At 59.9% G+C, this 98,407-nt stretch carries 82 protein-coding genes, 8 tRNA genes and 2 pseudogenes; 58 read left to right on the top strand and 34 right to left on the bottom strand.

Translation table 11 applies throughout. The features are described from left to right. Nucleotides 1-179: 179 nt before the first annotated feature. Nucleotides 180-1,733, bottom strand: coding sequence for a glycoside hydrolase family 17 protein (locus GIV26_RS18810; protein WP_236281824.1), 1,554 nt, complete (start codon nt 1,731-1,733; stop codon nt 180-182). 332 nt (nt 1,734-2,065) lie between these two features. Here GIV26_RS18810 and GIV26_RS18805 point away from each other — a divergent pair, with 332 nt between their 5' ends. The 3 genes from GIV26_RS18805 to GIV26_RS18795 all read left to right on the top strand — a co-directional run bounded on the left by GIV26_RS18805 (nt 2,066) and on the right by GIV26_RS18795 (nt 5,116). Beyond that, complete coding sequence (locus GIV26_RS18805; RefSeq protein WP_003233255.1) at nt 2,066-2,917, top strand: glycine betaine ABC transporter substrate-binding protein; 852 nt, start codon at nt 2,066-2,068, stop codon at nt 2,915-2,917. Nucleotides 2,918-3,149: 232 nt separating this feature from the next. Further along, complete coding sequence (locus tag GIV26_RS18800) at nt 3,150-3,461, top strand: DUF485 domain-containing protein (protein WP_003190001.1); 312 nt, start codon at nt 3,150-3,152, stop codon at nt 3,459-3,461. Then, nucleotides 3,458-5,116 carry a cation acetate symporter gene (locus GIV26_RS18795; RefSeq protein ID WP_032892639.1) on the top strand — a complete coding sequence of 553 codons (1,659 nt, stop codon included), beginning with the start codon at nt 3,458-3,460 and terminating at the stop codon, nt 5,114-5,116. Before GIV26_RS18800 ends, GIV26_RS18795 begins: the two co-directional genes overlap by 4 nt. 246 nt (nt 5,117-5,362) lie before the next feature. Here the strand turns inward: GIV26_RS18795 and gltA are convergent, their stop codons facing one another. After that, nucleotides 5,363-6,652 (bottom strand): citrate synthase, encoded by a 1,290-nt coding sequence (gltA, locus tag GIV26_RS18790; protein ID WP_014717728.1) that lies wholly within the window; start codon nt 6,650-6,652, stop codon nt 5,363-5,365. Between the two features lie 365 nt (nt 6,653-7,017). On the opposite strand from gltA, the gene sdhC reads away from it, so the two are divergent. The 10 genes from sdhC (at nt 7,018) to brnQ (ending at nt 20,137) form a co-directional block, all read left to right on the top strand. Next, entirely contained in the window at nt 7,018-7,392 is a 375-nt protein-coding gene (gene sdhC, locus GIV26_RS18785) for a succinate dehydrogenase, cytochrome b556 subunit (protein WP_014717729.1), read from the top strand. Next, nucleotides 7,386-7,754: a succinate dehydrogenase, hydrophobic membrane anchor protein gene (sdhD, locus tag GIV26_RS18780; RefSeq protein ID WP_003172805.1), complete on the top strand. Its 369-nt coding sequence runs from the start codon at nt 7,386-7,388 to the stop codon at nt 7,752-7,754. Before sdhC ends, sdhD begins: the two co-directional genes overlap by 7 nt. Nucleotides 7,755-7,757: 3 nt before the next feature. Further along, a complete protein-coding gene (sdhA, locus tag GIV26_RS18775) occupies nt 7,758-9,530 on the top strand; it encodes a succinate dehydrogenase flavoprotein subunit (protein ID WP_010211741.1) in 1,773 nt (590 codons plus the stop codon). A gap of 11 nt (nt 9,531-9,541) precedes the next feature. Continuing rightward, on the top strand, nt 9,542-10,246 hold the full coding sequence (locus GIV26_RS18770; protein ID WP_003172807.1) for a succinate dehydrogenase iron-sulfur subunit: 705 nt from the start codon (nt 9,542-9,544) through the stop codon (nt 10,244-10,246). 262 nt (nt 10,247-10,508) lie between these two features. Then, nucleotides 10,509-13,340, top strand: coding sequence for a 2-oxoglutarate dehydrogenase E1 component (locus tag GIV26_RS18765; RefSeq protein ID WP_034127191.1), 2,832 nt, complete (start codon nt 10,509-10,511; stop codon nt 13,338-13,340). 44 nt (nt 13,341-13,384) lie between these two features. Continuing rightward, on the top strand, nt 13,385-14,608 hold the full coding sequence (gene odhB / locus GIV26_RS18760; RefSeq protein ID WP_236281821.1) for a 2-oxoglutarate dehydrogenase complex dihydrolipoyllysine-residue succinyltransferase: 1,224 nt from the start codon (nt 13,385-13,387) through the stop codon (nt 14,606-14,608). A gap of 98 nt (nt 14,609-14,706) precedes the next feature. Further along, a complete protein-coding gene (lpdA, locus tag GIV26_RS18755; protein ID WP_005786578.1) occupies nt 14,707-16,143 on the top strand; it encodes a dihydrolipoyl dehydrogenase in 1,437 nt (478 codons plus the stop codon). Nucleotides 16,144-16,347: 204 nt separating this feature from the next. Then, nucleotides 16,348-17,514 carry an ADP-forming succinate--CoA ligase subunit beta gene (gene sucC / locus GIV26_RS18750; protein WP_003190011.1) on the top strand — a complete coding sequence of 389 codons (1,167 nt, stop codon included), beginning with the start codon at nt 16,348-16,350 and terminating at the stop codon, nt 17,512-17,514. Then, complete coding sequence (gene sucD, locus GIV26_RS18745; protein WP_003190013.1) at nt 17,514-18,395, top strand: succinate--CoA ligase subunit alpha; 882 nt, start codon at nt 17,514-17,516, stop codon at nt 18,393-18,395. The genes sucC and sucD overlap by 1 nt, the downstream gene beginning before the upstream one ends. 428 nt (nt 18,396-18,823) lie before the next feature. After that, entirely contained in the window at nt 18,824-20,137 is a 1,314-nt protein-coding gene (gene brnQ, locus GIV26_RS18740; RefSeq protein ID WP_197900603.1) for a branched-chain amino acid transport system II carrier protein, read from the top strand. Between the two features lie 90 nt (nt 20,138-20,227). On the opposite strand, the gene GIV26_RS18735 is transcribed toward brnQ, so the two are convergent. Next, nucleotides 20,228-23,989, bottom strand: coding sequence for a dermonecrotic toxin domain-containing protein (locus GIV26_RS18735; protein WP_236281820.1), 3,762 nt, complete (start codon nt 23,987-23,989; stop codon nt 20,228-20,230). 216 nt (nt 23,990-24,205) lie between these two features. Between GIV26_RS18735 and GIV26_RS18730 the strand changes: the two genes are divergently transcribed. Then, nucleotides 24,206-24,946, top strand: coding sequence for a DUF599 domain-containing protein (locus tag GIV26_RS18730; protein WP_034127195.1), 741 nt, complete (start codon nt 24,206-24,208; stop codon nt 24,944-24,946). A gap of 84 nt (nt 24,947-25,030) precedes the next feature. Here GIV26_RS18730 and GIV26_RS18725 read toward each other — a convergent pair whose 3' ends face one another. Next, nucleotides 25,031-25,288, bottom strand: coding sequence for a hypothetical protein (locus tag GIV26_RS18725; protein WP_034127196.1), 258 nt, complete (start codon nt 25,286-25,288; stop codon nt 25,031-25,033). Between the two features lie 157 nt (nt 25,289-25,445). Between GIV26_RS18725 and GIV26_RS18720 the strand changes: the two genes are divergently transcribed. From GIV26_RS18720 to GIV26_RS18705, 4 genes are all read left to right on the top strand, one after another. Further along, complete coding sequence (locus GIV26_RS18720) at nt 25,446-25,922, top strand: PaaI family thioesterase (protein ID WP_014717736.1); 477 nt, start codon at nt 25,446-25,448, stop codon at nt 25,920-25,922. Then, a complete protein-coding gene (locus tag GIV26_RS18715) occupies nt 25,919-26,371 on the top strand; it encodes a PaaI family thioesterase (protein WP_057976708.1) in 453 nt (150 codons plus the stop codon). Before GIV26_RS18720 ends, GIV26_RS18715 begins: the two co-directional genes overlap by 4 nt. Nucleotides 26,372-26,460: 89 nt before the next feature. Next, on the top strand, nt 26,461-28,365 hold the full coding sequence (gene htpG, locus GIV26_RS18710; protein WP_014717738.1) for a molecular chaperone HtpG: 1,905 nt from the start codon (nt 26,461-26,463) through the stop codon (nt 28,363-28,365). Nucleotides 28,366-28,565: 200 nt separating this feature from the next. Beyond that, on the top strand, nt 28,566-29,294 hold the full coding sequence (locus GIV26_RS18705; RefSeq protein ID WP_060764489.1) for a dienelactone hydrolase family protein: 729 nt from the start codon (nt 28,566-28,568) through the stop codon (nt 29,292-29,294). 99 nt (nt 29,295-29,393) lie between these two features. Here the strand turns inward: GIV26_RS18705 and GIV26_RS18700 are convergent, their stop codons facing one another. Both GIV26_RS18700 and GIV26_RS18695 read right to left on the bottom strand, forming a co-directional pair. After that, the gene (locus GIV26_RS18700) at nt 29,394-30,260 is read right to left on the bottom strand and encodes a pirin family protein (RefSeq protein ID WP_236281818.1); all 867 of its coding nucleotides are present in this window, start codon (nt 30,258-30,260) and stop codon (nt 29,394-29,396) included. Nucleotides 30,261-30,322: 62 nt separating this feature from the next. Next, on the bottom strand, nt 30,323-30,739 hold the full coding sequence (locus tag GIV26_RS18695; protein WP_034127200.1) for an OsmC family protein: 417 nt from the start codon (nt 30,737-30,739) through the stop codon (nt 30,323-30,325). Nucleotides 30,740-30,878: 139 nt separating this feature from the next. Here GIV26_RS18695 and GIV26_RS18690 point away from each other — a divergent pair, with 139 nt between their 5' ends. The 3 genes and pseudogenes from GIV26_RS18690 (at nt 30,879) to GIV26_RS27415 (ending at nt 33,623) form a co-directional block, all read left to right on the top strand. Further along, nucleotides 30,879-31,901, top strand: a complete 1,023-nt coding sequence (locus GIV26_RS18690) for an amidohydrolase family protein (RefSeq protein WP_236281816.1) — start codon at nt 30,879-30,881, stop codon at nt 31,899-31,901. A 96-nt stretch (nt 31,902-31,997) separates the two neighbouring features. After that, nucleotides 31,998-32,768: pseudogene (locus GIV26_RS27420) on the top strand (MCP four helix bundle domain-containing protein); the annotation flags it as partial. Next, nucleotides 32,760-33,623 carry a methyl-accepting chemotaxis protein gene (locus GIV26_RS27415; RefSeq protein WP_405647825.1) on the top strand — a complete coding sequence of 288 codons (864 nt, stop codon included), beginning with the start codon at nt 32,760-32,762 and terminating at the stop codon, nt 33,621-33,623. The pseudogene GIV26_RS27420 and the gene GIV26_RS27415, both read left to right, overlap by 9 nt. Before the next feature lie 185 nt (nt 33,624-33,808). Here the strand turns inward: GIV26_RS27415 and fabB are convergent, their stop codons facing one another. From fabB to GIV26_RS18660, 5 genes are all read right to left on the bottom strand, one after another. Beyond that, a complete protein-coding gene (fabB, locus tag GIV26_RS18680; protein WP_003190033.1) occupies nt 33,809-35,029 on the bottom strand; it encodes a beta-ketoacyl-ACP synthase I in 1,221 nt (406 codons plus the stop codon). A gap of 11 nt (nt 35,030-35,040) precedes the next feature. Continuing rightward, a complete protein-coding gene (gene fabA, locus GIV26_RS18675; RefSeq protein ID WP_003190035.1) occupies nt 35,041-35,556 on the bottom strand; it encodes a 3-hydroxyacyl-[acyl-carrier-protein] dehydratase FabA in 516 nt (171 codons plus the stop codon). 249 nt (nt 35,557-35,805) lie between these two features. Further along, nucleotides 35,806-37,707, bottom strand: a complete 1,902-nt coding sequence (locus GIV26_RS18670) for an ATP-binding protein (RefSeq protein WP_054899022.1) — start codon at nt 37,705-37,707, stop codon at nt 35,806-35,808. Beyond that, nucleotides 37,704-38,633 (bottom strand): ABC transporter substrate-binding protein, encoded by a 930-nt coding sequence (locus GIV26_RS18665; RefSeq protein ID WP_200584219.1) that lies wholly within the window; start codon nt 38,631-38,633, stop codon nt 37,704-37,706. The genes GIV26_RS18670 and GIV26_RS18665 overlap by 4 nt, the downstream gene beginning before the upstream one ends. A 1-nt stretch (nt 38,634) precedes the next feature. Then, complete coding sequence (locus GIV26_RS18660) at nt 38,635-40,755, bottom strand: TonB-dependent receptor plug domain-containing protein (RefSeq protein WP_236281814.1); 2,121 nt, start codon at nt 40,753-40,755, stop codon at nt 38,635-38,637. Nucleotides 40,756-40,948: 193 nt separating this feature from the next. Here GIV26_RS18660 and GIV26_RS18655 point away from each other — a divergent pair, with 193 nt between their 5' ends. The 9 genes from GIV26_RS18655 to GIV26_RS18615 all read left to right on the top strand — a co-directional run bounded on the left by GIV26_RS18655 (nt 40,949) and on the right by GIV26_RS18615 (nt 49,092). Continuing rightward, complete coding sequence (locus GIV26_RS18655) at nt 40,949-41,974, top strand: NAD(P)H-dependent glycerol-3-phosphate dehydrogenase (RefSeq protein ID WP_034127205.1); 1,026 nt, start codon at nt 40,949-40,951, stop codon at nt 41,972-41,974. A gap of 10 nt (nt 41,975-41,984) precedes the next feature. Further along, on the top strand, nt 41,985-42,332 hold the full coding sequence (locus GIV26_RS18650) for a DUF4389 domain-containing protein (protein ID WP_054899024.1): 348 nt from the start codon (nt 41,985-41,987) through the stop codon (nt 42,330-42,332). Next, a complete protein-coding gene (gene sixA / locus GIV26_RS18645; RefSeq protein WP_034127206.1) occupies nt 42,329-42,778 on the top strand; it encodes a phosphohistidine phosphatase SixA in 450 nt (149 codons plus the stop codon). The genes GIV26_RS18650 and sixA overlap by 4 nt, the downstream gene beginning before the upstream one ends. A gap of 377 nt (nt 42,779-43,155) precedes the next feature. Then, complete coding sequence (locus tag GIV26_RS18640; protein WP_236281812.1) at nt 43,156-44,808, top strand: AMP-binding protein; 1,653 nt, start codon at nt 43,156-43,158, stop codon at nt 44,806-44,808. A 30-nt stretch (nt 44,809-44,838) separates the two neighbouring features. Further along, the gene (locus tag GIV26_RS18635) at nt 44,839-45,282 is read left to right on the top strand and encodes a hotdog fold thioesterase (protein ID WP_014717751.1); all 444 of its coding nucleotides are present in this window, start codon (nt 44,839-44,841) and stop codon (nt 45,280-45,282) included. A 97-nt stretch (nt 45,283-45,379) separates the two neighbouring features. Then, nucleotides 45,380-46,183 carry an alpha/beta fold hydrolase gene (locus GIV26_RS18630; protein ID WP_044273029.1) on the top strand — a complete coding sequence of 268 codons (804 nt, stop codon included), beginning with the start codon at nt 45,380-45,382 and terminating at the stop codon, nt 46,181-46,183. Beyond that, entirely contained in the window at nt 46,180-47,034 is an 855-nt protein-coding gene (locus GIV26_RS18625; protein ID WP_236281810.1) for an alpha/beta hydrolase, read from the top strand. The genes GIV26_RS18630 and GIV26_RS18625 overlap by 4 nt, the downstream gene beginning before the upstream one ends. A 102-nt stretch (nt 47,035-47,136) precedes the next feature. Continuing rightward, nucleotides 47,137-47,955, top strand: a complete 819-nt coding sequence (locus GIV26_RS18620; protein WP_054920057.1) for a DUF4892 domain-containing protein — start codon at nt 47,137-47,139, stop codon at nt 47,953-47,955. A 72-nt stretch (nt 47,956-48,027) separates the two neighbouring features. Continuing rightward, a complete protein-coding gene (locus GIV26_RS18615; RefSeq protein WP_003190063.1) occupies nt 48,028-49,092 on the top strand; it encodes an AI-2E family transporter in 1,065 nt (354 codons plus the stop codon). 164 nt (nt 49,093-49,256) lie between these two features. Here GIV26_RS18615 and GIV26_RS18610 read toward each other — a convergent pair whose 3' ends face one another. Beyond that, nucleotides 49,257-50,288 (bottom strand): sensor histidine kinase, encoded by a 1,032-nt coding sequence (locus GIV26_RS18610; RefSeq protein WP_236281808.1) that lies wholly within the window; start codon nt 50,286-50,288, stop codon nt 49,257-49,259. After that, nucleotides 50,288-51,052, bottom strand: a complete 765-nt coding sequence (locus GIV26_RS18605; protein WP_034127268.1) for a response regulator — start codon at nt 51,050-51,052, stop codon at nt 50,288-50,290. Before GIV26_RS18605 ends, GIV26_RS18610 begins: the two co-directional genes overlap by 1 nt. Nucleotides 51,053-51,311: 259 nt before the next feature. Between GIV26_RS18605 and pyrF the strand changes: the two genes are divergently transcribed. Beyond that, nucleotides 51,312-52,010 carry an orotidine-5'-phosphate decarboxylase gene (gene pyrF / locus GIV26_RS18600; protein ID WP_003190068.1) on the top strand — a complete coding sequence of 233 codons (699 nt, stop codon included), beginning with the start codon at nt 51,312-51,314 and terminating at the stop codon, nt 52,008-52,010. A gap of 123 nt (nt 52,011-52,133) precedes the next feature. Here the strand turns inward: pyrF and GIV26_RS18595 are convergent, their stop codons facing one another. Next, complete coding sequence (locus GIV26_RS18595; protein WP_236281806.1) at nt 52,134-53,141, bottom strand: NADP-dependent oxidoreductase; 1,008 nt, start codon at nt 53,139-53,141, stop codon at nt 52,134-52,136. Nucleotides 53,142-53,370: 229 nt separating this feature from the next. Between GIV26_RS18595 and GIV26_RS18590 the strand changes: the two genes are divergently transcribed. The 4 genes and pseudogenes from GIV26_RS18590 (at nt 53,371) to GIV26_RS27405 (ending at nt 57,826) form a co-directional block, all read left to right on the top strand. Further along, the gene (locus GIV26_RS18590) at nt 53,371-54,132 is read left to right on the top strand and encodes an SDR family oxidoreductase (protein ID WP_003190072.1); all 762 of its coding nucleotides are present in this window, start codon (nt 53,371-53,373) and stop codon (nt 54,130-54,132) included. Nucleotides 54,133-54,332: 200 nt separating this feature from the next. After that, nucleotides 54,333-55,745, top strand: coding sequence for an aminotransferase-like domain-containing protein (locus GIV26_RS18585; RefSeq protein ID WP_198862267.1), 1,413 nt, complete (start codon nt 54,333-54,335; stop codon nt 55,743-55,745). Between the two features lie 80 nt (nt 55,746-55,825). Continuing rightward, nucleotides 55,826-56,968, top strand: a pseudogene (locus GIV26_RS27410) (HAMP domain-containing protein); the annotation flags it as partial. Continuing rightward, entirely contained in the window at nt 56,945-57,826 is an 882-nt protein-coding gene (locus GIV26_RS27405; protein ID WP_370721009.1) for a methyl-accepting chemotaxis protein, read from the top strand. The pseudogene GIV26_RS27410 and the gene GIV26_RS27405, both read left to right, overlap by 24 nt. Nucleotides 57,827-57,862: 36 nt before the next feature. Here GIV26_RS27405 and GIV26_RS18575 read toward each other — a convergent pair whose 3' ends face one another. Together GIV26_RS18575 and GIV26_RS18570 are read right to left on the bottom strand one after the other, a co-directional pair. Further along, nucleotides 57,863-58,675, bottom strand: coding sequence for an alpha/beta fold hydrolase (locus GIV26_RS18575; protein WP_034127215.1), 813 nt, complete (start codon nt 58,673-58,675; stop codon nt 57,863-57,865). A gap of 292 nt (nt 58,676-58,967) precedes the next feature. Next, a complete protein-coding gene (locus GIV26_RS18570; RefSeq protein WP_034127216.1) occupies nt 58,968-59,738 on the bottom strand; it encodes a hypothetical protein in 771 nt (256 codons plus the stop codon). Between the two features lie 359 nt (nt 59,739-60,097). Here GIV26_RS18570 and GIV26_RS18565 point away from each other — a divergent pair. The 4 genes from GIV26_RS18565 (at nt 60,098) to GIV26_RS18550 (ending at nt 60,512) form a co-directional block, all read left to right on the top strand. Then, nucleotides 60,098-60,173, top strand: a tRNA-Glu gene (locus tag GIV26_RS18565). Between the two features lie 3 nt (nt 60,174-60,176). Next, a tRNA-Gly gene (locus GIV26_RS18560) sits at nt 60,177-60,252 on the top strand. A 105-nt stretch (nt 60,253-60,357) separates the two neighbouring features. Continuing rightward, a tRNA-Glu gene (locus GIV26_RS18555) sits at nt 60,358-60,433 on the top strand. A 3-nt stretch (nt 60,434-60,436) separates the two neighbouring features. Beyond that, nucleotides 60,437-60,512: transfer RNA gene (locus tag GIV26_RS18550), tRNA-Gly, on the top strand. 78 nt (nt 60,513-60,590) lie between these two features. Here the strand turns inward: GIV26_RS18550 and GIV26_RS18545 are convergent. Next, on the bottom strand, nt 60,591-61,382 hold the full coding sequence (locus GIV26_RS18545; protein ID WP_236281803.1) for a helix-turn-helix transcriptional regulator: 792 nt from the start codon (nt 61,380-61,382) through the stop codon (nt 60,591-60,593). A 137-nt stretch (nt 61,383-61,519) separates the two neighbouring features. Between GIV26_RS18545 and GIV26_RS18540 the strand changes: the two genes are divergently transcribed. The 3 genes from GIV26_RS18540 to gltS all read left to right on the top strand — a co-directional run bounded on the left by GIV26_RS18540 (nt 61,520) and on the right by gltS (nt 64,309). Then, nucleotides 61,520-62,623 (top strand): polyamine ABC transporter substrate-binding protein, encoded by a 1,104-nt coding sequence (locus tag GIV26_RS18540; RefSeq protein ID WP_236281801.1) that lies wholly within the window; start codon nt 61,520-61,522, stop codon nt 62,621-62,623. A 22-nt stretch (nt 62,624-62,645) separates the two neighbouring features. Continuing rightward, nucleotides 62,646-62,933 carry a hypothetical protein gene (locus GIV26_RS18535; RefSeq protein WP_054898856.1) on the top strand — a complete coding sequence of 96 codons (288 nt, stop codon included), beginning with the start codon at nt 62,646-62,648 and terminating at the stop codon, nt 62,931-62,933. Between the two features lie 164 nt (nt 62,934-63,097). Then, nucleotides 63,098-64,309: a sodium/glutamate symporter gene (gltS, locus tag GIV26_RS18530; protein ID WP_034127220.1), complete on the top strand. Its 1,212-nt coding sequence runs from the start codon at nt 63,098-63,100 to the stop codon at nt 64,307-64,309. Between the two features lie 5 nt (nt 64,310-64,314). On the opposite strand, the gene pdxR is transcribed toward gltS, so the two are convergent. Beyond that, on the bottom strand, nt 64,315-65,805 hold the full coding sequence (pdxR, locus tag GIV26_RS18525; RefSeq protein WP_236281799.1) for a MocR-like pyridoxine biosynthesis transcription factor PdxR: 1,491 nt from the start codon (nt 65,803-65,805) through the stop codon (nt 64,315-64,317). A gap of 77 nt (nt 65,806-65,882) precedes the next feature. Between pdxR and GIV26_RS18520 the strand changes: the two genes are divergently transcribed. Further along, a complete protein-coding gene (locus GIV26_RS18520) occupies nt 65,883-67,544 on the top strand; it encodes a M24 family metallopeptidase (protein WP_236281797.1) in 1,662 nt (553 codons plus the stop codon). Nucleotides 67,545-67,726: 182 nt separating this feature from the next. Here the strand turns inward: GIV26_RS18520 and GIV26_RS18515 are convergent, their stop codons facing one another. From GIV26_RS18515 to GIV26_RS18490, 6 genes are all read right to left on the bottom strand, one after another. Next, on the bottom strand, nt 67,727-69,466 hold the full coding sequence (locus GIV26_RS18515; RefSeq protein ID WP_236281795.1) for a dipeptidase: 1,740 nt from the start codon (nt 69,464-69,466) through the stop codon (nt 67,727-67,729). Nucleotides 69,467-69,561: 95 nt separating this feature from the next. Beyond that, nucleotides 69,562-70,779 (bottom strand): phospholipase D-like domain-containing protein, encoded by a 1,218-nt coding sequence (locus tag GIV26_RS18510; RefSeq protein WP_236281793.1) that lies wholly within the window; start codon nt 70,777-70,779, stop codon nt 69,562-69,564. 56 nt (nt 70,780-70,835) lie between these two features. Then, on the bottom strand, nt 70,836-71,483 hold the full coding sequence (locus tag GIV26_RS18505) for a MotA/TolQ/ExbB proton channel family protein (protein ID WP_057978136.1): 648 nt from the start codon (nt 71,481-71,483) through the stop codon (nt 70,836-70,838). Nucleotides 71,484-71,508: 25 nt separating this feature from the next. Then, entirely contained in the window at nt 71,509-73,794 is a 2,286-nt protein-coding gene (locus GIV26_RS18500; RefSeq protein WP_236281792.1) for a TonB-dependent receptor, read from the bottom strand. Nucleotides 73,795-73,818: 24 nt separating this feature from the next. Next, nucleotides 73,819-74,547: an energy transducer TonB family protein gene (locus GIV26_RS18495; RefSeq protein WP_236281790.1), complete on the bottom strand. Its 729-nt coding sequence runs from the start codon at nt 74,545-74,547 to the stop codon at nt 73,819-73,821. Nucleotides 74,548-74,549: 2 nt separating this feature from the next. After that, nucleotides 74,550-74,957 carry an ExbD/TolR family protein gene (locus GIV26_RS18490; protein ID WP_014717774.1) on the bottom strand — a complete coding sequence of 136 codons (408 nt, stop codon included), beginning with the start codon at nt 74,955-74,957 and terminating at the stop codon, nt 74,550-74,552. Nucleotides 74,958-75,147: 190 nt separating this feature from the next. On the opposite strand from GIV26_RS18490, the gene GIV26_RS18485 reads away from it, so the two are divergent. Both GIV26_RS18485 and GIV26_RS18480 read left to right on the top strand, forming a co-directional pair. Continuing rightward, nucleotides 75,148-75,702: a GNAT family N-acetyltransferase gene (locus GIV26_RS18485; protein WP_236281781.1), complete on the top strand. Its 555-nt coding sequence runs from the start codon at nt 75,148-75,150 to the stop codon at nt 75,700-75,702. Beyond that, nucleotides 75,699-77,270, top strand: a complete 1,572-nt coding sequence (locus GIV26_RS18480; RefSeq protein WP_236281779.1) for an alkaline phosphatase D family protein — start codon at nt 75,699-75,701, stop codon at nt 77,268-77,270. The genes GIV26_RS18485 and GIV26_RS18480 overlap by 4 nt, the downstream gene beginning before the upstream one ends. Before the next feature lie 90 nt (nt 77,271-77,360). On the opposite strand, the gene GIV26_RS18475 is transcribed toward GIV26_RS18480, so the two are convergent. Then, nucleotides 77,361-78,002 carry a hypothetical protein gene (locus tag GIV26_RS18475; protein WP_057978146.1) on the bottom strand — a complete coding sequence of 214 codons (642 nt, stop codon included), beginning with the start codon at nt 78,000-78,002 and terminating at the stop codon, nt 77,361-77,363. 89 nt (nt 78,003-78,091) lie between these two features. Between GIV26_RS18475 and GIV26_RS18470 the strand changes: the two genes are divergently transcribed. Then, complete coding sequence (locus GIV26_RS18470; RefSeq protein ID WP_197865282.1) at nt 78,092-79,024, top strand: LysR family transcriptional regulator; 933 nt, start codon at nt 78,092-78,094, stop codon at nt 79,022-79,024. A 138-nt stretch (nt 79,025-79,162) separates the two neighbouring features. Here the strand turns inward: GIV26_RS18470 and GIV26_RS18465 are convergent, their stop codons facing one another. Then, nucleotides 79,163-79,570 (bottom strand): PA2817 family protein, encoded by a 408-nt coding sequence (locus GIV26_RS18465; protein WP_003190109.1) that lies wholly within the window; start codon nt 79,568-79,570, stop codon nt 79,163-79,165. A 75-nt stretch (nt 79,571-79,645) separates the two neighbouring features. After that, complete coding sequence (locus tag GIV26_RS18460) at nt 79,646-82,093, bottom strand: acyl-CoA dehydrogenase (RefSeq protein ID WP_057978128.1); 2,448 nt, start codon at nt 82,091-82,093, stop codon at nt 79,646-79,648. Nucleotides 82,094-82,283: 190 nt separating this feature from the next. On the opposite strand from GIV26_RS18460, the gene GIV26_RS18455 reads away from it, so the two are divergent. From GIV26_RS18455 to GIV26_RS18440, 4 genes are all read left to right on the top strand, one after another. Then, nucleotides 82,284-82,943, top strand: a complete 660-nt coding sequence (locus GIV26_RS18455; protein ID WP_236281777.1) for a transglutaminase-like domain-containing protein — start codon at nt 82,284-82,286, stop codon at nt 82,941-82,943. A gap of 56 nt (nt 82,944-82,999) precedes the next feature. Next, nucleotides 83,000-83,617: a glutathione S-transferase family protein gene (locus GIV26_RS18450; RefSeq protein ID WP_032892575.1), complete on the top strand. Its 618-nt coding sequence runs from the start codon at nt 83,000-83,002 to the stop codon at nt 83,615-83,617. A 135-nt stretch (nt 83,618-83,752) separates the two neighbouring features. Further along, the gene (locus GIV26_RS18445; protein ID WP_014717781.1) at nt 83,753-84,685 is read left to right on the top strand and encodes an ABC transporter ATP-binding protein; all 933 of its coding nucleotides are present in this window, start codon (nt 83,753-83,755) and stop codon (nt 84,683-84,685) included. Then, on the top strand, nt 84,682-85,461 hold the full coding sequence (locus tag GIV26_RS18440) for an ABC transporter permease (protein WP_005786689.1): 780 nt from the start codon (nt 84,682-84,684) through the stop codon (nt 85,459-85,461). The genes GIV26_RS18445 and GIV26_RS18440 overlap by 4 nt, the downstream gene beginning before the upstream one ends. A 175-nt stretch (nt 85,462-85,636) precedes the next feature. Here the strand turns inward: GIV26_RS18440 and GIV26_RS18435 are convergent, their stop codons facing one another. Then, nucleotides 85,637-86,176 (bottom strand): TetR/AcrR family transcriptional regulator, encoded by a 540-nt coding sequence (locus GIV26_RS18435; protein WP_236281776.1) that lies wholly within the window; start codon nt 86,174-86,176, stop codon nt 85,637-85,639. Nucleotides 86,177-86,267: 91 nt separating this feature from the next. On the opposite strand from GIV26_RS18435, the gene GIV26_RS18430 reads away from it, so the two are divergent. The 3 genes from GIV26_RS18430 (at nt 86,268) to GIV26_RS18420 (ending at nt 90,649) form a co-directional block, all read left to right on the top strand. Then, on the top strand, nt 86,268-87,455 hold the full coding sequence (locus tag GIV26_RS18430) for an MFS transporter (RefSeq protein WP_236281774.1): 1,188 nt from the start codon (nt 86,268-86,270) through the stop codon (nt 87,453-87,455). Between the two features lie 111 nt (nt 87,456-87,566). Continuing rightward, a complete protein-coding gene (locus tag GIV26_RS18425; protein WP_236281772.1) occupies nt 87,567-88,715 on the top strand; it encodes a TDT family transporter in 1,149 nt (382 codons plus the stop codon). A gap of 59 nt (nt 88,716-88,774) precedes the next feature. Continuing rightward, a complete protein-coding gene (locus tag GIV26_RS18420; protein ID WP_236281770.1) occupies nt 88,775-90,649 on the top strand; it encodes an MFS transporter in 1,875 nt (624 codons plus the stop codon). A 108-nt stretch (nt 90,650-90,757) separates the two neighbouring features. Here the strand turns inward: GIV26_RS18420 and sugE are convergent, their stop codons facing one another. The 3 genes from sugE to rdgC all read right to left on the bottom strand — a co-directional run bounded on the left by sugE (nt 90,758) and on the right by rdgC (nt 93,231). Then, complete coding sequence (sugE, locus tag GIV26_RS18415; protein WP_010211634.1) at nt 90,758-91,072, bottom strand: quaternary ammonium compound efflux SMR transporter SugE; 315 nt, start codon at nt 91,070-91,072, stop codon at nt 90,758-90,760. 112 nt (nt 91,073-91,184) lie between these two features. Beyond that, a complete protein-coding gene (locus tag GIV26_RS18410) occupies nt 91,185-92,144 on the bottom strand; it encodes a bile acid:sodium symporter family protein (RefSeq protein WP_096142930.1) in 960 nt (319 codons plus the stop codon). Between the two features lie 166 nt (nt 92,145-92,310). Beyond that, nucleotides 92,311-93,231: a recombination-associated protein RdgC gene (gene rdgC, locus GIV26_RS18405; protein ID WP_005786703.1), complete on the bottom strand. Its 921-nt coding sequence runs from the start codon at nt 93,229-93,231 to the stop codon at nt 92,311-92,313. A 159-nt stretch (nt 93,232-93,390) separates the two neighbouring features. Here rdgC and GIV26_RS18400 point away from each other — a divergent pair. The 4 genes from GIV26_RS18400 to GIV26_RS18385 all read left to right on the top strand — a co-directional run bounded on the left by GIV26_RS18400 (nt 93,391) and on the right by GIV26_RS18385 (nt 93,911). After that, nucleotides 93,391-93,466 (top strand) — tRNA-Val (locus GIV26_RS18400). 19 nt (nt 93,467-93,485) lie between these two features. After that, nucleotides 93,486-93,562, top strand: a tRNA-Asp gene (locus GIV26_RS18395). Nucleotides 93,563-93,739: 177 nt separating this feature from the next. Beyond that, nucleotides 93,740-93,815 (top strand) — tRNA-Val (locus GIV26_RS18390). A gap of 19 nt (nt 93,816-93,834) precedes the next feature. Beyond that, a tRNA-Asp gene (locus GIV26_RS18385) sits at nt 93,835-93,911 on the top strand. 89 nt (nt 93,912-94,000) lie between these two features. Here GIV26_RS18385 and GIV26_RS18380 read toward each other — a convergent pair. Continuing rightward, the gene (locus tag GIV26_RS18380) at nt 94,001-95,134 is read right to left on the bottom strand and encodes a catalase family protein (RefSeq protein WP_197901450.1); all 1,134 of its coding nucleotides are present in this window, start codon (nt 95,132-95,134) and stop codon (nt 94,001-94,003) included. Nucleotides 95,135-95,163: 29 nt separating this feature from the next. Beyond that, entirely contained in the window at nt 95,164-96,972 is a 1,809-nt protein-coding gene (locus GIV26_RS18375; RefSeq protein WP_236281768.1) for a di-heme-cytochrome C peroxidase, read from the bottom strand. A gap of 247 nt (nt 96,973-97,219) precedes the next feature. On the opposite strand from GIV26_RS18375, the gene GIV26_RS18370 reads away from it, so the two are divergent. After that, nucleotides 97,220-97,960 carry an FKBP-type peptidyl-prolyl cis-trans isomerase gene (locus tag GIV26_RS18370; protein WP_236281766.1) on the top strand — a complete coding sequence of 247 codons (741 nt, stop codon included), beginning with the start codon at nt 97,220-97,222 and terminating at the stop codon, nt 97,958-97,960. A 352-nt stretch (nt 97,961-98,312) separates the two neighbouring features. Here GIV26_RS18370 and GIV26_RS18365 read toward each other — a convergent pair. After that, nucleotides 98,313-98,407 (bottom strand): IS3 family transposase (locus GIV26_RS18365; protein ID WP_213152959.1); only part of this gene is annotated, 95 nt, incomplete at its 5' end.

Raw genomic sequence — 98,407 nt, 5'->3', positions numbered from 1 at the left:
CAACACGACGTTTGCGGTGTTCGCGGTGGTGATTGCGGGGTTGCGGTTGGTCAGGAAACCGCGCGGCGCCTGATGTGGCCTCATCGCAGGCAAGCCAGCTCCCACAGTTGATTGTGTTCACACATTTCTATCTGTGAGCACGGTCAAATGTGGGAGCTGGCTTGCCTGCGATAGCGGTGTTACGCCTTGCGCACTCGCAAGCAACGCCACAAAGCCGCAACCATCAGCACGCTGACCACTGCCCAACCCCAGGCCTGCTGATTCAACAGCCCTTCACGGTACAACTGCGGCGCAACGCCGGTACCGATGATAAAGGCCAGCAACGCAATCTCCCGACGTGGCCCGGTCACCGGGCGTATCAGGTACACCAAGGCCGGCAACATCAGCGCCGCGCTTGGAAAGCTGCGATAGCGCGGGTCAAACACCAGCGCCAGCATCATCACCGCACCGGCAAACCCGGCGATTGCCATCAACCAGCCGGCGCGCTGCTCCAGCCAGTTGAACCCGCGCTCACGCCAGCCTTGCCGGGCGCTGAGGGCCAGGGCGGCATGAGCCAGCACCAGCAGGTTCAAGACCACCAGCAAGCCTGCCCATAGCCATTCATCGTTGAAACGCGCAGTGACGCGGGTCAGTTCGGCCCAACTGCCGATGGAGCACGCTGCGACGGCCCCTAGCAACGGCAGTATTAACGCAGAGCGAGTGCTGCGAACGCGGCCGCCGAGCACCAGGGTGCCCAGCAGGATGAGCCCGCCGACGCCCAGCCACAGCCGCCAGTACGGCACATTGGTCACCGGGCCGGCGAGGATACCCTTGTCCTGGCGGTCTGCATCGAACAGCCCCCAATAACCGCCCACTGCGCCTTCACTCGCACGTTTCCACGGCTGGTCAAAGGCTTCGATCAGGTTGTAGCGCCAGCCATTGGCTTCGGCCATGGCCACGAAGCCGCGCATGAACCTGGCCTCATTGACCCGGCTGGGCACGGCGGTTTCGCGCTGCCGGCCTTCGCTGGGCCAGCCGGTTTCGCCGATCACGATGTCCTTGGGCGCGAATTTATGGCCGAAGGTCTGGCGCACATCGCCCACGTGCTTGAGCGCCTGGTCGATGCCGGACGGCTCATCTTCCCAATACGGCAACAGGTGAATGGTCAGGAAGTCCACCGCAGGCTCGATTTCCGGGTGTTGCAACCAGAACTCCCAGACATCGGCATAGGTGACGGGCTGCTTGATCTGGCTTTTAACCTGATGGATCAGCGCCACCAGTTGCTTGGCGGTGACTTCCTTGCGAAGCAGGGCTTCGTTGCCGACGATCACCGAGGTCACCACGTCCGGGCTGGCGTTGGCCGCCGCGATCAACTCGTTGATCTCTTTTTCGGTCGCCACGGGGTCGCTGCTGACCCAGGCCCCGGCCATCACTTTCAACCCATGCTTGCGCGCCATGTCCGGCAGGGCCTCCAGGCCGGTCATGGAGTAGGTGCGAATGCATTCAAAGCGCGTAGCCAGTAGCGCCAGGTCGGCGTCCATGCGCTCGGGGCGCAGCGCGAACGGTTGATCGAATGGGGATTGGTCTTTGTCGAACGGTGTGTAGGACGCACATTGCAGCTTATGGCTGGCGCTGGCGACGTCTGGCAACACCACCGGCCGGCCGAGGCCGTACCAGTAGCCGACAAGGGCAAGCACGCCGAGGATCAAGGCGAAGAAATAGGGCAGGGCAGGGAAGCGGGCAGTCGCGGGCATGGTCGGCTTATCTGGGGGAGCAAAGGCGCGCATCTTACCCGGATTTGCCGCAGCCCTGTGGGGCTGCATAATTTTGACATGCAAACTTCGGGCGGGATTCTGGCGATAACGCCTACAAAGCATCCTGCTGGCGATGTGATGTCGTTTCCTGCTCAACCAAGGTCGCTGACAGAGCAGGGCAAATGCCTACGCAGGTTGAAGATAAAACTGTCAGTACTCCACTGATGCCTCAGCAACCGGATCGATGCGCGTGAAGGGGGCGCGGTGCACCCTATAACAACAGTTTGACGTCGCTCGGCATCCGTCGGGCGCAGCACTTTCGGGGAAGTACTATGAAGATGCGACGACTCTTGGGCGCAGCTGCCACTCTGGTAGTTGCGATGGGCTCCACACTGGCCAGTGCCGACAGCAAGACCCTGAGCATCGGCTACGTGGACGGCTGGTCCGACAGCGTGGCCACTACTCATGTGGCGGCAGAGGTGATCAAGCAAAAGCTCGGCTACGACGTAAAACTGCAAGCGGTTGCCACCGGGATCATGTGGCAGGGCGTCGCCACCGGCAAGCTCGATGCCATGCTTTCCGCCTGGCTACCTGTAACCCACGGTGAATACTGGACCAAGAACAAGGACAAGGTGGTCGACTACGGCCCCAACTTCAAAGACGCCAAGATCGGCCTGATCGTGCCTGAATACGTCAAGGCCAAGTCCATTGAAGACCTCAAGACCGATACCACCTTCAAAAACAAGATCGTCGGCATCGACGCCGGTTCGGGCGTAATGCTCAAGACCGACGAAGCCATCAAGCAATATGGCCTGGACTACAAACTGCAAGCCAGCTCGGGTGCGGCGATGATTGCCGAACTGACCCGCGCCGAAGACAAGCAGGAGTCGATTGCGGTCACCGGTTGGGTGCCGCACTGGATGTTCGCCAAGTGGAAACTGCGTTTCCTGGACGACCCAAAAGGGATTTATGGTGCTGCTGAAACCGTCAACAGCATCGGCAGCAAGGGCCTGGAGAAGAAAGCGCCGGAAGTCGCAGCTTTCCTGAAGAAATTCCAGTGGGCCTCCAAGGATGAAATCGGTGAAGTCATGCTGGCGATTCAAGAAGGCGCCAAGCCGGACGCCGCGGCCAAGGACTGGGTAGCCAAGCACCCCGAGCGCGTCGCCGAATGGACTGCTAAATAACCCCGCCCCAATTGTAGGAGCGAGCTTGCTCGCGAAGAACGCACAGGCACCGCGATCATCCAGAATGAACGCGTTATCGTTGACGTTTTTCGCGAGCAAGCTCGCTCCTACACTTTTTACAAATCCTCGCTAAGCTCGATCTACTACTAAGGTCGTCTGGAACCCATTGCGCAGCCGCATACAGTGGATACGTTCCAAAATAATAAAAAGCTGTGCTGCGAGGATAAAAACAATGAACGACAGCATTTACCTCTCGATTCAAAACAGCCCGCGTTTCAAGGAGCTGGTCAGGAAAAGGGAAAGGTTCGCCTGGATTCTCTCGGCGATCATGCTAGGGCTTTACTCCGCTTTCATCCTGTTGATTGCCTACGGGCCACAAGTGCTGGGGGCCAAGATCAGCCCTGGTTCCTCGATTACCTGGGGCATTCCCCTGGGCGTCGGGCTGATTGTGTCGGCCTTCATTCTCACCGGCATCTACGTGCGTCGGGCCAACGGCGAATTTGACGACCTGAACAATGCGATTCTCAAGGAGGCTGCGCAATGATCCGGCGTCTATTGGCTCTATTCGGTGCTTCGCTGTTGGCTCCGGCCGTTTGGGCGGCGGACGCATTGACCGGTGAAGTGCACAAGCAACCGCTGAACGTCTCGGCCATTGTGATGTTCGTCGCGTTTGTCGGCGCCACCCTGTGCATCACTTATTGGGCGTCCAAGCGCAACAAGTCGGCGGCGGACTACTATGCGGCGGGCGGCAAGATCACCGGTTTCCAGAACGGTCTGGCGATTGCCGGTGACTACATGTCGGCGGCGTCCTTCCTGGGGATTTCCGCGCTGGTGTTCACCTCCGGTTACGACGGCTTGATCTACTCGATCGGCTTCCTTGTGGGCTGGCCGATCATTCTGTTCCTGATCGCCGAGCGCTTGCGTAACCTGGGCAAATACACCTTTGCCGACGTGGCGTCCTATCGCCTGGGGCAAACCCAGATCCGCAGCCTGTCGGCGTGTGGCTCGCTGGTGGTGGTGGCGTTCTACCTGATCGCGCAGATGGTTGGCGCGGGCAAGCTGATCCAGCTGCTGTTTGGCCTTGATTACCATGTGGCGGTGATCCTGGTGGGTATCCTGATGTGCCTGTACGTGCTGTTCGGCGGCATGTTGGCGACCACCTGGGTGCAGATCATCAAGGCGGTACTGTTGCTGTCCGGTGCCTCGTTCATGGCGCTGATGGTGATGAAGCACGTCAACTTCGACTTCAATATGCTGTTCTCCGAGGCGATCAAGGTTCACCCCAAAGGTGAAGCGATCATGAGCCCCGGCGGCCTGGTGAAGGACCCGATCTCGGCATTCTCCCTGGGCCTGGCACTGATGTTTGGTACTGCTGGCCTGCCGCACATCCTGATGCGCTTCTTCACGGTAAGCGACGCCAAGGAAGCGCGTAAGAGCGTGCTGTACGCAACCGGCTTCATCGGCTACTTCTATATCCTGACCTTCATCATCGGTTTCGGCGCGATCCTTTTGGTCAGCACCAACCCGGCGTTCAAGGATGCAGCAGGCGCCTTGCTCGGTGGTAACAACATGGCGGCGGTGCACCTGGCCAACGCGGTGGGTGGCAGTATCTTCCTGGGCTTCATCTCGGCCGTGGCGTTTGCCACCATCCTGGCGGTGGTTGCCGGCTTGACCCTGGCGGGTGCTTCGGCGGTGTCCCATGACCTGTATGCCAGCGTGATCAAGAAAGGCAAAGCCAACGAGAAAGATGAGATTCGCGTGTCGAAGATCACCACCGTAGCCTTGGGTGTATTGGCCATCGGCCTGGGTATCCTGTTCGAAAGCCAGAACATTGCGTTCATGGTCGGCCTGGCGTTCTCCATCGCTGCCAGCTGTAACTTCCCGGTGCTGCTGCTTTCCATGTACTGGAAAAACCTCACCACCCGCGGCGCCATGATTGGCGGCTGGCTGGGCTTGATCAGCGCCGTGGGCTTGATGATCCTCGGCCCGACCATCTGGGTGTCGATCCTGCACCATGAAAAGGCGATCTTCCCGTACGAGTACCCGGCGCTGTTCTCGATGATCATTGCGTTCGTCGGCATCTGGTTCTTCTCCATCACCGACAAGTCGGCGGCGGCAGAGAAAGAGCGTGCGCTGTACTTCCCACAGTTCGTGCGTTCGCAGACTGGCCTGGGGGCGAGTGGGGCGGTTAATCACTAAGTCGTCAGCTGCATAAGAGATACCCCGGTCGCAAGGCCGGGGTATTTTTTTGCTTGGCTTTTTTGTGTCGCCTGGGCTGGCCTCATCGCGGGCGAGCCCGGCTCCCACGCTGGGCCGTGTCCTTTTGTTGGAATGCGGTCCAATGTGGGAGCTGGCTTGCCTGCGATGACGGTAGATCAGGCCACACCAACAAAAACGGCCTCCACTAAGGGAGGCCGTTCTCAATGCAGCTAAGCAGTTGAATGCTTACTTGCGGTCTTCCAGCTTGGTGATGTCACGCGACTCGTAGCCGGTGTACAGCTGGCGCGGGCGGCCAATCTTGTACGGGCTGGAGAGCATTTCTTTCCAGTGGGAGATCCAGCCCACGGTCCGCGCCAGGGCGAAGATCACGGTGAACATGCTGGTTGGAATGCCGATCGCCTTGAGGATGATCCCCGAGTAGAAGTCGACGTTCGGGTACAGCGAGCGTTCGATGAAGTACGGGTCGGTCAGGGCGATCTCTTCCAGGCGCATGGCCAGTTCGAGTTGCGGATCGTTCTTGATGCCCAGTTCCTTCAACACTTCGTCGCAGGTCTGCTTCATGACGGTAGCGCGCGGGTCGCGGTTCTTGTAGACCCGGTGACCGAAGCCCATCAACTTGAACGGATCGTTCTTGTCCTTGGCCTTGGCGATGAAGGTGTCGATGTTGGACACATCGCCGATTTCATCGAGCATGGTCAATACGGCTTCGTTCGCACCGCCGTGGGCAGGGCCCCACAGTGCGGCGATACCGGCGGCAATACAGGCGAACGGGTTGGCACCCGAAGAGCCCGCCAGGCGCACGGTAGAGGTGGAGGCGTTCTGCTCGTGGTCGGCGTGGAGGATGAAGATCCGGTCCATGGCCTTGGCGAGCACCGGGCTGATCGGTTTGATCTCGCACGGGGTGTTGAACATCATGTGCAGGAAGTTTTCCGCGTACGTCAGGTCGTTGCGCGGGTACATCATGGGTTGGCCCATGGAGTACTTGTAAACCATTGCGGCCAGGGTAGGCATCTTGGCAACCAGGCGGATCGCGGAAATTTCGCGATGCTGCGGGTTATTGATGTCCAGGGAGTCGTGATAGAAGGCCGACAGGGCGCCCACTACACCGCACATGACGGCCATCGGGTGGGCGTCGCGACGGAAGCCGTTGAAGAAGGTCTTCAACTGCTCGTGAACCATGGTGTGGTTCTTCACGGTGCTGACGAACTGGGCTTTCTGCTCGGCTGTTGGCAATTCGCCATTTAGCAGCAGATAGCAGGTTTCCAGGTAGTCCGACTTTTCAGCCAGTTGCTCGATCGGGTAGCCGCGATGAAGCAGAATGCCATTGTCACCATCGATATAGGTGATCTTCGACTCGCAGGAAGCGGTCGACATGAAGCCTGGGTCGAAAGTAAAACGGCCCGTGGCCGTCAGGCCCCGTACGTCGATAACATCGGGACCAACGGTGCCGGTTAAAATGGGCAGCTCGACGGGGGCTGCGCCCTCGATGATCAACTGCGCTTTTTTGTCAGCCATGTGGCCTCCTATTTATGCTTCAAATCATCAGACAGACCCCCCACGCAGGGCCCGCACCACTATATTGATATAAATCCAGATGTCAATTTGCCTAAAGTCTTGCGCCAGAAGGCTTTAACCGTACTTTTTCGTCGAAATTGACTGCCATTTACGCCTTTTATCCCGCCAGCGCAATCAGCTATTAGGGTGAGGTGTGCGCGTTGTCATTAGTAACCTAACTGTCTATACTCGGCCACCGACCGCCAAGGGCTTTTGGGCTTGCTTTCATTGGGGGTCGCACTCCCTGGGTGGTGCTTACCTGACCAGTCGCACTCCCCAACAACTTTGCCCTGATTGTTAGGGGCTCTTCAGTGTGAAAAAAAGCCGTGAATAGCCAACGACCTGTAAACCTAGACCTAAGGACCATCAAACTCCCCATCACCGGCGTTACGTCGTTCCTGCACCGTGTTTCCGGCATCATCCTGTTCCTGGGCTTGGGCATCATGCTTTATGCATTGAGCAAATCCCTGGGTTCCGAGGAAGGATACGCCGAGGTGAAGGCATGCTTGACCAGCCCGCTGGCCAAGTTCGTAGCATGGGGCCTCCTGTCCTCTCTTCTGTATCACCTGGTAGCCGGTGTGCGCCACTTGATCATGGACATGGGCATCGGTGAGACGCTGGAAGGCGGCCGCCTGGGCTCGAAAATCATCGTCGCCATTTCCGTGGTGCTGATCGTTCTGGCAGGAGTTTGGATATGGTAACCAGCGTAACGAATCTGTCGCGTTCGGGCCTCTATGACTGGATGGCACAGCGTGTGTCTGCGGTCGTTCTCGCGGCTTATTTCATTTTCCTGATCGGATACCTCGTCGCAAACCCGGGCATAGGCTATGAGCAATGGCACGGCCTGTTTTCCCACAATGCGATGCGAATCTTCAGTCTGCTGGCCCTTGTAGCCCTGGGCGCTCACGCCTGGGTCGGCATGTGGACCATCGCGACTGACTACCTGACGCCGATGGCGCTGGGCAAGTCCGCGACTGCAGTACGTTTCCTCTTCCAGGCAGTATGCGGCGTTGCGATGTTCGCTTACTTCGTCTGGGGTGTGCAGATTCTTTGGGGTATCTGATTCATGGCTAACATTCCAACTATTTCATTCGACGCCATCATTATTGGTGGCGGCGGTGCTGGCATGCGCGCTGCGCTGCAGCTGGCCCAGGGCGGTCACAAGACTGCTGTGATCACCAAGGTGTTCCCGACGCGCTCGCACACCGTATCGGCCCAGGGTGGCATCACCTGCGCCATTGCCTCCGCCGACCCGAACGATGACTGGCGCTGGCACATGTACGATACCGTCAAGGGTTCCGACTACATCGGTGACCAGGACGCTATCGAATACATGTGTCAGGAAGGCCCGGCCGCGGTGTTCGAGCTGGACCACATGGGTCTGCCGTTCTCCCGTACCGAGCAAGGCCGTATCTACCAGCGTCCATTCGGCGGCCAGTCGAAGGACTACGGTAAAGGCGGGCAGGCTGCCCGTACCTGCGCTGCGTCCGACCGTACCGGTCACGCGCTGCTGCACACCCTTTATCAGGGCAACCTGAAAGCCGGTACCACGTTCCTGAACGAGTACTACGCGGTAGACCTGGTCAAGAACGCACAAGGCGAGTTCGTCGGTGTGATCGCCATCTGCATCGAAACCGGTGAAACCACCTACATCCGCGCCAAGGCTACTGTGCTGGCGACCGGTGGTGCAGGTCGTATCTACGCGTCGACCACCAATGCCCTGATCAACACCGGTGACGGCGTCGGCATGGCCCTGCGTGCTGGCGTACCGGTACAAGACATCGAAATGTGGCAGTTCCACCCGACCGGCATCGCCGGCGCCGGTGTGCTGGTGACCGAAGGTTGCCGTGGTGAAGGTGGTTACCTGATCAACAAGCACGGCGAGCGTTTCATGGAGCGTTATGCTCCGAACGCCAAAGACTTGGCGGGTCGTGACGTTGTGGCTCGTTCGATGGTTAAAGAGATCATCGCCGGTAACGGCTGTGGCCCGAATGGCGACCACGTACTGCTCAAGCTCGATCACCTGGGCGAAGAAGTGCTGCACAGCCGCCTGCCTGGTATCTGCGAGCTGTCCAAGACCTTTGCCCACGTTGACCCGGTAGTTGCTCCGGTTCCGGTGGTTCCAACTTGCCACTATATGATGGGCGGCGTGCCGACCAACATTCACGGCCAGGCAATCACCCAGAACGCCGAAGGCGAGGACGAGATCATCCATGGTCTGTTCGCGGTAGGCGAAGTGGCTTGCGTATCGGTTCACGGTGCCAACCGCCTGGGCGGCAACTCGCTGCTTGACCTGGTGGTATTCGGTCGCGCGGCCGGCCTGCACCTGGAAAAAGCGCTGACTGACGGCATCGAATACGATGACGCCACCGACGCCAACATCGAAGCTGCCCTGGCGCGTCTGAACGCTCTGAACGAGCGCACCGATGGCGAAGACGTAGCAACCCTGCGTCGCGAGCTGCAAAGCTGCATGCAGAACTACTTCGGTGTGTTCCGTACCGGCGAATACATGCAGAAGGGCATCGCCCAGTTGGCTGACCTGCGCAAGCGCATCGCCAACGTCAAGATCAACGATAAGAGCCAGGCGTTCAACACCGCTCGTATCGAAGCCCTTGAACTGCAAAACCTGCTGGAAGTGGCTGAAGCGACGGCGATCGCCGCCGAGGTTCGTAAAGAATCCCGTGGTGCTCACGCTCGTGAAGACTTCGAAGATCGCGACGACGAAAACTGGTTGTGCCACACCCTGTACTTCCCGGGTGACAAGCGCGTAACCAAGCGTGCCGTGAACTTCTCGCCGAAGACGGTACCGACGTTTGAACCGAAGATTCGGACTTACTAAGGGTGGCTGCCATGTTGAAAGTCAGTGTTTATCGCTACAACCCTGATCAGGACGCTGCGCCGTTCATGCAGGAATTCCAGGTCGATACCGGTGGTAAAGACCTGATGGTGCTGGATGTACTGGCACTGATCAAAGAGCAGGACGAGGGTTTCTCCTATCGTCGCTCTTGCCGTGAAGGTGTGTGCGGTTCCGACGGCATGAACATCAACGGCAAAAACGGCCTGGCGTGCATCACGCCGCTGTCCGCCGTGGTCAAAGGCAACAAGCTGATCGTTCGTCCGCTGCCAGGTTTGCCGGTTATCCGTGACCTGGTCGTCGATATGAGCATCTTCTACAAGCAATACGAGAAAGTTAAGCCGTTCCTGCAGAACGACACGCCGGCTCCGGCCATCGAGCGTCTGCAGTCCCCGGAAGAACGTGAAAAGCTCGATGGCCTGTACGAGTGCATCCTGTGCGCTTGCTGCTCGACATCCTGCCCGTCCTTCTGGTGGAACCCGGACAAGTTCCTGGGTCCAGCTGCGCTGCTGCAAGCCTACCGCTTCCTGGCAGACAGCCGCGACACCAAGACGTCCGAGCGTCTGGCTTCGCTGGATGACCCGTTCAGCGTATTCCGCTGCCGCGGGATCATGAACTGCGTCAACGTATGTCCTAAAGGCCTGAACCCGACTAAGGCCATTGGTCACATCCGTAACATGCTGCTGCAGAGCGGCGTGTAACTGACGTTGTAGTAAAAGCAGGACCGTTGTGCCCGTAAATGCTACGGCGCAGGCTTCAACCGGCGCCGTAGTTTTAACTTGAGCAGCGACTTACAAAGCCGCGGCTCTTATTTTGAAGAAATGAGACAAGCAGGGGCATTCGGGTTGGTACCCGAACTATCAGCGTGATCCTAAGTGGCTTGTTTTGGTCGCTGCACTTGGCCTTTTGCAAGCAGACTCGGTGTTTTCGCCGGTGGTGTCCCCAAATCGAGGGTGACCAAGCATGCAAGAAAGCGTGATGCAGCGCATGTGGAACAGCGGCTATCTTTCAGGTGGTAACGCTGCCTATGTGGAAGAGCTTTATGAGCTCTACCTGCACGACCCTAACGCTGTGCCAGAAGAATGGCGCACCAAATTTCAGACGTTGTCTTCAGACGGCAACGCTGCCACCGATGTATCGCACGCAACAATTCGCGATCAGTTCGTGCTGCTGGCAAAGAACCAGCGCCGCGCCCAACCGGTTTCCGCCGGCAGCGTGAGCAGTGAGCACGAGAAGAAGCAAGTTGAAGTACTGCGACTGATCCAGGCCTACCGTATGCGTGGCCACCAGGCAGCCCAGCTTGACCCGCTGGGGCTGTGGCAGCGTCCTGCACCTGCAGACCTGTCGATCAATCATTACGGCTTGACCAATGCCGATCTTGATACGACCTTCCGTGCCGGCGACCTGTTCATCGGCAAAGAGGAAGCGAGCCTACGCGAAATTCACGAAGCGTTGCAGCAGACATATTGCCGCACCATCGGCGCTGAATTCACGCACATCACTGATTCCGAGCAGCGCCAGTGGTTCCAGCACCGCCTGGAAGGCGTGCGTGGCCGTCCGGTATTGTCCGCCGATGTGCGCGGCCACCTGCTGGAGCGTGTGACCGCGGCCGAAGGCCTCGAAAAATACCTGGGCACCAAATACCCAGGCACCAAGCGTTTCGGCCTGGAAGGCGGCGAAAGCCTGATTCCGATGCTCGACGAGCTGATCCAGCGTTCCGGTTCCTATGGCACCAAGGAAATCGTGATCGGCATGGCTCACCGTGGTCGCCTGAACGTGTTGGTCAACACCTTCGGCAAGAACCCGCGTGAGCTGTTCGACGAGTTCGAAGGCAAGAAGAAGGTCGAGTTGGGTTCCGGTGACGTTAAATACCACCAGGGCTTCTCGTCCAACGTGATGACCACCGGCGGTGAAGTTCACCTGGCCATGGCATTCAACCCCTCCCACCTGGAAATCGTTTCGCCAGTGGTCGAGGGTTCGGTGCGTGCTCGCCAGGATCGTCGTAACGACGCCACCGGTGAGAAAGTGCTGCCGATTTCCATCCACGGTGACGCGGCATTTGCCGGTCAAGGCGTGGTCCTGGAAACGTTCCAGATGTCGCAGACTCGCGGCTTCAAGACCGGCGGTACCGTTCACATCGTCATCAACAACCAGGTGGGCTTCACCATCAGCAACCCGTTGGATGCGCGCTCCACCGAATACGCCACCGACGTTGCCAAGATGATCCAGGCGCCGATCCTCCATGTGAATGGCGATGATCCGGAAGCCGTGCTGTTCGTGACCCAACTGGCTGTCGACTACCGCATGCAGTTCAAGCGTGACGTGGTCATCGACCTGGTTTGCTACCGCCGTCGCGGTCACAACGAAGCGGACGAGCCAAGCGGCACCCAGCCGTTGATGTACCAGCAGATCACCAAGCAGCGCACTACCCGTGAGCTGTACGCCGAAAGCCTGACCAAGGCCGGCGTGGTTGACGATGCGCGTGTTCAGGCGAAAGTCGACGAATACCGCAACGCGCTGGACAACGGCCTGCATGTAGTGAAAAGCCTGGTCAAGGAGCCGAACAAAGAGCTGTTCGTTGACTGGCGCCCATACCTGGGTCACACCTGGACTGCACGTCACGATACCTCGTTCGATTTGAAGACGTTGCAGGAACTGTCCGCCAAGCTGCTGGAAATTCCCGAAGGCTTCGTCGTACAGCGCCAGGTTGCGAAGATCTACGAAGACCGTCAGAAGATGCAAGCCGGTGGCCTGCCGATCAACTGGGGTTACGCCGAAACCATGGCGTACGCGACCCTGGCGTTCGAAGGTCACCCGATCCGCATGACCGGCCAGGACATCGGCCGCGGTACGTTCTCGCACCGTCATGCTGTATTGCACAACCAGAAAGACGCGGGCACCTACATCCCGTTGCAGAACCTTTACGAAGGCCAGCCACGTTTCGACCTGTACGATTCGTTCCTGTCCGAAGAAGCCGTACTGGCGTTCGAATACGGTTACTCGACCACCACGCCGAACGCGCTGGTGATCTGGGAAGCCCAGTTCGGCGACTTCGCCAACGGTGCCCAGGTGGTTATCGACCAGTTCATCACCAGCGGCGAGCACAAGTGGGGCCGTCTGTGCGGTCTGACTATGCTGCTGCCACACGGTTATGAAGGTCAGGGCCCGGAGCACTCCTCGGCCCGTCTGGAGCGTTACCTGCAACTGTGCGCCGAGCACAACATTCAGGTGTGCGTGCCGACGACCCCGGCCCAGATCTACCACTTGCTGCGCCGCCAGGTGATCCGTCCGCTGCGGAAGCCGCTGGTGGTGCTGACGCCGAAGTCGCTGTTGCGTCACAAACTGGCCGTTTCGACCCTGGAAGATCTGGCCCAAGGTTCGTTCCAGACCGTGATTCCAGAGATCGATACGCTGGACGCCGCCAAGGTCACTCGCCTGATCCTGTGCAGCGGCAAGGTCTACTACGATCTGCTGGAAAAACGCCGTGCCGAAGGCCGCGAAGACATCGCCATCGTGCGTATCGAGCAGCTTTATCCGTTCCCGGAAGATGACCTCATGGAGATCATCGCGCCTTACACCAACCTCACGAACGTAGTGTGGTGTCAGGAAGAACCGATGAACCAGGGCGCCTGGTACAGCAGCCAGCATCATCTGCGTCGCAGCATCGGCAACCACAACAAGGCCTTGGTCCTTGAGTACGCCGGTCGTGATGCTTCTGCTGCACCTGCCTGTGGTTATGCGTCGATGCACGCCGAGCAGCAGGAAAAACTGCTGCAAGATGCTTTCACTGTTTAACGCCTTCGCGCTGACTGAAACCGAATTTTAAGGACCTACAGATAATGGCTATCGAAATCAAAGCCCCGTCATTCCCGGAATCGGTTGCCGATGGCACCGTTGCCACTTGGCACAAGAAACCAGGCGAGGCCGTCAAGCGTGACGACCTGATCGTCGACATCGAGACCGACAAAGTCGTTCTGGAAGTATTGGCCGAAGCTGACGGCGTGCTGGGCGCGATCGTTGCTGAAGAGGGCGCTACCGTTCTGTCGAACCAGGTACTGGGCTCGATCGAAGAGGGCAGCGCTGCTGCAGCGCCTGCTCCTGCCGCTGCTGCACCGGCTGCTTCGGCGCCTGCCGCTGCACCGGCAGCCGGTGGCGAAGATCCAATCGCTGCTCCGGCTGCGCGTCAACTGGCTGAAGAAAACGGCATCAACCTGGCTTCCATCAAGGGCACCGGCAAAGATGGCCGTGTGACCAAGGAAGACGTGGTTGCCGCAGTTGAAGCCAAGAAGAACGCTCCGGCTGCCGCACCTGCCAAGGCTGCAGTGCCTGCTGCCGCTGCGCCTGTGTTTGCCGCTGGCGACCGCACCGAGAAGCGCGTACCGATGACTCGCGTACGTGCCACCGTGGCCAAGCGCCTGGTTGAAGCTCAGTCGAACATGGCGATGCTGACCACCTTCAACGAAGTCGACATGACCGAAGTCATGGCCCTGCGTTCGAAGTACAAGGACCTGTTCGAGAAGTCCCACAACGGCGTGCGCCTGGGCTTCATGTCGTTCTTCGTGAAAGCGGCCACCGAAGCGCTGAAGCGCTTCCCGGCAGTCAACGCTTCCATCGACGGCGGCGACATCGTTTACCACGGCTACGCAGATATCGGCGTTGCCGTCTCCAGCGACCGTGGCCTGGTGGTTCCAGTCCTGCGTAACGCCGAGCTGATGAGCCTGGCCGAAATCGAAGGCGGCATCGCTGGCTTCGGCAAGAAAGCCCGTGACGGCAAGCTGACCATCGACGAGATGACCGGCGGTACCTTCACCATCACCAACGGTGGTACCTTCGGTTCGATGATGTCGACGCCGATCGTCAACCCACCGCAAGCCGCGATCCTGGGCATGCACAACATCATCCAGCGTCCGATGGCCATCAACGGCCAGGTCGTGATCCGCCCAATGATGTACCTGGCACTGTCTTACGATCACCGCCTGATCGACGGTAAAGAAGCCGTGACGTTCCTGGTGACCATCAAGAACCTGCTGGAAGACCCGGCTCGCCTGCTCCTGGATATTTGATTGGAGCAGCTTCAAGTTGCGAGCTGCAAGCTGCAAGTAAACGCAGTTTGGCTTGCAGCTTGTGGCTTGACGCTTGAAGCTAATAGAGGATCTATTTCATGACACAGAAATTTGACGTTGTAGTGATTGGTGCAGGCCCTGGCGGCTATGTTGCCGCCATCAAGGCTGCGCAACTGGGCCTCTCCACTGCTTGCATCGAAAAATACACCGACAAGGAAGGCAAACTGGCGCTGGGCGGTACCTGCCTGAACGTGGGTTGCATTCCGTCCAAGGCGCTGCTGGACAGCTCCTGGAAATTCCACGAAGCCCAAGACGGCTTCGCGATCCACGGCATCAACCATGCTGGCGTGACCATGGACGTACCAGCAATGGTCGGCCGTAAAGCCAACATCGTCAAAGGCCTGACCTCCGGCGTTGCGACCTTGTTCAAGGCCAACGGCGTTACTTCGATTCAAGGCCACGGCAAGCTGCTGGCCGGCAAGAAAGTTGAAGTCACCAAGCCAGACGGTTCGGTTGAAGTCATCGAAGCCGAAAACGTGATCCTGGCGCCAGGTTCGCGTCCAATCGACATTCCGCCTGCTCCTGTTGATAACAACGTGATCGTTGATTCGACCGGCGCCCTGGAATTCCAGGCTGTGCCTAAGCGCCTGGGCGTGATCGGCGCTGGCGTCATCGGTCTGGAGCTGGGCTCGGTATGGTCGCGTCTGGGCGCTGAAGTCACCGTGCTGGAAGCCCTGGACACGTTCCTGCTGGCGGCTGACACTGCAGTCTCCAAGGAAGCGCTGAAAACCCTGACCAAACAAGGTCTGGACATCAAGCTTGGCGCCCGTGTTACCGGTTCCAAGGTCAACGGCGAAGAAGTCGTGGTGACCTACACCGATAAAGACGGCGAGCAGACCATCACCTTCGACAAGCTGATCGTTGCCGTTGGTCGCCGCCCAGTGACCAATGACTTGTTGGCTTCCGACAGCGGCGTGAACATCGACGAGCGTGGTTTCATCCACGTTGACGATCATTGCGCTACCACTGTGCCTGGCGTCTATGCCATTGGCGACGTGGTTCGTGGCATGATGCTGGCCCACAAGGCTTCCGAAGAAGGCATCATGGTTGTCGAGCGCATCAAGGGTCACAAGACCCAGATGAACTACGACCTGATCCCATCGGTTATCTACACCCACCCGGAAATTGCATGGGTCGGCAAGAACGAACAGCAGTTGAAAGCTGAAGGCGTTGAAGTTAACGTCGGCACCTTCCCGTTTGCCGCTTCTGGCCGTGCCATGGCAGCCAACGACACCGGTGGTTTTGTCAAAGTCATCGCTGATGCCAAGACTGACCGCGTATTGGGCGTCCACGTGATTGGCCCAAGCGCTGCAGAACTGGTTCAGCAAGGCGCGATCGGCATGGAATTCGGCACCAGTGCCGAGGACTTGGGCATGATGGTCTTCTCCCATCCGACCCTGTCCGAAGCGCTGCACGAAGCTGCGTTGGCAGTGAATGGCGGCGCCATCCACATTGCCAACAAGAAGAAGCGCTAAGCGAGATAATAAGAAACCACGGCGGAGTTGCCCGTCGTGAGCCTTGCGCGCAAGACTCACCGCGGAATATCCGCTGGACGCAGCCTTGCGCAGCTTTACGGGCCATAAGCCCCGCAAGTTGCGCAAGCAGCAGTCACAGGTGGCGCGGCACTCATAATGAGCGCAGCGCCGAATGCGCAGTACCTAACGAAGACGGTAAAAAGCATGAATCTTCACGAGTATCAGGGTAAGCAGCTGTTCGCTGAATACGGCCTGCCAGTTTCCAAGGGCTACGCAGTAGACACCCCGGAAGCAGCAGCAGAAGCTTGCGACAAAATCGGCGGCAGCGAGTGGGTTGTCAAAGCCCAGGTCCACGCCGGTGGTCGCGGTAAAGCGGGCGGCGTCAAGCTGGTTCGCAGCAAAGAAGACGCCAAGGCCTTCGCACAGCAGTGGCTGGGCAAGCGTCTGGTGACTTACCAGACTGATGCCAATGGCCAACCAGTCACCAAGATCCTGGTTGAATCGTGCACTGATATCGCTAAAGAGCTGTACCTGGGCGCTGTCGTTGACCGTTCGAGCCGTCGCATCGTGTTCATGGCTTCCACCGAAGGTGGCGTGGACATCGAGAAAATTGCTCACGAAACCCCAGAAAAAATTCTGAAGGCCACTATCGATCCACTGGTTGGCGCTCAGCCATTCCAGGGTCGTGAACTGGCTTTCCAGCTGGGCCTGGAAGGCAAGCAAGTTGCCCAGTTCGCCAAGATCTTCGTAGGTCTGGCCAAACTGTTCCAGGATCACGATCTGGCCCTGCTGGAAGTGAACCCGCTGGTGATCAAGGCTGACGGCGATCTGCACTGCCTCGATGCCAAGATCAACATCGACGCCAACGCCATGTACCGTCAGCCTAAGCTGAAGACTTTCCACGATCCGTCGCAAGACGATCCGCGCGAAGCGCACGCTGCCAAGTTCGAACTGAACTACGTAGCCCTGGAAGGTAACATCGGCTGCATGGTCAACGGTGCCGGCCTGGCCATGGGTACCATGGACATCGTCAACCTGCATGGCGGCAAGCCAGCCAACTTCCTCGACGTAGGTGGTGGCGCTACCAAGGAACGCGTTACCGAAGCGTTCAAGATCATCCTGTCCGACTCCAACGTCGCCGCAGTACTGGTCAACATCTTCGGCGGCATCGTTCGTTGCGACATGATTGCCGAAGGCATCATCGGTGCAGTGAAAGAAGTCGGCGTTAAAATCCCGGTTGTTGTTCGCCTTGAAGGTAACAACGCTGAACTGGGCGCTAAAGTACTGGCAGAAAGCGGTTTGAACATCATCGCGGCTACCAGCCTGACCGACGCTGCTCAACAAGTTGTCAAAGCTGCGGAGGGCAAGTAATGAGCGTCCTGATCAATAAAGACACCAAAGTTATCTGCCAGGGTATTACCGGTTCGCAAGGTAGTTTCCACACCCAGCAAGCCATCGAATACGGCACCCAGATGGTTGGCGGCGTAACTCCAGGCAAAGGCGGCACCGAGCACCTGGGCCTGCCCGTGTTCAACACCGTGAAAGAAGCAGTAGAAGCCACTGGCGCCACCGCCAGCGTGATCTACGTTCCAGCTCCTTTCTGCAAGGACTCGATCCTGGAAGCGGCATTCGGCGGCATCAAGCTGATCGTCTGCATCACCGAAGGCATTCCTACCCTGGACATGCTGGACGCTAAAGTTAAGTGCGACGAACTGGGCGTAGTCCTGATCGGCCCTAACTGCCCAGGCGTGATCACCCCAGGCGAATGCAAGATCGGCATCATGCCAGGTCACATTCACTTGCCAGGTAAAGTCGGTATCGTTTCCCGTTCCGGCACCCTGACCTACGAAGCTGTCAAGCAGACCACTGACGCCGGTTTCGGTCAGTCGACTTGCGTCGGCATCGGCGGTGACCCGATCCCAGGCTCCAACTTCATCGACATCCTGAAGCTGTTCCAGGAAGACCCGAAGACCGAAGCGATCGTGATGATCGGTGAGATCGGCGGTTCGGCTGAAGAAGAAGCGGCTGCCTACATCAAGGCACACGTGACCAAGCCGGTTGTTTCCTACATCGCTGGTGTGACTGCCCCTGCGGGCAAGCGCATGGGCCATGCTGGCGCAATCATCTCTGGCGGCAAAGGCACTGCAGACGAGAAATTCGCTGCACTGCAAGACGCAGGCGTTAAAACCGTGCGTTCGCTGGCAGACATCGGCAAGGCCCTGGCCGAGCTGACCGGTTGGGCTGTCAAGTAAGCCTCGCGCTTAGCTGACGCTTCACCACACAAAGGCCACCTTCGGGTGGCCTTTGTGCATTCTGGATATAGCCAGATTGACGAATGTGCTCGGTTCAATGTGGGAGCTGGCTTGCCTGCGATACAGACAACTGGGTGCATCAGCCAAACCGAGTCGATGCCATCGCAGGCAAGCCAGCTCCCACAGGGTTCTGTGTTGCCCAATTAAGTATGAAAACGCGACATTCAAATGTCGCTTATCGGACAGTTCGCCCCGCAACAGTGCGTTTGTCAGCCTGATTCTGTACTCTAGCCGCCTCTTTATGCGTCCGCGTCCCAAAAGGAAGCTGCGCGCTAGACCGGTCGGTCCCCACAAGGGCCGGCAGCATTTCCCTCATCCATAGGGAAGCCCTCTCTAAATTCCGATTCAGTAGTGTGGTATTTCCTCAAATGAAAGTGTTGAAAAGCCAGGATATCCTGGCGCTGGGCTTTATGACCTTTGCCCTGTTCGTGGGCGCCGGCAACATCATCTTCCCGCCTATCGTGGGTTTGCAGTCCGGGCCGCATGTGTGGATGGCGGCGCTGGGCTTCCTGATCACCGCAGTCGGTTTGCCGGTGGTCACCGTGATCGCCCTGGCCAAGGTCGGTGGTGGCATGGACGCGCTGAGCAGCCCGATTGGCAAGATTGCCGGTGGCCTGCTGGCGGCAGCGGCCTACCTGGCAGTGGGCCCGCTGTTTGCGACCCCACGCACCGCAACAGTATCGTTTGAAGTGGGCCTGGCGCCCTTGACCGGTGAAAGCCCGTTGGCGTTGTTCCTCTACAGCTCGGTGTATTTCCTGGTGGTGTTCTTTGTCTCCCTGTATCCAGGGCGACTGCTGGACACCGTGGGCCGTTTCCTGGCGCCGCTGAAGATCATCGCCCTGGCTATCCTCGGCATCGCTGCGTTTGCCTTGCCCGCCGGTGAGGTGGGGGTTGCCACCCCGGAATACGTTGTCGCGCCGTTCTCCCAAGGCTTTATCAATGGTTACCTGACCATGGATACCCTGGGCGCCTTGGTGTTCGGCATTGTGATCGTCAACGCTATCCGCTCCCGTGGCGTCGAGTCGCCCAAGCTGATCACCCGTTACGCGATCATTGCCGGGCTGATTGCCGGCGTGGGCCTGGCACTGGTGTACGTCAGCCTGTTCCGTCTGGGTTCGGGCAGCCATGCCGTGGCCGCGGGTGCCAGCAATGGCGCGGCGGTACTGCACGCCTATGTGCAATACACGTTCGGCTCCCTGGGTAGTGGTTTCCTCGCCGTGCTGATTTCCCTGGCATGCCTGGTGACCGCCGTGGGCCTGACCTGTGCCTGCGCCGAGTACTTCAGCAAGATCCTGCCGCTGTCCTACAAGACCCTGGTGGTGATCCTGGCACTGTTCTCGCTGTTTGTGTCCAACCTGGGCTTGACCAAACTCATTGCCTTCTCGATCCCGGTGCTGACCGCGATCTACCCGCCGTGCATCGTGTTGGTGGCCTTGAGCTTCTGCAAAGGGTTCTGGCAGGAACAGGGCCGTATTGTCGGCCCGGTGATGCTGGTGTCGTTCATCTTTGGCTGCATCGACGCACTCAAGGGTGCGGGCCTGGCGGGTTGGATGCCTACGCAACTGGTAAACCTGCCGTTGAGCGAACAAGGCTTGGCGTGGCTGGTGCCGTCGGTGATGACGCTGGTCGTGGCCGTGGTGATTGACCGTATGCTGGGCAAGCGCAGCGAAGCGATCGCTTAAAACCGCTGACTTATACGCTGCAATTAAAAAGCCCCGGATCAAATGATCCGGGGCTTTTTTTGTACGCAGTGCCAAGCCAGGCTGCCTGTTTCAGGGTATCGGGAACTTGCTCTTTGTCGAATCCACTCCCATGTTCCTCAAATATTCCTGGGCGGGCCTTAAATCGCTTTTTTTGGGTAGATAGTGTCCAGAGACATCGGAAAGGTGGAATTTCCCGAAGGCGTCTTTCCTTATATAGCCTGCGCTGACTACCTTTTCTGATTGGCCACTGCCAGCACCGATTTCCGCGATGGCAGGATGTGATAGCCATTTTGGCGGTGCACTTTTGTCGATAGTACCGATGATCAGTTGGTTGTCTTGAGTGAAGACGAACTTGCTGACTGTATCGGGTTTCAATACAACCTTCAGGTCATCCGGCTTTGTGATGCGAACCAGTTCCGCTCGGGCCGCTCGGGGGTTCAATGCCGCTCCGGCCAGATGCAGCTCGGCGTTCAGGTCACGAGCCCTGGTATTGACCAGCACTGCAAGTGGTTTTCGAATGGGCGGCTCTATTCGCGAACTGCCGGAGGTGGAGGAGCTGCTTGCAGGCACTAGGTTTTCCGCCGAGGAGGCAGAATGAGGCTGCGGTAGGGGGGCTAGCGTTTGAGGTAGTTTGGCGCCTCCCGGCAAACCGGTTAGCACCCATTCGCCGTTCCCTTTGTTCAAAAGCGTAGCCACCCGACGCTTTGTCTCGGGGTTTATAACGTTTACAAATCCTGATTCGAATTTGAACGCTGGGCTTATTTGATAGACCCTGCTCACGTCTGAGTTATCGGTGTAACGGATCAACCATTTTTCACCGACTTGTTGTGGCCCGGTGGCGCTGAGCGGTTTTCCTGCCAGTAGCTGATTATCCAGTGCGTGCGCGGCGAGGTCCCCACGGTTCTGTACAGGGTGGGCCGGGTTCGGCAATTGAGTCGGGATGCTTGAGGGGCGGCCGGCCGATATCGACGTACCCGGAACCGGTACGACGTGACCGCTTGGCGTACCGTTTGTACCTGCCGTGATTGTCAGTCGCTGTTGGAGCGTGCGCCCAGGGGTTCTGAACACTGGGCGCAACGGGGTCCTTTTGAGTAAAGGGATACCCGACGCAGCCATGGCGAAGTCGTTGTACACCGCCCCCCAGCGTCCCGGTTGGGTGAGGAGCTTGGGCAGGCTTTGTCCGGGTGTACGCAACGTTCTTAGCGCAGCCTTGGAGAGCCTGTTGGTGGCTGACATACCAGCGTTGACCGGGATGAGGCTTAGAACGAATTGGGCTATGTCTGCGGCGAACATTAATTTGTTGGCTGTGGATCGGGCCGATATCTCTGCGCTGGTTGTCATCCCAACCGACGCTCTCCCTCTGAGTAACCCCACCTCCTGCATGTACAGGTTTTCAGTGATGCTACCTTTGAACGGCTTCAGCCGGATGCCCGCTTCATGGTCGGCCGCGAATTTCTTGAGCCACGTGCCGAGCTGAGGCAAAAACAGGGTGTCGTGAATATTGTATCGATCAACAGGTGATACCCGCTGATCCATGTAGGACATCCACTCGGACGTGTTCAGCAGCGTGTTAAGTTGATCCTCGTCCACAATTTCTCTGAAAGGACGTCCGTCGGGAGCATCCGGGCTGTACAGCACCAGCGAGGGGTGGTTGGTCGGTTTGATGACCATCATGCCCTGGACGGGTTTGCCATTCAGGACCACTCTATGCGAGACGATGGACGCACCATTCACGATTGGCCAGGTGGTGGAGTCGCTATGCTCAAGTGTCGCTTCGATCCATTGTTCGGCGATTTTTTGCCTGTTCAGATAGGCGTCGGGATCCAGGCTGGTGATGAACGCGTCCTTGGCCATCCTTGTCTTCAGATGGTTTTTCCACGCGTCGGGCAGCACCCTGGCTTCGTCGGAGGTGGCAGTGGGGCTGAGTTTGTCATCCAGTAGTTTGAGGTATTTGCCGCCCACATCGGTTTGGCTGATCAGGTCCTCGAGAAACGGCTTATCCAGGGTCAGCAGGTATTTTCCATTGGCACTTACGACGCGAGCGGCCCAGGTGCTCGTCGGCGAGCTTTCATGCCATGGCGTTGTGTTCATGAGCGTCAGGTCGGTAAGCGATCGGGTGTGGATCTGCGGCTTTGGCGCGTTTGCGGAACCTAAAAGGCCGCGATTGCTCGACTGCTGTGTGGTCATCTGAACCATCACGTGGTCAGGGTCTATTTCCTCGTGCTGGTAGCGGTCCGGCAGCTTGGCTTTCAACGCCTGGGCCAGCAACTGTTTGGCGAAAATGTTGGGGTCCGGGATGTTTGCCAATAGCGCTTGCAAGTGCGTAAGGCTTGTATCCTGTGCTTCCTCCAGCTCCCTATAGCTCGTTTCTTGTTGGGGAGTCAGTTCTTTAAGCCATTGTGGCTGCAGTTTGTTGTGCAGTTGCTCATTGCGTGCGAGCAGGGCATTACTGCCATCGAAATGCAGTGAAAGATCCGCTGCATCATTGATGGTTTCGACAGTTTGGGCAGAGAGCAACGACGGTGTGCGAGAGGAGCCAGCTTCGGCTTGCGCTTGGGCGAACCCGGCCCGCATGGTTTCATTGACCTCGTCAGCCTGTCGCTGCAACAACTGGGGAAAGGTTTGTGCCACGACGTCGCCGCAGACGGGGGCGAACCCCAGCATTAAATCATCACCCCACGGAGGGTTTCGACTGTGCTCTACCGACACCGGTAGACTTTTGAGTAGCAGGTTGGCCTTCTCGTCATCATTATCGATTCTCTGCATCAATGCTTCGCGGGCTTTGCCAGGGCTCGCGAACTCCTCGAAACCGTCCCCGGGGGTATAAAGCACTACAGGCCCGGTGGTGTCATCCAGCCCGATATTACGGGTGTCACTTGCGGTGTAAGGTGCCTCGGCCGACGAGCCGTCGCTGCGAGTGATAAGAAAACAACCGGCTAAAAATGCGCCGTTGGCGGAGTTGTCATCTATCCGGATCGGATACACCCCAGGCCGATCCCCTGCGGGAAGTTCGCGCTCGCGTGCTTCAAGGGTGGGGTACTGAAAGGCGGTGTCGATCAGCTTTTTGCCAGCCTCGCTGAGGGTTCCGTCTTCAACCCGCAGGGCTGCCTCCGTGGAAAGCATTTGCCGATGCAGGGCGAGCAGTTGGGCTGATCGTGATGGCTGCTTGGGGGAGCCTACGGGTGATCTTTTCCAGTAGCTACTGAGCGCGCCTGAAAAGCGGGTTGCGATATCGTATGCAAGCGTCAGCAGGGAACCCTGATGCTCCAGTCTGGTTTGGGGAGCACCCGCAGGTCCGTCAATGTAAAAGCCCGTTTGTAAGTCGGCACTGTGCTCTTCAGTGTTGGGCGTGCCAGTGACGGCGTTTATGTGGACTTGCGCGACTTTTTCGAGCAATGCCTCCGATAAGGTTTGCGTAGAAATCAGCACGGGCTCTGCCGGCGGCTGTTTTCGATAGGTGTTGACGTGGATAATGTTCGGGTCGATTGATGTGAGCTGGGGAAAGGCTTTTTTCAACTGAGCCTGGGTGAAGCGTTGGAATGTCATCTGCTGACTGAGTAAATCAATAATTTTCTGGTTGTACGCCTGATGCTGCTCAATCAATTGGGATTGCGCGGCGACTGCGTTCGGCCCTGTATCATTGGCAACGACTGGCTTTATGCCGGCTACTTGGATTTTGATCCGATCATCCGTGTCCAGTCCCAACGGCTTGGGCTGAAGGTGATGCGATAAAAGTGGGTGTTGCGTTGTCGATTCAGAGGCTGTGCCCACGGACAGTTGGATCGCTTGCGGCGCAGGTGTTTGGCTGACAGAGAGAGAAGTTGAGCGCATTTAACATCCTAAGGATAGATATGCAGTTCCTTCCGCCTGAGAAATGATCAAGGCTTCGTGCCCTGGGGCCAACTAAGTGAGTGGAGGCGTCCTATTGGTTCCGAGGCCGAACTCATGTACATCTGGAAACAGGAATTCTCATAAAAGTCAGGTAGTACGGCCGGGGTTTTGATATTTGTTGCACAACTCACCGGGCTCACATTTAGAAGGACCCGCATGTCGTTCGTCGAAACCAATCAAGTCCACCTGCTTGCCGCCCTGTGGTTCATCCTGTGCTGGGGCGGCTATACCCGTTACGCCACCTGGAAAGCTCGAGATACGGCCTGCCTGGCCAGCGTGTTGCACCTGTACCGTGAAGACTGGATGCGCCGCATGCTGTTGCGCGATAACCGCATCGCCGATGCCAGCGTGATCGGCAATCTGGAGCGTAATGCCTCGTTCTTTGCCTCCAGTACCTTGATCATCCTTGCGGGTATCCTGACCGTGCTCGGTGCTTCGGAGCGGGCGGTGTCGTTGCTGGCAGACATTCCGATGGTGCAGCAGGCGTCCCAGGGCATGTCGGAGGTCAAGTTGCTGTGCCTGGCCCTGGTATTTGTCTATGCGTTTTTTACTTTCAGCTGGTGCATGCGTCAGTACAACTTCGCGGCGGTGCTGGTGGGCTCGGCGCCGATGATTGGTGAACGACATGTGTCGGAGCAGGAGCGCAATGCATTTGCCTTGCGGGCGGCACGGGTGATTTCGATGGCGGCCAACCAGTTCAACTTTGGCCTGCGTGCGTATTACTTCGGCATGACCATGCTGGCCTGGTTTGTCAGCCCCTGGTTGTTCATGTTGATGAGCAGTGGGGTGGTGTTGGTGCTGTACCGCCGCGAGTTCCATTCCGATGTATTGCAGGTGATGGTGTACACCCCGACCGATATGCCAGCAGTCGACGCTGTAAAAGAGGGCGCATCCTAGCGCTGGCAGCAAATCCTGGACAAAGAAAAGCCCGCTTAGTCAGCGGGCTTTCTTTTTGCTGCAATACAGCTTCAAACCCTGCGATTACTGCTTGGCAGGTTCTGCAGGTGCAGCAGGTGCAGCTTCTTTTGCAGCAGCTTCGTTCGATTCGGCCTGAGCTTTGGCAGCTTCGGCGTTTTCTTTCGCAGCGTCGTTCACTTTATCCTGTGCTTTAGCCATATCTTGCTGAGCTTGCTCAGCATGTGCAGCAGCGTCTTGGGCTTTGTCTTCGGATTTCTTGTCGCAGGCAGCCAGACCGAGAGCAGCGGCCAGCATCATGGAAATAGCTAATGTCTTACGCATGGGGTGTTTCTCCTTATTGAAGATATCTACTGGCCTTTCGAACCCAAGGGGCCAGCATTAGTTCCTTATGTCCCACAGATATATAGCATGTTTCGTACAGGAACTTTACCCAGTCATTCCAATCCGCCGAATTCACACTAATAAGAGTCTAAAAACAATGACCGTAAACCCTTTGTTGGAGCGTGCCGTGCGCTTCGTTTCGGCCCTGCGCCATTGCCAGGTGCTGGGTGTGGCGGTGCATGAAGCCAGCGAGGAGGGCATGACCCTCGTACTGCCTTATGGGCCGCATATTGTCGGTGATCCCCTGACCGGGGTGATCCACGGCGGCGCGCTGACCTCCTTGATGGACACCGCTTGCGGCATGGCGACCCTGTGCGTATTGCCCGAGTTCGAGGTGTGCCCCACCCTGGACCTGCGTATCGACTACATGCATCCCGCCGAACCCCATAAGCCGGTGTATGGCTTCGCGCAATGCTACCGGGTCACCACCGACGTGATCTTCACCCGTGGCGTTGCCTATCAGGATGACCCGCAACAACCTATCGCCCATGTGGTAGGCACGTTCATGCGCATGGGCAAGCGCCTCAAAGGCACTCAAGGCTTGGGCACTGTCATCAAGGGAGAACAGGCATGAGGCATCGGTTCAAGACGCGCCTGGAGCAAGCCCTCGACCGTGGCAACTACGATGCGCTGCTCGAGCTGGTGCCCTATGCCAGGCTGATCGGCATCGAATGCACCCGCCTGGGGGATGAGTTGCTGTTTCGCCTGCCGGCCAGCAAGGACAATATTGGTAACCCCATATTGCCAGCGTTGCATGGCGGGGTGATCGCCGGCTTCATGGAGCTGGCAGCCGCCATGCACCTGCTGGTGTTCACTGGCGCTCCGGGCCTGCCGAAAATCATCGACTTCTCCCTGGATTACCTGCGCGCCGGCCAGTTTCGGGACACCTATGCCAAGTGTCAGGTATGGCGCCAGGGCCGGCGCGTGGCCAACGTGGCGATTACCGCTTGGCAGAGCACGCCGGCCGAACCGATTGCCACTGCCCGGGCACATTTCAAAATTGAGGAATTGGTCCGCCCTTGAAATCCTGGTCTTAGTCCCCAACTTTGATGACAACCCGCCGCCAACCCTCAAGGGCGCGGCCACTGCCATCCAATTGGAGTTTGATGACCATGAGTGTGGAAACTCAAAAGGAAACCCTGGGCTTCCAGACCGAGGTGAAGCAACTGCTGCACCTCATGATCCATTCGCTGTATTCCAACAAGGAAATTTTCCTTCGCGAATTGATCTCGAACGCCTCTGACGCTGTCGATAAATTACGTTTCGAAGCCCTGTCCAAGCCTGAGTTGCTGGAAGGCGGCGCGGAACTCAAGATCCGTGTGAGCTACGACAAAGACGCCAAGACCGTCACCCTCGAAGACAACGGTATCGGCATGAGCCGTGACGATGCGATCACCCACCTGGGGACCATCGCCAAGTCCGGCACCGCAGATTTCATGAAGAACCTGTCGGGCGACCAGAAAAAAGACTCTCACCTGATCGGCCAATTCGGCGTGGGCTTCTATTCGGCCTTCATCGTCGCCGACAAGGTTGAAGTATTCAGCCGCCGCGCCGGCCTTGACGCCAGCGAAGGCGTGCACTGGGCTTCCAAAGGCGAGGGCGAATTTGAAATTGCCACTATCGACAAGGCTGACCGTGGCACGCGCATCGTGCTGCACCTGAAAGCCGGTGAAGACGAATTCGCCGATGGCTGGCGTCTGCGCAACATCATCAAGAAGTACTCCGACCACATCGCGTTGCCGATCGAATTGCCCAAGGAGCAGACCGTTGCCGAAGGCGAAGAAGCCCCTGCGGTGGAGTGGGAAACCGTCAACCGCGCCAGCGCCCTCTGGACCCGTCCGCGTACCGAGATCAAGGACGAGGAATACCAGGAGTTCTACAAGCACATCGGGCACGACTACGAGAACCCGCTGAGCTGGAGCCACAACAAGGTTGAAGGCAAGCTCGAATACAGCTCGCTGCTCTACGTACCGGCCCGTGCTCCGTTCGACCTGTACCAGCGTGAAGCGCCAAAAGGCCTGAAGCTGTACGTGCAGCGCGTGTTCGTAATGGACCAGGCGGAATCCTTCCTGCCGTTGTACCTGCGCTTTATCAAAGGTGTGGTCGACTCCAACGACCTGTCGCTGAACGTGTCGCGGGAAATCCTGCAGAAAGACCCGATCATCGACTCCATGAAGTCGGCGCTCACCAAGCGCGTACTCGACATGTTGGAAAAGCTGGCGAAGAACGAGCCTGAGCAATACAAGAGCTTCTGGAAAAACTTCGGCCAGGTCATGAAAGAAGGCCCGGCAGAAGATTTTGCCAACAAGGAAAAAATCGCCGGTTTGCTGCGTTTTGCCTCGACTCAAGGCGAAGACGGTGAGCAGGTTGTGTCCCTGGCTGACTACCTGGCACGTGCCAAGGAAGGTCAGGACAAGATCTACTACCTGACCGGCGAAACCTACGCCCAGGTCAAGAACAGCCCGCACCTGGAAGTCTTCCGCAAGAAAGGCATCGAAGTGCTGCTGCTGACCGACCGTATCGATGAGTGGCTGATGAGCTACCTCACCGAGTTCGACGGCAAAACCTTCGTCGACGTGGCCCGTGGTGATCTGGACCTGGGTAACCTGGACTCCGAAGAAGAGAAGAAAGAAGCCGAAGAAGTCGCCAAGTCCAAAGAGGGCCTGGTTGAGCGCATCAAGGCTTCCCTGGGCGAAGCGGTGAGTGAAGTGCGGGTTTCCCACCGCCTGACCGACTCTCCTGCGATCCTGGCCATCGGCGAGCAGGACCTGGGCATGCAAATGCGCCAGATCCTCGAAGCCAGCGGCCAGAAAGTGCCGGATTCCAAGCCCATTTTCGAATTCAACCCGTCTCACCCGCTGATCGAGAAACTCGATGGCGAGCAGAGCGAAGAGCGGTTTGGCGACCTGTCGCACATCCTCTTCGACCAGGCCGCCCTGGCAGCCGGCGACAGCTTGAAGGACCCGGCCGCGTATGTGCGCCGACTGAACAAGCTGTTGGTTGAATTGTCGGTTTAACACCGTTGTAGAAAAACCCGCTTCGGCGGGTTTTTTCGTTCTGGCTCTACTGTAGGAGCGAGCTTGCTCGCGAAGAACGTCAACGATAACGCGCAAATGCTGAATGAGCGCGGTGATCTCACGTTTTTCGCGAGCAAGAACTAGGCGTCCCCCTCGCTCCTACAGGGAGCATCGTCAATCCATCTGAATTGGAGAAAATGATGAGCCAAGTCACTGTACGTTCCGTGGTCTATCAGATTGATGGCCAGTCTTATGAAAGCCGTCTGGCATTCGATGCCAGCCACAAGGGCCCGTTGCCGGGACTGCTGATGGCGCCGAACTGGATGGGCGTGAGTACGGGGGCCGAAGAGATTGCGAAGGCCGTTGCCGGCAAAGGCTACGTGGTGCTGATTGCCGACCTCTACGGGCAAAACGTACGTCCTTCAAATGGCGATGAAGCGGGCGCGGCGATGATGCCGTTGAAGAATGATCGCCCGTTGCTGAACAAGCGCATGCAAGCCGCCTTCGAGCAACTGCAAGGCCAGGTTGAAGCCGCGGTGGACACGTCCAAACTGGCCACCTTCGGCTTCTGCTTTGGCGGTTGCTGCTCCCTGGAACTGGCCCGTACCGGCGCGCCGCTGAAGGCTGCCGTGTCGTTCCATGGCACTCTGGATACACCGAACCCCGCAGACGCGAAGAACATCAAGGGTTCAGTGCTGGTGCTGCATGGCGCCTCGGACCCGTTGGTGCCCAAAGAGCAACTGCCAGCGTTCGAAGATGAAATGAACGCGGCGGGTGTGGATTGGCAGTTGCTCAGCTACGGCGGCGCGGTGCATTCCTTCACCGACCCCCATGCCAATGTGCCGGGCAAGATGATGTACGACGCCAAGACCGCCGCACGGGCTTTCCAGTCGATGCATAACTTGTTGGATGAAGTGTTCAAGGGCTGATTTCTCAGCGCCTGATCGGACGCCATCGCAGGCAAGCCAGCTCCTACATTCTAAAATGTGTATACCCATCAAATGTGGGAGCTGGCTTGCCTGCGATAGCTATTTCACAGGCAACTCGATTCTTTCTGACTCCCCCGGCACAGTCGGCCAATCCCCAGCCGCCCAACGCTGTCTCGCCTGCTCGATCACAGCCGGGTCGCTCGCCACAAAATTCCAGTTGATCCGCCGTGGCCCATCCAGCGGTGCCCCGCCAAATACCATCAGGTGGCAATCACTCTCGGCATACAGAGTCATCTCCTGCCCAGTCGGCAATACCACCAAGCTGTTGACCTCCAGGGCTTCACCGTCCAATTGCACCTCACCCTCCAGCACATACACCGCGCGTTCCTCATGTTCATCAGGAATCAACAGGGTGGTGGCGGTTTGCATCTGTACTTCGGCATACAGCGTCGGCGACAGCACCGGCACCGGTGATCTGAGGCAAAAACCATCACCGGCGATCAAGCGCACCTGCACGCCGAGGTTATCGCTCATCGGCAAGCTTGCGGCTGGGTGGTGGCTGTAGTGTCCGGGCCCGGTCTCGTGGTCCTTGGGCGAGGCCAGCCACACCTGCAGGCCATGCAGGTTGAAACCCCTGGCCTTGACCGCTTCAGGTGTGCGCTCGACGTGGGCAATCGCGCTGCCGGCGGTCATCCAGCTGACATCGCCGGCTTGCACCACCTGGTCCGAGCCAAGGCTGTCCTTGTGCTGCAAGGTGCCTTCAAACAGGTAGGTGAGGGTGGACAGGCCGATGTGGGGATGCTGGCGGATATTCATGCCGTTACCCGGTGCGTAGCGGGTCGGCAGCATATGGTCGAAAAATACAAAGGGACCGACGCTGCGGCATTCACGTGAGGGCAGGGGCCGCAGGATAGGCTGGCCTTCTACATCTTCGGGGTGAGGGCGAATCACGGTGAGGGTGGTCATGGGCATCCCAGTCTGAGCGGGTTGGATGCTTTGAGCATAACCCGCTCGATGGGAAGTTGGGGCTATTGGCTGAAGGCGCCTTCCGACAATTTCGTCTCGATAGTGACTTCGGCGGTGGTCATCAGCTTATGTACCGGGCACTTATCGGCCACGCGATGCAGTTCATCGCGCTGGGCGTCGGTGAGTACGCCCTTGAGGGTCAGCTTGACGTTGAGTTTGTATTTACCCTTTTGCTCTTCGTCGCTGTCGTGAGTGACCTCCACGGTCACGCCGGTCAGCGGGATATCTTTTTTCTGCGCGTAGAGCCTTACGGTCAAGGCTTTGCACGACGCCAGCGCAGCATCGAAATAATCGTGGGGGGAGGGCGCCGAATCGTCACCGCCCAGGCTCTTGGGCAGGTCGGTAAACAGCTCGTGATTATTGATATTCACGCTGTGACGGAAGTTTTCAGCGTTCAGCGTATTAACGGTAACAGGCATGGCAAACCTCATAAGGGCGCAGGATGAAGGTCATGCAGTTATAGAGCATGCTGGCACCCCAGTGTTCCGGTTTTTTCCATGCTGAACCCTGAAGGCTGGCGCAAGGTCTACCCGTTTCAACCCTTATTGAGGTTTTACCGTGTCTGGAGCCCGCCTGAGTCTTGCCTTGTTGCTCGCCGCCAGCAGCCTTGTCGCGCAGGCCCGTGACTATGCCTACAGCGACGCGCACCTGCACTACGTGGATTTTTTCCAGGAAACCGCCGGCATGGACAAGCTGCTCAAGGCCATGGCGGACAACCGCATTGAGCACGTCATGATTTCCGGGATTCCCGTGGCCAAGAAATGGCACGAAGACGAGCCCAAGCGCCCGCGCTATTACGCCGGTGACGACGCCGATGCCTATTGGTACAGCGCCACGGATGTGATCGTCGCGGCGGCGGTCAATAAACTTTCCCCCGAGCAACGCCAGCACTTTCATCCTTTCCTCGCCGGTTTCAATCCCAACGACAAAAACTCCGCCGCCCACATCCAGCGTATGCTCGACCTCAACCCAGGGCTGTGGCAGGGCATCGGTGAAGTGTTCACCCGGCACGATGACCTTACCGCCCTGACCTCCGGTGACACCCCGCGCGCCAATAACGAAGCCATGACGCGCATTTACCACCTGGCGGCCGAAAACGACCTGCCGGTGATGCTGCACTCCAACATCACCTCCAAACGTGAGCGCAACCCGCTGTACCTGGCGGAAGTCGAGCAGCCGTTACGCAATCACCCGCACACGCGTTTTATCTGGGCTCATGCCGGTACCAGCAAGGAAATTCACCGTCATCAGGTGCAGATGGACTTTTTGTTGCCTACCCTGACGCGCCTGCTTGAGGCGTACCCCAACCTGTATATCGACCTGTCCTGGAGCATGCTCACGCCCTATCTGCTGGATGACGCCGGCAAGCCACGGCCGCAATGGGTTGCGCTGGTGGAGCGCTTCCCGGATCGCTTCATGCTCGGCTCCGATGTTGTGGGGCGCTTCAATAAGTTGGGCAAAGAGATGCGCCGTTTCGATCCTTTCCTCGATGCGTTGCCCGAAGACGTTGCCCACAAGGTTGCGCGCGACAACTTCCTCGCCATCCTGCCCAAGCCGCATCGCGATGGCGACGCGCCTTGATATCGCGTTTTGATCTTACGCCAATGACCTGAGGTGCCGATAACGTCCAAGAGACCCGCTGCAGGTGGATGCAGTACTTTTGGAAGGAACCCTGGCATGAATATCCGCAGTTTGAATATCGCCCCTCGCGCCGGCCTGGGCTTTGGTGTGCTGGCGTTGATGGTGTTCGTCTTGGGCGGCTTTGCCCTGTTGCAGATGGCCAATATGCGCCAGCAGTCGGACCAGGTGGAGACCAACTGGCTGCCCAGCGTGATGGCGGTGGGGGAGATGAACCAGGATGTGTTGCGCATTCGGGCGCTGACGTTGCGCTTGCTGGTCAACCGCGACCCCCAGGCGGTGGCGCAGAACGAGCAGAAAATTGCCGAGATCAAAACCGGTTTGCACCACGCTGAAGGCGTGTACGAGGCATTGATCGTCTTGCCTGAGGAGCGCGTGCTGTTTGATCGCTTCAAGGTCGAGGAGCAGCAGTACCTGCAACGCCAGGAGCAGGTGGTGGGCTTATCCAAGGCCAATCGGCTGGAGGAGGCCATTGCGGTGGTCAATGGCGAAATGAATCAGATGGCTGACCAGATGGCCGTGACGCTGCGTGAGTTGGTCAATCTGAACAAGTCCAGCGCCAACGAGGCCGCCCGGCTGGCACAGCAGGTGTTCAGCCAGTCGCGGGTCTGGGTGATGACCATGATTGGCGTCACGGCGTTGGTCACGATTGGCCTGGCGGTGTGGCTGACACGCAGCATCGTGCTGCCGCTGGCACAGTCGTTGAAAGTGGCCCAGGGCGTTGCCAGTGGCGACTTGACGGGCGACATCAGGCTCAGTGGCAGCGACGAGCCGGCGCGCTTGCAACAGGCGCTCAAGCGCATGCAGGAGAGCTTGCGCGACACTATCCGGCGCATATCAGAATCGTCGAACCAATTGGCGTCGGCCTCCGAAGAGCTCAGTTGCGTCACCGAGGATGCGACCCGTGGTTTGCACCAGCAGAACCAGGAAATCGAACAGGCGGCCACGGCAGTCAATCAGATGACGGTGGCGGTGGAGGAGGTGGCGAGCAATGCCGTGGCCACTTCCCAGGCGTCTCGCGAATCCGACCGGATTGCCCAGCAAGGGCGTGAGCAGGTGCAGCAGACGGTGGTGTCGATTGAAGCCCTCGCGACCGATGTGACCGCCAATGTGACCCAGGTCGAAGCGCTGGCGCAAAAGGTCTATGGCATCAGCACAGTGCTGGATGTGATTCGCTCGATTGCCGAGCAAACCAACTTGCTGGCACTGAACGCGGCGATTGAAGCGGCGCGAGCGGGGGATGCCGGGCGCGGGTTTGCGGTGGTAGCCGATGAAGTGCGGGCCTTGGCCCATCGCACGCAACAGTCGACCCAGGAAATCGAGCAGATGATCAGCGGGATTCAGCAGGGCACCGACCAGGCTGTCAGCTCGATGCAGCAGAGCAATACACGGGCGCGCTCTACATTGGATCTCGCCAAATCGGCGGGCATGGCCCTGGAAGAGATTGCCTCGGCATTCACCTTGATCAACGAACGCAACCTCGTGATTGCCAGCGCGTCGGAGCAGCAGGCGGCGGTGGCTCGGGAGGTGGATCGTAACCTGATGAATATCCGCGACCTCGCGCACCAGACATCGACCGGGGCCAACCAGACCAGTGCAGCGAGTCAGGAGTTGTCGCGGTTGGCGGTGGATCTGAATTCGATGGTGGCGCGGTTTTCGGTGTAGGGCGGGGAACCGGGTTGGCCCAGCCGCAGGCAAGCCAGCTCCCACACTGGACCGTATTCCTCCAGGATGAACGCGGTCGAATGTGGGAGCTGGCTTGCCTGCGATGAAGGCGACGCGGTTTCAAATCAAACGCAAAAAAAAGCCCCGAACCAGTCGGGGCTTTTTCGTGTGATCAACCTGCGGGCTTACTTGCCCTGCCAGCGCTTGAGTACCAAGGTGGCATTGGTGCCACCAAAACCAAAGCTGTTGCTCATCACGGTGTCGATCTTGGCGTTTTCAACGGTCTTGGTCAGGATCGGCATATCAGCCACAACCGGATCAATCTCGTCGATGTTGGCCGAGCCGGCCATGAAGTTGCCTTCCATCATCAGCAGGCAATAGATCGCTTCGTGAACGCCAGCGGCGCCCAGGGAGTGACCCGATAGGCTCTTGGTGGAGCTGATTTTCGGAGCCTTGTCGCCAAATACCGCACGCACGCCTTCCATTTCCTTGGCATCGCCGACCGGGGTCGAGGTGCCGTGGGTGTTCAGGTAGTCGATTGGGGTGTCGACGGTGGACATTGCCATCTGCATGCAGCGGATGGCGCCTTCACCGCTTGGCGCAACCATGTCGTAGCCGTCGGACGTCGCGCCGTAGCCAACGATTTCCGCGTAGATCTTCGCGCCACGGGCCAGGGCGTGTTCCAGCTCCTCGACCACCACCATGCCACCACCACCGGCGATGACGAAACCGTCACGCTTGGCGTCGTAGGCGCGGGAGGCTTTTTCCGGGGTTTCGTTGTACTGGGTGGACAAGGCACCCATGGCGTCGAACAGGAACGACTGGCTCCAATGCTCTTCTTCACCGCCGCCGGCAAACACGATGTCCTGCTTGCCCAGTTGGATCTGCTCAACGGCAGTCCCGATGCAGTGGGCGCTGGTGGCGCACGCGGAGGAGATCGAGTAGTTCACGCCCTTGATCTGGAATGGCGTAGCCAGGCAGGCGGAAACGGTGCTGCCCATGGTCCGTGTGACACGGTAAGGGCCGACGCGCTTCACGCCTTTTTCGCGCAGGATGTCCAGCGCTTCCATCTGGTTGAGGGTCGATGCGCCGCCGGAGCCGGCGATCAGGCCGGTGCGTACGTTCGAAACCTGGTCTTCGCTCAGGCCGGAGTCGGCGATCGCGTCTTTCATGGCCAGGTAGGCGTAGGCGGCAGCGTGGCCGACGAAGCGATAGATCTTGCGATCGATCAGTTCTTCGAGGGGCAGGTCAATGGAGCCGGAAACCTGGCTACGCAGACCCATTTCGGCATATTCCGGGTTGAAGCGGATGCCAGGGCGACTTGCACGCAGGTTAGCGGTGACGGTCTCTTTGTCATTGCCCAGGCAAGAAACGATGCCCAGACCAGTGATAACGACGCGGCGCATGCGGATAACCCTTAAAAGTTGTCAGTGGAAGTGAATACGCCGACCCGAAGGCCTTCGGCAGTATAGATCTCGCGACCGTCGACAGTCACCGAACCGTCGGCGATGGCCAGGTTCAGCTTGCCCTTGAGGACGCGCTTGATTTGAATGTTGTAGGTGACTTTCTTGGCGCTCGGCAGTACCTGGCCAAAGAACTTCACTTCGCCCGAACCCAGGGCGCGACCGCGGCCCGGCAGGCCTTGCCAGCCCAGGTAGAAGCCGACCAGTTGCCACATGGCGTCAAGGCCCAGGCAACCTGGCATCACAGGGTCGCCTTCGAAGTGGCAAGCGAAGAACCACAGGTCAGGGGTGATATCCAGCTCGGCGACCAATTCACCTTTGCCGTACTTGCCACCCTCTTCGCTGATATGGGTGATGCGATCCACCATCAGCATGTTCGGGGCGGGCAGTTGCGCGTTACCTGGGCCGAACAGCTCACCGCGACTGCAGCGCAGCAGGTCTTCCCGAGTAAAGGCGTTTTGTTTGGTCATGCGAGCTCCTCAATAATCCCATGCGGCAGGGTAGGGCAAATCTTCCCGAACCGAATGAAGCGTTCATGCCTCATAGCGGCAGCCTACACATAGACTATTGCGTTGTAGTGAAAGTCACAGCGGCAAGGCACTGAATGTACACTTGTTCACTGAAATTTTAAACCGGGCCTGTTTATCAGCCCGTTCGGGTGCCTAAGACTGCCGCACTTTCGTCTTTCACGCCAGTCGCAGTTGGCTGATGGCGCGGCGCTATTGCACCCAGCGCTGCAGGATTTGCTGCAAATCCGTGCGTTTGAACGGCTTGGCCAGGTAATCGTTCATTCCGGCTGCCAGGCAGGCTTCGCGATCGCCCTGCAAGGCGTTGGCCGTCAGGGCGATGATCGGCAGATCGGCGCAACCGGGCAGTTGGCGAATCTGCCGTGTGGCTTCGTAGCCGTCGATCAAGGGCAGGCGACAATCCATCAGGATAGCGGTGAAAATCAGGCTCTCGGCGCTGCGGATCGCCTCGGCGCCGTCCGTGGCCAGGCTGACTTCAAAACCCAGGCTGCGCAGCATCGCTTCGACCACGGTGCGGTTGACCGGGTTGTCCTCTACCAACAGCACGTGGCGCCCATCGCCGGCGCTGGCTTTGCCAAGCGCGTCAGGTGCGGTGACCGGGGCATGCTGCTGGTCAATGGCCAGCGGAATCTCCAAGGTGAACACTGAACCTCGACCTTCTTCGCTCTGGGCGCGCAAGGTGCCACCCATACGTTCGGCCAGGGTGCGCGCAATCGGCAGGCCCAGGCCCGTGCCACCGTAACGCCTGGAAATGGAGCTGTCTGCCTGCTGGAATGCATCGAACATCAAATCCAGGCGTTCGGCGGAAATACCGATACCGCTGTCGCGTACGGTGCAGGTGAACCACACCAACTCATGGTCCAGGGTTTGCCAGTGGGGCTCCACGGTCACGCTGCCATGTTCGGTAAATTTCAATGCATTGCCGATCAGGTTCACCAGAATCTGGCGGATCCGCGTCGGGTCGCCGCGCACACGCAGAGCCTCCATGCCCATGGGAATGGGCAGTTCCAGGCTCAGCCCGCGCTGCTGGGCGCTGTGCTGGAAAGCCTGGGCGCAGCTGTTGATCAGATCGGCCAGGTTGAACGGAATATGTTCCAGTTCCAGGGCGGCGCGTTCAATGCGTGAAAAATCGAGGATGTCATTGATCACCTTGAGCAAATGCTCGGTGGACTCGCACGCCAGCGCCGCGTACTCGGTCTGCTCCTCGGTCATCTCCGTGGTTTCCAGCAGTTGCAGCATGCCCAGCACGCCATTCATGGGCGTGCGCAGTTCGTGGCTCATCATCGCCAGAAAATCCGACTTGGCGTTGTTCGCCCGCTCGGCTTCTTCACGGGTCTGGATCAACTGGGCCATGGCTTGTTGCTGTTCGCGACTGGCCTGTTGAAGGCCCTCGGCCAGGTTGTTGATATGCCGCGAGAGGTCGCCCAATTCCGAGTCATCGACGATGGGCAGTGGCGTCTTGTAATCGCCTTGCTGGATGGCCTTGACCGCGTGCCCCATGGCGCTGATCGGCTGTGACAGGCTCGCCGACAAGCGTCGCGCCAGCAGGAAGGTAAACAGCAGGGCAAACAGCGCCAGGACCCCTGCCTTGAACAGGATCTCCTGCTGGCGCTGGCTGAAGGCATCATTGGACATGCCCACAATCACCCGCCCCAGGTAGTCCGCGCGGGGTGCCTTGGGTTCGCTGAGGTTGTCCTGGAAAAAGTCGTTGTTGAGCTGGATGTGTTGCAGGCGGATCGGTGCCTGGAACACCTTCACCGACAGCGAACGGTCATGCCGCTCGGACGGCTGCTCCACATACACCAGGATGTTCTCGGCGCTGTCCTGGATCTCCAGGAAGCGCACATGGGGTGTGGCCAAGGTCGCACGTAGCAGGGTTTCAAGCACATCGTTGTTGCCGGAAATCACGCCGTACTCAGTGGCAGGCGCCAGCTGGTTGGCGATCAATTGACCGGTGTGGTCCAGCTCCTGGCGCAAGTCCTGGATGCGCACGAAGGTGAAGAAGGTGATGAGCAGCAGGGTCAACAGCAGCGCGGGGCCCAGGGTAATGAGCTGGGTGCGGGTGTTGATATCCCAACGACGGCGCAAGGTCATGGGCGTTGTTCTCCTTCGGCCAGGCGGGCTGCAACGGCGATTTCATCGACCTGTTCGATGCCCAGTGAGCGCGCGACTTGTGGGTTGCCCACGACTTTGAAGTACTGCGGGTAGAGCGTGCTGGGCCAACTGGCCGGCGGCTGGTCCAGCAGTTGGTCCAGTACCGCGAGCCAGTCGGATTGATCGCTGTAGGTGCTGGCCAGGCTGCCGGCCCGCACGAACCCAGCGTTGGGCCCCACCAACGGCAGTTGTTGGGCGTAGCTGCTCAGCAACAGGTTTTTTACGGTCTTGGGGTTGTACAGCTGCGGATCGTCGAGGCCCAGTAGCACGTCGCTGTTTTTGAACAGGGTTTGCAGCGGGCGACTGTCGCTGGTGTTGTCCCAGGGCTGGGGCATGATTTCCAGGCCCATGGGTTTGGCGAACTGGATCAGTTCGCGCAGCAGGAATTCGCTATCGACGCCGTACAGCACGCCGACGCGCCGGGCCTGGGGCAGGATATTGGCGATCAGGCGCAGCTGACGTTCCAGCGGCGGGTCGCTCCATAGCAGACTGATTTTTGCCGGGTGGGAGTTGCCCAGGCGTTGTCGGGCCTGCAGGCGGCTGATGCGCAGCACCAGGGTTGGTGGCCCCTGAGCATCCTGCAGGCGCCAGTCCAGACCCGGCAGGTCAAGGAGAATCAGGCGTGTGCTGGCAGGCAGGTGACTGGGCGCTGGCAACTGCTTGAGTGGCGTGAAGCTGACCTGGTCTTCGGGGCGTTGTTGGGCAAGGGCCTGGGTAAAGGCGCGCACGCCGGCGCTGTCTTCGGCGGCCGTCAGCAGAATGTCGGCACTCCACGCCGGCGCCGTCAGCAGCAGGCAGGCGAGCAGGAGGCCGCGGCGCCAAAACCGTGAAACCAACAAGAGGGTCATCCGTGACTGGTCGGCCATGTCAGAAGTCCAGCTCGGCGCTGAAGTAGAGAACGTGGCGATGGTCGTAGTTGTTGTCGGCCCAGGTGGTGGGCTGGTCATCCAGGCGTTGCTGCAACATGCCCGCCAGCTCCACATTGGCTTTGCCTACGGCAATGCGCTTGGCCACCCGCAGGTCGACCCGCTGGAAGCGATATTGGTTGAGTGCGTCGTCGCCATAGTAGAACAAGGCGCTGGACCAACCCTGGCCCCACTCACGCAGCCAACCGGCCGAGCCACTGTTACGCGCGGTTTGCGCTTTGTCCAGCGGGTTGCTGGAGGTGGCGTCTACATAAGCATAGGTCAGGCGCAGGCGGTCGGCGTCACTCACGCGCCAGTCGAACTGCGACTCGGCACCGCTAAAACGCGAGCTGTTGGCGTTGCTGGCGATGTATTGGTTGTTGCGCAGCGGCGAGCTGATCATGTCGGTGATTTCGTCATAGAACAGCTTCACGTCGACATTCAGCCCCAGCTCGGCAAAGAAGCCGTTGTAGCCCAGTTCGCGCGAGCGCATCAACTCTTTGTCGAGGTTGCCAGGGCCGCGCGTCACGACAAAATATTGACCGGCGTTTTGCCCGTAGGTCGGGGAGCTGAGATTGGTGACGCGGTAGCTCCAATTGACGTTGTTCTCGAACATGTCCGGCGAGCGGATTGCCTCGGAGTACACCGCGCGCAAGCCGTGGCGAGGATTGATCAGGTAATTGACCGCCACACGCGGCGTGAGCGAGTTGCCGCTCAGGTGGGTGTCTTCGTACATGGCGCCACCTTGCAGCAGCCAGTGCTCGCTGGCGCGCCATTCCAGATGGCCGAACAGGCGCCAGGTGGTGTCGTCCAGGGTGCCATTGAAGTAGGTTTCGGAGTCGGCGCGGTCATAGCGGTAATTCATACCGCTGACCAGGCGCAGGCTGTCGGAGAGGCTGAGCGTGTCCTGGATCTCCACGTCGTAGCGGCTTTCGCGGGTGCTTTGGTCGATATCGCCGCACACGCTTTGGTTGGCACCGTTGCGCCACTGGTCCAGCACCTGGTTGGCCAAGGCCTGTTCGGCGGCGTTACCCGGTGGGGCGGAGCCTTGGCTGTAGGTGTCCATGTGCCGTGCCAGCAATTCGGCATAGTTGGGGTTGAGCTGCCATAACTGGGTCAGTTCAGGGCTGAACGAGGCCTTGGCGTCACAGGCTTTCCAGATTTGCTTGCGGTCCCATTGCTGTGCCGAGCCCTGGATATACAGGCTGTGGTCGGGGTTGAAGTCGAAGTTCCAGCGCAGGGAGCCTGCGTAGTCCTTGGCGGTGACATCGGAATTGGTGCCGCCTTCGGTAATTCCGGCAAACACCGGGGTGTAGGTATAAGGGCGCTGGTTGGTGCCTTCCTTGACGTTCAGTTGCCAATCGAGACTTTGTTGCGCGTTCAAGGCCTGGCTCACCGCCAGGCTGAAACGGTTGAGACGACGCCCGTCACGGCGGTCGGCGCCGACCGCGTCGCTGTCAAAACCATCGTCCTGTTGCCCGGACAGAGACAAGCGCAAATCGCCGGTCTCCCAGCCCACACCCTGGCTGGCATAGAAGTCATTGATGCCACGCTCGCCACGGATGACCTTTACCCGCGAGCCGTGGCTGTTGGCTGGCGAGCGGGTGAGGATATTCACCACCGCCATCAGCGCATTGGCACCGTAGCTGACGGTGTTGGGGCCGCGAAAGACCTCGATGCGCTCGATGTCCTCCATGGCCACTGGGATATCGCTCCAATCCACCGTGGCCAGGCCGGCGCGGTAGACCGAGCGCCCGTCGATCAGCACCTGCATGCGCCGTGCGTCACTGGCGCTGGTGCCATGGTAATTCACCGACGCCTGGTTGCCGCTGGTGTAGCCGACCATCATCCCCGGGACCAGCCGCAGCAGTTCCGAGATGTCCCGGGCACCGCTGGCCTTGATCAGCTCACTGTCGATCACCGTCATGCTGCCGGGCACGGCGGCGGCCGATTGCTTGAGACGCGTGGCGGTCAAGACCTGCGGCAGCGGCTGGCTGTCGAGGAACAGATCGTCGGCCTGCGAGCAGGTAGCGCACAACAGCACCAACAACAATGATGAGCGAGGAGGAGGGCCCAGATACACGGCACGGCCTTGTTAATTGCGGATAGCCGCCCATGTTAACCGAGGTGCGGCTGTTTGCCAGTCGTCGGACTTGCATTTACTTCGCACGCCTCTGGCATTTTCTGACTCGCGCGAATTGATACGGGGGCTGGCCGCAAGCGGGGCGCCCCGTATAATGCCGCCATCGCCACTGGTATGGATTAACGGATTGCATATGACTGAACAGCGCCCTATTGCGGTCCTGGGAGGCGGAAGTTTTGGTACCGCCGTGGCTAACCTGCTGGCCGAGAACGGTCACGCGGTGCGCCAGTGGATGCGCGACCCCGAGCAGGCCGAAGCCATTCGCGTGCATCGCGAAAACCCTCGTTACCTTAAAGGTATCAAGATTCATCCCGCCGTCGAGCCGGTGACCGACCTGCTGGAAACCCTCACGGCCTGCGACTTGTGCTTTGTCGCGCTGCCTTCCAGCGCCTTGCGCTCGGTACTGGCGCCACACGCCGAACGCTTGGCCGGCAAGTTACTGGTCAGCCTGACCAAGGGCATCGAAGCCCACACCTTCAAGTTGATGAGTGAAATCCTCACCGAAATCGCCCCTCAGGCGCGCATTGGCGTGCTGTCCGGGCCAAACCTGGCTCGGGAAGTCGCCGAGCACGCGTTGACCGCCACCGTGGTCGCCAGTGAAGACGAGGCTTTGTGCGAGCGCGTCCAGGCCGTGTTGCACGGCCGTACTTTCCGGGTCTACGCCAGCGGCGATCGCTTCGGCGTCGAATTGGGCGGGGCCTTGAAAAACGTCTACGCGATCATTGCTGGCATGGCCGTGGCCCTGGGCATGGGCGAGAACACCAAGAGCATGCTGATTACCCGCGCACTGGCCGAGATGACACGTTTTGCGGTGAACCAGGGCGCCAACCCGATGACGTTCCTCGGCCTGGCGGGCGTAGGGGACTTGATCGTCACCTGTTCTTCGCCCAAAAGCCGCAACTACCAGGTCGGGTTCGCCTTGGGCCAAGGGCTGAGCCTGGAGGAAGCGGTGACGCGTCTGGGCGAAGTGGCCGAGGGGGTCAACACCCTCAAGGTCTTGAAGGCCAAGGCCCAGGAAGTGGGCGTGTACATGCCGCTGGTCGCCGGCCTGCATGCGATCCTGTTCGAAGGGCGCACCCTGAACCAGGTCATCGAGTTGCTGATGCGGGCCGAGCCCAAGACCGATGTCGACTTTATTTCCACCAGTGGTTTCAACTGAGGAACGCGTCATGAACGATCCCAAAGCTGCCCCCCCATACGAGTCGATTGTCTTGCGCATCCTGTGGATGCTGGTGTTTGCGCTGGTGTGGCAGGTAGCCCAATTCCTGCTCGGTGCGCTGGTGGTGGTGCAATTGGTTTACCGGCTGATCTACGGCGCACCGAACCTGGGCCTGATGAACTTTGGCGACAGCCTCAGCCAGTTCCTGGCGCAGATTGGCCGCTTCGGCAGCTTCCACACCGAACAAAAGCCCTGGCCGTTCGCCGATTGGCCAACCCCACGCGCCCCCGAAGGCGAAGCGGCCCACAGCGTACCGCCGGCACCGCACCCGGTGCGTGATGAAGAGCCGAAGCTATGAAAGTATGGATTCTGCGTCACGGCGAGGCCCAAGCGCATGCGCGCACGGACGCCGAGCGCAACCTTACCGAGCATGGGCGTGCTGAAGTCTTGCGCAGTGCTGCGCACCTGATTGGCCAGCCCTTGGGCGCCATCATTGCCAGCCCTTATGTTAGGGCGCAGCAGACGGCGCAGTTGGTGCGCGATGTGCTGGGGTTTGAGCCTGAGATCTGCACGGTGCCGTGGTTGACGCCCGATGGGGATGTCCAGCGAGTGCTGGAGAAACTCGACACCGACGACGACGTGCTGTTGGTTAGCCACCAACCGCTGGTGGGTAGCCTGATCAGTTTTCTGCAGCATGGGCATCAGCGCCAGCCACAGCCGATGTACACGGCCAGCCTGGCGGAGCTTGAGGGTGACTTTCCGTTGGCTGGCTTGATGAGTCTGGTGGATGTGAAGAATCCCTAGGCATCGTGCGACGCTGTGGCGAGGGAGCTTGCTTCCGCGACGGCCTGCCAGCCGGCGCCTATCTCGCTGACGCCCCGCGATCCAATTGTGGGAGCTGGCTTGCCTGCGATGACGGCCTGACAGGCGACACTGTTATACCGAGTACATATCCACTCCTGCAGTAACGGCCACTTAGAGTTCAACGGCGGGTCACTTTTGGAAAAGGACCCGGAATTCCGGCCAGCGTGGTTTGACGGGGCGCCTGAGATCAAGAGCAGATCAAGAGCGTCTCGCTTCGCATCGTGGTGAGCGGCAGGCCGTTTCCTTCGTCTGTGCTATACAGTCAACCAAGCAAGTGCTTGGTTGGCTGTATCTCGGATCACAAAGGAGCGCGTCCCATGCCTGTCGCTTTTCGTTTGCCGTTGCAGGTCTTCTTCGAGCGTGAAGCGCGGCACCCGCGCAAAGTCTTCCTCGTTCAACCCATCGGCGGCGGTGAGGTGCAGGCCCTCACCTGGGGCGATGTCGGCCACCAGGCCCGTTGCGCCGCGCACTGGCTGCGTGCGCGGGAGTTGCCCCAGGGCTCGCACATTGCGCTGATTTCAAAAAACTGCGCCCACTGGATCATCGCCGACCTGGCGATCTGGATGGCAGGGCACGTGTCGGTGCCGCTTTATCCCAACCTCACCGCGGACTCAGTCGCCCATGTGCTGACTCACTCGCAGGCGCGGTTGGCGCTGATCGGCAAGCTGGATGATTGGTCGGCGATGGCGCCTGGCGTTCCTGTGGGTGTGCCGACTATCAGTCTGCCGCTGTGCCCTCCTGAAGAGACTTTCGATTTCAGTTGGGCGGACCTGCAAGCCTGTTCACCGATCCAGGACAACCCGCTACCGGATGCCGCCAGCCTGGCCACTATCATCTACACCTCCGGCACGACCGGCCTGCCCAAGGGGGTGATGCACAGTTTCGGCGCCTTGGGGTTTGCTGCCTCGGGCGGTACTGAGCTGTTCGGCCTGGGGGAAGGCGACCGGTTGCTGTCGTACCTGCCGCTGTGCCATGTGGCGGAGCGGATGTTTGTAGAAATGGCGTCGATCTATACCGGGCAAACCGTTTTTTTCGCCGAGAGCCTGGAAACCTTCCTCACCGATTTGCGCAGGGCGCGGCCGACTGCCTTGTTTGGCGTGCCGCGCATCTGGACCAAATTCCAACTGGGCGTCTACGCCAAAATCCCGGAAAAACGCCTCGATACCCTGTTACGCCTGCCTTTTATCGGCAAGCGCGTCGGCCATAAAATTCTCGCCGGCCTGGGGCTGGATGCGCTGCGCATCGCCCTGTCCGGCGCCGCGCCGGTGCCCGAGGCGTTGCTGCGTTGGTATCAGCGCCTGGGCCTGGATGTGCTGGAGGTGTACGGCATGACCGAAAACTGCGGCTATTCCCATGTGTGTCGCCCAGGTGGGCAAACGCTCGGTTGGATCGGCCAGCCCTGCCCAGGCGTGCAAGTGCGAATCGACCCGTCAGGCGAAGTGCAGGTACACAGTGGCGCGACCATGTTGGGCTACTTCCAGGACCCGCAGAAAACCGCGGATACGCTCACCGCAGATGGCTTCCTGCGGACGGGTGACAAGGGCGAGCAGGACGCTGACGGTCGCCTGCGCCTGACCGGACGTCTCAAGGAAATCTTCAAGACCAGCAAAGGCAAATACGTGGCCCCGGCGCCGATTGAAAACCGCCTGGCCGAACATGCACGTATTGAACAGGTGTGTGTGGTCGGCGAGGGGCTCAGCGCGCCGATAGGGCTGTGCGTGTTGTCGGCACCCGGCGAGGACCGCCAAGCCCTCGGCGGTGGTCTTGAACGCTGGCTGGCACAGGTGAACGCAGGCCTGGACAAGCACGAACGCATGGGGCAATTGGTGGTGGTGAAAGACCAATGGGCGGTGGAAAACGGTTTTCTCACGCCGACCTTGAAGATCAAACGCAACGTGATCGAGTCGACGTACGGGCCACAATTGCAAGCATGGAGCGCGCGCGCCGAAACCGTTCTGTGGCAGGATTAGGGCCGTAATAAAACCAACAAGGACAACCGTATGAGCCTGTGGCGTACCCAACCGAATATCGAACACCTCAACGCGATCCAGAAAAACACCATCGGTGAAATGCTGGATATTCGTTTCGAAAGCTTCGACGACGAATCCCTTACCGCCAGCATGGTGGTCGACCACCGCACCCATCAGCCCTACGGCCTGCTGCACGGCGGGGCCTCGGTGGTGCTGGCCGAAAGTGTCGGCTCCATGGCCGCCTACTTGTGCATTGATGCAAGCAAGTTCTATTGCGTGGGCCTGGAGGTCAACGCCAACCACCTGCGCGGCGTGCGCAGCGGCCGGGTGACGGCGGTGGCCAAGGCTATTCATATCGGGCGCACTACTCAGGTGTGGGACATCCGCCTGAGCAGCGACGAGGGCAAGGCCAGTTGTGTCTCGCGGCTGACCATGGCCGTGGTGCCGCTGGGTGAACAACCGCCGGCGCGATAGGCGTGGCGTGAGTGTCATCATTCCTGGCAGTTACAGTCATTGCTGTAGGGGCCGGGCATGGTGACAATCCCCCTCTGTTTTTGTTGATGGAACCTGTATGTCGCAGCACGTGTTTTTTACCCACGCCAATGGCTTCCCTTCGGCCACCTACGGCAAGCTGTTTGCCGCCCTGGCCCCGGAATATGCGGTGGCCCATCTGCCGCAGCACGGTCACGACCCCAGGTTCCCGGTGGATGATAACTGGCAAAACCTGGTGGACGAGCTGATCCATCATCTGGAGCAGCAGCCAGAGCCGGTATGGGGCGTGGGCCATTCCCTGGGTGGCGTGCTGCATTTACACGCGGCCATGCGCTGCCCGCACCTGTACCGGGGCGTGGTGATGCTGGATTCGCCGGTGCTCACCCGCGCAGACCGCTGGGTGATCCGCGCTGCCAAGCGCTTTGGCTTTATCGACCGCCTCACCCCGGCTGGGCGCACGCTTGGCCGGCGCGAAGAATTCACCGACCTGGACACCGCGCGCAGCTATTTCGCCGGCAAGACCCTGTTCCGTGGCTTTGACCCCGATTGCTTTGACGCGTACCTGCAACATGGCCTGCAGCAAGTGGGCGATCGCCTGCGCCTGCGGTTCGACCCCGCCACCGAAATCAGCATCTATCGCGGCGTGCCCCACACCAGCCCGGGCCAGGTGCGCCAGTTGAAGGTGCCGCTGGCCGTGGTGCGTGGCCGCCAGAGCCGGGTGGTGATGCGTCACCATGCCAGCGGTGTCGACCGCTTGCCCATGGGCGAAATGCTCACCATGCCCGGCGGCCATATGTTTCCCCTCGAACGCCCTCAGGACACTGCTGCCTTGATCAAGACCCTGTTCGCCCGCTGGCAGGCCCGTGAGCGCAGTTGCGCATGAGTACGCCCGTCGAAGAGGTACGCCTGAGCCTGCCGCACCTCGAACTGGCCGCGCATCTGTTCGGGCCCGAGGACGGCCTGCCGGTAATTGCCCTCCATGGTTGGCTGGACAACGCCAACAGCTTTGCGCGCCTGGCGCCCAAGCTGCAAGGGTTGCGCATCGTCGCCCTGGACATGGCGGGGCATGGGCATTCGGCGCATCGCCCGGCTGGCGCCGGTTATGCCTTGTGGGATTACGTCTATGACGTGCTGCAGGTGGCTGAGCAACTGGGCTGGAAACGTTTTGCATTACTTGGCCACTCCCTGGGCGCCATCGTCTCTTTGGTATTGGCCGGGGCCTTGCCGGAGCGGGTGACACACCTGGGCCTGATTGACGGCGTGATCCCACCGACCGCCAGTGGCGAGAACGCGGCCGAGCGCCTGGGCATGGCGTTGCAGGCGCAATTGAGCCTGCAGGACAAGCGCAAGCCGGTCTACAACAGCCTTGATCGAGCGGTCGAGGCGCGGATGAAAGGCGTGGTCGCGGTCAGCCGTGAAGCAGCGCAGCTCCTGGCCCAGCGCGGTTTGATGCCCGTACCAGGCGGTTACACCTGGCGCAGCGATAGCCGCCTGACCCTGGCGTCGCCGATGCGCCTGACCGACGAACAAGCCATGGCTTTCGTGCGAAGGGTAGGGTGCCCTACCCAGTTGGTGGTCGCGGCTGACGGCATGCTGGCGAAACATTCCGAATTGCTTTCTCAGCTACCCTTCACGGTTACCACGCTGCCAGGCGGCCATCATTTACACCTGAATGACGAGCCCGGTGCGGCTCTTGTTGCAGACTGTTTCAATCGGTTCTTCTCCACGCCTTGACTTGGCGGGGTCAACTGCCGAGGCTGGGCGGATTGAAAGGGAGTCAACCATGAACACACTCGATATCGCTGTGACCAACATTGGCCAGGGCTCACTGATCCGATGAGCCTGGGTAAAGGATGTATCCGTGCCCTGGGCCTTTGCTGTTTCAGCCCCCTGGTATTTGCCGCCGATCTGCCCGGCAGCCAGGATCTACCGGCGGTAGCCCGTCAGGTTGATGCGCAAATCGTCGATTACCGCCCCGCTGAAGACAAGGAACGCATTTACCCCATGGGCGCGATCCGCAAGATCAGCGGCCAGTTGCGTTATGAAGGCCAGGCCATCGCACGCGGCCCAGCCACTGCAATCACCTATGAATTGCCCGCCGAACACAGCTCCAGCGCCGCCTTTACCGCAACGCGCGAAGCTTTGCAGGCCAAGGGTGCGCAGTTGTTGTTCTGGTGCAAGGCCCGCGATTGTGGCGAAAGCAGCCTGTGGGCCAACGAAGTGTTTGGCAACGCCAAGCTGGTGGGCGCCGACGGCCAACAGGAATACCTGCTGCTACGCCTAGCCGCCCCGCAGGACAATTCCCTGGTCGCGCTGTACGGGATCACACGTGGTAACCGCCGCGCCTACCTGCATGTGGAGCAACTCGACGCCAGCGCGCCCTTGGGCGAGCTGCTGCCCACCTCGGCGACCCTGCTGCGTGAACTCAAAAGTACCGGCGAGCTGGATTTTCCCGCGCTGGGCGCCGAGCCTGACGACACTTGGCTGACCTTGATATCCCGAGCCTTGAACCTCGACACCACCCTGCGCGTGAGCCTGAGCGGGCCGCAGGCCGAGGCCTGGCGCCAGGCGCTGGTGGAGAAGGGCGTGCGCACCGCCCGTCTGGAAACCGGCACCGGTGAAACCCAAGGGCTGCATCTGCATCTGATACGCTAAGCACCACAGGGCGAACGGACCCGTGCCGTTCGCCTAAGCTCTCTTCCTACAGCCTTCTTTTCGAGATACCCGATGCTCAATAACGATCGCCTGCTGGTGCAAATCCTGCTGCTGGTGCTGTTTGGTGCCAGCTTCTGGGTCATGGCGCCGTTCTGGTCGGCGCTGTTCTGGGGCGCGGTGCTGGCATTTGCCAGCTGGCCGCTGATGCGTTTGCTCACCCGTTGGCTCGGCGGCCGAGAATCCCTGGCCGCTGGCATCCTGACGTTGGGGTGGATGTTGCTGGTGGCGGTGCCATTGGTATGGCTGGGGTTCAACCTGGCTGACCATGTGCGTGATGCGGTGGCGCTCATCAAGGACATCCAGGTCGACGGCTTGCCCGAGGCGCCGACCTGGTTGGGGTCGATCCCCTTCGTAGGCGAGCGCCTGGTGGCGACCTGGGACAGCATTGATCAACAAGGCGCGGCGCTGATGGTGAGCATCAAGCCGTACCTGGGCCAGGTCGGCAATTGGTTGTTGGCGCGCAGTGCGCAAATTGGCGGCGGCATTCTTGAGCTGACCCTGAGCCTGGTCTTCGTATTCTTTTTCTACCGTGACGGGCCGCGCCTGGCGATGTTTGTGCACCGCCTGTTGGAGCGCCTGATTGGCGAGCGCGCTGGCTATTACATCGAACTGGTGGCCGGCACGGTGCAGCGGGTGGTCAATGGTGTGATCGGCACCGCTGCGGCCCAGGCGCTGCTGGCCCTGATCGGCTTTCTGATCGCTGGCGTACCGGGCGCGCTGGTGCTGGGTATCGTGACTTTCCTGCTCAGCCTTATTCCCATGGGGCCGCCGCTGGTGTGGATTCCGGCCACGGCGTGGCTGGCTTGGAAGGGCGATTACACCTACGCGGTATTCCTGGGCGTATGGGGCACGTTCGTGATCAGCGGCGTGGATAACGTGCTCAAGCCGTACCTGATCAGCCGTGGCGGCAACCTGCCGTTGGTGATTGTGCTGTTGGGTGTGTTTGGTGGGTTGATAGCGTTCGGCTTTATCGGCCTGTTTATTGGCCCGACGTTGCTGGCGGTGGCCTACAGCCTGTTGACAGACTGGAGCGCGAGCCAGGCGCAAGTGCGTCGTGAAGACAAACCGTGTAACTGATCGGTGACTACATAACTGGCCTTCTGTAGGAGCGAGCTTGCTCGCGAAAAACGTCAACGATATCGCGTGCGTCCTGAATAAACGCGGCGCCTGTGCGTTTTTCGCGAGCAAGCTCGCTCCTACATTTTTGGCCTCCCACAGGTGCAGGTCGTGCGACTGCCTTCTTAAACCCTCGGCAACCACATCACCGCCGTCAACCCACCGCCCGGTGTGTCCTCCAGGCTCAGGTGGCCGCCGAGTCGCTCGACGGCCTCCCTGGCAATGGTCATCCCCAAACCGACCCCTCCGGAATTGCGGTTGCGCGAACCCTCCAGGCGAAAGAACGGCTCGAACACCGCTTCGCGCTTATCGGCGGCGATTCCCGGGCCGTGGTCGATCACCCGTATCACCAGGGCGCCACGGCTGTCAGCCAGTTCTACCCGGGCGGTGCCGGCATAGCGCAGGGCGTTGTCGATCAAATTGTTCAGGCATGAGCGCAGCGCCATCGGCTGTACCTGCAACGGTGTACAGGTGCCGGAAAATTTCACGTCGCGGCCTTGGTCCTGAGCGTTTTCACTCAGGGATTCCACCAATGCCTGTACGTCGAGCCAATGCCGTGTCTCGCTGGTGCGCTGTTCGTGCAGGTAGCTCAAGGTGGCATCCAGCATGCCGATCATGTCGTCCAGGTCTTGGCGCATCTGACCTTGCAACTTGGGGTCTTCGATCTGTTCCAGGCGCAGCTTGAGGCGCGAGAGGGGGGTGCGCAGGTCATGGGAGACCGCGCCGAGCATGCGGGCGCGCTGGCTGACTTGTTCGCGGATGCGCTTTTGCATCAGGTTGAAGGTCGAGGCCGCCTGGCGCGCTTCGCGAGGGCCGGATTCCACCAGGGGCGGGCTGTCGAGATCGACGCTCAAGCGCTCGGCCGCCGCGCTCAGGCGCTGGATCGGCCGGCTCAGCAGTTTGGCGCCGTACCAGGCGGCGATGATCAGCGAGATAAATTGAAATGTCAGGGGCACCACCGGGCCGCCAAACCAGGGGCGAGGCGCCTTGCGCAAGGGCGTGAGACTGCCGTCCGGTTGTTCGACGAACGCCGCGCGGGGCGGTGGCGGTGGGCCGTAGTGGTGGAACCAGAAGAACGCCAGCACGTGGGCCAGCACAATCGCCACCAGCAACAGGCCGAACAGTCGCCCGAACAGCGTATTGAAGGGCGTGCGCATCAACCGATATCCCGGGCGTCGAACAGGTAGCCTTCGCCGCGTACGGTCTTGATCAGTTGCGGAGCCTTGGGGTCATCCCCCAGTTTCTGACGCAGGCGCGACACCAGCAAGTCGATGCTGCGATCAAAGGCCTCGATAGAGCGCCCACGGGCCGCGTCCAACAGCTGTTCGCGGCTCAGCACACGGCGCGGGCGTTCGATGAACACCCACAACAAACGAAACTCGGCGTTGGACAACGGCACCACCAGGCCATCATCGGCCACCAACTGGCGCAGCACGCTGTTCAGGCGCCAATTGTCGAAACGGATATTGGCCCGCTGTTCGGTGCGGTCATCACGCACCCGGCGCAAGATTGTCTGGATACGCGCGACCAGTTCCCGGGGTTCGAACGGCTTGGACATATAGTCGTCTGCTCCCAGTTCCAGGCCGATGATGCGGTCGGTGGGTTCGCAGCGGGCGGTGAGCATCAGGATCGGAATGTCCGACTCGGCGCGCAGCCAACGGCACAATGTCAGCCCGTCTTCGCCCGGCAGCATCAGGTCGAGCACCACCACATCGAAGGTCTCCGCTTGCATGGCTTGGCGCATGGCGGTGCCGTCGGTGACGCCTGAGGCGAGAATATTGAAGCGTGCCAAGTAGTCGATCAGCAGTTCGCGGATCGGTACGTCGTCGTCGACAATCAGCGCGCGGGTGTTCCAGCGCTTGTCTTCGGCGATCACCGCGTCTTTTGGCGCTTCGTTTACAGGGTCGCAAGGGGTATGCATAGCGAGGTCATCTGCCTGGTTGTGGCTGTCAGCATAGGCGCCCAGTTCCAGGGCTGGAAGTGCTGGGCGGGCGGTCATGTGCGCGAGGCTAGCCGGACGGCGTATTGAGGGCATGTCGTGAATGTATCGGCGCTGAAACAATCATGCTGAATCGCCTATATTGGGCGCTTGATCGGTATTTACCGATCATCGGATCCCGCAACGGCGCTGCTTGCGCTACAATCCGCGCCGATTTCGACTTGCCTGAGAGCCCATTCCAATGTCCGTCTGCCAGACTCCTATCATCGTCGCCCTGGATTACCCCACCCGTGACGCCGCACTGAAGCTGGCTGACCAGTTGGACCCCAAGCTTTGCCGGGTCAAGGTCGGCAAGGAACTGTTCACCAGTTGCGCGGCGGAAATCGTCGGCACCCTGCGTGACAAAGGCTTCGAAGTGTTCCTGGACCTGAAATTCCATGACATCCCCAACACCACGGCGATGGCCGTCAAAGCCGCGGCCGAGATGGGCGTGTGGATGGTCAATGTGCACTGCTCCGGTGGCCTGCGCATGATGAGCGCCTGCCGCGAAGTGCTGGAACAGCGCAGCGGCCCAAAACCGTTGTTGATCGGTGTAACCGTGCTCACCAGCATGGAGCGCGAGGACCTGGCGGGCATTGGCCTGGATATCGAGCCGCAGGTTCAGGTGTTGCGCCTGGCAGCCCTGGCGCAGAAAGCCGGCCTCGACGGCCTGGTGTGTTCAGCCCTGGAAGCCCAGGCCCTGAAGAACGCTCACCCCTCGCTGCAACTGGTGACACCGGGTATCCGTCCTACCGGCAGCGCCCAGGATGACCAGCGCCGCATCCTGACCCCACGCCAGGCCCTGGATGCGGGCTCGGATTACCTGGTGATTGGCCGTCCGATCAGCCAGGCGGCGGATCCTGCCAAGGCGTTGGCAGCGGTCGTCGCCGAGATCGCCTGATTTTTAGAGTGAGCAAAAATGTGGGAGCTGGCTTGCCTGCGATAGTATCAACTCGGTATCACTTAGAAACCGAGTTGCTTGCATCGCAGGCAAGCCAGCTCCCACATTTGTTTTTGTGTTGTTTCAGCTGACTTTGAGCACCAACTTCCCGAAGTTCTCGCCATTGAACAGCCTCATCAGCGTTTCCGGGAATGTCTCCAGCCCTTCGACAATATCTTCCTTGCTCTTGAGCTTGCCCTGGGCCATCCAACCGGCCATTTCTTGGCCCGCCGCCGCGAAGTTCGCCGCGTGGTCCATCACCACAAAGCCTTCCATGCGCGCACGATTGACCAGCAATGACAGGTAGTTGGCCGGACCTTTGACCGCTTCCTTGTTGTTGTACTGGCTGATTGCGCCGCAAATCACTACGCGGGCTTTGAGCGCCAGGCGGCTGAGCACGGCGTCGAGAATATCCCCGCCGACGTTATCGAAATACACGTCCACGCCTTTGGGGCACTCGCGCTTGAGGGCGGCGGGCACCTCTTCGTTTTTGTAGTCGATGGCGGCGTCGAAGCCCAGCTCATCCACCAGGAACTTGCACTTTTCGGCGCCTCCGGCAATCCCCACCACGCGACAGCCTTTGAGCTTGGCGATCTGCCCGGCGATGCTACCCACGGCACCGGCAGCACCAGAGATCACCACGGTGTCACCGGTTTTTGGTGCGCCGGTCTCCAGCAGGGCAAAGTACGCCGTCATGCCGGTCATGCCCAAGGCGGACAGGTAGCGGGGCAGGGGCGCCAGCTTGGGGTCCACCTTATAGAAACCACGGGGCTCGCCAAGGAAGTAATCCTGCACGCCCAGTGCACCGTTCACGTAGTCCCCCACCGCGAAGTTCGGATGCTTCGAGGCAATCACCTTGCCTACGCCCAGGGCGCGCATCACTTCGCCGATGCCTACTGGTGGGATGTAGGACTTGCCTTCATTCATCCAGCCACGCATGGCCGGGTCAAGGGACAGATATTCATTGCGCACCAGCACCTGGCCTTCCTGGGGTTCGCCCACCGGCACTTCCTGGTAAGTGAAGGTCTCGCGCGTGGCGGCACCGACCGGGCGTTTGGCGAGCAGAAATTGGCGGTTGGTCTGGGCGGTCATGGCAAGGACTCTTTAGAAATGGAACATGAGTGATAGACCCTCAGTGGCAGAAGGGCAAGGGTGTGCGGCGCAGGCGAATGCCCGGCAATAGGCCTCGCTGATAGTCAGGCAGGCGGCTTTATCACTGCGATTCATGCAGCGCCAACCGGCCTTCTGATAGTGCTGACGCGCGGCTGCCGGCGTTGGCTAGACTCGCTCCACCGCTACTAACCCGCACAGGACAGTTCCCATGAGCATGACGTTTTCTGGCCAGGTCGCCTTGGTGACCGGCGCCGCTGCTGGTATTGGCCGCGCCACCGCGCTGGCATTCGCCGCCGAGGGCTTGAAGGTGGTGGTGGCGGACCTTGATGTGGCAGGAGGCGAGGGCACTGTGGCACTGATCCACCAGGCCGGTGGCGAAGGGATATTTGTGCGCTGCAACGTCACGCTCGACACGGACGTGCAGCAATTGATGGCACAAACCGTCGCCACCTATGGGCGCCTGGACTACGCCTTCAACAACGCCGGCATCGAGATCGAAAAGGGCAAGCTGGCCGACGGCAGTCTTGATGAATTTGATGCCATCATGGGGGTTAACGTCAAAGGCGTGTGGCTGTGCATGAAGTATCAGTTGCCGTTGCTGTTGGCCCAGGGCGGTGGGGCCATCGTCAACACCGCATCGGTGGCGGGGCTGGGGGCGGCACCGAAGATGAGCATCTATGCGGCGTCCAAGCATGCGGTGATTGGCCTGACCAAATCGGCGGCCATCGAGTACGCGAAGAAGAAAATTCGCGTGAATGCCGTCTGCCCGGCCGTGATTGATACCGACATGTTTCGTCGCGCCTATGAGGCCGACCCACGCAAGGCTGAGTTTGCCGCAGCCATGCACCCGGTGGGACGCATTGGCAAGGTTGAGGAAATCGCCAGCGCCGTGTTGTACCTGTGCAGTGATGGCGCAGCGTTTACCACCGGTCAGGCCCTGGCGGTGGACGGTGGCGCGACGGCGATCTAGGACCGCGCTTGGCACGCTGTTTGAAAAGAGCGCGGGGTGATGTGGGGCGTTTCCATAGCTGGCAGAGTGCCGTGGCTGAATATGTTTCCGAAGGTAAATAATCTAATAAAATCAATACTTTAATAAAACTTGGCGACCGGTTTTACCAGGCTTCTGTGCTTAACTGTTTTGGGTTAACAGACAGTTTAAGTGAGTGGCTCATGGATTTAGGGATCGATCGACAAGCCCTGGTACCGGTTGTTCAGCAGATCGTCGGCGCGGTGGCAGAATGGATTCGCAAGGAGGGGGTGAGCCCTGGCACACGCTTGCCGTCCATTCGCCAATTGGCCCTCGATAACCTGCTGAGCCAGTCCAGCGTGATCGAGGCATTCGAGCGCTTGGTGGCCCAGGGGCTGCTGGCTACCAGGCAGGGTTCGGGGTTCGTGGTGGCGCATCCCACCACGGCCCACGAAAACCATTGGTATGAAGGTGCGGAACAAGGCTGGGGTGCATTTACCGATAGCCCGCTGGGCGAGCTGAAGTTGGGCTGCGGTTGGTTACCCGACACTTGGCGCGAAAGCGATGACATCAGCTACGCGATCCGTGAACTGAGCCGCACCGACACTGGTGGCCTGTTCAACTACAGCACACCCTTGGGGCTGCCGGCGTTGCGCGAACAACTGCTCAAGCGCCTGACGCAGATTCACGTGCCCGCCAGCCTGGACTGTATCCTGACCACCCATGGCGCCAGCCATGCCCAGGACCTGCTGATACGCACGTTGCTCAAACCCGGTGATGAGGTGGTGGTCGAAACACCCGGGTATGGCAATCTCTACCGCCAACTGGCCTTTCGGGGGGTCACGCTGCTGCAAGTGCCACGTGCCCATGGCGGCCCGGATATCCCGGCATTGGAAGCGCTGCTGCAAACCCATCGGCCCAAGTGCCTGTTCATCAACAGCCTGTATCACAACCCCACCGGCACCAGCCTGTGCCGTCCGGTGGCGGAGCGGTTGTTGGAGCTGGCCCGCGAACTCGACTTCCTGATTATCGAAGAGGATGTGTACGGCGACCTGCAGCATGCCAGTTGCACGCGCTTGTCAGCGCTGGCCCATGATGATCGGGTGATCTATGTGTCGAGCTTTTCCAAGACCCTGAGCAGCGCCCTGCGCGTGGGTTACCTGTGTGCCAGTGCTGCGATCATTACGCAATTGGCCCAGCTCAAGACCCTGACAGGCATCGGCACTTCACGGTTTGCCGAAGCCATGGTGGCGACGTTGCTGAGTAACGGCACTTACCGTAAGTGGGTGCAGCGCCTGCGCAAGCGCTTGAATGCACAGATGGCCGCGACGTTGCAGGTACTGGAGGATGAAGAGTGGCAGGTATTTGCCGCACCCGCGGGCGGGATGTTCCTGTGGGCACGACCAGGCTTGGCCGACCCCTCGCGATTGCAAGCCTGCGCCCAGCGGCTGGGTGTGTTGCTGTCGCCCGGCGCATTGTTCAGCCCCACGGGTGAGCGCAGCGAATGGTTACGCATCAATGTGGCCTACGCGGCTGATCAACGCGCATTGACGCTGTTCCGAGCCATGGGCGCGGCAAGATCGACCTCGACCATTCTGAAAACGACGCGCATGTAGCTTTTTGCCATTATTCCGGCGCCAGCGGCTTGTGCTCAGTGCCTCGGGGTTGCGAATCTCGCTGCTTGTAAACCTGGCTTATGGCATTTGCCATTGCAAGAGGATCAAGTGCAATGATTTCGGGCGTGCAACGACGTTTCGCCAACCTCGGTATGGCAAAAAAACTCGGCTTGGGGTTTACCCTGGTACTGCTGCTGACGGCCTTGGTAGCGGCCATCGGTGTGTGGTCCCTGCAGACCATCGGCCAGCGCTTCGAAGGCCTTACGTCGATGTCGACGCTCAACAGCGACCTGCTCAAGGTGCGCTTGATCGAGCAGGACTATGCGTTGCACGCCGACCCCAAGGCCGTTGATGCCCTGCATGCCAGTGTCGATGCGCTGCTGGCCCAGGCCACGCGTCTCAAGGCTCGGTCTGCCAGCAACGAGCAAGTGATGGGTGACGTTGAGCAAGCCTTGGTCGCCTATCGCCAGGCATTCGATGAGTTCGTCGAGCTGACCCAGACCAAGGACCTCGCCCTGGAAATGGCCAGTTGGTCGGTGTCCAGCGTGGCCAATAACCTGGATGTGCTGCAAGCCGGGCTGGCGGACGACGGTGCCTATGGCCTCAAGGAAAGCCAAGGCAAGGAGGGCACGGAGTTTATCGAGCAGGCGGGGCAGGTCAGCCAGGTGTCGCGTCTGATGTTGCAGGCCATGAACGAAGCGCGGGTGCGCCTGGATCAGAGCCGCAGGGCGGACGCAGACGACGCCGGGCAGGGCAAGATCGAGCAAGCCGACCAGGCCCTGGCTGAAGTCGAGAAACTCAAAACCACGGTCAAGGACCCCGGCTACCAGACCGTGCTCAATGAAGTCTCCGGGCATATCGCGTCGTTCAGTGACAAGCTCGGCGAATACACCGGGCTGTTGGCCCAGGAAAAAGTGGTCTACACCCAGTTGCATGACCGCGCCGAGCAAGTGGTGAATCGAGTCAACCAGGCGTACGCCGCCGAAGACCAGTCCATGCAAACGCAGTTGCAGCACAGCACGCTGCTGATCATCGGTTCATCTGCCCTGGCGCTGCTGGTGGGCTTGATCGCTGCATGGGTGATCACCCGCTTGATTGTTGCGCCGTTGCGGGCGGTGATCGCCGTGGCTCAGCAGATCGCCTCGGGTGACCTGAGTGGGCGCATGGAGATCAGCCGGCGTGATGAAATCGGCCAGCTGATGCAGGCGATGCAGCAGATGGGCAACAGCTTGAGCCAGATGGTCAGCGGGTTGCAGGCGGGGATCGAACAGCTCGCCAGCTCCGCGCATTCATTGTCCAGCGTCACCGAGCAAACCACTGCCGAAGTCAGCAACCAGAAGGACGAAACCGAGCAAGTCGCTACGGCGATGAACCAGATGACCGCCACGGTGCACGATGTGGCACGCAATGCCGAGCAGGCTGCCCAGGCCGCGCAGACCGCGGATGCCAAGGTCGATAGCGGCCAGCAGGTGGTGCGCATGAGTCTGCAGCGTATCGAGTTGCTGGCCACATCCAGCAACAGTGCCAGCGCCAGTATCGAAAGCCTCAGCGCGCAAATCCAGAATATAGGTACCGTCTTGAGCGTGATCCAGAGCGTGGCCGAACAGACCAACTTGTTGGCTTTGAACGCTGCGATTGAGGCGGCGCGTGCTGGTGAGCAGGGGCGTGGCTTTGCAGTGGTGGCAGATGAAGTGCGGGCATTGGCCAAGCGCACCCAGCAATCGACCGAGGAAATTGAACGGCTGGTCAGCACCTTGCGCAGTGCGGCGCAGTCCTCGGTGCAGCAGATCCAGCAGAGTGGCGAGCTGGTGAAGCTGGCGGTCAGTGATGCGCTGGAAACCGAAGGGGCCTTGGGCAGCATTGCGGCGGCTGTTTCATTGATCCAGCAGATGAACCAACAGATCGCCGCCGCCGCCGAGGAGCAAAGCTCGGTGGCCGAAGAGATCAACCGCAGCGTCACGAGTATTCGGGCGAGTGCCGATCATTCGGCGTTGAGCATGCAAGGCAATGCCGCCTCGAGCATCCAGTTGGCGCAGTTGGGCGCGCAACTCAAGGGGATGGTGGGGCATTTCCGCCTTTGATCGCAGCGTAGGCGCTGCGATCTGAGGGCGGGGCGATCAGGCGTGGTTGGCGAGGAAGGACAGCAGCGCCTCGTTGACGAAGTCGGGGTTCTCGCGGCTTGAGATATGCCCAGCCTCGGGGATCAGGATCAGGTCGCAACCAATCTGGTCGGCCATTTCCTTGGATTCTGCAGGTGGCCGGGGTTTGTCCTGTTCGCCGCACATCACCAAGGTGGTGTCGGCGTCCAAGCCAGGTAATTGCTCCAGGATGTCTTCGCGGCTGAAAATCAGGCGGCCCAGCGGCACGATACTGTCCAACAAACGTTCTCTGGGGAAGTCTTGCAGTGACTGGCGAAAATCCCGGTACAGCGCGGATTCGCGGTCGATGCCCGGGCGGAAGAAGATCGGTGCGATCACATCCAGCAACGGTTCGGGGATCGCCCCGGCGTCTTCAATCATCTTGAACAGCGAGAAATAATACTGGCGCGTTGCTTCGGGTTCGGCCCCGAGGTAGGTGTCCATCAGCACTACGCTGTTGATGCGCTCGGGAGCCTGCAATGCCAGGCGTGCGCCCCACATGCCGCCGACCGAGAGGCCCACCAGGTTGGCTTGCTCGATGCTCAGGTGATCCAGCAACGCCAGGGCCTGGCGGGCGAGGTCATCCAGGGAATGGGTGGGTGCTGGCAACGGCCCGGACTCACCGTGGCCCCACAACTCGGGGACGATCACGCGGTATTGCTGCGACAGCGCTTCAATCTGCGGCGCCCACATGTCGCTGGCCCACAGGTAACTCGAACCCAGTAGCACGACAGGGCCGGCGCCCTGGTCGATATAGTGCAGCGGTTGTCCATCAATCACGGCGACAGGCATAACAGGCCTCTAATTTCACGGAGTGAGGGGCACTTTTTTACGCTAGTCGGGAGCGGGGGGATAGGTGCACATTGATGGCATGTGATGATTTCACTGTGGGAGCTGGCTTGCCTGCGATGAAGGCCTGCCAGCCGATGCTCACCTACCTGACACCCCACAATCCCACTGTGGGAGCGGGCTTGCTCGCGAAAGCGGTGTGTCAGTCAACATCAATGTTTGCTGGGCCGACGTCTTCGTAGGCAAGCCACCACCTTTGATCTTCGTTGCTATGAGCATTGCGTTCGCGATGCCATCAATCGTAGATCGCTTTCTTCTTCCACTCGGCATCGGCGTCGACGACTTTCAAGCCCTCGGTCAGCTCGTTGACTTCGTCCTCGGCCGGCTTGCTGTTGGTCAGCACTGTGGAGTTGGCGCGCGCCAGTTGGGACTCCAGTAGTTGTAACTGGGCACTGTAGAGCACCGGCTCCGGTTGTTTGCGCAGGTACTGCACGCCGCGCTCGAACGCCAGGCGTGCCTGGCCGGGTTGGCCTTGTAGCAGGGCGTGCTGGCCGAGGTTGTTGAAAAACTCGATATGCAGCAGCACCAGGATATGACGGATTTCCTTGATCCAGTGCTTGGCCTCGTTGGTCGGCAGGAAGCCATCCTGGGCGGCGCGGGTGACTTGGCCGTGCAGGGCTTCGAGCAAAAAGCGCACGTCCTTGGCCTTGGCTTCGGTCTGGATCGGGGCCGGTGGGTTGGGCACCGGAATCGATTCGCCTTGGGCGATCAGCGCATTCAGTTCGTTGATGCGGGCCTTGAGCGGTGTGCTGGACTTGTTGAGGTTCAACAGGCGCTGGTTGACGTTCAGTTCCAGGCGAGCCAGCAACAGCTTGAGCGCTGGGGTCATCAGTTGGCCGGGGAAGGTCTCGGTGATTTCACCGCAGCGACGCAGCCGATCGTTAAGCTCGATCTCGGTACGCTTCTTTTCCAGCTTGTTGTTTTCCACCACGTGGTTCATGTAGCCAATGGCGATCAGTATTACGATCCCGGCTATTACCAGCAGGGTGATCATGAGTGGTGTCACCGGTGTGACCTCTTTAATAGGGTGTGCTGTGGAGTGTAGTGACTGGGTCATCCGGCGGATAGGACCGATCGACCAGTTGCCCAGGTGATTTCTTCTATATAGGTAGGCGCTTCCTGAATGGATGCACATTGCCATCATTTGTCAGGGTGAACTATAGCGTCTTGTCGAACGCCAGAATATAGGCGCCAAGGCTCGGACGGTGCCAATGCCCGCGAAGGCCGTGAAACCATGGCGAAGTCATTGATTTAAATAAATTTATCCTTGGGGGTTGACGACCTTTCAATCCATCCATAGAATGCGCGCCACTTACAGCGTAAAGCACACAGCGAAACGCGGTAGGGAGTGAATGTTGTAGGTGTGTCCCCTTCGTCTAGTGGCCTAGGACACCGCCCTTTCACGGCGGTAACAGGGGTTCGAGTCCCCTAGGGGACGCCATATGCGGGAATAGCTCAGTTGGTAGAGCACGACCTTGCCAAGGTCGGGGTCGCGAGTTCGAGTCTCGTTTCCCGCTCCAATTTACAAGCAGTGTGGCCTTCGGGCGGCATTGAGTGAAACCAGGACCAAGTCTTCGGACAAGGCCTCTGGGCACTGGAACACACACCATGTGTTTCAGTAGCGTGTCCCCTTCGTCTAGTGGCCTAGGACACCGCCCTTTCACGGCGGTAACAGGGGTTCGAGTCCCCTAGGGGACGCCATTTGCGGGAATAGCTCAGTTGGTAGAGCACGACCTTGCCAAGGTCGGGGTCGCGAGTTCGAGTCTCGTTTCCCGCTCCATATTTAACGAAAACGCCGATCAGTGATGATCGGCGTTTTTGTTTGTGCGCAATTTACTTCGCCAGCGCACCACCCCGTTCAAAGCGTCGAAGGGATCTCTTGCCGTGGCACGAAAAAACGCGCAAACAGTTCGGACTGAGATTTGATATTCAGCTTGCTGTAGATGTTGCGGCGGTGGACCTTGATGGTTTCTGTCGACAGCGACAGCTTGCCGGCGATCTCTTTGTTGGAGAACCCACTGAGGAGTAACTTGAGCACGTCCTTTTCACGTGCCGTTACTTGTGTTTCCAACTGAGTAAGTGCCTCGGCCCATGGGGCCGGCTCGGCGAGGTTTTTCGTCGGGTCAGTTTCAAAAAACATGCGTTGATGCATCAATGCCGTCACCCACGGCTTGATCAGGTCCAATACTGTTATCTGCGCCTGGGTGAATCGCAGGTTGCTGCCAAACGACATGCACAGCGTTGTGCCGGCATCGAGCCGTACATTGTATTGCGCCTCATCGACCGAGATGTATTGCGCGAAATATTGTTGGTAGTACTCGGTTTCCCGGAAGTGTTCCGGCGCAATATCGAGCAGATGGAAGAACCCGCTCTGTGGGTTTTCTCGATCAGCGATATAGAACGGGTCCAGCAGATACAGGCCTTTCACATAGCGGTGAATAAAGGCGTCGATTTCTTCGCTGTCTGCTACTTCGGGCAGGCTGATCACGCGCACCGCGTGGTCGCCAAAAACCAGCACCACCCAATTGTCTATCTGCACATATTCATTCAATACGCGAATCAACGAACTCCAGAACTCCGGGCGATTGAGCTGCATGATCAGTTTTCCAACCGATCGGTGCCAAGCCAGGCTATGAAGGTCAAGCGACATGTTCTACCCCTTTAGGGTTAGGGCTTTGCAGGCCAGAGCTAAGTACTTGTAGGTATTTACTATTCGTTGATGCTCGGTATATTCACCCCGAGCTTACGATAGCCATGAAGGCGTGTCGTGTGGACAGGGATAGTCATATGAGTCGAGCACACTTGCGAGCTATTTTTTTAGCTTCGCTCCTGGGGGCTGCAACCAGCACGCCCGCAGCCGCCGCTGAATCTTCGGTGTATCTGTATAACTGGTTCGGGTTTCTTGAACCGCAGACGCCCAGGCAATTCCAGCAGGAGACCGGCATCAAGCTGCATATGGATGCTTTCGACAGCGCCGAAATCATGCAGAGCAAGGTCATGGCTGGGCGCACCGGCTATGACCTGGTCGTGGCCACCTCCAATGTATTACCCGGCTTGATCAAGGCTGGGGTGCTGCAGCCGCTGGATCGCGCGCAGTTGAGTAACCTTTCGCACATCGACCCTGACATCCTCTCCCTGCTGGCGGTCAATGACCCAGGCAATCGCTACGCCGTGCCCTATGTCTGGGGTACCACTGGCATTGGCTACGACGTGGATAAAGTCAAGGCGGCGCTGGGCGATGACGCCCCGGTGGAAAGTTGGGACCTGATCTTCAAAGAAGAAAACATCAGCAAGCTCAAGTCTTGTGGCGTAGCCATGCTCGACTCTCCCAGCGAAATCATTTCGATCGCCTTGCACTACCTGGGGTTGCCCAGTAACAGTACCGATCCAGAGGATTACCAGAAGGCCCAGGCGCTGTTGTTGAAAATCCGTCCCTATGTGCTCTATTTCGACTCGTCCAGAATCGACGCCGACCTGGCGGACGGCAATATCTGTGCAGTCGTCGGCTGGGCCAATGGTGCGCTGGCCGCTCAGGCAATTAATGAAAAGTCCAACAGCGGCCGCAAGATTGCCTACAGCCTGCCGCGCGAAGGCGCCTTGGTCTGGTCTGAAAACTGGGTGTTGCTCAAGGATGCTCGCCACCCAAAGGCCGCTCTGGCGTTCATCAACTACATGCTGCAGCCGCAGGTGATAGCCAAGACGTCCAACTACATGCTCTATCCCAACGCCAACAAGGATGCCACTGAGTTCGTCGAGCAAAAGTTGCGGGATAACCCATGGATCTATCCCGATAAAAAGACCATGGCCACACTGGTTCCGCTTGAGCCCTTGCCGCTGAAGGCGGAGCGCATTCGCACACGGGTCTGGACCAAGGTCAAAAGCGGTACGTGACGGGGTCGGGGAGGGAGACAGCATGCGCCAGGGTCGTGATCAGCGTTATTTAGAGTCGGACGACTACAAGGCCTACAAAGAGATTGAAGAACAGATCGGCCTCTGTACGCCAGAGCAAGCCTGGGCCATGTATTACGTTTCGACGGGCATGGTGCGTGAAAACATTACCCTGGCCGTGATGGAGCACATTGGCCGGGGCAATCGTGCCCTGTTGCTTGAGTTTCCAGACCTGGTGCGAATCGCAGGGCGTGACGCTGAGCCGGGGGAGATCGCCTCCAACTGGCCTCTGCTGCGAAGGCGTCGTCGGTAAGTCTACTCTGCGTATCTCTGGAGGGGCGAGGTGCAGGCGGTTGTAGGTTATTATTGTGAGGCTTGTAGGGAAAGTCTGTGTTTTTTGTGGGGACGATACCTTTTCGCCCTGTGCTCTCTACTCTGGCCACCCATTCTCCTTGTCCACTTCAGAGAACTGACCGGATGCTTCAACTCGATTTCTATTCAACCCTCGTTGCCGCTTCACTGGTGCTATTGCTGGGGCGCGGGCTTGTGGCTCGCATCGGCTTCTTACGTACCTACAACATTCCGGAACCGGTAGCCGGTGGCCTGTTGGTCGCCATGCTGCTCCTGGCGTTGCGCGCGTTTGCCGATATCGAAGTACGCTTCGATCCTTCATTGCAAACCCCGTTGATGCTGGCGTTCTTTGCCACTATCGGTTTGAACGCCGATTTTGCCAGCCTGAAGAAAGGCGGGCGGATCCTGGCGGTGTTTCTGCTGGTGGTAACGGGCTTGCTGGTGGTGCAAAACGCCATGGGTATCGCGCTGGCCTCGGCGCTCGGGCTTGACCCATTGATGGGCCTGCTTGCGGGCTCGGTGACCTTGTCCGGTGGGCATGGCACCGGTGCGGCTTGGGGCGCGGTGTTCAGTGAGCAGTATGGCGTGGCGTCTGCGTCTGAATTGGCGATTGCCTCGGCGACCTTTGGCCTGGTGCTCGGTGGCCTGATTGGCGGGCCCGTGGCGCGTTTTCTGATCAAGCGGGTCGAGGTGCCAGGTATCGGGCAACCGCAATCGAGCCTGGCCAAGGGGTTCGAGCAACCGAACGAAGAGCGCCTGATCACCGCGTTTTCGTTTATCGAGACCCTGGCGCTGGTGGCGATCAGCCTGCAGGGCGGCAACTTGTTGAATGCCGCCATCCAAGGCACCGCTTTCGAATTGCCGACATTCGTGTGCGTATTGTTCGTCGGTGTGGTGCTGCGCAATGGGCTGTCGATGCTCGGCTGGCATCAGGTGTTCGAACGCGAAGTCTCGGTGCTGGGCAATGTCAGTTTGTCGTTGTTCCTGGCGATGGCGCTGATGTCACTCAAGCTCTGGGACTTGGCGGCACTGGCTTTGCCGATTGTCGTTCTGCTGGCCGCACAGGCATTGCTGATGGCGCTGTTCGCGATTTTCGTGACGTTCCGGGTGATGGGCCGCAACTACGATGCGGCGGTGCTGGCGGCAGGCCATTGCGGCTTCGGGCTAGGCGCCACGCCTACGGCGATTGCCAATATGCAGGCGGTGACGCAGCGCTTCGGGCCTTCGCAGATCGCGTTTCTGGTGGTGCCGATGGTGGGCGCGTTCTTCATCGATATCGCTAACGCGGTGGTGATCAAGTTGTACCTGGCGCTGCCATTTCTAGGGGCCGCAGGGTAAGTTTTTCAGCGCCTGCCCATGGCGTTCATCGCCTGGGCCAGGCGCTGAGTGGCTTGCTGGATTTCGTCCCGGTCGAGGGAGGCAAAGCCCAGGCGCAGCGCGTTTACCGGTTGGTCGTTGGGGGAAAACTGACGACCACTGCGCACCACAACGCCGTGGTCCAGTGCGGTGCTTGCCAACTTATCGACGTCTATTTCTTCCTCGAAACGTACCCATAGCGCCAAACCACCCTCGGGCTCGCGCACTTGTATGCGAGCACCAAACGCCTGATCCAGGCAATCTTGCAATACCGTGCGGCGCGCCCGATATTCTTTCGACACGCGGCGCAAATGCTTCTTCAACTCCCCGTCATTGATCAGGTCTGCCAGCATGGCTTGAGCGACCGCGTCGGTATCGCCCAGCATCAGCGCGGCATTGCGTTGCAGGGCTTCAATCACAGAGGTGGGCGCCACGATATAGCTGCAGCGGAACGTCGAGCCCAGCACTTTGGACAACGAGCCGATGTAGAGCACATGGCGTTGGGCGCGGTCACTGGCCAGCGGCAGGTAAGGGCGGCCACTGAAATGGTATTCGTGGTCGTAGTCCTCTTCGATAATGCAGAAGTCATGCAGCGCGGCCAACGTCAGCAAGTGCTGCCGGCGTGCAGCGTGCAAGCTCACGGTGGTGGGGAATTGGTGATGAGGCGTGAGGTAAATCATGCGCACCTTGTGCTCACGGCATAAGCGCTCGATCTGGTCGGTGCGGCAACCTTCATCATCGATGTCGACCGTGACCAACTTCGCCCCGAGCTTGCGGAAAATTTCCCATGCCGGTGGGTAGCTCAGACGTTCCACCAGGACCACGTCGCCGGGCTTGAGCAGCAGGCTGGCGCTCAGGAACAGGGACATCTGGGTGCCCTGGGTCAGGCAGATATTTTCGGCAGTGACCGTTAGCCCACGGTTGTTGCGCAGCATCTCGGCCAGGGCGCAGCGCAAGTGATAGCCGGTGCCTTCGCTGCCGTAGCGCACGGTATTGGAGGCAAAGCTGTTGCGCAGTGCATGGCGATAGTAACGGTGCAGAACTGCCTGGGGCAGCAGGCGGTGGTCGCTGGTGCCGTTGTCGAAAAACAGCGCATCGCGCCGATGCTGTAGAGCGACCACTTGGGCGTTATGGGTGAAATAGGGTACCAGCGGTTGCTCCAGTAACGGCGGCGCGAATGACGGTTGCGTAACGCTGGGCAGGTGTTTGAGTGTCAGCTTTACATTGACGAAGGTGCCACGGCGCGGCTCGCTGGTCAGCCAGCCCTTGGTCATGGCTTCTTCGTAGGCCAGGATCACCGTCTTGCGGTTGACGTCGAGCAAGTGTGCCATTTCCCGCGTGCCCGGCAGTAACGTCCCGGGCGGCAGGCGGCCTTCGAGGATGGCATTGACCAAGCCTTCGGCGATCTTGCGGTAAGTCGCCTGGCTTGCACCTTCTTCAAGCCGGAGCAGTGGACGCCATTTACGCATCTGGACCATCTGAAGTATCCAAATCTGGAGGTTTTAATGGGCCTAGTCTAGCGCAACAATCAAGCCTTACTTATCCCGAGGTCTTTATGAATAAACGTCATGTCATCGAACTGTCGCCCTCGGGGAAAAGCTTTGAAGCGGGCGATGAACTCTTGCTCGACGCCATGCTCGCCAGTGGCCTGGCCGTGCCGTTCTCCTGCCGCCGTGGCGCCTGCGGTTCGTGCAAGGTGGTGGTCGCCGAAGGTGCGTACCGGGCCAAACGCCTGGCGCCGGGTGCGCCGCAGCCTTCTTATCTTTTGGCAGCCAATGAGATGTTGTTATGCCAGAGCCACGCCTGTGGCGACATGCGCCTGCATATTCCCGGCTGGTCGCTGGATACCCCCGCGCTGGTAGTGGCGGCGCAGGTTCACAGCAAGCGTGCGCTAGGCCCCGATGTGATCGAGTTGGTATTGATGCCCGAAACCCCAGTGGCGGTGCGGGCTGGCCAATACCTCAAGTTCCACCTGGCGGACGGTGACACGCGCTGCTTCTCGATTGCCAACCTGCCCGATGAGGACGATGGGCGCTTGGTCTTCCAGATTCGCCGGGTGAGCGGCGGGTATTTTTCCGAGGGTATCCTGGGGGGTCTCGCCGTGGGTGAGCGTCTGCACGTGGAAGGGCCGTTTGGTGCCTGTACCTGGCAGGACGATGAGGCGGCGCCCGTGGTGCTATTCGCTACGGGTACTGGTTACGCGGGCATCAAGCCTATCTTGCTGACCGCGCTCAAGCGCGATGTCGACGTGACGTTGTATTGGGGCGGCGCGCAATCGGCGGACTTTTATGACAGCGCTTTCCTCGACCACCTGATGCTTGAGCATCCCCGTTTTCGCTGGCATCCCGTGCGGTCCTCCGAGGGCAGGGTTCAGGAGGTTGCAATGAGTCATGGGTATCAGTGGGAACAGGCCCAGGTCTATGCGTGCGGCAACGGTGCAATGCTCGGCCAGGTACGCATCCACTGCCTTGAAGCGGGGTTGCCCAGCCACCGGTTTATCGCGGAGGCGTTTGTCGCCAGTGGTCGGTCAAGTGCTGGAGCAGTCTCCCTATCGTTTGACCCGGTGTGGGAGAAAGTCGGCCCGCGTTATTCCTTGGACGGCATGCTGGCGGCGCGGGAAAAATCCATACGTGCCCTGGCGGCGATTGCCAGCCAGTTGAAAGTCGGCATGACCACCGGCGAGGCCCTTGAGATGGCCGCGAGGCAACTGCAGGCCATGGGCGCTTCGCACACTTGGCATCCGACCTACATTCGTTTTGGCGCCGACACTGTGCGCCCACCGCGCGAGGGTATTGATCGTCAGCGCAGGTTGCGCGCTAATGACATTGCCGTGGTCGATCTTGGCCCGGTGTGGGATGGCTACGAAGGCGACTATGGCGATACGTTTGTGTTTGGCGATGGGCCGTTGCACCAGGCCTGTACGACGGCCTTGCATGAAGTCTTCGATGAAACACGCCAGGCGTGGCTGCGTGGTCTGACCGGGCGTGAGCTCTACGACTTCGCCGAGCACAGCGCTGCGTCAAAGGGCTGGAGGCTGGCGCGCAACCTGGCGGGGCACCGCCTTGCGGATTTTCCCCATGCATTGTTCGAAAGCAAGGAGTTGGCTGACCTGGAGATCCCACCGAGTGAAATGGCCTGGGTATTGGAGATCCAGCTGTGCCATCCCACTGAGCCGGTGGGGGGGTTCTTTGAGGACATGCTGATGTTGCAAGGCTGAAGAGCTGTCATTGTTGCCGAGTCGTGTTTGACGCGATGGCCCTGCAAAGCGAGATCTCACCCACACCGCCGATCCCCTGTGGGAGCTGTCGAGCTTCAGCGAGGCTGCGAAAGCGGTGGTTCAGGCGCTGAAGAGGGTGCCTGTGCCGTTGCCTTCGCCGCCTCGCTTGGGTACCAGATGGGTCAGAGCTTCGGCAACTGCCCGACGCGGCCCATCATTTCAGTGACGATCTGCAGGTCCAGCAGGAACTGGTCGACGGTTTTGAATTCGCTGTCAGTGTGCCCGGTGTACTTCTCTTCCGGGCGGGCCAGGCCGAATTGCACGCCGTTGGGCAGGTCGTGCACCGAGGTTGCGCCGGCGGAGGTGCCGAATTTGTGCGCCATGCCCAGGTTTTCAGTGGCCACTGCCAGCAAGGCTTTTACCCATTCCCCTTCAGGGTTGCGGTACATCGGCGTGTCCAGCGAGTAAGTGAAGCTCACGTTGACCTTGGCGTTCTTGTCCCAGGCGTTCAGCTTCTGCTCGATTTGCGCCTTGAGCGCCTCCGGGGTTTTACCTTTCGGTGCGCGCAGGTTCACGGCCAGTTTGAAGGCTTTGTCATCCTGCCCCACAAACGTCAGCGAGGTGGTCAACGGCCCCATGAAATCATCCGCGTAGCCCACACCCAATTTGCCGCCCAGGTAATCCAGGCCCCAGTTGTCGGCGGCATAGCGCGCGGCATCGGTGATGTGGTTGTGCTGGAGGGCGACCTTGCCGTCGAGGCTGTGGATCAGGTCCAGCATGCGCGCCACCGGGTTGACCCCGGTTTCAGGCTCGGAAGAGTGAGCGGATACGCCGGTAACCGTGAGTTTGACATCCTTGCCCTCGACCTTGGCCGTCACCTGGAAGTCGCCACCGTTGCGCTTGGCATAGTCGGCACCGGCCTGTTGCAGGCTGGCGGCCAGTTCGGCGGGGGTGTCGCTGACCAGCGTGGCCACCGAGGCCGATGGAATCTGGTTGTTCGCCTTGCCGCCGGTCATCGCGATGATTTCTGCGCCTTTGCCTTCGCCCTTGCGCACCGGGAAGGTGGCCATCACGGTACCCGAGCCTTTTTCGGCGATCACCACCGGGTAACCGCCATCCAGCGCCAAGTTGTATTGCGGCACGGGGTTGCGTTCGAAGTAGTAAGGAATGGCATCACCGGCGGTTTCTTCAGTGGTGTCTACCAGCAGTTTGAACGTGCGCGCCAGTGGCAGTTTTTCTTCCTTGATCACTTTCATGGCGTACATCGCCACCACGATGCCGTTCTTGTCATCCTCGGTCCCGCGGCCATACATGCGGTCGCCAATCAGCGTGACCTTGAACGGGTCGAGTTTGGTTCCGTCTTGCAGCACCCAGTTTTCCGGGGTCACGGGCACCACATCGGCATGGGCGTGCACACCCACGACTTCATCACCGCTGCCTTCCAGAGAAATTTCGTATACGCGGTTGTCGACGTTACGGAAGTTCAGGTTGAAGGACTTGGCCAGGGCCTCGATCTTTGCGGCAATCTTGAGGAATTCCGGGTTTTTGTACTGTGGCAGACCGTCTACGTTGAACGTCGGGACTTCCACCAGTTCACGCAAGGTTTCGAGCGCGGCTTTGCCATATTTAACGCGGGTGTAAATGCCCAGCAGGCGATTGATCTCGTTCTGCTGCTCGGCGCTCAGGGGTTTGTTGCCCAGAAACGCGCTGATAGCCGGGCCGGTGTCAGCCGCTTTGCCCAGCTCGCCCTGGGCCAGAGTGCCGAGGAAACTGCGAAAATCGGTAACCGAGGTTTCGTGGAACTGCTTCAGGATTGCCGTGCTCTGGTCCGCGCTGATGTTGGCGAAAGCGGGCGTGGCGACGGCCGAAAGGCTGGCGGCGAACAGGGTGGCAACCGCCAATTGCTTAAGTGGAAAGTGCATGGTTGAAGGCATTCCTTTGCAGGTAGTGAGTAGGAAATTTCTGACGGAAGAGACAGAAACATTTCCACACACTACCATTACTCAGGTGCCCAAGGTCAATGCTGGCCAGGGTGGGGCACGGGGTACTCTTGCGTCACGCTCAAGGCTCTAGCGTAAGGCCCATCCCACAGTTGTTCATGCAACTGGCCTACACGCCTGGCCATCGCCTCACTGCGCATCACCACCTCCAGATTGCGCGAATTATCCAGGTAGCCGCCCAACCAATTGCTGGTGCCGACCCACGCCACTTGCCCGTCGATCTCCATGGTTTTGCTGTGTATCACCCGCGCATAAGGGATAAAGCCTTGCTTGGCTTCGGGCAGGGTGACGATCTTGATCTCAATATTGGGCAGCACCACCAGGCTCTTGAGATAGGGCAGTTCCAGCGGGTCGGTATTCCAGTTGGACACCATCAGTTTGATCGACACGCCACGGGCTGCGGCGGCGCGCACGGCGTTGTCGATCACCGCGTAGTACGGTCGGGTTCGATCCGGTCCGTAGGACAGCGGCGCGTAGTCGAGCAATTGCACGCGCACCTCTTTTTGGGCTTCGCCCAGCAGGCGCGGCAGTTCCAGCTGTGAGTCGCCCACGCCGGGCGGGTTGTAGCGTTGCGGGCTGGCCACCAGGTAGTTGCCGGTACGTGCGGGTGCCGGGCCGCTGGCGGGTAGCGGCACCGGTTGTTTACCCTCCAGCGCTGCCTGGGCTTGCCAGTCTTGCTCGAAGATCGCCTGCACCTGGCCCACCACCGTTTCGTCAGTGATCCGCAGCCCGGTTTCGTGGATATGTTCCAAGGCGCGCCAGTCGAAATTCTGACTGCCGACAAACGCCCGCTTGCCATCCACCAGCAGGTACTTGGCGTGGATGATTCCGCCGCTCAGTTGCCCGTAGGGCAGCACGCGCAAGGTCAGGTTGGGAATGGCGCGCAAGCGTTCCAGGGTGGCGGCATCCGACAGCTTGATGCCTTTTTCTTCGAGCAGGAAACGAATCTTCACGCCGCGTTTGCCGGCGGCTTCCAGGTGTTCAAGCACGCTGTTCATCACCGAGCCAGGGTGGTCCGCGGCGTAGAACTGGCCGATATCAATGTGGCTTTTGGCGCCGTCGAACAGCTCGATCCATACCGGGCCGGGCTGGCGCAAATCGTCGGTGCCCAGGGCGGTGTCCACAGGCACGGTATGCACCAATTCAAAACCTGGAATGGAAAAGTCCGCCTGGGCCAGCGGACTGAGGAGCAAGCCGGTCAGGCCGGCAATACGCAACTTTATCGAAAGGGACATAAGCGTCTCATCGCACCAAAGGTAAAGGCGAGCGCCCAAGGCGCCCGCCCTGCAGGTCAGGCTGTGCGGCTGTGCAGCGGGGTGGGCACGCGATGAGTCACTTCATCCTGTGCGCGGGCGCCGGTGGCGGCGCGGATCAACAGGATCTTCAATTGGTCGTTGATGCGCTCCAGGCTGTCCTGGAAGAAGTTGTGGAACACCACGCAAAACAGCGCGATGGCGATACCTAATCCCGTGGCAAACAAGGCCGTCCCGATACCACCGGAAATCTGCCCTGGGTCCGATACGCCCGCGGTGGCCAGCGCCTTGAAGGTGTCGATGATGCCGAGAATGGTGCCCAGCAGGCCCAGCAGTGGGGCGGCGGTGGTGATGGTCTCGATGATCCACAGGCTGCGGGCCAGTGGGGCGCGGGTCTTCAGGTATTGGGTATCGATTTCGTCGTCCAGGTCCTTGCGCGAACCGTGGGTCGCCTTCTGGGCCAGCACCGGCAAGATCATGTTCAGCGGCAGGCTGTCGCGACGGGTCAGGTTGTCCGGCAGGTCACGCTCGCTGTGCACATTGGCGCCCAGGGCGTCGATCAATGCGCGTGCCTGGCGGCGTACGTAGGCGAAGTAGATACCGCGTTCGATGGCGATGAAGATCGCAATGGCCATCGCCGCGTACATCACATAGAAAGTGACGTCGTGGAGCAGGTTCATATCCATGATGGTGTTCCTCTTGGGGTGAGTCTTAGAAATTCGCTTCCAGCGAAACCGTGACGGTACGGTCCAGGCCGACGATGTACGCGGGGTCGCCATCGCGGAAACCGCTGTAGCTGGCCGCGTTGGTCTTGGTGGTGTACACGCCGTCCAGGTATTTCTTGTCGAACAGGTTGTCGACGTTCAGGCGCAGGGTCGCGTCCTTGACCACTTTCTTGTCCACCGGCAGGTAAATACCGGCGCCGAGGTTGAACACGGTGCGACCGGAAATCGCCTCGTCGTTGGTCAGGTCGCCGTAGAGCTTGCTGGTGTACTTGCCACCGAAGGTGCCGTAGAAGCGCCCATCGTCATACCCGATGTTGGCCGCCAGCATGTTCTTGGGCACGTTGGCGAACTGCTTGCCACTGGTGGGCAGCACGATGGGTTTGCCGGCGTTGTAGACGGTCAGGTCATCCTGCTGCTCGGCCTTGGTGTAGGTGTAGGAGGTGTAGTAATTGAAGTGGTGGGGCAACTGGCCGCTCCACTCCAGCTCCAGGCCTTTGTTGACGACGGAGCCGGCGTTGATGTCGGCAAAGTCACCGTTGATGTCCCGGGACGAAACCTGGCGGTTCTTGAAGTCCATGTAGAACAGGGTGGCGGCCAGGTTCATGTCGTCGCCGCTGTAGCGCCAGCCCAGTTCATGGTTCCAGCTGGTTTCCGGTTCGGCGTCGATCGAGCCGGCGCCTTTGTCGTAGAGCACGTAGTTCTGCGGTACCCGCATGTTGCGCGACAGGCTGTAGAACAACTGGTCACGCTCGTCCAGCTGGTATTTCAGGCCGGCGTTGGGCAGCAGTTTGTTGTAGGTCTGGTTACGTTTTTCCGGGCGTTCGTTGAGGCTGCCGTGGTTGGTGCCTTCACGCTCGACGTTCATGTAGGCCAGGCCTGCGATGAGGGTCCAGTCCGGGTTGATGTACCAGGTGTCCTGGGCCCAGACCTTTTGCGCTGGCGTCACGGTGAAACGGTCGCGACCCTGCACGGTGTTGCCGTTGGCATCGACGATGGCGCTGTTGGAATCTGGCCAGGTATCCACTGGCTTGCCGTTGCTCTTGAGCGGAATGAACGGCTGGGTCTGGCTCTGGCGTGCGCGCTCGTACCAGTAACCGAATTGCAGGCTGTGGTCGCCAAGGTCCCAGGTCAGCTTGGTGGTGATGCCCGGACGCCAGGTTTGCGTGCGTGAAGGGCGGTAGTACACGCCGCTGTTGGGTGTGCCGTCGGCGTTGTATTGGGCGGCCGTGGGCAGGTTGCCGAGGTCGAACACACCGCCCTGGTTGGAGCCACGGTTGAGGGCGTAGCTGGATGAACCGACGCCGCTGCCATTGCCCCAGTAGTAATACGGGATCACCGACAGTGCGAGGTTATCGGCCAGTTTGAACTGGGTGTTGAGCACGGCGGTGAACGTCTGGAACGGGTTCTGCGCCAGGGCGTAATAGCTGTTGTACTTGCCGTTGCTGCCCACGCTGGGTGTTGCCGGATAAGGGTCGTACTTGCGGCCATATTGCTGGAACTGCGCCTTGGTCAACTGGCTGTAACTGTTGTTGTCCTGCTCGTGGTACTTGAGGATCAGGTTGGCGGTGTTGCCATTGCCAGCGTCGAAAAAGCTGTTCCACTCCACCTTGTCCGCGCGTACCGCGCCCGAACCGCGCCACATCTCACCTTCGGTATGGGACACCGACAGCCAGTTGCTCAGACCGTTGATTTCGCCGGTATTGAGGCGGGCAAAAGTCTTGCGCGTGGCATTGCTGCCGACGACCTGTTTGACGAAGGCGCCGGTTTCCTTGGTCGGGCGAATGGTCACGATGCCAATGTTGCCGCCGCTGGAACCAATGTGCGGGCCGTCGGATTCCGAAGCGCCCTGGGTGACGAAGATCTGGTCAATGTTTTCCGGGTCGCCCAGCAGGTTGGAATACAGCGCGTAGTTGCCGGAGTCGTTGATCGGCATGCCGTCCACCGACATGCCCACCTGGTCGGAGTTCATGCCGCGCATGGTGAAGCGAAAGCCCGACAGGCCGGTGTTGTCTTCACTGGAGATGTTCAAGCCTGGGGTGTACTTGAGTTTGTCGATGGCATTGCCGGTGGCCGCCTGTTTATCCAGTGCTTCCTTGGTCACCGTGGAGCGGCCCTTGATGCTTTCCTCCGGCACCATGTAACCGCCCCCGGCGGTCGCCTTGCCTTGTATCCCAATGGTGCCGACATCACTGTCGCTGGTCTCTGCCATGACCAGTCCCTGGCTCATGCTGGTCGCGGCCACAAGTGCCAGATGAATACGGGTGAACTTCATCACTGTCGTCCTGGTGTCGGGTGCTTATTGCACGCTGTAGTTGAAGGTGGCGGTGAAGCGCTGCTCATTTCGCCCCCCGAAGGCTTGCTCGGGGAACGGTTTGACTTGCTTGATGCGACGCAAGCTGTTGGTGGCTGCCCGGTTGAGCAACATGCTCGAGGCCTGGGTTTGTAAACCTGAGTCGAGGACGCGGCCCTGACGGTCTACCAACAGCCACACCACCACCTCGCCGCTCGGGCGTTCGAGGGACGCCTGGCGCCCGGTGGGGTACTGCTTGTAGGTGTCCAGTTCGTTGCGCAAGCCTTTGAGGTAACCGCTTTCCAGGGCCTGGCCATCGACCTTCGGTGGCGCAGGTGGGGCTGGCGTCGGTGCCGCTTGGGTGACGGCGGCCGGGGCTGGCTTGGCGGCCACCGGTGGCGGCGTCGGCACGGGCTTGGCGACCACGGGCGCAGGCTTGGGCACAGGTTTTGGCTTTGGCTTGGGTTCGGGTTTTGGCAGCGGCTTGGGCGGTGGCGGCGGGGGCGCCGGCTCGGCCTCTTCCTCTTCGATCGCCGGCGGTGGCGGTTCTTGCTCCACCACCGGTTCCGGTATGACTTGCGGTTCCGGCTCAACCAAGGCCAATTCGACCGCCGACTCGTCATACACCGGCTCGACCTTCAACGTCTGGGACTGGATACCCAGTGCAATCAGCACCAGGGCGATCAGGGCCGGAACACTGCCCAGCAGCTGACGCGCACGAAACAGAACGTACATGATCAGGACTTACGCGTGGCGATGGACACGGAGGTGAAGCCACCCAGGCGCAGGGTGTCCATCACTTCCACCAGGCGCGAAACTTCCACGCCTTTGTCGCTGTTGACGATGATCGTCGACTTGGTATCGGGCTTTTCGGCCGCCTTCAGCGCCGGCACCAGGGCCTCCACCGTCAGGTCCTTGCCGTCCAGTTGCAACTGGCCTTCCAGGCCCAGGGTGAGGATGAATTTGTTTTGCGGCTTGAGCTGCTGCGAACTGCTGGCGCTGGGCAATTGGGTCTTCATGCCGAGCGCGGGAATCACGTTCAGGCTCACCAGTACGAAAAACACCAGCAGGAACATCATCACGTCGATCATCGGGATCAGCTCGATGTGCGCCTTGCGTTTCTTGGGTTCGTCCCAGGTTCTCATTCCGTTACCCCGTCATTGAATTAGGGGCAAAACGCTAACAGCCAAAAATGACCGATTGGTTAACTTTAATTGACCGTTTAGAGGCTCTAGGACGCGTCTTTCAGAAAACTTACCGGTCAGTTTTCGGGCGTAATGAAACTGACACTCGGGGCATCCATGCTTGAGAAATTTATCTTGAGAGCCGGCCTCCATGCCTACTGCATTGCCTCAATTGACGACCCCGCGACTGTTGTTGCGCGCCCTGCAAATGCACCAGGCGCAGGTGCTTTTCACGCTTGCCAACGGGCCGAAAATTGCCGACAACACGGCGAACATTCCATCGCCCTACACCCTGGAAACCGCCCAGGATTTTATTGCGGGGATCGCTGACAAGTACCGCACCGGTGAGCTGCTGAACCTGGGGATGCATGTGCGCGGCACCGACGAATTGGTCGGCATGGTCAGCCTGCGTATCAATGCTCGGCATCACTATGGGCACTTGGGTGGCTGGGTGGCGGCGCACTGCCGTAACCAGGGGTATGCGGCGGAAGCGGCGAGTGCGGTGATGGACTTCGGGTTCGAGGCGCTAGGGTTGCAGCGCGTGGGCAGCCAGTGTTTCGCGCGCAACAAGGAATCGGCGCGGGTCATGGAAAAGATCGGCCTGCGTTATGAAGGCTGCATGCGCCAGGCGTTTTTAAAGAACGGCGTGTATGAGGACTTGCTCGGGTTTGCCACCGTGCGCGACGACTGGGAGCACTGTTTGTGAGCGGCGAAGTGGACCATGGCCGGCGCCGGGTCCTCGGCGGGCTGGCGGTCGCGAGCGCGTTTTCGATTCTCAGCCCGTTTGCGCGCAGTGCCGGGGTGGATTATCCGTTCACCCTCGGCGTGGCTTCCGGTGACCCGTTGCCAGATGGCTTTGTGATCTGGACGCGCCTGGCGCCGTTGTTCAACGCCGCGGATGGCCGTGGCGGCCTGAGTCGCTCGGTGCCGCTGCGTTGGCGGGTGGCCAGCGATGCGGCGATGACGCGCATTGTGAAGCAGGGCGAAGTACTGGCGACGCCGCGTTTCGCTCACGCAGTGCATGTTGAAGTGGCGGGGCTGGCGGCGGATCGGCCGTATTGGTACCAGTTTGAAGGGCTCGGTGCGCAGAGCCCGGTGGGCCAGTCGCGCACGATGCCGCCGCTGCAGGCCATGGCCTCGGCCCGGCTGGGGTTTGTGTCCTGCTCGCACTGGGAACGTGGCTATTTCAGCGCCTACCGACACCTTGCCGCCGAGCAGCCGGACCTGGTGTTTTTCCTCGGTGATTACATCTACGACAGTTCCTATGCTGCGGAGTCGGGCAAGGTGTTTCGTTCGCACGGCAGCGGCAATGCGCAAAGCCTGAGTGATTACCGCAACCGCTACGCACTGTACAAGACTGATCCAGACCTGCAGGCCCTGCACGCCGCTGCCCCCAGCGTCGTGACCTGGGACGACCACGAAGTACAGAATGACTACGCCAACCGCTGGTCCCAGGACCCGAAGGTGGCGGTGGCGCAGTTTCTCAAGCAACGGGCCGCGGCGTACCAGGCGTTTTATGAACACATGCCCCTGCGTGCCAGCAGCGTGCCGAAGGGGTCGGACATGCGCATCTACCGGCGCCTGGACTATGGGCGGCTCGCGCGTTTTCATGTGCTCGACGGTCGCCAGTACCGTTCCGAGCAACCCTGCATCGCGGCCAATGGCAGCCACCAAGGGCATATTGTCACCACCCCTTGCAGCGACCTGCGTGACCCTGGCCGCACGTTGCTCGGCTGGCAACAAGAGTCTTGGCTGGACCAGGGGTTTGCCCAGTCCAGTGCGCAGTGGAATGTCATCGCCCAGGATTTGCTGGTGGCGCCGCTGATGCAGCGTGACTTGACCAACCATAAGCTTGGCCGCTGGACCGATGGCTGGGATGGCTACATGGCGAACCGCTCACGGATGCTGGCGTCGATCGTGCGCAATCGCGTGAAGAACCCGGTGTTCTGGGGAGGGGATATACATTCGTTCTGGGCCACCGACCTGCATCTCGACGCCGACAGGCCAGACTCGGCGGTGGTCGCCACCGAGTTCGTCGGCTCGTCGGTCACCTCAGATGGCCCTCCCTACGACGCGTTCATGAAGATCATGCCGCTCAACCCGCATGTGAAGTTTTTCGACAGTCGCCAGCGTGGGTATGTGTCGGTGGAGTTGGCGGCCAACACCATGTTGACGAATTTTCGTGCGATCAGCGACCCGCGTGACCCGGCGGCGACGGTGTCGACGTTGAAGTCGTTCATCAATGAATCGGACCAGCCGAGCGTGGCCCTGTAGGAGCGAGCTTGCTCGCGAAAAACCAAAGGGCGCCGATGAGAATCAGGTATCCCGCGTTATCGTTAACGGTCTTCGCGAGCAAGCTCGCTCCTACAGTGTCAGGGTATCAGCGAGGCTGTAGCGCACCGAGAGCGCGCCTTTTTTCTCCGACAACGCCAGGATCGTTACCTGGCCCAGTTCGCTCAACGCTTGAACATGCGTACCGCCACAGGCGTACGCCGGTAATTCGCCGAAGCCGACTTCGCGGGTGCCGTCTTCCAGCGTCATATGGCGGGAATAGTCGGCGGCGATCCATGTGTTGACCCACTGCTGGAGCGCCTGCGCATCCATGTCTTGCGCGGTCTCGCCACGGATAAAAGTGATCTTGCCTTCGCCGGGCCAATGGTGGGCCTTGATCGGCATCCAGCCCAGGCGTTCGCCGGCATTGCCAATCAAGTGCCCCGCCGAATGCAGACGCGTATGCAAGGCGCGCCGCTGTGCGTCGACTCGTGCAACGACGAGGCCGGGCTCCAGAGGTCGGTCGACGTAGTGCACCACCTGTTCGCCTTCCTGCATGACTCGCAGCACCTGGCTGTCGCCGAGCCAGCCGGTGTCGGACGGCTGGCCTCCGCCTTGGGGATGGAAAATGGTCGACTGCACAATCACGGCGAATTGCTCTTCGTACGGGGTGCAACTGAGCACTTCCAGCTCGGCCGTCAGGTGGTCGTGGGTAAAAAACAGGCGCTCGGTCATCATCTACATCCGCATCAGGGTTCTGTGGGCAGTATAAATAGTGCGCAGATGGGTGATAATCCGCTCAATTATCAATGGATCTGTGCGTCATGAGCATCAATCTTCCTTTGCCGCTATTGGGTGAAATGGCGATTTTCGTCAAGGTCGTGGAAACCGGCAGCTTCTCCGAAGCGGCGCGGCAACTCAGCGTCTCCCCTTCGGCGGTGAGCCGCAGTATTTCGCGCCTGGAGCAAGCCCTGGCCACGCGCCTGCTGCAACGCACCACGCGCAAGCTGCGCTTGAGCGAGGGCGGCGAGGAGGTATTCAAGCGTTGCCAGGAGATGGTCAACGCGGCGCGCTCGGTGATGGAAATCAGTGGGCAATTTACCCATGAAGCCGAGGGCCTGGTGCGGGTCAGTGTACCCAAGGCGGTGGGGCGATTCGTGGTGCACCCGCATATGCCGGAATTTTTGCGGCGCTATCCCAAGGTGGATGTGCAATTGATCCTGGAAGATAGGCATGTGGATTTGATCGACGACAACGTCGACTTGAGCATCCGCATCACCGACAGCCCACCGCCAGGTTTGGTCGGGCGCCAGCTGTTGCCCATCGAACATTTGCTGTGCGCGACGCCACAGTACTTGGCCGAGCACGGTACACCGAGCCATCCCCATGATCTGCTCGGGCACAGTTGCATCTATCTGGGTGAGACACCGGGAGATTCACGCTGGAAATTTCGCCAGGCTGGCAAGGCGGTAACGGTCGGCGTACGCGGCCGGTATGCGGCGAACCACACCGGGGTGCGACTGGAGGCGGCGTTGCAGCATGTCGGGATTGCCAGCTTGCCGTATTTCACCGCACGGCATGCGTTGGAAGCGGGGGAGTTGGTGCAGGTGTTGCCAGGGTGGGATTTTATTGCGTCGTACCATGGCGAGGCGTGGTTGCTGCATTCGCCCACACGTTACCTGCCGCCGAAGTTGCGGGTGTTTATCGATTATCTGGTGGAGTGCATGGCCAGGGAGCCCACGCTGCGGCGACGGTAGGAGTGCGGTTGCTCGTTCCCACGCTCTGCGTGGGAATGCCACCTGGACGCTCCGCGTCCTGCCTTTATGCCTGTGCACGGGTGACGCAGAGCGTCACAGGATAGGTTCCCACGCAGAGCGTAGGAACGAGCATAGTTGTCAGTGCTTGCTCTGGTCCTGAGGCATGGCCAGCAGCTGTTTTTCCTGGTTCCAGTCGAACGGTTCGTCGTTCTGTTCGGCTTCATAGCGACGTTCTTCCAGGGCCTGGTACAGGTCCAGTTCTTCGTCGGGCATGAAGTGCAGGCAGTCGCCGCCAAAGAACCACAGCAGGTCACGGGGCACCAGGTGGGCGATTTGCGGGTAGCGCAGGATGACCTGGCTCATCAGGTCCTGGCCCAGGTACTGGCTTTCGATCGGGTCGATTGGCAACAGGGCGCGCAGTTCGTCGAAACGCTCCAGGAACAGCGAGTGGCTTTCCTCGGGTACCTGTTCGGCTTCGCCGACGGCAACCAGGATGCTGCGCAAGTGGTCGAGCAAGACAAGATGATCGGCAACGACGTTAGACACGAGATAAGGCCTCTAAAGCAAAAACGGGCGCGAGAGTATAAGCCTCTCGCGCCCGTTTTTATATGACCGCTCGACTCAGCGGACTTTACCTTCTGCCTGCATCAGCTCTTCCTTGCTGAAATCATCCACGTCGATCACCTTGCGTCGCGCAGCCTCGGCATCGCGCAAGGTTTGCGCCTCGGCCGGTTGCAGCACGCCGGCCTGCAGGGCTGCATCGATGGCATGCTCGCCGGCAGCCGGCTTGACCTGGCCGCTTTTGAGCGCGCTGTGGAGTTTTTTCTGCAAGGGGTGGCTGGCACCGAGCAGGTCGTAGGCATGTTGCAGGGCGCCCACGGGATCTTCTGCTGATTGCGGACGATAACAGCCGGCCAGCAATTCTTCCAGGGTCGGGTCGCCCTTGGCGCGGCCGATCACGGCTGCCACTTCGGCATCCAGAGCGTCGGACGGCCCGGTATGACGACGCCCGAACGGGAACACGATCACCCGCAACAGGCAGCCCAGCACCTTGTTCGGGAAGTTGCTCAGCAGCTCATCCAATGCGCGTTCCGATTCGCCCAGGCTTTCTTCCATGGCCCAGGCAAACAGCGGCTCCAGATGGTCCGGCGAGTCCAGGTCGTGATAACGCTTGAGCGCCGCCGACGCCAGGTACATGTGGCTGAGCACATCACCCAGGCGAGCGGACAAGCGTTCGCGGCGCTTGAGCTCGCCACCCAGCAACATCATGCTCAGGTCGGCCAGCAGGGCAAACGCAGCCGCCTGGCGGTTCAGGGCACGGAAGTAGCCCTGGCTCAAACGGTTGCCCGGGGCTTTTTCGAAGTGCCCGAAGCCCAGGTTCAGCACCAGGGTGCTGGCGGCGTTGCTGACGGCGAAGCCGATGTGTTGCATCAGCAGGCCGTCGAATTCCTTCAACGCCTGGTCATGGTCTTCGCGGCCGGCCAGGGCCATTTCCTTGAGCACGAAGGGGTGGCAGCGAATCGCGCCCTGGCCGAAGATCATCAGGTTACGCGAAAGGATATTCGCGCCTTCCACGGTGATGAAGATCGGTGCGCCCTGCCAGTTGCGGCCCAGGTAGTTGTTGGGGCCCATGATGATGCCCTTGCCGCCGTGCACGTCCATGGCGTGGCTGATGCACTCACGGCCGCGTTCGGTCAGGTGATACTTGAGGATCGCCGACAACACCGACGGCTTCTCGCCCAGGTCCACGGCGTTGGCGGTGAGCATGCGCGCGCTGTCCATCAGCCAGGCGTTGCCACCGATGCGTGCCAGGGCTTCCTGGATGCCTTCGAAGGCCGACAGCGGTACGTTGAACTGTTCGCGCACCTGGGCGTATTGGCCGGTCACCAGGCTGGTGAACTTGGCGGCGCCGGTGCCGACGGCGGGCAGCGAGATCGAACGGCCGACCGACAGGCAGTTCATCAGCATCATCCAGCCCTTGCCGAGCATTTCCTGGCCACCAATCAGGTATTCCAGGGGGATGAACACATCCTTGCCGGAGTTGGGGCCGTTCATGAAAGCGGCGCCAAGCGGCAGGTGACGACGGCCGATTTCCACGCCAGGGGTGTCGGTAGGAATCAACGCGAGGCTGATGCCCAGGTCTTCTTCTTCACCCAACAGGTGGTCCGGGTCATGAGCCTTGAAGGCCAGACCGAGCAGGGTCGCGACCGGGCCGAGGGTGATGTAGCGCTTTTCCCAGTTCAGGCGCAGGCCGAGGGTTTCCTTGCCTTCCCATTCGCCTTTGCAGATCACGCCGGTGTCGGGCATGGCGCCCGCATCGGAGCCGGCCAGCGGGCCGGTGAGGGCGAAGCACGGGATGTCGTCGCCACGGGCCAGGCGCGGCAGGTAATGATTGCGCTGTTCCTCGGTGCCGTAGTGCAGCAGCAGTTCGGCGGGGCCGAGTGAGTTGGGGACCATCACGGTGGAGGCCAGGTCACCACTGCGGGTCGCGAGTTTCATGGCGACCTGGGAGTGGGCATAGGCGGAGAAGCCCTTGCCACCGTACTCCTTGGGAATGATCAGGGCGAAGAAGCCATGGGTCTTGATGTGTTCCCAGGCTTGCGGCGGCAGGTCCATGGCCTGGCCGATTTCCCAGTCGCTGACCATGGCGCAGAGTTCTTCGGTGGGGCCGTCGATGAACGCCTGCTCTTCCTCGGTCAATTGCGCCTTGGGGTAGGCCAGCAATTTGTCCCAGTCCGGGCGGCCACTGAACAGCTCGCCGTCCCACCACACGGTACCGGCATCAATCGCATCGCGCTCGGTCTCGGACATCGGCGGCAGCACTTTCTGGAACCAGCTGAACAGCGGCTTGGTGAAGTATTGGCGGCGCAGGTCAGGCAGCAACAAAGGCGCGGCCACCACGGCCAGGAGTACCCAGAAGATCAGCAGCAGCCAACCCGGTGCGTGGCTCCAGGCGCCCATCGCCAGCAGGTAGACGGCGACCACGCCCAGGGCGGGCAGGGGGGCAGTACGGCGGTGTGCCAGGTAGGCAATGCCCACCACCAGCACCAGTATCCACAACAACAGCATATTCAATCCTCCGTGAACCAGGGGCGAAACCACCAGGGAGCTTAGTCGGCATCCGAACAAGCCGGGTGATCAGGGTGTAACAAGGTGTACTGGGCAACCCATCAGCCGGCGCCGGCATTTGGCCGAATCGTCGTTATCTCTCTGGCAGGCCTGGTGGTTAAACTCCAGGCTCCCCTCGGAGATCAAGCTCATGAATACGTACTTGAGTCCCAGCCGCTTCATCGATAGTGACCACCCTGTGGTGGTGGAGTTCGCCGAGAAACATCGCGGAACCCGCCCGGATTTAAGTGACCAGGCAGTCAGTCTTTATTACGCGGTGCGTGAGGCCATTCGCTACAACCCCTATACCTTCAGCCGTGACCCCAACACCTTGAGCGCCAGCTTCGCCCTGGCGGCCGGCGAAAGCTACTGTGTGCCCAAAGCTACGTTACTCGCCGCTTGCGCGCGCCACTGCGGCATTCCCGCACGCATTGGCCTGGCGGACGTGCGCAACCACCTGTCCACACCGCGACTGCTCGCTCTGCTCAAAAGTGACGTGTTCGCCATGCACGGTTATACCGAGCTTTACCTGAACGGCCGCTGGGTCAAGGCCACTCCGGCGTTCAACCAGCAACTGTGCGAAGTGTTCGACGTGCCGCCGTTGGAATTCGATGGGCTGCACGACAGCGTGTTCCACGCGTTCAATCGCCAGGGCCAGCGTTCTATGGAGTACGTGGTGGACCACGGGCAATTTGCTGACGTGCCCGAAGCATTTTTCTTCGGGCATATCCGCCAGTGCTACCCGCACCTGTTTGGCGACGATGCGCCCACCTTGCTCGGCGATATGCGGGGCGATTTAAGCCGCGGCTGAACCGGCGTATGCTGCTGCGTTCATCAAGCCATGTTCATCAACGATAAGGCGCGGTCATGCTGAAGATCTGGGGTCGTAAAAATTCATCAAACGTCAGGAAAGCACTGTGGTGCGCCGAGGAACTCGGCCTGGACTATGAAGCAATTGATGCGGGCGGGGCTTTTGGTGTGGTCGATACCCCGCAATACCGGGCCATGAACCCCAATGGCCGGGTGCCGGTGATCGAAGATGGCGACTTTGTGCTGTGGGAATCCAACACCATCGTGCGCTACCTGTGCGCCAAGCAGGCATCGGACTTTTACCCCAGCGACCTGCAAGCCCGGGCCAACGCCGAAAAGTGGATGGACTGGACCACTTCCACGCTCGCCGATCCGTTCAAAGCGGTGTTCTGGGGCATCGTGCGCACCCCGGCTGACCAGCAAAACTGGGACAGCATCAATGCCGGGCGCCAAGCCTGTATCGACGCGCTCAAAACCGTCGAACAAGCCCTCGCCGAGCAACCCTACCTGTCCGGCCAGGCGTTCGGCATGGGCGATATTCCCTTGGGCTGCTTCATCTACGCCTGGTTCGAGATGCCCATCGAACGCCCTGCCATGCCCCATCTGGAGGCCTGGTACCAGCGCTTGCAACAGCGCCCGGCCTACCGCAAGGCGGTGATGACCGCGTTGACTTAATACACACTATTAATACGGGTGACTGTACTTGTGCGGCATGGGCACGCACCATGCTCGCACTGCATCGCCGGTTGAACTACCTGCGTTGTGCCCTCATCTATTCTTTCTATTCCCTTCTTTGGTGCGTACTTCCATATGAGTTCCGCTCTGTCCATCCGGCAGCTAACCAAAACCTACGGCAACGGTTTCCAGGCCCTGAGTGGTATCGATCTGGACGTTGCCGAAGGTGACTTCTTCGCCTTGCTCGGCCCCAACGGTGCCGGCAAATCCACCACCATCGGCATTCTCTCCACTCTGGTCAACAAGACCAGCGGCACGGTGAATATCTTCGGCCACGACCTGGATAAATCCCCGGCGGCGCTCAAGCGCTCCATTGGCGTGGTGCCCCAGGAATTCAATTTCAACCAGTTCGAAAAGACCTTCGACATTGTCGTGACCCAGGCCGGGTACTACGGCATTCCGGCGAAAGTCGCCAAGGAACGCGCCGAGCAGTACCTGACTCAACTGGGCCTGTGGGACAAGCGTGACGTACCTTCGCGCTCGCTGTCCGGTGGCATGAAACGCCGCCTGATGATCGCTCGCGCCCTGGTGCATGAGCCGCGCCTGTTGATCCTCGACGAACCTACCGCCGGCGTGGACATCGAGCTGCGCCGCTCGATGTGGACCTTCCTCACCGAACTGAACGAGAAGGGCATCACCATCATCCTCACCACCCACTACTTGGAAGAGGCTGAGCAGTTGTGCCGCAACATCGGCATCATCGACCACGGCACCATTGTCGAGAACACCAGCATGCGCAACCTGCTGGGCCAGTTGCATGTGGAAACCTTCCTGCTCGACCTGAAGAACAACCTGTCGGTGGCGCCGCAGTTGCTCGGCTACCCAAGCCGGCTGGTGGACAGCCACACCCTGGAGGTGCAGGTGGATAAGGCCATGGGCATCACCGCGCTGTTCACCCAGTTGGCGACTCAGAACATCGAAGTGCTGAGCCTGCGTAATAAAACCAATCGCCTTGAGGAGTTGTTCGTGTCCCTGGTGGAGAAAAATCTGGCGAAGGTGGCGGTATGAGTTCCGAACTGCAACCCAACCTTGTCGCGCTGCAAACCATTGTTTATCGCGAAGTGAAGCGCTTTACCCGGATCTGGCCGCAGACCCTGCTGCCACCGGCGATCACCATGGTCCTGTACTTTGTGATCTTCGGTAACCTGATCGGCCGGCAGATCGGCGACATGGGTGGCTTCACCTACATGGAATACATCGTGCCGGGCCTGATCATGATGTCGGTGATCACCAACTCCTATGGCAACGTGGTGTCGAGTTTCTTTGGCAGCAAGTTCCAGCGCTCCATTGAAGAGCTGATGGTCTCGCCGGTGTCACCGCACACCATCCTCATCGGCTACACCCTGGGCGGCGTGTTGCGTGGCCTGATGGTGGGAGTGATCGTGACGCTGCTGTCCCTGTTCTTTACCCACCTGCAGGTGCATCACCTGGGGGTCACCATTCTGGTGGTCGTGCTGACGGCGACGATCTTCTCGCTGCTGGGCTTTATCAACGCCGTGTTCGCACGCAACTTCGATGATATTTCCATCATCCCGACCTTCGTGCTCACGCCGCTGACCTACCTGGGCGGGGTGTTTTACTCCATCACCTTGCTGCCGCCGTTCTGGCAGACGGTGTCCCTGGCCAACCCGGTACTGCACATGGTCAACGCCTTCCGCTACGGCATTCTGGGCGTGTCGGATATCAAGATCAGTGTGGCGATCACCTTTATGATCGTTGCGACCGTGGTGCTGTATATCGGTTGTGCGCGGTTGCTGGTGAGTGGGCGTGGGATGCGTACATGATGTGGGATTGGAAATAACAAAACGGCCTCATCAGAGGCCGTTTTTTATTGGATGCACACCGAACAAATGTGGGAGCTGGCTTGCCTGCGATGGTATCGACTTCGCTTGACGGGTGTACCGAGGTGTCTGCATCGCAGGCAAGCCAGCTCCCACATTTTGTGTCGGCGCACGCGCTTCAGTTTTTTAGTGCCAGCTCGATCAGGGCATGCAGTTCTTCTACCGCCAAAGGCTTTGCCGAAAACAGAATACGAAACACCGTCGGTGCGGCGAGCAGGTTGATCAGATGGTCAACGCTCGGTGGCTGTTCCTGCGGGTAGCGGTCAACAATCACCTGCAACTGCCCACTCAGGATGCTCACGCAATACCCTGGCGTCGGGCTGCTTTGCACGTCGCGCATCATGTTGCGGCCTACGTCCGAACTCATCTCATCCAGGTATTGCTCGGCCCAGGCTTGCAGGTCGCCACGCAGGCTGCCGGTGTTGGCCGGTTCGGTATCGGGGCGCATACGGGCCAGGGCGACGTCGGCGAGCAGTACTGACAGATCGCCCCAGCGCCGGTAAATGGTCGACGGCGTGACGCCTGCACATGCCGCAATCATCGGCACGGTGACGCTGGAACGCTCATGGGCCTCCAGCAATTCGCGCACCGCCCTGTGGACGGATTCTTGTACCCGGGCACTGCGGCCCCCCGGGCGGAGGCCTTCTTTGATCGCCATGGGCAAGACCTTAACACAAAGAATTTGCTTTAAGCGCCAGCGAATAGCACACTGCACAAAAGCAAAATATTAGCTTTAGCGGAGCGTGCCCATGTCCAGTGTCATCTCTCAGCGGTCCAGCCTGGCGTTTCTAGTGATCATGGTGCTGACCTTTCTCGCCGCCTCCAGCGCGCCGACGCCCTTGTACCAGGTGTATCAAGACCACCTGCATTTTTCGGCGGCCATGCTCACCGCCATCTTTGGTGTCTATGCCGTGAGCCTGCTGGCGGCCCTGCTGACGGTGGGGTCGCTCTCGGATTACCTGGGGCGCAAGCCGGTGATCTTCGCCGCGCTGCTGCTCAATAGTGTGGCGATGCTGCTGTTTATCCACGCTGACAGCACCGCCTGCCTGCTGGCCGCCCGCGCGTTACAGGGCTTCGCGACTGGCACTGCCACAGCGGTATTGAGTGCGACGCTGCTCGATACCGACCGCGTCCGCGGCCCGATGCTCAACAGCCTTGCACCGATGCTCGGCATGGCCAGTGGTGGCCTGGGCAGCGGGCTGCTGGTGGAGTTCGCGCCGTGGCCAACCCAATTGATCTATTACACCCTGCTGGGCTTGATGGTGTTGCAGGCTCTGTATGTGTGGCGCCTGCCTGAAACGGTCAGCCGCATACCCGGCGCCTTGAAGTCCCTGGCGCCAACCCTGCATGTGCCGCCGCAGGCGCGCCGCGCCTTGTGGCTGGCGATGCCATTGAATGTGGCCGTGTGGGCGCTGGGTGGGTTCTTTTCCTCGTTGGCGCCGTCGTTGGTGGGTGTCGCCACCGGGTCGACCTCGCACTTGATCGGCGGCGGGCTGGTGGCGGTGGTGACCTTGAGCGGCGCGGTGATGATCTACAGCCTGCGCAACCACGCGGCTGACAGGGTCATGCGCGTGTCGGCTGCACTGCTGGCCGTGGGCGTGGGGTTGCTGCTGGTTGCCGTAAACATCGCCAGCCTGTGGCTGTTCTTTGTCGCCAGTGTGATCGCAGGCCTGGGGTTCGGCGGCGGCTTCATGGGCAGTGTGCGCAGCATCGTGGGCCTGGCGTTGCCCCATGAGCGGGCGGGCCTGATGTCGGCGTTCTATGTATTGAGTTACCTGGCGTTCTGCGTGCCGGCGTTGTTGGCGGGTAACCTGAGCCGCGTGTTTGGCCTGGTCGCGACCACGGACGGCTACGGTGCGGTGCTTATCTTGCTGTCTCTCGGGGCCCTTGGTGGGTTGTGGTGGCGGGACTCGGCGCCAGCAAGGGCGAGGGCATGATCGTGGTTAATATAGATAAAATAGATAACAGTTAGAGATATTACCCGTTATATAGATATTCGATCAGGTTCTATCATGGCCTCAACCTCATATGAGGAAGAGGATTAACCCATGACCTGCTCGACCACTCACCGCTACAAACCCTTCAGTCACCTGGCCCGTCCCCGGGAAGTGATTCGCCAGTTCACCCCGAACTGGTTTGCCGCGACTATGGGCACCGGTGTGCTGGCCCTGGCCTTGGCCCAGCTGCCAGTCAACTTGCCCGGCTTGCATGCCGTCGCCGAGGGCCTATGGCTGTTCACCATCGGCTTGTTTGTGCTGTTCAGCGTGCTGTATGCCGCCCGCTGGGTGATGTTTTTCCACGAGGCGCGACGCATCTTCGGGCACTCAACGGTCTCGATGTTCTTCGGCACCATCCCCATGGGGCTGGCGACCATTCTCAACGGCTTGCTGCTGTTCGGCCTGCCGCGCTGGGGCGGTGATGTGATCCCGTTGGCCGAGGCCTTGTGGTGGCTGGACGTCGCCATGTCCCTGGCCTGCGGCGTACTGATCCCGTTCATGATGTTCACGCGCCAGGAGCACAGCATCGACCAGATGACCGCCGTCTGGCTGTTGCCCGTGGTGGCGGCCGAAGTGGCGGCGGCCAGCGGCGGCTTGCTCGCGCCGCACTTGGCCGATGCCCATTCGCAACTGGTGATGTTGGTGACCAGCTACGTGCTGTGGGCGTTTTCCCTGCCGGTAGCGTTCAGCATCCTGACCATCCTGATTCTGCGCATGGCCTTGCATAAGTTGCCTCACGCCAATATGGCCGCGTCGAGCTGGTTGGCCCTGGGCCCGATCGGTACCGGTGCCCTGGGCATGTTGCTGCTCGGTACGGATGCCCCCGCGATCTTTGCCACCAATGGCCTGGCCAGTGTCGGTGAAATGGCCCACGGCCTGGGCCTGATTGCGGGCATCACCCTGTGGGGCTTCGGCTTGTGGTGGATGTTGATTGCGGTGTTGATCACCCTGCGTTACCTGCGCGCCGGTATCCCGTTCAACCTGGGTTGGTGGGGCTTCACCTTCCCATTGGGGGTTTACGCCTTGGCCACGCTTAAATTGGCGAGCCTGTTACAGCTGGCGTTTTTCAGTGTGTTTGGCAGTGTGCTGGTGGTTGCGCTGGCGCTGATGTGGCTGATCGTGGCCAAGCGCACCGTGCAGGGCGCTTATAAAGGCGAGCTTTTTGTTTCGCCTTGTATTGCCGGGCTAGCGAATAAGTAAGCAGGATTAGGTAAAGTCGTGGCCTGATAAATAAAGGCCACGCAGGAACACGGACGACGATGAGCCATCCTTCCCAATTCACCTTGCTGCGCACGCGGCGCTTCTTGCCGTTTTTCATCACCCAGTTGCTGGGCGCGTTCAACGACAACATCTTCAAGCAGTCGCTGATCCTGGCCATCCTTTACAAGCTCACCATCGAGGGCGACCGCTCCATCTGGGTCAACCTGTGTGCTTTGTTGTTTATCCTGCCGTTCTTCCTGTTCTCGGCGTTGGCCGGGCAGTTTGGCGAGAAATTCAACAAGGACGCGTTGATCCGCGCGATCAAGATCGGCGAGATCGTGATCATGGCGGTGGGCGCGACGGGTTTTCTGATCAAACATCTTGAACTGATGCTGCTGGCGCTGTTTGCCATGGGCACTCACTCGGCGCTGTTCGGCCCGGTGAAGTACTCGATCATGCCCCAGGCATTGCACGACGATGAATTGGTCGGCGGTAACGGCCTGGTGGAGATGGGCACGTTCCTGGCAATTTTGGCCGGCACCATCGGTGCCGGGATCATGATGTCTTCCACCCATTACGCGCCGGTGGTGGCGGTGGCGATTGTGGCCGTGGCGGTGCTGGGCTACCTGGCCAGCCGCAGCATCCCGCGCGCAGCGGCTTCGACACCGCAGCTGCGCCTGGACTGGAATATCTTCACTCAGTCCTGGGCGACTTTACGCATGGGCCTGGGGCAGACGCCGGCGGTGTCGCGCTCGATTGTCGGCAACTCATGGTTCTGGTTTGTCGGCGCGATTTACCTCACGCAAATACCTGCCTATGCCAAGGAATGGTTGTACGGCGACGAAACCGTGGTGACCTTGATCCTCACGGTGTTCTCGGTGGGCATCGCCCTGGGCTCGATGCTGTGCGAAAAGCTTTCCGGGCGTAAGGTGGAAATCGGCCTGGTGCCGTTTGGCTCATTTGGCCTGACCGTGTTCGGCCTGCTGCTGTGGTGGCACTCCGGCGGCTTCCCGCAGAACGTGCAAGCCAACGATTGGCTCGCGGTGCTCAGCTACGGCCAGGCGTGGTGGCTGCTGTTCGATATCCTCGGCCTGGGGGTGTTCGGCGGCTTTTACATCGTGCCGCTGTATGCGCTGATCCAGTCGCGTACCGCCGAGAACGAACGGGCACGGGTGATCGCGGCGAACAACATTCTCAATGCACTGTTCATGGTGGTCTCGGCCATCGTGTCCATTCTGCTGTTGAGCGTGGCCAAGCTGTCGATCCCCGAGTTGTTCCTGGTGGTGTCGCTGCTCAACATCGCGGTTAACACTTACATCTTTAAAATCGTCCCCGAGTTCACCATGCGCTTCATGATCTGGCTGCTCAGCCATTCCATGTACCGCGTGGAGCATCGCAACCTGCAAGCCATCCCGGATGAAGGCGCGGCGTTGCTGGTGTGCAACCATGTGTCGTTTGTCGATGCGCTGTTGATTGGTGGCGCAGTACGTCGGCCGATTCGCTTTGTCATGTACTACAAGATCTACCGCTTGCCGGTGCTCAATTTTATCTTCCGCACCGCCGGGACGATTCCGATTGCCGGGCGCCATGAAGACATTCAGATCTACGAGCAGGCGTTCGCGCGCATTGCCCAGTACCTCAAGGATGGCGAGCTGGTGTGCATCTTCCCGGAAGGCAAGCTGACAGCTGATGGCGAGATGAATGAGTTTCGCGGTGGGGTGACGCGCATCCTGGAGGAGACGCCGGTGCCGGTGATCCCGATGGCATTGCAGGGGTTGTGGGGGAGTTTCTTCAGCCGTGATCCGAACAAGGGTTTGTTTCATCGGATCTGGTCGCGGGTGGTGTTGGTGGCGGGCGAGCCGGTGGCTGTGGAAGCGGCAACGCCTGAGCAGTTGCACGCTGTGGTGGGCGGTTTGCGGGGGAGTGCCAGGTAGTTTTTTGTTGTTTATCAGGGCCTCATCGCAGGCAAGCCAGCTCCCACATTTGACTGTATTCACAATTCAAAATGTAGGAGCTGGCTTGCCTGCGATAGCGGTAGTGGCTTATGTCGAGATCTTGAGGCCAATCAGCCCACAAATAATCAACGCCACACTCGCCAACCGAAACAACGCCATGGATTCTCCAAACAGGATAATCCCGGCAATCACGGTGCCCACGGCCCCCACGCCGGTCCAGATGGCATAGGCGGTGCCCAGCGGCAATTCCTTCATGGCCAGCCCCAACAACCCAAGGCTGACAGCCATGGCGGCAATCGTCAGGGCGGTGGGCAGCGGCTTGCTGAACCCGTCGGTGTACTTCAGGCCGACGGCCCAGCCCACTTCAAACAACCCGGCAAAAAACAGAATGATCCAGGACATGATGACCTCGCTTCTATCAAAGTGGGGTCGTCCCCGGGTGAGCGCTTGATAGCGTCGCGAGGTCGTCCCCGCGAAGTTCGGTAGAGTGCCGAAATTGGACCGGGCGATCAAGTTACGGCGTGGTTTCCAGGGCGCGGCGGTCTTCCTTTTCGCTCATGCGGCGGAAATAGGTCGACAGCAATGCGCCGGAAATATTGTGCCAGACGCTGAACAACGCACTGGGCACCGCCGCCAGTGGCGAAAAGTGCGCACTGGCCAGCGCGGCACCCAGCCCGGAGTTCTGCATGCCCACTTCCAGGGCCAGCGACTTGCGTTGCGCCAAGGGCAACTTGAACAGGCGCCCGGTGAAGTAGCCCAGCAGGTAACCGAAGCTGTTGTGCAGCATCACCACGGCCATGATCAGCAGGCCCGACTCGGCAATCTTGCCTTGGCTTGCGGCAACCACGGCCGCGACGATGATCACAATGCTGACCACCGACACCAGTGGCAGCACATCCACCGCATGCCTTACCCGATCACCGAGCAAACGCTGCGCGACCACGCCCAGTACGATGGGTAGCAGCACCACTTGCAGGATCGACCAGAACAGTTCCATGAACGACACTGGCAGCCAGGCCGAGGCCAGCAGCCAGATCAACGCCGGTGTGAGCAGCGGGGCGAGGAGGGTGGTGACCGCGGCAATCGCCACCGATAACGCCAGGTCACCCCGGGCCAGCCAGGTCATGACGTTGGACGACGTGCCACTTGGGCAACAGCCGACCAGGATCACGCCAACGGCAATTTCCGCAGGCAAATGGAACGCCTGGCACAGCAACCATGCCACGCCCGGCATGATCACGAAATGCGCGACCACGCCCAAGGCCACGCGCCACGGGTGGCGAGCGACTTCGGCGAAGTCTTCCAGTTTCAAGGTCAACCCCATGCCGAACATCACCAGGCCCAGCAGTGGGACGATGGCGCTTTTCAGGCCGATGAACCAGCTGGGTTCGAGGAAGGCGAGCACGGCAAATATCAACACCCAGTAAGCGAAGGTATTGCCGACGAAGCGGCTCAAGGCGGCGAGTGCGCGCATGGGGATGTCCTTTTTTATTCGATTTCCGAGTTGTCGATGCAATCAAATGTGGGAGCTGGCTTGCCTGCGATAGCGGAGTGTCAGTCGGCACTCTTCTGGCTGACACTCCGTTATCGCAGGCAAGCCAGCTCCCACACTGACCGTGCCCGCATTGGATCGGTGTTGCTTAGATGCCCTGTGGTGTCTCTTCGCCGCCCAGTGCCTCGACCAGCGCCGGCAGGAAATCGCCGAAGGTCAGCATCATCAAGGTAAAGCTGGCATCCAGTTGGCCCAGGGCTTCGTCGCCGCCGTCCTGTTCCGCCTGGTCTTGCAGCAGGTCTTCGAACTTCAGGCGCTTGACGGTCATCTTGTCATCGAGCATGAAGGACAGCTTGTCCTGCCACGCCAGGGACAGTTGGGTTACGACCTTGCCGGTGGTCAGGTGCAGCTGGATCTCTTCGCCGGTCAGGTCCTGGCGTTTGCAGCGCACGATGCCGCCGTCTTCGTGGGTGTCGCGCAGTTCGCATTCGTCGAGGACGAAGAAGTCATCAGCCGGTTTCTGGGTGGTGACCCAGTCAGTCATGATTGCAGTTGGTGCGGTTTTTACCGTCAGAGGGCGGACGGGCAGGGTGCCGATCACTTCACGCAGGGTCGACAGCAGGTCTTCGGCACGCTTGGGGCTGGCCGAGTTGACCAGGATCAGGCCCTGTTTCGGCGCGATTGCAGCGAAGGTCGACGAGCGACGGATAAAGGCACGCGGCAGGAAGGCCTGGATGATTTCATCCTTGATCTGGTCGCGCTCCTTCTTGTAGACCTTGCGCATTTGCTCGGCTTCGATCTCTTCGACTTTCTCTTTAAGTGCATCACGCACCACGCTACCCGGCAGGATGCGTTCTTCCTTGCGAGCGGCGATCAGCAGGAAATCGCCGCTGACGTGAACCAGGGGGGCGTCTTCACCTTTACCAAAAGGCGCGACAAAACCGTAAGTGGTCAACTCCTGGCTTGCACAAGGGCGCGCCAGCTTGGTGGCCATGGCCGCTTCCAACGCCTCGGCATCAACAGGCAGATCTTGGGTCAGGCGATAGATAAGCAGGTTCTTGAACCACATGGGGTGAGTCTCTCCTCTATACAAAGGGGGGCATTATTCTCTTGATCACGCCGCAGGCCAACCCTGCCTAAGCCATTGGAAGGGCTGAAAAAAAAGATTTAAGAAAGTGCTTGCCAGACTTGGGGTCGCTCCGTAGAATGCGCGCCACACCGAAACGAAGGGTGATTAGCTCAGCTGGGAGAGCATCTGCCTTACAAGCAGAGGGTCGGCGGTTCGATCCCGTCATCACCCACCATTCGCTTCATGTGTTACGCGCAGCGGTAGTTCAGTCGGTTAGAATACCGGCCTGTCACGCCGGGGGTCGCGGGTTCGAGTCCCGTCCGCTGCGCCATATTCGGTCACCTGGAATGCTGAACGCCAGGTAACCAAAGAAAGCCCGCTCATTGAGCGGGTTTTTTTCTGTCCGAAATATGGCAAAAAATCGTGCGCTAAACTTTTTTTAAATAAATTGCATTTAAATCAAGACATTACGATTTTTTGGTGTATGATGCGCCCACACCGAAACGAAGGGTGATTAGCTCAGCTGGGAGAGCATCTGCCTTACAAGCAGAGGGTCGGCGGTTCGATCCCGTCATCACCCACCATTCGCTTCAAGTGTTACGCGCAGCGGTAGTTCAGTCGGTTAGAATACCGGCCTGTCACGCCGGGGGTCGCGGGTTCGAGTCCCGTCCGCTGCGCCATATTCGGTCACCTGGAATACTGAACGCCAGGTAGCCAAAAGAAACCCGCTCATTGAGCGGGTTTTTTTTCGCCTGCGATTTAACGCGCCTTACGGTGCGTTGCGGCTGTGGCGGTAATCGCTGACGGCCTCGTACACCGCTTTGCGCAGCCGGTTGATGCCACCGATGGGGCGGTGCGCTTCCAGCCCGAACCAGGGGTTGAACGACTGGTTATCGCACGCCAGGTTCTGCGCCGGCGTGTCGAAGTCCTGGGCGGGAATCCTGACCTTGGCCACGGTTTCATACGGCGCGTCGCTTTCCTTCCATTCGATGCTGGTGTCTTCGATCGGCATGAACGCCTGCGGGTTTTGCCGCTGGATCTGCAGCACAAAACACGCATCTACACGGTCGGTGGACAGTTGCTGGTTGAGCGCGCTGCGCAGGAAGTTGGGCAGGGCCTGGTTCTGTTTGGGCAACACATAATCCGGGCAGCTTTGCGGATCTGGCGCGACGCGAAACTTGGCGTTGGCCGCGCCAAACTTGTAGGGCGACACTGAAAAGTAAGTCGTCTGCGTCGGGCTGGCCGGTGCGGGCGCCAGGGTTGCCAGGGCGATAAACAGGTGACGCACTTGCCAACTGCGCGGGTCGAGCTTGGGAAAGAAAGCCAGGACCTTCTTGCCATCCGCTTGCGCGCCGATGTTTTGCGCGTATTCCGCGACATCGCTGACAAAGAAGTTCGGGTGGCTGAACATCACGAAATCCTGCTCGGTGCGCGCTTGCTGATCTGCCATCAGTTGCTTGCCCGGCACATCCAACAGCTTGATGGCCATGCCGCGTGCATCGCGGATGCTGTCGAATTGCGGATAAGCGTTGCCGTTGGACAGGCGCATCGTCGCCTGCCAGGTCTTGCCCGGCTCGGCAAACACACCCTGGCGCAAGGCCGGGTCGAGATCTGTCAGAACGCTGACCTCGGCTTTCACGCACCCATGGGCCTTGGCATGGGCATCACGCAGGTAGCGAGTGCCTTCGCGATGCTGATCAACGATGCGCACGGCGGTCTGGATGATGCCTTGGGTCATCGCCGCTTCACCGGGCGGGATCTGTTCCTTCACCGACACCGGGCCCCTGTGCTGCCAGGCGAACCAGGCCGTGGCCAACACCCACCCCAGCAGGCCCAGGCCCAGCAGCCACAGCAGGGTTTTGCCAACAAAGGCGCCAAGGCGTAGCCAGAGACGAGCAAGCATGGAGCGGTCCTTGTTTTGCGAGCGGATAATCATGGCAGTTGTTGCTCCAGCGGGCCGCCCAGCACCTTGAGGTATTCGAGCAGCGCCCAGCGTTCCTGCGGCAGCAGGCCACGGCCGATCACGCCATTGCCACGTTCGCCGGCACGGAATTCGTGGCCGCTGTTGTGGTTGCCGGTGATTCTGGTATCGAACAGGAAGGCATTCTTGAAGGCGATGGTCTCAAACCCCAGGTGACGCGGGTCGTAGTTGAAGGTGCCTTTATAGAAGGTAGTGCTGCGTTCGTCCTGGGGCGAGAGCAGTTGGTAGATCGTCGGCACCGAACCGTTGTGCAGGAACGGTGGGGTGGCCCATACGCCGGCCAGTGGCCGCGCCTTGTAAGCACGCAATTCGCGCACGCCGATGGGCAGGCCGAACCCGTCCAGGCCTGGGCGCTCGGCCGCGGTAACGCCGGCCGCACGGTAGGCATGCTCTTCGACGAAGGCGGTGACATAGGCCAAACCCTGGGCCACCGACATTTTTTTCAGGTCCAGCGGCGCGGTGGGGGTGGGGTGCAGTTCGACATTGAGCCGGGCCAGTTCGGCCGGGTCCCATTGCAACGCGCTGAGGTCATAGCGTTGGTCGGCAATGTTGTTGGCCGTGCCGGGGTCGGTGCCGATGTAGTTCACCGGCAGCATTTTCAACTGCTGCACCGGACGGCCGTTTTCCTGGGTGACGGTGGGTAGGTGGCAGCCGGCGCAGTTCTCGGCAAAGAGTGCGCGACCCTGGGCGGCGAGGGGCTTGTCGATGGCACCGAACAAGTCTTGCGGCCAGGTCGGCGGTTTGAGCCGTTGCAGGGTTTCTTCGATCAGGTGCAGGTCGCGCACCCGTACGCTGGACGGGTAGCGGGCATCGCCTTTGAGCGGTTGCCCGGCAGTGTCGAAGAACGTCAGGGTCGCGCCTACGCCAAGGGCTTCGCCGATGTTGCGCGCCATGGGCTGTTGGGCCGAGCCATTCCACTGCACCCAGTCGAAGGTCCAGATATCCCACAACTGCGGGTAGTCCACCGGCGCATTGGCGACGCGATAATTGTCTGGGGAAATAGCGTCGCCAAAACTGGCGTTGGCGATGCGCCCAAAGGCGTCAGTGCGGCCCGGGCCTTCTTCGGTGGGGTAAAGGCCGCGGTGGGTGTCATTCCAGGCAACCTTGAGGAACTGGTTCAGCGATTGCTTGAAGTCCTTGCGCAGTTGATCGCGCTGGGCGTCGTACTGATCCCCCAGGACCTTGTGGGCAAAGCGCTCGAACTTCCATGGGTTGTAATAGGTAGCGGCCAGGCTGGCGACCAGGGCCTGGCCGAAACTGCCGCCACGCAACGTGGGAACGCTGGAGGGCAGTACGTGTTGCGCCGAGCCGCCGTCGATACGCAGGGCCTGACCCTTGAAGTGCAATTCGCCGGTGTGGCAGGCCGCACAGGTGATATCCAGGTACTGAGCCTTGCTGTCGGCGCTCTGGTGCCGGGCGAACCCTACCGGCAGGTTGCCAGGGTTTTGCGCGGTGGGCACCTGTTTGGGATCGACCAGGAAGCCAAAGCGCGCCAGGTACTGCGGCGCGGCAAAGCGTTGCTCGGAGAACGGCAGCTCCAGGGCGGTGAACCAGTCGTAGTGCAGGCCTTTTACTTGAGTGCCCTGGGGCGTGAAGTAGTAGGTCTGGCGGTCGGCGGCACTCCATTGCTCCTGATAGTGCACCTGTTTCACGGGCACGTAATCCGGCAGCTTGGGGTTGAGGGTGTAATAGAGCACCACGGCCAGGATCAGGCCCAGTGCGATCAGTATCAGGAGTAAAACTCGGGAAAAAATGCGCAAGATAACTATCCTTGTCGAATTGTCGCGTTGTTATGCCACTGCACCACAGGTGCGGCAAGTAGCGATTAGCCTGCTGGCAGGCGGTCCCGCGATCCGTCGCGGTGGCCCATGATAAATGGAAATGCTTTTAAACACGTGAACTTATCAGAAGTTTCCTGCTCACATGCCGGTAGCCATTGGTCGGGGCCGCCTGATAAGCTCGCGACTTTATTCGAATGCCCTTTTGGCGCATGAACAAGGAAATAGCATGAAACAGCATCGGTTGGCGGCGGCGGTGGCCCTGGTTAGCCTGGTACTTGCGGGTTGTGATTCGCAAACCAGCGTAGAGCTGAAAACCCCGGCGCAAAAAGCTTCCTACGGCATCGGCCTGAACATGGGCAAGAGCCTTGCCCAAGAAGGCATGGATGACCTGGACTCCAAAGCGGTAGCCCAAGGCATTGAAGATGCTGTCGGCAAGAAAGAGCAGAAGCTCAAAGATGACGAACTGGTTGAAGCCTTCGCCGCGCTGCAAAAGCGTGCCGAAGAGCGCATGACCAAAATGAGCGAAGAGTCGGCAGCTGCCGGCAAGAAATTCCTCGAAGACAGCGCCAAGAAAGACGGCGTCGTCACCACCGCTTCCGGCCTGCAGTACAAGATCGTGAAGAAGGCCGACGGCGCCCAGCCTAAGCCAACCGACGTGGTGACTGTTCACTACACCGGCAAGCTCACCAACGGCACTACCTTTGACAGCTCCGTAGATCGCGGTAGCCCGATCGACCTGCCGGTCAGCGGCGTGATCCCGGGTTGGGTCGAAGGCTTGCAACTGATGCATGTTGGCGAGAAGGTCGAGTTGTACATCCCGTCCGACCTGGCCTACGGCGCCCAGAGCCCGAGCCCGGCGATCCCGGCCAACTCCGTGTTGGTATTCGACTTGGAGCTGCTGGCCATCAAGGACCCAGCCAAGGCAGAAGCAGCAGACGCACCTGCTGCACCAGCCGCCAAGAAGTAATCGGCGCCTGAACACACAACGCCCCGTCTCGACGGGGCGTTGTTGTTTTCGGGGCTGTATCAAAGGATGCAAAAATCTTCTGTGGGAGCTGGCTTGTCGGGTCGCCGCATCGCTGTGATGACCGCCAGACGCTCAGCACTCCAAATGTGGGAGCTGGCTTGCCTGCGATGACGGCCTGCCAGCCTACACCTACTAACTGACACACCACGATCAACCTGTGGGAGCGGGCTTGCTCGCGAAGGCGGCCTGGCAGTCAACACAGTTGGATTGTGTACATATCCATTGCTGCGGTAACGGCCACATAGGGTTCCGCCCTGACGTGAACTGCCCCCCAAAAGTTGGACAGGAGACGCTATTGATTTAGTGCCTGGGTCCGAAACTGTACCGGACTCAAGCCATTCAGTCTGAGGCTTATGCGGTCTTGGTTGTAGTAGGTGATGTAATCCT

It is taken from the genome of Pseudomonas sp. PA-1-3F, assembly GCF_021609665.1.
GTDB lineage: Bacteria > Pseudomonadota > Gammaproteobacteria > Pseudomonadales > Pseudomonadaceae > Aquipseudomonas > Aquipseudomonas paracarnis.
The sequence above is the reverse complement of the archived record's forward strand: the minus strand, read 5'-3'. Positions and strand labels throughout refer to the sequence as shown.

Bases quoted from the DNA above. Each gene is read 5' to 3' on its own strand.
- odhB (WP_236281821.1), top strand. From the start codon at position 13,385: ATGGCTATCGAAATCAAAGCCCCGTCATTCCCGGAATCGGTTGCCGAT.
- GIV26_RS18475 (WP_057978146.1), bottom strand. From the start codon at position 78,002: ATGACCGAGCGCCTGTTTTTTACCCACGACCACCTGACGGCCGAGCTG.
- GIV26_RS18655 (WP_034127205.1), top strand. From the start codon at position 40,949: ATGACTGAACAGCGCCCTATTGCGGTCCTGGGAGGCGGAAGTTTTGGT.
- fabA (WP_003190035.1), bottom strand. From the start codon at position 35,556: ATGACCAAACAAAACGCCTTTACTCGGGAAGACCTGCTGCGCTGCAGT.
- sdhD (WP_003172805.1), top strand. From the start codon at position 7,386: ATGGTAACCAGCGTAACGAATCTGTCGCGTTCGGGCCTCTATGACTGG.
- GIV26_RS18505 (WP_057978136.1), bottom strand. From the start codon at position 71,483: ATGGATATGAACCTGCTCCACGACGTCACTTTCTATGTGATGTACGCG.
- GIV26_RS18590 (WP_003190072.1), top strand. From the start codon at position 53,371: ATGAGCATGACGTTTTCTGGCCAGGTCGCCTTGGTGACCGGCGCCGCT.
- sdhA (WP_010211741.1), top strand. From the start codon at position 7,758: ATGGCTAACATTCCAACTATTTCATTCGACGCCATCATTATTGGTGGC.
- sixA (WP_034127206.1), top strand. From the start codon at position 42,329: ATGAAAGTATGGATTCTGCGTCACGGCGAGGCCCAAGCGCATGCGCGC.
- GIV26_RS18650 (WP_054899024.1), top strand. From the start codon at position 41,985: ATGAACGATCCCAAAGCTGCCCCCCCATACGAGTCGATTGTCTTGCGC.
- pyrF (WP_003190068.1), top strand. From the start codon at position 51,312: ATGTCCGTCTGCCAGACTCCTATCATCGTCGCCCTGGATTACCCCACC.
- GIV26_RS18770 (WP_003172807.1), top strand. From the start codon at position 9,542: ATGTTGAAAGTCAGTGTTTATCGCTACAACCCTGATCAGGACGCTGCG.
- GIV26_RS18640 (WP_236281812.1), top strand. From the start codon at position 43,156: ATGCCTGTCGCTTTTCGTTTGCCGTTGCAGGTCTTCTTCGAGCGTGAA.
- GIV26_RS18380 (WP_197901450.1), bottom strand. From the start codon at position 95,134: ATGCTTGCTCGTCTCTGGCTACGCCTTGGCGCCTTTGTTGGCAAAACC.
- GIV26_RS18800 (WP_003190001.1), top strand. From the start codon at position 3,150: ATGAACGACAGCATTTACCTCTCGATTCAAAACAGCCCGCGTTTCAAG.
- fabB (WP_003190033.1), bottom strand. From the start codon at position 35,029: ATGCGCCGCGTCGTTATCACTGGTCTGGGCATCGTTTCTTGCCTGGGC.
- GIV26_RS18520 (WP_236281797.1), top strand. From the start codon at position 65,883: ATGAATAAACGTCATGTCATCGAACTGTCGCCCTCGGGGAAAAGCTTT.
- GIV26_RS18485 (WP_236281781.1), top strand. From the start codon at position 75,148: ATGCCTACTGCATTGCCTCAATTGACGACCCCGCGACTGTTGTTGCGC.
- GIV26_RS18795 (WP_032892639.1), top strand. From the start codon at position 3,458: ATGATCCGGCGTCTATTGGCTCTATTCGGTGCTTCGCTGTTGGCTCCG.
- brnQ (WP_197900603.1), top strand. From the start codon at position 18,824: ATGAAAGTGTTGAAAAGCCAGGATATCCTGGCGCTGGGCTTTATGACC.
- sucC (WP_003190011.1), top strand. From the start codon at position 16,348: ATGAATCTTCACGAGTATCAGGGTAAGCAGCTGTTCGCTGAATACGGC.
- GIV26_RS18725 (WP_034127196.1), bottom strand. From the start codon at position 25,288: ATGCGTAAGACATTAGCTATTTCCATGATGCTGGCCGCTGCTCTCGGT.
- GIV26_RS18765 (WP_034127191.1), top strand. From the start codon at position 10,509: ATGCAAGAAAGCGTGATGCAGCGCATGTGGAACAGCGGCTATCTTTCA.
- GIV26_RS18410 (WP_096142930.1), bottom strand. From the start codon at position 92,144: ATGCGCGCACTCGCCGCCTTGAGCCGCTTCGTCGGCAATACCTTCGCT.
- GIV26_RS18730 (WP_034127195.1), top strand. From the start codon at position 24,206: ATGTCGTTCGTCGAAACCAATCAAGTCCACCTGCTTGCCGCCCTGTGG.
- sucD (WP_003190013.1), top strand. From the start codon at position 17,514: ATGAGCGTCCTGATCAATAAAGACACCAAAGTTATCTGCCAGGGTATT.
- GIV26_RS18370 (WP_236281766.1), top strand. From the start codon at position 97,220: ATGAAACAGCATCGGTTGGCGGCGGCGGTGGCCCTGGTTAGCCTGGTA.
- GIV26_RS18705 (WP_060764489.1), top strand. From the start codon at position 28,566: ATGAGCCAAGTCACTGTACGTTCCGTGGTCTATCAGATTGATGGCCAG.
- GIV26_RS27405 (WP_370721009.1), top strand. From the start codon at position 56,945: ATGCAGGCGATGCAGCAGATGGGCAACAGCTTGAGCCAGATGGTCAGC.
- GIV26_RS18605 (WP_034127268.1), bottom strand. From the start codon at position 51,052: ATGCATACCCCTTGCGACCCTGTAAACGAAGCGCCAAAAGACGCGGTG.
- GIV26_RS18430 (WP_236281774.1), top strand. From the start codon at position 86,268: ATGTCCAGTGTCATCTCTCAGCGGTCCAGCCTGGCGTTTCTAGTGATC.
- GIV26_RS18615 (WP_003190063.1), top strand. From the start codon at position 48,028: ATGCTCAATAACGATCGCCTGCTGGTGCAAATCCTGCTGCTGGTGCTG.
- GIV26_RS18635 (WP_014717751.1), top strand. From the start codon at position 44,839: ATGAGCCTGTGGCGTACCCAACCGAATATCGAACACCTCAACGCGATC.
- GIV26_RS18595 (WP_236281806.1), bottom strand. From the start codon at position 53,141: ATGACCGCCCAGACCAACCGCCAATTTCTGCTCGCCAAACGCCCGGTC.
- GIV26_RS18625 (WP_236281810.1), top strand. From the start codon at position 46,180: ATGAGTACGCCCGTCGAAGAGGTACGCCTGAGCCTGCCGCACCTCGAA.
- pdxR (WP_236281799.1), bottom strand. From the start codon at position 65,805: ATGGTCCAGATGCGTAAATGGCGTCCACTGCTCCGGCTTGAAGAAGGT.
- GIV26_RS18805 (WP_003233255.1), top strand. From the start codon at position 2,066: ATGAAGATGCGACGACTCTTGGGCGCAGCTGCCACTCTGGTAGTTGCG.
- GIV26_RS18630 (WP_044273029.1), top strand. From the start codon at position 45,380: ATGTCGCAGCACGTGTTTTTTACCCACGCCAATGGCTTCCCTTCGGCC.
- GIV26_RS18810 (WP_236281824.1), bottom strand. From the start codon at position 1,733: ATGCCCGCGACTGCCCGCTTCCCTGCCCTGCCCTATTTCTTCGCCTTG.
- rdgC (WP_005786703.1), bottom strand. From the start codon at position 93,231: ATGTGGTTCAAGAACCTGCTTATCTATCGCCTGACCCAAGATCTGCCT.
- GIV26_RS18720 (WP_014717736.1), top strand. From the start codon at position 25,446: ATGACCGTAAACCCTTTGTTGGAGCGTGCCGTGCGCTTCGTTTCGGCC.
- GIV26_RS18610 (WP_236281808.1), bottom strand. From the start codon at position 50,288: ATGCGCACGCCCTTCAATACGCTGTTCGGGCGACTGTTCGGCCTGTTG.
- GIV26_RS18515 (WP_236281795.1), bottom strand. From the start codon at position 69,466: ATGCACTTTCCACTTAAGCAATTGGCGGTTGCCACCCTGTTCGCCGCC.
- htpG (WP_014717738.1), top strand. From the start codon at position 26,461: ATGAGTGTGGAAACTCAAAAGGAAACCCTGGGCTTCCAGACCGAGGTG.
- GIV26_RS27415 (WP_405647825.1), top strand. From the start codon at position 32,760: ATGCAGGAGAGCTTGCGCGACACTATCCGGCGCATATCAGAATCGTCG.
- GIV26_RS18575 (WP_034127215.1), bottom strand. From the start codon at position 58,675: ATGCCTGTCGCCGTGATTGATGGACAACCGCTGCACTATATCGACCAG.
- GIV26_RS18535 (WP_054898856.1), top strand. From the start codon at position 62,646: ATGCGCCAGGGTCGTGATCAGCGTTATTTAGAGTCGGACGACTACAAG.
- GIV26_RS18435 (WP_236281776.1), bottom strand. From the start codon at position 86,176: ATGGCGATCAAAGAAGGCCTCCGCCCGGGGGGCCGCAGTGCCCGGGTA.
- GIV26_RS18425 (WP_236281772.1), top strand. From the start codon at position 87,567: ATGACCTGCTCGACCACTCACCGCTACAAACCCTTCAGTCACCTGGCC.
- sugE (WP_010211634.1), bottom strand. From the start codon at position 91,072: ATGTCCTGGATCATTCTGTTTTTTGCCGGGTTGTTTGAAGTGGGCTGG.
- GIV26_RS18620 (WP_054920057.1), top strand. From the start codon at position 47,137: ATGAGCCTGGGTAAAGGATGTATCCGTGCCCTGGGCCTTTGCTGTTTC.
- GIV26_RS18700 (WP_236281818.1), bottom strand. From the start codon at position 30,260: ATGACCACCCTCACCGTGATTCGCCCTCACCCCGAAGATGTAGAAGGC.
- GIV26_RS18510 (WP_236281793.1), bottom strand. From the start codon at position 70,779: ATGTCCCTTTCGATAAAGTTGCGTATTGCCGGCCTGACCGGCTTGCTC.
- lpdA (WP_005786578.1), top strand. From the start codon at position 14,707: ATGACACAGAAATTTGACGTTGTAGTGATTGGTGCAGGCCCTGGCGGC.
- GIV26_RS18695 (WP_034127200.1), bottom strand. From the start codon at position 30,739: ATGCCTGTTACCGTTAATACGCTGAACGCTGAAAACTTCCGTCACAGC.
- GIV26_RS18500 (WP_236281792.1), bottom strand. From the start codon at position 73,794: ATGAAGTTCACCCGTATTCATCTGGCACTTGTGGCCGCGACCAGCATG.
- gltS (WP_034127220.1), top strand. From the start codon at position 63,098: ATGCTTCAACTCGATTTCTATTCAACCCTCGTTGCCGCTTCACTGGTG.
- GIV26_RS18450 (WP_032892575.1), top strand. From the start codon at position 83,000: ATGCTGAAGATCTGGGGTCGTAAAAATTCATCAAACGTCAGGAAAGCA.
- GIV26_RS18665 (WP_200584219.1), bottom strand. From the start codon at position 38,633: ATGGCCGACCAGTCACGGATGACCCTCTTGTTGGTTTCACGGTTTTGG.
- GIV26_RS18735 (WP_236281820.1), bottom strand. From the start codon at position 23,989: ATGCGCTCAACTTCTCTCTCTGTCAGCCAAACACCTGCGCCGCAAGCG.
- gltA (WP_014717728.1), bottom strand. From the start codon at position 6,652: ATGGCTGACAAAAAAGCGCAGTTGATCATCGAGGGCGCAGCCCCCGTC.
- GIV26_RS18495 (WP_236281790.1), bottom strand. From the start codon at position 74,547: ATGTACGTTCTGTTTCGTGCGCGTCAGCTGCTGGGCAGTGTTCCGGCC.
- GIV26_RS18545 (WP_236281803.1), bottom strand. From the start codon at position 61,382: ATGTCGCTTGACCTTCATAGCCTGGCTTGGCACCGATCGGTTGGAAAA.
- GIV26_RS18490 (WP_014717774.1), bottom strand. From the start codon at position 74,957: ATGAGAACCTGGGACGAACCCAAGAAACGCAAGGCGCACATCGAGCTG.
- GIV26_RS18420 (WP_236281770.1), top strand. From the start codon at position 88,775: ATGAGCCATCCTTCCCAATTCACCTTGCTGCGCACGCGGCGCTTCTTG.
- GIV26_RS18440 (WP_005786689.1), top strand. From the start codon at position 84,682: ATGAGTTCCGAACTGCAACCCAACCTTGTCGCGCTGCAAACCATTGTT.
- GIV26_RS18540 (WP_236281801.1), top strand. From the start codon at position 61,520: ATGAGTCGAGCACACTTGCGAGCTATTTTTTTAGCTTCGCTCCTGGGG.
- GIV26_RS18445 (WP_014717781.1), top strand. From the start codon at position 83,753: ATGAGTTCCGCTCTGTCCATCCGGCAGCTAACCAAAACCTACGGCAAC.
- GIV26_RS18670 (WP_054899022.1), bottom strand. From the start codon at position 37,707: ATGACCTTGCGCCGTCGTTGGGATATCAACACCCGCACCCAGCTCATT.
- GIV26_RS18460 (WP_057978128.1), bottom strand. From the start codon at position 82,093: ATGCTGTTGTTGTGGATACTGGTGCTGGTGGTGGGCATTGCCTACCTG.
- GIV26_RS18585 (WP_198862267.1), top strand. From the start codon at position 54,333: ATGGATTTAGGGATCGATCGACAAGCCCTGGTACCGGTTGTTCAGCAG.
- GIV26_RS18455 (WP_236281777.1), top strand. From the start codon at position 82,284: ATGAATACGTACTTGAGTCCCAGCCGCTTCATCGATAGTGACCACCCT.
- GIV26_RS18470 (WP_197865282.1), top strand. From the start codon at position 78,092: ATGAGCATCAATCTTCCTTTGCCGCTATTGGGTGAAATGGCGATTTTC.
- GIV26_RS18715 (WP_057976708.1), top strand. From the start codon at position 25,919: ATGAGGCATCGGTTCAAGACGCGCCTGGAGCAAGCCCTCGACCGTGGC.